Below are 115,343 nucleotides of genomic sequence, written 5' to 3'. Positions count from 1 at the left end.
GCCTTCATTCAGGAGGCGGTCGATGCCGACGATGAGGGCGAGGGCAGCGAGCGGGATGCCGCCCACGGAGCTGAGGGTGCTGGCCAGGACGATGAACGCTCCGCCGGCGATACCGGCGGTGCCCTTGCTGGTGAGCATCATGACGCCGACCATGACCAGTTGCTGTTCCCAGGAGAGGTCCATGCCGACGGCCTGGGCCAGGAACACTGAGGCCATGGTGAGGTAGACGGCGGATCCATCGAGGTTGAAGGAGAACCCGGAGGGGATAACGATGCCGACAGTGGACTTGCCCACGCCCATGTTTTCGAGTTTCTTGATCAGCTGCGGCAGGACGGCCTCGCTGGAGCAGGTGCTCAGCGCGATCAGGAGCTCGGCCTTGAAGTAACGCATGACGGTGAAGATGTTCATTCCGCAGGCGCGGGCGATCGTGCCGAGGATGACGAGGACGTAGACGATGCAGGTGGCGGTGAACAGCAGGACGAGGATGCCCAGTTGCTGCAGGCTTTGGGTGCCGTAGTTTGCCACGACGGCGGCCAGGGCACCGAAGGTGCCGATCGGGGCGAGGCGCATGACCCAGCCGACGATCTTGAAGATCACCACGGAGAGGGCCTGGATGCCTTTGGTGAGGAATTTACCGGATTCTCCGGAGACGTTCATCGCGGCGCCGAACAGGATGGACACCATGAGGGCGGCGATGATCGTGTGGCCGGTCAGGGCGCCGAACAGGGATTCGGGGATGATGTTGTTGACGAATTCGAGGCCGTTGAAGCCCTTGCCGGCGGCGGCGGGGACCTTGCTGGCGTCCAGCTTGTCCGGGTCGATGTTCATACCCGCGCCGGGTTTGAAGACGTTGGCGACCACCAGGCCGATGAGCATGGATACCAGTGACAGGACGATGAAGTACCCGAGCGCCTTCACGCCGATGCGGCCGGCCTTGCGCAGGCTGTCCATGGATGCGATTCCCAGGGAAACGACGCAGAACACCACGGGGATGACGATCATTTTCACAAGGGCTATGAACCAGTCGCTGAGCGGTGTGAGCTGCTTGCCGACCGAGGGCAGGAGGAAGCCGACGGCGATGCCCAGGACGGCGCCCAGGACGACTTGGAACCAGAGTTCGCGCAGCAGGCGCCCGAACCTGGAGCGCTGCCGCGGCGGGGAGGAATGCTGCGGGTTCTTAACAGTGTGGGACGACATCTAGGGTGCTCCTTTGCACGTCAGACTTGGGGTGGGAAGAAAGATGCGGTCCCGGGCAGTGGTGCTGCCCGGGACCGGGCACGAACAGCTGGTCTTACTCGTGCAGCCCGCGCAGGACCTTGTAGAACTCGGCCTTGCCTTCCAGGCCGATACCGGGAAGGTCGCCGGGGGCTACGCGGCTGTTGACGATGACAGCGTCGTCGGTGAAGCCGCCGGTGGGCTGGAACTCACCGGGGTAGGACTCGTTGCCGCCGAGTTTGAGGGCGGCGGCAATGTGCAGGGAGAACTGGTGTCCGCCGTGCGGGATGCAGCGGCGCGAGGACCAGCCGTGCTGGGCGAGCATGTCCTGGATCCGGCGGTATTCGGTAAGGCCGTAACTGAGGGCTGGGTCGACCTGAATGAAGTCGCGGTCCGGGCGCATGCCGCCGTAGCGGATCAGGTTCCGGGCGTCCTGGAGGGAGAACAGGTTCTCTCCGGTGGCGATCGGGTTCCGGTAGTGCTCGGAGAGGGTGGCGTTCAGGGCGTAGTCCAGCGGGTCGCCGACTTCCTCGTACCAGAACAGCCCGTACTGGTCGATCGCCTTGCCGTATTCAAGGGCTGTTTCCAGGTCGAACTTGCCGTTGACGTCGACCATGAGGCGGGAGCCGTCGCCGTCGAGGACCTCGAGAACAGCTTCGATGCGGCGGAGGTCTTCGGCGAGGTCGGCGCCGCCAATCTTCATCTTGACAACGTCATAGCCCTTGGCCAGGAAGCCCCGCATTTCGTTCTGCAGGTCCTCGAGGCTCTTGCCTGTCGCGTAGTAACCGCCGGCGGCGTAGACGAAGACGTCCTTGTCCGGGTTGCCGTCGCCGTAGTGGTCCGAAATCCAGCGGTAGAGCGGCACGCCGGCGATTTTGGCGGCGAGGTCGTGCAGGGCCATGTCGGCAACGCCGACGGCGACCGAGCGTTCACCGTGGCCGCCGGGCTTTTCGTTGGACATCATCAGGTCCCACGCCTTCTCCGGCGAGAGGCCGCCGTCGTCATCAAGAAGGTTCTCCGACGGTGCGTCGAGCAGGCGGGGGAGAATGCGCTCTTCCAGGATGGCAGTCGCGTTGTAGCGGCCGTTGGAGTTGAATCCATAGCCGACCAGGGGCTTTCCGTCGACGAAAACATCGCTGACCAGCGCAATGATGGTGCAGTCCATCTTGGTGAAGTCGATGAAGGCATTGCGGATCGACGAGCTGATGGGAATGGTGCCTACATGGGCGGAAACGATTTTCATCTTTGAATCTCTCTTCACTGGGATCTTATTTCTTATAAGACTGAGGGCTAAACGTGTTCCTCTTATAGGGCGTGGCGCTGAGCGAATATCTTATAAGATCTTGGCTCAAGCGTAGAGGATCGGTGACGGGCAGCACAAGCTATCAGCCCGGATTTCTTATAAGATGTTGCAGGCGAGGAAGTGGGACGCCACTTCCCCATGAGAGAAGCGGAGCAGCGATGGACACCACCAACGTCTTTTCGAGTAAAGGCAGTCTGGCGTACAGCGAACTTCGCCAACTGATCCTTTCCGGGAGCCTGGCCCCGGGGTCGCGCATCTCCCAGTACGAACTCGCTGACAACATGCAGATGAGCATCACCCCCCTGCGCGAAGCGATTCGCCGGCTCTCCAGTGAGGGCCTGATCATCATGGATACCCACCGCGACTCCCGCGTGGCTGACATGAGCGCCGCCGAGGCCCGCGAACTGCTGGAGGTCCGTCTGTCGCTGGAACCATCAGCGACCGAACTGGCCGCGTACCGCCGGACCGACGCTGACATTGAGGCTATCCGGACAGCTGCGGAAAAGCTGCTGCCGGTCACTCGAGTCTGGGGCGAGGACGCCATCACCGCCCACCGCGACTTCCACCGCGCCGTCTACACCGCGTCCCACAACACCACGATGATTAAGCTTCTTGATGACCTGTGGGACAAGTCCGACCGCTACCGGCGTATCGGACTCGAACTGCCTTCCGGCGATGAGCCCCGGACGATTGATCTGAACCAGCACCACCAGATCCTGGAACTCATCGTTGCCCAGGACGGGGCGCGCGCAGCTGAACTTTCCAGGGTTCACATCGCCCACAGCCTCACAGCTGCAGCGACGGGAGCCTTGGAAGACCGCGAGAACGATCAGTCGCCGACCGTGAACAGGACCGCCTAGTCTCACGGCCGCTACCTCCGTTCGAGTGTCACTTCGGCACGGCAATCCCGACGTCGGCACCCGGGGTGGGTGCCGACGTCGGGATTGGGTATGTGCCGGCCTGCGGTGAAAGGCGGGCATGCAGGCACAGGCTGCGGGAGCGTCAGGCCAGCAAAGCGCGGGTGTGGTCGTTGAGGAACATGCCCCGCGGATCGAACTCGCGCCGGACCTGGATGAAGGTATCCAGCCCGGGGTAGAGGTGCTCCAGTCGGCTCCTGGTCATGAAGTGGATTTTCCCCCAGTGTGCCCGAGGTTCGAACTCCTGCAGGACAGCGTCGGCATCACGAAAGAACTGCCAGTAATCGGTGCCGGGCCTGGTGGTCAGGGTGACCACTGTGCTGTCGCGTCCCTGGAACTGTGACATGTAGGCGTCGTCAGCTTTCACCCAGCGGACCTCCACGGGGTACTTCTGGTCCGGATGTTTGGTCCGGATCAGGTCTTGAACGGCCTCGACCGCGGCCAGACCGTCCTCGCTGCGGACGAAATACTCAAGTTCGTGGAACTGGGTGGTGAAGCCGCCCGGATAGATCCGGTACGAGCGGTCCAGCCGGGCACCTTCAATGCCTGAAATCCGGCGTTCGTCCTGGACGTCCACGATGTTGTACTTCTTGGTGTAGCTTCGGCCACCCATGCCGTACTTCGGCGAACCCGGCAGATCCAGAAGCCCGCACGAGTCATTATCCGGGCACCAGAGGAACGAATAGTGCCGGTTCGAGTCAATGTCGGACTGCCAGGTACCTGCGGTCTCAGCCCAGGTGGGATAGGTGATCTCCTCCTGCAGGTAGTAGTTGTCCTCAACCGCCAGTTCGACCTCAAGGAAGATGCCCAGGGTGCCCAAGGCCACCTGTGCGGCGCGAAGTTCGCGGAGCTGGCCTTCGCCGATTTCCACAATGTCGCCGTAGCCGTTGATCAGCTTCACCCAGCGGAGACTGGACGAAAAGCTGCCGAGGTTCTTGCCGGAGCCGTGGGTGCTGGTGGCCAGGGCGCCGGCGATCTGCTGCTTGTCGATGTCCCCCTGGTTGCCCAAGGCCAGTCCCTGTTCCCACAAGGCATCACCGAATGCGTTGATGGTGGTCCCGGCCAAGGCCCTCGCACGACGCCCCGCCCCGTCGGTACCGGTGATCGCCGACAGGCCGGACATGTCCATCAGCACTCCGCCCGTTTGGACCAGGGGGGAAGAGGAGTGCCCGGACCCGACTGCCCGGACAGGCAGGCCCTCGCGGATGGCGAAGCGGACGGCGTCGAGCGCTTCTTGTTCATTCCGCGGGCGCACGGTGAAGGCCGGGGTGGCGCTTTGGTTACCGCCCCAGTTGGTCCAGGTGACGTCTGTGCTGAAAGGGGCTGTGGGGGTGGCTGCGGCCGGTATTCCCGCTGCGGGGAGGTGCGTGGTCATGGTGAAAGCTCCGTTGCTTGTCCGGTGGTCATGCGCCGTGGTTGATCATGACGTGCTTGGTGCGTGAGTAATCATCCAGGGCATAGAGCGACAGGTCGCGGCCGTAACCGGATCCCTTGAATCCGCCCCACGGTACCTCGCAGGCCAGGACCAGGTGTGCATTGACCCAGACCGTGCCAAACTCGAGTTGCTTTGGTATCCGCAGCGAGAGACTGGAATCGCGGGTCCACACCGAGGCGGAAAGGCCGTAGGGGCTTTCGTTGGCACGGCTCACTGCTTCTTCCGTGCTGGAGAACGTCTCCACGGTGACCACCGGCCCGAAAATCTCGTGGGTAGCAATGGGTGCCCCGGATGGAACGTCTGTGATGACGGTCGGTTCAATGAAGTAACCCGTGCCTTGCAGTACGGAACCGCCAACGGCCATGGTCAGGCCGGCCGCTTTGGCCTCTTCGAGGGATTCCTTGACGCGCTCGAAATGGGGGCGGGAGATCATGGGGCCGATTTCCACGTCGTCGCCGGCATCCGGTGCCCCGATGACCAGCGTGCTGACCTCACGCACCAGGTGTCCGGTGAATTCTTCGGCCACCGACTCGTGCACCAGCACGCGGCAGGCGGCACCGCAGTCCTGGCCGGCGTTCCAGAAGCCGGCGTTCCGCACGCCGACGGCGGCGGCGCGGAGGTCGGCATCGGGGAAGACCAACACAGGGGCCTTGCCACCGAGCTCCAGGTGGACGCGCTTCACGGACCGTGCTGCAGTTTCGGCCACCGCCTGGCCGCTGACAACACTGCCGGTGAGGGCGATCAGGGCGATGTCAGGATGCTCGGAAAGCCGCTGCCCGACGGTCCGGCCACGGCCGGTGACCACATTGAGGATGCCGTCCGGAATGCGCCCGGCCAGAACTTCCACCAGCTTCAGCGTGGACAACGGGGTTTGTTCGGAGGGCTTGATGACGATGCTGTTGCCGGCGGCGAGGATGGGGGCGATCTTCCACGCCGCCATCAGCAGCGGGTAGTTCCATGGAGTGATGACGCCGACAACCCCCACGGGTTCGCGGAGAATCACGGATGTGTGGTCCGTGGCGTAGTCACCGCCGGCCATGGAGGTCAGGGTGCGTGACGCGCCGGCCATGAAGCGGAAGGTGTCGATGGTGCTGGAGACATCGTCCTCGGACACGGCCTGCGGTTTGCCGGTGTTGGCGGACTCGATGGTCTCGAACGCTTCCCGGTTCTCCTCGATGATGTTCGCGATGAGGTTCAAGACATCCGCGCGTTCCTTCGGGGTGGTGGCACCCCAGGTCTTTTGGGCTGCGACGGCGGCGGCAACAGCGACGTCCACGTCATCGGCCGTGCCGGCCTGCACCGAGGTGATGAGGGCCTCGGTGGTGGGATCCACGACATCGATGGACTCACCTGAGGATCCCGGGACGAAGGATCCGTTGATGAAGTGCCCCGCCGGAGGCAGCGGCAGCTGCAGTTGCAGGGTGCGCGCGTCAGCGGGGGAGCGCCGGACGGTGAAGTGTTCGGTCTGGGTGGCAGTCATGATGATTCGCTTTCAGATGAGGTCTGGGGTGAGTGCAGCGGCGGGAAATGATGCGGCTTCGGTCTTCTTCCGGAAGACACGGGCCGCCACGTAGTAGAGCGGGGCAACAACCACAAGCCCGACAATCCAGGAGATGTCCACACCGCCCAGGGCAGCCGCCAGCGGGCCTGTGTAGAGTGCGGTTGCCGAGAAGGGAACCTGGATCAGGGCGCCTGCCAGGTAGGAGCCGATGGCGACCCAATTGAACCGCCCGTACACGCCGCCGTCGCGCTTGAAGAAGTCTTCAACCCGGTACTCGCCGTGCCGCAGGAGGTAGTAGTCCACAAGGTTGATTGCCGTCCACGGGACCAGGACGTACATCAGGAAGGACAGGAAGTTCGTATAGAAGAGGATGAAGTTGTCGCGGGCAAAGAGGGCGATGGAGACGGCGACCACGAAGAGGATGACCGCCGCGATGCTGCGGGTCTTGGCGCGTGGCAGCCAGGAGGGCCTGAAGGTCTGGCCGATGGTGAGGGTGCACAGGACGCCGCAGTACAGGTTCATGGCGTTCGAGGCAGCGACGCCCAGGCAGAAGATGCCCACGATGATCAGGGTCCAGGGCTGGAGTAATGCGCCCAGGCTGCCGACGATTTCGACGTCGCCGGTGCTCATGGAGACGGCGAGCGTGCCCACGAGGGCGCCAAGGATCATGGGGAACAGGGTTCCCAGGACGCAGCCTGAGTAGGAAGCCCAGAACGCCGGAGCGGAACCCGTGCCTTGCGGCATGTAGCGGGAGTAATCGGAGACGTAGGGTGCGTAGGCCAGCTGCCACAGGGCCGAGACGGAGATGGTCCCCATGAAGCCGACCCAGTTGAAGTTACCCGTCTCCAGGAAATTGCCGGGCAGTCCGTGGACCACCAGGATCCAGCCGAATGCCAGGAGCAGCGCCAGGCCGGCCGCGACGCTGAGGACACGGGCATAAGCGTGAATGAGGCGGTAGCCAAAAATTGTGGCGATAACGCTGACCACGCCAATGATGATGATGCCGGCGTCAACACTGATGCCTGGGCTGACGGCGGCCATTGCTTCGCCGCCAAAGACCAGGTTCGCTGCGAAGAAGCCGACGTACATGACGACCACAATCACCACGATCAGCAGGGCGCCGAAGGAGCCGAACTGGCCGCGCGTCTGGATCATCTGTGCCACGCCCAGTTGCGGGCCCTGGGCGGAGTGCAGCGCCATGAAGATGCCACCCACCACGTTGCCGATGATGATGCCCGCGACCGCGGGCACAAAGCCCAGTCCGAACACCGTGGTGGCGAGGCCGCCGGTCACGATGGTCATGATCATGATGTTGGAGCCGAACCAGATGGTAAACAGGTCCCGTGCCTTGCCGTGGCGTTCGTTGGCCGGGATGGGCTGGATGGTCTTGTCTTCCAGCCGGGGTACTTCTGCAATCGGCGTGCTCATGACGCGCTCCGGGCAGCTGACTCGAGTTCGCGTACCCCGGTGGCCTTGCTGCGGTTAACCATCAATGCCAGCAAGTCGAAGACCAGGGTGGCCGCGGCCACCGTGGTGATATCCGCATGGTCGTAGGCCGGGGCTACCTCCACGACGTCGGCGCCCACAATGTTGATGCCGTCCAGTCCGCGGAGCAGGGCCAGGAGTTCGCGGGAGTGGAGCCCGCCCATCTCCGGCGTGCCGGTGCCTGGCGCGTAGGCGGGATCCAGGACGTCGATGTCGATGGAGACGTACACCGGGGTGTCGCCGAGCCGCTCCTTCACTTGGGCGATGGCCGCCGGAACACCTATGACGTCCAGGTCTGAGCAACGGATGATCTGGAACCCGAACTCGTGGTCCCGGAGGAAATCGTTGCGGTCGTACACCGGGCCGCGGATCCCGACGTGCATGGACTTGTCCTCCACCAGCAAGCCTTCCTCGAAGGCGCGGCGGAAGATGGTGCCGTGGGTGATGGGCTGGTCGAAGTACGTGTCCCACGTATCCAGGTGGGCGTCGAAGTGCAGCAAGGCTACAGGTCCGTGGACCTTGTTCAGTGCCCGCAGCATGGGCAGGGCGATAGTGTGGTCGCCCCCGATCGAGATCAGCCGCTTGTCCGCGCTGATCAGGGGAAGTGCCTGTTCCTCAATTTCGCGGACGGCCCGGGCGATGTCGTACGGTGTGCAGGCGATGTCGCCGGCGTCCACTACCTGGGCCTCGTACACGGGCTCAACATCCAGTTCAGGGTGGTAGCCGGGGCGGAGCAGCCGGGAGGCTTCGCGGACTGCGGCAGGACCGAAACGGGCCCCTGGCCGGAAGGACGTTCCGCCGTCGAACGGCACGCCGACAATCGCGATGTCATAGTCCGGGACACGGTCGATTTGGGGGAGCCTGGCGAAGGTTCCCAAGCCCGCGTAGCGGGGTACTTCGGTTGCGTCCACGGGGCCAATGGGCTGATGCGTAGTCATGGCTGGATCCTTCGGTAGCTGGGTGCTCGCCGTTGAGCGGGAAGTGCATACCTCAATTCTTGGTGACCCGGATCACTCCGGATAGCGGTACATTGACTACAAACGGCCGAGGCGCTTAGACGAACGTCTAAAAGGTTCAGAAGCCCCCAAGGCAAGGAAACACAGGTATGGCTATCACCGTCGCCGAACTCGTGGCCGAACCGCAGCTCGGCCTGACACTCCTCGCCGGGGCTGACGGGACAAACAACCGGATCACGTGGGCCCACACCTCGGATCTGCCCAGGCTCTGGGAATGGGTCACGGGCGGTGAGCTGATGATGACCAACGGGCTCTCCATCCCAGCGGATGCAGCGGGCCAGGTTGCGCTCGCCGAAGCCCTGGTGGATTCCGGGGCAAGCGCCTTGGCGATCGGCGAGAAGATGCACGCGCCGCCGCTGAGGGCCGAATTCATCGAGGCGTGCAACAAACTTCCACTGCCCCTGATCAGCATTCCCTACCCCCTTCCGTTCATTGCCATTGCCCGGTCGGTAGCCGAGTCGTCGCTGCTGGAGGAATCGCGCCGGCTGCGCCAGACGGCGCGGGTCTACGACCTTCTCCGCACCGCGGGCGCGTCCGAGGACCACTGGCAGAGCCTCGTCCTGAGGCTTGCCACGGAGTTGGACGCGGAGCTGTTTGTGGTGGACCGCCGGTGCCTCCACTCCTGGCACCCTGACGGGAAGCCCCTCCCGGGATTCCTGGCGGAAGAGTGGTCCCCACACCCTGGCCAGGTGACTGTTGCGGGCAAGAATTTCCAGTGGCACAGGGTCAGGGGCAGGCATGTCCTGACCATGGACATTCCCACGCACGCCAATGCGCTCATGGTGGTGCTTCCCCTCAGCGAACCGCACCCTGACGCCGTCGTACTTCTTCACGCCGCAACCGTGCTGGGGCTTCAGCTGGCCCGCGTTGTCCTTTCGCTGGAGGGCAGGCACCGGCTGGCCGGTGAGTTCCTGCTGCAGGCCCTGGACGGCCGGCTGGGGAGCGCTGAAATGGAACGGCGGCTGGCGGCCTTTGAGGTTCCGGCCCAGGATTTCGTGGTCGCCTCACTGTCAGCGGACGACGGCGACGGGCTGGCGAACGTCCATATCGAACTGTGGCGGCACGGAGTTTCTGCGGCCTCCTTGCGCCGGAACAACCGCCTGCACGTGGTGGTAGCCGCCGATGTGGCGGATGAGCTGTTGATCCACTGTGCCAGCCCCGAAACCACCATCGGGATCAGTTCGGCGGCAACGGTTGCAGGCCTGCATCATGCCCTGCAGGAGTCGCTGTGGGCGCTGGGGTCGGCCAGGGCGAACAAGCTCCGGCTGGCCCGGTACGCGGAAGGCCCCAGCTGGCTGGGTTTGACGGGAGTCGAGGAGGGCGCGGCTTTGGTGCGCCGCCTCCTGGGCCCAATTTTCGACTATGAGCAAAGCCAGGACGGCGACTTGATGGTCACATTGAAGGCTTATCTGGACCTGAAGCGCTCCTGGCAAAAAACGGCCGCCGCCTTGTTCACACACCGCCAAACCATCATTTACCGGATCCGGAAAGTCGGTGAGCTGACGGGCCTGGACATGAGTGAAACGTCCACGCTCGCGCAGCTGTGGCTGGCGCTCCAGATCCACGAAGCGATGCATTCCTGACTGAACCTACATTATGGCGCTGGCTCCGCCGTCGACGACGAGATGGGACCCGGTGACCCATCGCGCCTCGTCGGACGCCAGGTAGAGGCCGGCATAGGCGACGGCGAGAGGGTCCCCGGCCTTACAGTCGATCGTGCGCTCAATAATTGGGGCAACCGGTGCGTTCTCCCCGAATTCTTCCAACATCGCCAGTACAGGAGGAGTGGCCATCACGCCGGGGCTCACGCAGTTGACCCGAACGCCGACGGCTACACCCTCCGCGGCAAGCTGCCGGGTCAGGGCGATGACGGCGCCCTTCGCCGCAGAATGTGCAGCCTGCGGCAGGGCGCGGGCGCCCAGGATCCCGGCACCCGAACCAATGTTAACAATCGCGCCGCCGGAGGTGGCCAGGTGCGGCCAGGCGCTTTGGCATGCGTGCCACACGAGGTCGAGTTCGTTCTGCAGGGTGAACCGGTAATCCTCGCCGCTCATCTGGGGGAACGGCGCGAATCTCGGCTTGCTGGCGTTGTTGTAGAGCACATCGATGCGGCCGTGGCGTTCAATCGCATCCCGGATCCAGCCATCGATGTCCTCCCGGTTGCCCAAGTCCACGGGCGCGCTTGATCCGATGATGCCTCCCTCGTGCTCTACCAGGCGGACCGTCTCCGCAGCTCCCTCGGCATCAAGGTCACAGCCGACGACGGTTGCACCTTCGCGGGCGAACAGCCGGGCAGTCACTCGTCCCATTCCGCCCCCGATACCCGTCAGCAGGACGATTTTTCCCTCCAGGCGACCACTGGCCATGGTTCCTTCTCCGTTCTCCTCGAATGATGTAGTGCGCTCATGCAATCACGGCGCTCAGGGGCCGGGGATGCCCCGTGCGCGATGGTGCAGTCCGTGCACGCTGCTGTGCGCGGACTGCACTATCAGGCCCTAAATCCGCAGCCCGGGGATCGGAAGGCACAGGATGAGCAGCACGTGTTACAAGACACAGCCACATCAAAGGAGATGCTGAAGATGACCATTACCCCTGAGACGACGCTCCGCCCCCTTCCGCCCGGCGTCACTGAAAGGGACCTCGAGAAAGCCCTCGACGCGTTCGCCGCTGCTGTCGGCGACGCTAAGGTGGCCAGCGATGCCGAATCCCTTCAGGACTTCCAGGATCCGTTCCAGGTTCCCGGTTCTGCTAAGAATCTCCCGTGTGCTGTCATCAGCCCGACGAGTACCGAAGACGTCCAGGCGGTAGTTCGGATCGCCAACGAATACCGCATCCCGTTGTGGCCCATCAGCCGGGGCAAGAACAACGGCTACGGGGGCGCTGCGCCGCAGGTGCGCGGTTCCGTGATGCTTTCCTTCCGGAACATGAACCGCGTGCTGGAGATTAATGAGGAACTCGGCTACGCGATTGTTGAGCCCGGCGTGAGTTGGTACGACCTGCACGATGCCATCAAGGCCGGCGGGCACAACCTGGTGGCTTCCATCGTCGACATCGGATGGGGAGGGATCGTCTCGAACACTCTTGAACACGGACTCACTTACATGCCGTACTCGATCGACCAGGCCTCCCACTGCGGGTTCGAAGTGGTGCTTCCGAACGGTGACCTGATGCGCACCGGCTCGGGCGCGATGGACAACAACCCCACCTGGCCACTGTACAAACGCGGGCTCGGCCCCACCTCCACAGAAATGTTCATGCAGTCCAACTACGGCATTGTCACCAAAATGGGCTACTGGCTGATGCCCAAGCCCGAGGTGTACATGCCGCTGTGGCTGCGCGTCTGGGACGAAGAACGGATGCCGGCCGTTGTTGATGCGCTGCGTGAGCTCATGCTGGACGGCACCATTGACATGCGCCCCCAGTTGTCCAACACGCTGTGCATGGCGTCGATGCTCACCACCCGCGCCGAGTGGTACACGGGCGACGGCCCGCTGCCCGAGGAAGTCATCGACAAGATCGCGAAGGAGATGGGCCTCGGCCGCTGGATGATGCGCTTTGCCCTCTACGGCGATGAGGCTGTGGTGGATCACAACTTCGCCAAGCTCGAGGCCCGCTTCCTGCAGATCCCCGACGTGGACCTCGCGGGCCAGAAACATGGCGCCGATGCGTGGGAGACGCTGCCCAACCCGCACGAGCGGGTGCAGATCGGGGTTCCAAGCCAGGACTTGTACAAGATGGCAGGCTGGTCAGGTGGCGAGGACGGGGGCCACGTCGACTTCTCGCCGGTCATCCCGCTTACCGCCCAGCACGCCGTGGCCGCGCAGAAACTGATGAAAGAGATGTGTGCCGCGGAGGGCCTTGACTTCCTCGGTGGAATGCTCCCCATCAATGCCCGTTCAACCACCTTCATCAACGTGATCGCCTTTGACACGAAGAACCCGGAACAGGTCGACAAGGCCTATGCCCTGGCCAGGCGGATGGTTGCCGAGGCGGGCAAGCGCGGCTACGGCGAATACCGGGCGCACTTGAGCTTTATGGACCTGGCAGCCGAACAGTTCGGCTTCAACAAACACGCGCTGCGGCGCTTCAATGAAACGATCAAGGACACGCTGGATCCGAACGGGATCATCGCCCCGGGCAAGTCCGGGATTTGGGGCACCCGCCTGCGGCAGGCAGGTTTTCCGCAGGCCTAGCACCTCATTGTGGGGCCCGCCCCGTCGGACGGGCGGGCCTCGCGTAACCAACCATTGCCCACGAACTTCCGTTGACGGCCCGGGCAGCGCCTCCGTCATTGTTCGCGGGGACCAGTCCGGCAGTTATCCCGCCATCCCCGGCATGTCCCTGGCCGCGCTCGGAGCACAACCGTGGACTTCCCGGAAGGCCCTGCTAAAGCTTGCAGCGTTGAGGTATCCCCACCTCGCCGCGACTGTCGCGATCGTCAATTCCGGATGCTGCCGCAACTCACCCACAGCCCCCTCGAACCGCCGTTCGCGGATCCAGGCCGACACGCTTTTGCCTGAGTCCGTGAAGATTTTGTGGACGTAGCGCGTGGAGACGTAGTGCGCCTGCGCGATGCGCTCCGGCCCTAGTTCCGGTTCGTGCAGGTGGTCCATAGCGTAACGCTGCATTCGGACAAGCAGCGCCTCGGCGCGTGAACGCGGACTGGCGGACTCCTGCTCGCCGTACATGCTCCGAAGCAAGGGCAGCAGCATCTGTGCAGCGCCTTCCCCGTCAGCAATGGAGAGCCCACCGCCGCTCATGGCGGTCCGGGCCAGCTGCGCGAGGAAAGGGGTGGCCGACCCCGCGAGGCGTCCCCGGCCCGCGTCCACCTTTGTTGCGGAATGCCGGGCGATGGGGATTGCCTGCCCGCCGATGAACCATTTGGGAATGCTGAAGACAAGCACCTCGAAGCTCGCCCGGCCCTCGAAAATAGAAGGCCGCGAGGTATCGTGGCACCCGATGTCTCCGGGGCGAAGGGCGCAGCTGCGGTCGTCCTGTTCAATGTGGACCTCGCCCTTGGTCATCAGATACATCAGGATGCTTTCCGGATCGGCAGCAGCGATCATCCGGTCCGTTCGGGCTACGCGGTGCGCAAGTCCTTGGATAGACCGGATGCCAACCGGGCCGGCCTGCCCGCTTGCCATCCGGGCGTCGAAAGACGGCGCCCCGACCGACTGGACGTACATCGGGAAGAAGCGTTCCGCGATCCCCGCTGACCAGTAGTCCCGGCGCTCCGCAGGAGGAACCGAGCGGGTATCCAAAATCTCTGTACCCGGGGGAGATCCGGTCACGACCGCTCCTTGTAATCCGATGCGTTTCGTATTGAGTGTAAGGCGCATCACCTTTGCAGGCAAAAGGCAGCTTGGTTCCCGTTGACGATCGAGCCGAGGGTGTACGTTTCGTATTGAATGACATTCAACGTAGTGTTGATCCATGGCAGTCAGAAGTGAAGAAAGTCGTCGCTCGATTTTGGAAGCAACCATGAAGTTGCTTGAAGATTCAGGGCCCACCGGGTTTACGGTGCAAAAGCTCTCCATTGAGCGCATCGCCCGCGAAGCAGGGGTCAGCAAGACCACCATCTACAGGTGGTGGTCAAGCAAGGTGGCGGTAGTCATCGATACTTTCCTCGACAACCATGTCGCCCGGACTCCCGTCCGCAACGACGTTCCGGCCATCGAAGCGCTGCGTGAACATATGGCGTCGCTGGCTGAGGTGTACGCCGGCAACGAGGGTCGGCTTGTTGCGCAACTCATTGGTGAGTGCCAGCAGGACGAAGCTGCCATGACCGAATTCAAGAAACACTTCTGGATCCCGCGCGCAGAGGCGGTAACCTCCCTCGTGGAGCGAGCCATAAGCGAGGGCTCAATACGCAGGGACCTCGACGCGCAGGTGGTCACGGAGCTTCTCTACGCACCCATTTACTTCCGCCTGTTGTTCCAATCGGGACCCCTCGAAGCCGAGGCCACTGACGCCGTCATGCAGACTGTCCTGGAGGGGCTCGCCGCAGGGTAGCGCTGACCGCGTGGGGGTGCCCGTCTAAGGGCTGCCTCTTGTGCAATACGATACGGCTCGTATAGGTTTGCTCCAGGGAAGCCGGGAGCAGTTCTTGGCGTTGGGACGCTGGACGATGAATTCCTCTTCGTTCCAGTCCTTCCCGCCCACAGGGTCGCCGGATACAGGTGGACCCTAACGAAAGGAACGCTTGATGGTGAAGACCGGGCTGGAGCCGCGTGATGCTGTTGTTGTCGCCTACCGCAGAACGCCGATTGGCCGGGCGCGCAAGGGCTCGTTGGCTGCTGAGCGCCCCGAGGACCTCGCGCTGGCAGCCATCCGGGGAGCACTGGCTGCTGTTCCACAGCTGGACCCTGCCGAGTTTGAGGATGCCTATGTGGGTTGCGCTGTCCCGCAGGGCGCCCAGGGCGACAATGTTGGGCGCCGCATCATGGTACTTGCAGGAATGGACACCGTCGCCGCGGCAACGGTGAACCGGTTTTGCGCGTCGTCATTGCAGGCCACGGCGATGGCAGCCCAAGCCGTGCGGGCTGGCGACGGCGACGCGTTCCTGGTTGCCGGCGTCGAATCGACCAGCTCAACGCCGCCAGTGATTGAAAACCCGCACCCCGCCTTCGCGGAGGCAGCCCTTCGTGCCAATCTGATCTTCGACGCCGGCCAGCCTTGGGTCGACCCGCGCGGCGGTGGGGCGCTGCCCGACGTGTATGTCTCAATGGGCAAGACCGCCGAGTTCGTGGCCCGTCAATCCGGGACCTCGCGCGCCGACCAGGACGAATGGGCCCTGGAGTCCCAGCGCCGGGCCGTGCAGGCTGTCCAGGCCGGGTATTTTGCAAGGGAGATCGTACCGGTGGCCACGGCTGCCGGCAGCGTAGTGGGAGCCGATGACGGTCCCAGGCCGGGAACCACCCTGGAGGCACTTTCAGCCCTGAAGCCGGTGTTCCACGAGTCCGGAACAGTGACCGCGGGCAACGCCAGCCCGCTGAACGACGGCGCCTCGGCCTTGGTGGTGATGAGCGCCCGCCGCGCGGCCGAACTCGGGCTGCGGCCACTGGCCCGCATTCTGGGGAGCGCAGCAAGCGGCCTTTCGCCGGAGATCATGGGACTCGGGCCCGTCGACGCATCCCGTCGCGTGCTGGATCGACTGGGACTCTCAATCGATGACATTGACACTGTTGAGCTGAATGAGGCCTTCGCCGCGCAGGTGGTCCCCGTAGTCCGCAAGCTCGGCGCAGATCCGGAGCGGGTCAACCCGTTCGGCGGGGCAATCGCTTTGGGCCACCCCTTCGGCGCGACCGGTGCGCGGCTGGTTGGAACGCTCATCAACGGGCTGCAAACCACTGACGGATCCCTCGGCCTGGCCACGCTGTGCGTGGGCGGAGGCCAAGGCATGGCGATGGTAGTGGAGCGGCTCTCGTGAAGCAGTCCACTCTTATCGCAGACCAGGCCCGCTCCATGCTCGCTGCAGACCGCGCCTTGGAAGGCCTCGGTATTCACGTGTTGAACGCGAGCGAAGGGCGCGCCACGGCAGTCCTGACCGTCACTCCCCAGATGGCCAACGGGCATGGGATCGCGCACGGAGGTTTTGTCTTTGCACTGGCAGATACGGCGTTCGCCATGGCGGCAAACACGTTCGGCGCCGGAATCGCGACCGCGGAGGCGTCCATCTCCTACATTTCCCCGGCGCGCATCTCTGAGGAATTGGTCGCCCGCGCTGAAGTGAGCTTTCACGAGGGCCGCCGGATGATTGTCGATGTAGTGGTGCGGGCAGGGGAGCGGACGGTCGCGATTTACCGGGGCACGGGCCGCGCCCTGCGACCGGTGGACTGAAGATCTACGAAACCTGCCGCCGTCAGAGCTAAAAGTGTGCCCCGACTCCACCGGAATCGGGGCACACCCATTTACGTGTCCAAGGCTGTTGTGCGGGCCCTCCGCCAGAAGGCCGGCCCGCACAGTGCCGTGTCAGTTCTTCGACGCCTTCTGACCTGCGGACGCCAGCCTGTCGGCCAGGCCCATGAGCAACGGTGATCCGGTGGCGGCGATCAACAGGTCCTGGGCCGGTCGCTGGAGCCTCAGCGAGACAGGTTCCTTCGCCCCCGTGAGGAATGTTTCGCGTCCCATTTCCGGGTTCTTGTGGCACCGCACAGGGACATTGAAGATCAGGCGGCGCAGGCAGGAGTTGTCATGGTCGCACCACACAATCCCTTCCTGCCGTCCTTGCAGAACCTTGTTCGGAAATTCCGGATCCGCCAGCAATTGGCGGGCCAGCATGATCCCGTCAGCGAATCCGGCGGTTATTGCGTCGGCGCACTGTTGCGGGTCGTAGGTGCTGCTGAGGAGCAAGGGGACCGCTGGCATGGCAGCGCGGAATGCCTGCGGCTCTCCGTGGTCCAGGATTGCGCCCGACCGCGAGGTGACGTTGTCGTCCATCGACTCGTAGTTGGCATCGCTCAGGGCGATGTAGCCCAGCCCCTCCTTCTCAACGACGGCCGCCACCTCTGCGAACCCTTCGGGCCCCTGGCCATCGGCGAGATGGTCGTTCGTACTCATTCTCAGGCCCACCGGATAGTCGGGACCGACTTCTGACCGGATGGCGCGGACCGTGTCAACCAGGATGCGGGCACGGTTTTCTGCGCTGCCGCCGTATTCGTCGGTCCTCCAGTTGGTGCGCGGTGACAGGAATGAGGAATAGAGATAGCGCATGTGCGCCCCCAACTCGACTCCGTCAAAGCCGGCCGCCTTGGCACGAAGTACTGCGGCAACGGTTTGTTCCTGGACCTCGAGTATTTCTTCCTTGCTGATTTCTTCGGGAGTCGGGTTCGTTCTTCCGCCGGGAATGTAAAAGCCCTGCGGCAGGCGGGGCGCGGCCATACGAACGGGCTTGGGGCTCGCAGCCCTGGTCGGCCGGCCCTCACCGGGCACGCCCATAGCGCCGAAACTCGGAAAGATCTGCGCGAAGATCGGCACCTCATGCTCGTGCACAGCATCCACCATGCGGCGCAGACCGGGAAGGAACTCATCGGCGTCGAAACGCATCAGGGGCCGGAAAGGCGCCTCTTGGTTCCCGCGCTCCGTAGCCACGCCGCCGCCGATGATCAGCAGCCCTGCGCCACCGCGTGCCCGTGCGGTGAGGAACGCGATGGTCTGGTCGCTGGGGTGGCCGTCCTTCGTGGGCTGGAGAACGGCCATGGGGCTAAGGACGTAACGGTTCTTGATGGTGAGGCCATTGATCTTCCAAGGGCTGGAAAGGACCTCGGCAACGGTGGCGGTCTCGGCAGACATTTATCTCCTTGATTTTCAGTGGAAGCAGTGAGGGATGGTGCGTGAATTTACAGCGGGTCGTCTTGCGGCTTAGTGGTGTCCAGCATTAGAACCTGTCGCGCACATGGCGTTCGCGGCCGTAAAGCGAGACCACGGCAAGGATGATGACGCCGAAGACAATGCGGCTCTGCGCTTCGGTGAGCCCGTTGCTGACGATAATCGTGGACAGGAGGGTGAGGATCAGTGCGCCCAGCAGTGTCCGGGTGTAGCTGCCGCGGATCGAGCCGAAGATGGTGCCGCCGACGAGGACGGCCGCCAGGCCGGAAAACAGGTAGGGTTCCCCGATGGTCTGGGACCATCCCGAGCCGAAGGATGCGATGAAGACGCCGGCAATACCGGCCAGGGCGCCGGAGGCGGCAAAGCCAACGGTCCAGACGGTAGAGGTCCGGATTCTGGTGAATCGAGCGGCCCGGAAATTGATTCCCGTCGCACGGAAGCGACGCCCCGCCGTCGTACGAGTAAGGAAGAGCCACATTCCTGCCCCGGACAGGAGCACAATCAGGATGATCGGAGGGAACGGCAGGCCGAAGGTGGCCGCCCTCAAACTCGCCAGGGAGCGGAGCCCGTTCGGAGGGGCGGAGGAGTAGTCGCCGTCGGCAAGGAACAGTGTCCCGCCGGTAATGGCGGCGCCGGCACCCAGGGTGACGACCAGTGGCTGGACCGCGAAGCGGTGGCAGATCCAGCCGATCACGGCCCCAATGCCACCGCAGGCCAGAGCGGTGACCAGCAGCGCGACAACGGCCGGTACAGCGAGCTTGCCGGCGACGTTGGCAGCCATAAACGCACCGAAAAGGATGTATCCAGGAACCGCCAGGTCCAGCCCCCCCAGGATCACAACGAGTGTTTGACCCATGGCCGCCAGGGCCAGCAGTGAGGTAATGACAAGTATCGAGGTGATTGACCTTGGGTTGGCCATGGCCGGCATGGTGGCCACCAGCCAGGCCGCGAGGACCAGGACCACGAGGACCTGCAGGGCCGGTACCTCGAAGACCCAGGTTCTGAACCTGGTCCAGGCCATCTGCCGGGTGTTTGGGGCAAGGGGTGGCTGGGCAGGTGACAGGGTATCGCTGGTCATGATGGGTTCCTCTTCATGCGGGGGGCCAGGAGCGTCGCGCCCAGGACGACGCCGACGACGAGGACGGCGCCGTAGGCGAATTGGATGAGGCTGGGCGCCACACCGGAGGCGGTGAGCAATTGCTGCAGGAGATAGATGGCGACCGCTCCGAAGAGGGCACCCAGCAGGCCGCCGCGGCCCCCGGCCAGGCTGGTTCCGCCCAGAACCGCAGCGGCGAGCCCCAGCAGGGCATAGGTTGAAGCGAGCGAAGATTGCGACGATTGAACGAGAGCGGTCAAAGCGATTCCGGCGATCCCGGCAAACAGTCCGCCGAGCGTGTAGGCCAGGATACGTACTGACTTGATATTTACTCCGGAACCGTAGGCGGAGACATCGCTGTCGCCGGTTGCAAGGAGATTGCTGACAAAGGCCGTGCGGCGCAGGGCGAACCAGATCAGCCCGGCAACACCGACCGTTAAGAGCGCGCCAGGGACAATGCCGACGCCCCCGGCGAAGACCTCCGTCCAGTTGTCCGGGGCGGCCACTGGGTTCTGGGCGATGCTCAGCGACAAGCCCACAAGCAGGAAGAGCATCCCCGTGGTTGCAACCACCGGGTGCAGGCGAACCACCGCGACCAGGATTCCGTTCAACGCTCCGGCCCCGGCGGCAACGGCCAGGAGGATGGGCGCCGCCAGATGCCAGTCGCCCAGTCCCGCCGGAATAAGGATGGCGACGAACAGACAGTTGATGAACGTGGCCAGTGGACCAACCGATATGTCAATGCCGCCCGCAAGGATCGAGGGGGTGGAGGCGAAACCCACCAACACGAACGGAGCCAGCGTCGCCAGGGTTCCGGGCAGGCGTGCGGGGGAGAGGAAGGACGGTGAGACGATCAGGTTCAGCACCAGCAGCACCAGTGCGAGCAACAAGGCAAAGGCAAAGGGCCAGCGCTGGAACAAGGTCAGGACGCGGTTCATGTGTGGACCTCTGATTTCTGGCCGAAGTAGGCGGCGACGATGGAGTCGGTGGAAAGCCCGGAGTGGGGGATCTGGGCGAACACTGCCTGGTCCCGGAAGACCAGGACCCGGTCGGCGAGGTCGACGAGTTCGTCCACCTCGCTGGAGAGAACGACGATGCTCATGCCTTGGGCGCTGAGCCCGTTGAGAATCGCGTAAATCTCCCGTTTGGTTCCGATGTCGACGCCGCGGGTGGGGTCGTTCAGCAGCAGGACCTTTGGGTCGGTAGCCAGCCAGCGGGCCAGCAGCACCTTTTGCTGGTTGCCGCCTGACAGGGTTGAAATGGCATCCTGGCTGGCACCGAAGCGCATTGACAGGGACTGGGCGAAGGCATCGAACCGTATGGCGGTTTTTCGGCTGTCCAGCAACCCGCCGCGACGGTCCTGCCGCAAGGTTGGAAGCGCGAAGTTCTCCCGGATCGACATGGACTCAAAGAGCGACTCACCCCGGCGTTCGCGGGGGAGGTACGCGACCCCAAGAGCGTCACCGTTCCGCTCAGTGAGTTCGGCTCCGCCCTCGGGCCGGGGCCGAACAACACTGCCATGTCCGGCCTGCAAGCCTGCCAGCCGCTTGATGAACTGGTCTTGGCCGTGCCCTTCAAGACCTGCCAGGCCTACGACTTCACCGGCACGCAACTCGAAGTCAATGGGGGCCGCGGCGGCCGACAGGCGGACGCCCGAAACCTGGAGGATGACGTCCCCGGGATCGTGTGGTTTCCGCCGGGTCTCGTCGTGGCCGGAGCTTCCGGTCATATCCGCGATCAACCGGCCGACGGACAGATCGGAACGTTCAACGGTGGACACGCTGCGCCCGGACCTCAGCACGGTAACGCGGTCAGAAATCTCCTCGACCTCGTCCATTCGATGCGAGATAAACAGGATGGCAGTTCCCTCGGCCTTGAGCCGGCGCAGCTCGACGAAGAGCAGATCCCGGGACTCAACGTCCAAGGACGCTGTGGACTCGTCAAGTATGAGTACTTTGGGTTTGCGTACGAGCGCCCGTGCGATGCACACGGACTGCCGCTGGGAGAGCGAGAGTTGCCCGGCGGGAAGATCCAGGGGTATGCCGCCGGAAATCTTCGAGAGTACGTCCTGGGCGATTGATCGCTGCCGGGAGCGGCCCAGCCGGCGACGGAACGTCCCGTCCGAGCCGAGCCAAACATTTTCAAGGACTGACTGGCTTGCCGCGGTGAGCACTTCCTGGAACACCACTGCAATCCCCAGGCCCATAGCTTCCCGAGGCGACCGGCTGTTGAGGGGGACGCCATCCAGGGTGACAGACCCCGTGTCAGGAGAGTGCACCCCGCCCAGAATTTTTACGAGCGTGCTCTTCCCTGAGCCGTTCTCACCCAGCAGCGTATGGATTTCGCCCGGCCGAAGGCTCAGCTGGGCATCGATGAGGGCGCGGGTAGCGCCGAACCGTTTGCTTACTCCGGCGAGCGCCAGGCCGGGGGCTTGGTCATTCACGGCTGATCTCCTTTGATGGCCGAAAAAATGTGGTGCAGCTCATATTCGAAACTAGACGAATCGTACCGCATGTGGCACTCTGATGCCATACGGTACGAACCGTTCATTCCGCAAGGAGATCAACCATGAAGACCACTTCTTTCCCCCGGTTCTCCACAGGGGCTGCCGCGATCCTGGGCGTAGGGGCCCTTGTCCTCACAGGTTGCTCGGCACCGGCGCCGGCGACCACCAATTCCTCCAAGGGGGCTGCAGCAGACCTCTCGTCGCCAGCGGCCGCCGGGACTTGTGGAGCGTTGCCAGCGGACGCTGCGAAGGACCCGAACGGCCTGCTGGCGGCCTTTCCCAAGGAGGTCGCCGAGGGCTACAACCTCTACCCGTACGAGATCCGGAAGTCAGCGTGGGCGGCCTACAAATCGACGAAGAATGGCGGTTTTACCGCCGCAATTGTGGGCATGCCGCCGGCCAGCCCCTTCATCGCCTCCATGTCTGAGGCCATCCGCACCAGCCTGAAGGCTGAAGGGGTCAGGATCGTCGGCGAATTCGCCCCGGATGACCCGTCGAACGTGCCCCTGCAGCTCCAGCAGTTCAACGAGGCGTTGTCGCTGAAGCCGGATGTGATCATTTACACCGCTATCGCACCCGAACCTTCCGTGGACCTGGCCAAGGCTGCGCATGACGCGGGCATTCCGCTAGTTGCCGCCCAGGTGCCCATCGACTCCGAGTACGCAGTCAGCGTCACGAGGAACACGCCCCTGGCCATCGCCCAGGTCACCGCCGGTACCGTGAGGGCTATTGGCGGCAAGGGCAACGTCCTGCGCGTCGACGGCATCCCGGGCATTCCGGTTTCGACCTTCGCAGCACTGGGCATTGACGCAGTCCTAAAGAACTGTCCCGAGATCAAGGTTGCCGGCTCGGTCACCGGCTTCTTCCAGCCGGCAACCGCCCAGGCGGAAGTCCAGAAGTTCCTGGCGACCCATCCTGCCGGGGTTGATGCTGTGCTGCAGGCCGGCACCATGGGTGTCGGTATCCGCAACGCCTTCGAGGAATCAGGTCTGGAGGCACCGCCCATCGCCGACGACGGTTCCAGTCAGGGGTTCTCCTCCTGGGCGCTGGCGAACCCTGACTATCCGTACTTCGGCACCACGACGCCATCAGTGCGAACCGGTGAGGCGGTAGTGGACGTCGCCTTGCGCATCCTGAAAGGCGAGGGGCCCAAGGTCAACCAGATTGTGGAACCGTCGGTGATCGTGTCCCGGGACAACCTCGCCGATGTATCGGACCCGTCGTGGGACCAGAACGACCTGACGGACCTGGCCGGCGACCCGCAGGACTACCTTCCCGCTGACAAACTCGACCTCTTCTTCTCAGCCGCGGGAGCATAGAGGGCGCTGAACCACTTCTGGCCGTTGCTTGGCCGGAATTGTCTAGGGCCCCTTCCGGGTTGGACGCGCACTTAGCATCCAATTTGGAAGGGGCCCTGCCCATGCCCTCAATTCCCCCTGCTGGTCCTTCTTCACAAGAGGAAGCCCCCTGGATCGCCGGGCTGCATGCAACGTCGGTGATCCAAGGGGCCCTATTGACCCACCAGCCGAACGGCTGGGAAAGGGTCCGCTTTAGGCGCTGACGCGTCCGCGCAGGAACTCGGAGTCCGGCGTGTCAGTGACGGGCAGGCCCGAGGCTTCCAGGCTTGCGCGCAGCTGCTTCATGAAGCGGTCCGGCAGCCTGACTGCCGGGGCACGCAGGGCGCCCCCATTGAAGCCGGAGAGCCACTCCTGGTACTTCCACTGGGTGCGGTTGATGGAGCTTGTACCTGGCGTGGAGGTTGAGGACACGGCCATGTTGGCGGCGCGGGCGGGCTGGACCTCCCAGTAGCGCTCCATGGCCTCTTCCCACTTGCCGTTGCGCGCCAGTTCGAAGGTCTTCGGGTAGTAATCACCCATCCAGTTCGTGTTCGCGGTACCGGAGAACTGGACGTCCAGAACCGACATCAGGGGGATAATCTCAGCCTCTATGGGGCAGGAAATCACCACTTCGTCCCGGAAGTGGTGGTACATCTCCATGACCCCGGGAATACCCGGGTACCCCTGTTCGGCCTTGATGGCGACGATACTGGGCATCGCGTCAAGGACGCGGCGCACGAAGTCAACGCTCATGCCAGCTGGGTGAATGCGTTCGAACCCCCAGGCCGGCAGCGGGAACAGCATGGTGGCCAGGTCGGTTTCGTCGGTGAAGCGTTTGGTGTAGTCAAACACCTCGTCATACGACGTCGGCCAGAACGATGAAGGGTAGGCCAGCAGGGCCCGATCCGCACCGGCCTTCGTGGCCAGGTTCGCGGCATGGATATTTTCTTCCAGGGTGCCGAAAATGGCGTGGAAAAAGAGCCCGAAGTCATCCCCGGCTGCCTCACGGGCCACCTCCGTAATCCGGGCATTCTCTTCCGGGGTGATATTGGCTTCGGCGATCAGCAGGGAACCCTTGTAGCCGCGTTCCTTGAGCAGGAGGATGTCGTGGCGGATTGCGTTTTCGTTGATACCGGAGAAATCCGGGGTGAAGGACGGGTGCGTGACGGCGACTGTGCCGACAAAGTTTTCCCGTGCCCAGGAACGTGCCTCGGATTTGGTGTAGTCCACCATGGTGTACTCCTTGATTCTTTGAGTGGGTCTTGTCTCTGGGGCTATTTGCGGCTTGTCACGATGCCGACGGGCAGAACCGTGCCAATGCCCTCCGCGCGGGCGCGGTCCACGAGCATCTCGGCTACAACGATGTCCTGCAGCCCGGAACCGGTCGACTTATAAATCCGGATTCCACTCTCGACGTCAATTTCGGTTTCTCCGGTCAGGACAGCATTGAGCGTGACGACGAGTGAATCCACCTCGACACCGTGCGCCCGGGCCGCGATCATGTCCCCGCTGCCGTGCACCACCTCGTCTCGCGTATCCACCACCACCGTCGCGGCCCTGGCGATCAGTTCCACGGGCAGTTCCCGCTGGGCCGGCGAGGTGGAACCGATCGAGACGACCGCCGAGTTGGGGCCGACCCATTCGGCCTGCAGTGTGGGGGACTCGTCCCGGGAGCGGGCCGCGCACAAAATCAGGTCGGCACCTTCCACAGCCTCGCGGGCGGAACCGACAGCGCGGGCGGGTGCACCGAAGGCACCGTCGAACTCGGCGGCAAAGGCCTCACGGTTGGCCGCTGTCGGGCTGAAGACCCGGATGTCCACGAACTCAAGGACGTGGGAAAAGGCCGTCAGATGGGAACGGGCTTCAAAACCCGAACCGATCACCCCAAGGGTCAGCGGCCGTGGCGGAACGATAGTGGAGGTGCCCACCGCAGTAGTCGCAGCGGTACGCAGACCGGTAACGCGGTTCCCGTCCACCAGCGCCACCAGGTCCGCGGTGTCTTTGTCAAAGAGGGAGATCAAATAGCTGACGCGGAGCCCATCAGCAAAGGACCCCGCGATGGATTTCGCCCCGAACAGTTGCCCGCTGGGCGGTACGGAGGGCATGATCCGCAGCCACTCCCGGGGCGTCTGGGCGAAAATCCGTCCAGGAGTGCCTGCCTCGTCGCCGGGTACCTTATAGGCGGTCCGGACCGCCTCCATCACCGCCGGCCAGTCCGAAAGACTGGCCACGTCGGCGTCGGTGAGAAAGAGCGGAAGATTCTTCGGTAGCTCGCCGTCGGTGCTCACGTGCACTCCTTTGTGTCAGGCAGCCGCCCTGGGCTGCAGCGTGTGAATAGCTCACGAGAGAACAAAAATAGTATTCGATACGAATCGTATCCTATATAGTCGTGACGGAGAACACGTCTCAAGGAAGAGGATCCCAACATGGCAATCGCCACTGTCAACCCCACCACCGGAGCCACCGAGATGATCGTTGAACCCCACACGGCGGAGGAGGTCGGGGAACGCATCGAGGAAGCCGCCAAAGCAGCGCAAGTTTTGCGCGGGACAAGCTTCGCCCAGCGCGCCCGCTGGATGCTTTCCGCTGCGGAAATCGTCGAGGACCAGGCGGAGGGCCTGGGTGAGCTGATCACCGTCGAAATGGGTAAGCCCATTGCCCAATCGATCGCCGAGGTGCACAAGTGCGTCAAGGCCATGCGGTTTTATACCGCGCGGGCCGAGGAATTTCTTGCCGATGCCCCTTTGGAGGACCCCTCATCGGTGGGCGCGAGCCGGGCATGGACCCGCTACGAGCCTCTCGGGACCGTCCTGGCCGTCATGCCGTGGAACTACCCGCTGTGGCAGGTCATTCGGTTCGCGGCCCCGGCGCTTATGGCCGGAAACTCCGGCCTGCTCAAGCATGCCTCCAACGTGCCGCAGGCTGCACTCTTCCTTGACACGCTCTTCGAGCGGGCGGGGTTCCCTATCGGCTCCTTCCGCACCCTGCTGATCGGCGGATCCGGGGTGGCTGCCGTCCTGGCTGATGAGCGGGTCAAAGCTGTCACCCTGACCGGTTCCGAGCCGGCCGGGCGCTCGGTGGCGTCCATCGCCGCTGACAACGTGAAAAAATCCGTGCTGGAGCTCGGTGGCTCTGACCCCTTCATTGTTATGCCCTCAGCCAATGTCGCGGAGGCGGCAGCGACGGCCGTGCGTGCGCGGATCAGCAACAATGGGCAATCCTGCATCGCCGGCAAGCGTTTCATCGTGCACACCGAGGTCTACGACGCATTCACTGCCGAATTCGTGAATTTGATGTCTGGTCTTGTCGTAGGAGACCCGCTGGATCCCGCAACCCAGGTGGGGCCGCTGGCCACTCTGGCAGGACGCGACGAGCTGGCTGAACTTGTCGAGGATGCCCGCGCCCTGGGCGCCCAGGTCTTGACCGGCGGGACGGCTCCGGAGGGCCCTGGGTTCTTTTATGCCCCCACGGTGCTGGCCGGACTCACTGAAGAGATGCGGATCATCCAGGAAGAGGCCTTTGGCCCCGTGGCCTCGCTGTACCGCGCCCGGGACCGCGAGGATGCCTTGAGGATTGCCAACCAGACTGTCTTCGGGCTTTCCAGCTCAGTCTGGACGGCCGATGCCCAGGAAGAGGAGTGGTTCCTGGCAAATCTTGATGCAGGGGCAGTGTTCATTAACGGCATGACGGTCTCTTACCAGGAGCTTCCTTTCGGCGGAATCAAGCGCTCCGGGTTTGGTCGGGAACTGGCGGCGGACGGCATCAGGGAGTTCTGCAACCTCAAGACCGTCTGGAAGGCGTAGGTGGTCCCGCGCCTTACCGGCAAACCCTTGTGCGACCAGGTGACGCATGTTACTTTTATTCGAAACGATACGTACTGAACTTGAAGGAGTAAGATGACGGACGTCAACGTCGACGTGGTAGTTATCGGGGGAGGCCCCGTAGGAGTCACTGCGCTGGCCCTGCTGGGGCGGGCGGGCCTGACCGCCATAGGGGTGGAGCGCGACGTGAAGGTTTGGCCGACGGCCCGCGCTGTGCATTTTGATGGCGAAACCTTCCGTACCCTCCAATCGCTGGGAGTAGCCGAGCGCTTCGCCGAGGCAACGTTGCCAATGTCCTCCTTCCACATCGAGAACGAGGAACGGGAAGTCCTGGTGTCCGTTCCCACGGGTCAGTTTGGCGCCCAGGGCTGGCATGACGACCTCACCTTTCATCAACCCGACATCGAAGTCCTGCTGCGGGAAGTCGTGGAAGAACTTCCCGGCGTCGAGCTCCGCCGAGGCACCAGCGTGCTCTCCGTGTGCAATGAGGGAGCGGGCGTCGAGGTGGCCGTGCGTGACGCCGACGGCGCTGAATCAGTAATCCGCGCCCGCTGGGCGATCGCAGCGGACGGGGCCCGTTCGCCCAGCCGCCAAGCCCTGGGCATTGAGTCCGAAAAGCTGGGCGAAGACGCTCAGTGGCTGGTCGCCGACGGCATCCTGGAAGAAGGCCCCGGCTTGTCGTCGGACATGATCTTCCTGGGCCATCATACGCGGCCCGCCCTGTGGATCCGCCTCCCGGGCAAGCGGGTGCGGATGGAGTTTATGTTGATGCCGGGGGATGACCCCAACGAAATTGCCACCCCCGCGGGTGTGGAAAAGATCAGCCACGGCGTGCTGCCGGCAGACAAGTTCACTGCAGACCGGCTCGCTATCTATACCTTCCGTGGCCGCATCGCACGGCAGTGGCGTGCCGGGAACATCTTCCTGGCCGGGGACGCAGCCCACCAGGCGCCACCGCTTTTTGGCCAGGGCCTGTGCGCAGGAATACGCGACGTGGCTAACCTGGTCTGGAAGCTGAGCGCGGTCCAGCGCGGTGCGTCCGACGATCGCCTGCTTGACACCTACGAGAGTGAACGCATGCCGCATGCACGGTTCTGGGTCGAGCAGGCGACGCGGGCGGCCGGCTTCATGCAAACCACCGACGCTGACATCGCGAAGCAGCGTGACGCCTTCATCCGCGCAAACCCCGCCGCGTCGGCACCGGTCTCCCCACCGTTGGGCCCGGGCCTGCACGAAGGTGGCACCGATGAACGTGCCGGCAGACTCGCCGTGCAGCCGATCCTCAGCGACGGGGTGCGCCTGGATGACATGGTGGGAAGCCGGTTCCTGGTGGCAACAACGCGCGAAATCTATTCCGCCGTTCCGGCACCAGTGCGGGAAGAACTGGAGGATAACGACGACATCGTGGTCCTGTTCGATCCGGCCAAGGTGGGTCAGATCCTTGCAGCCGCCGGAGCCCAGGCGGTTGTTGTCCGCCCCGACCGCTACATCCTGGGCCTCGGCGACACTCCCGCGGCGCTCGAACGCCTCATTTCCAGCATCCCGAGCCTTGGCCGCGACGTGCCGGCACCCCTCTAAAACCCACATTCGACAGATCCGCACCAGACGGACGCAAATACAGGAGCAAATCATGGCATTCAGCCCGATCACACACCTGAGGCACTTCGATATCGCGGTGCCTGACTACCAAAAGCAGGTTGAGTTCTACAAGAACCATTGGGGACTCACCGAGATGGAGAACGACGGCGGCGTGACCTACTTCGCCGCCGAAGGCTCACCGGAACAGTATTCGGTCCGCGTACGTAAGGCCGATGAGAAGCGCCTTGACATGGTCGCGTTCGGTGCAGCGGACAAAGCCTCCGTGGACCAGCTCGCCTCGGACCTCATTGCCAAGGGGGTCAAGCTCATTGGGGAACCCGATGACGTCAAGACCCTTGGCGGAGGATACGGTTTCCGCTTCTTCGACCTCGAAGGACGCACCATCGAGGTCTCCTCAGACGTCGAAGTGCGCCAGCACCGCAAGATCGAAGAACGCGAGGCGATTCCGGTGCGGCTTTCCCACGTGGTGCTCAACTCGCCTGAGCCCGAGAAAATGCGCGCCTGGTATGAGCAGCACCTCGGCTTCCGTCTCTCCGACACCCTGAAGCACCCACACATGGGCGACCTCTTCTACTTCCTGCGCTGCAATGCCCAGCACCACTCCATCGCCATCTCCCGCGGCCCGCACGCTTCGCTGCAGCACGCGTCGTTCGAACTGCGCGGCATCGACGAGTACATGCGCGGCAGCGGCAGGCTGCTGCGCTCGGGCTTCAAGAAGATCTGGGGTCCGGGTCGCCACAAGGCCGGGGACAACACCTTCACCTACTTCCACGATCCCAACGGCAACACCATGGAGTACACCACTGAACTGGACACGGTCGACGAAGACACGTGGCACCCCAGCATCTTTGATACTCGCGACCCTGAGACCTCTGATCAGTGGGGCACCGGAGGCGATATGGACGAATTCATCGCCCGCGAGATGTTCAACGACCAGGACAAGGGCCTCTACGTCCCCCCTCCTGTATAACCCCGCACATAGCGACTGATGGTGGATTCATGGAAGAAAAACGAATGAACGAATTTGCGCTGGGCACCTTCGAGGAGGCCGGGGAGCAGTTCCCCGGGGCGGTCTTTGGTGACCGGGTGGTTGACCTGCGGACCGTGCTGCCGACAATCTCCCGCATCGGTGATCTCTTCGCTGAATGGGATGCACACCTGGATGTGCTCGCGTCCATCGACCCGGCCGCGGGAGGTGCCCGTCCGCTCGACGGGCTGGACGTGCTGCCGCCGGTGCAGCCGGTGGGCAGCATCATCGCGGCAGGGGCAAACTACCGCGAGCACGTCCTGCAGATGAGCGTGGCCCACAAGCTTGGCAAGGAAGGCGCCGACGCAGCGCAACTGGCAGCCGACGCTGCGGCCGAAATCGATGAGCGGGGCCGCTCTGGCGACCCGTATGTCTGGACCGGGATCCCATCGGCAGTCTGCGGAGCCTATGACGAGGTGCAGTTGCCGGATGTGGGCGGCAACGTCGACTGGGAACTGGAGCTCGGGGTGGTCATCGGACGAAAGGCTCATCGGGTTTCGGCCGAGGATGCCCTCGACTACGTGGCCGGCTACACCATCGTCAATGACATCACCGCCCGTACGCTGGTCCCGCGAAACGACATCGCGATGATGGGTACCGACTGGTTCCGCGCGAAAAACCAACCCACGTTCTTCCCCACCGGCCCCTACCTGGTGCCGACGCGGTTCGTGCCGGACCCGGCGAAGCTGCGGATCCGCTTGAGCCTGAACGGCAAGTTGATGCAGGACGCCTTGGCCGATGACCTGCTCTTTGATATCCCGAGCCTGATAGCCTACGCCTCCTCGGTGGCGGTATTGCTGCCCGGGGATGTCCTCATCACCGGATCGCCGGCGGGCAACGGGTCCCACTGGGGCCGCTACCTGAGGGACGGTGACGTGATGGAGGCGGAAATCAGCGGACTCGGTACCCAACGTTCAACGGTCCGCGGGCCCAGCGGGCAACTGCCTCCCTGGTATATTGACCGGCCGGTCGCTGTCGCTGCGGCCGGCGGAGTTGCCCCGTGACCCTGCGCCAGAGCCACTTCGTCCCGCCGGTGTCCTATCTGCTGGCCGAAGACCTGGGATTCCTGCAGGGATCCCAGGTGCAGCTCACCCGTACCACCTCAAGCGCCGAGCAGCTTCGGGCCCTGGTCGCCGGGGAACAGGACATGGTCGTCACGGCGATCGACAACCTGTTCGAATGGACCCTCGCCGGGGCCGACCTGCGACTGGTAGCCCAGGTCGAGGCGACCACGCCGCTGGGCATCCACGCCCGCCCCGGCCTGAAAACGCTGGCGGACCTGGCAGCGTGCCGGTTCGCCGTTGACGCTCCCAACAACGGTTTCGCGCTCATCGCCAAGCGCCTGCTGCGCGACGCCGGCGTCGAGGTGGACTATGTAGTGGTCGGTGGTGTGGGCGAACGCCTTGATGCATTGCTGGCGAGCGACGTGGACGCGACGCTGCTTGGGGCGCCGTTCGACAAACTGGCCGAAAAGGCAGGGTTCGCCCGCGTCGTCGACATCAATGCATGGCTGCCGGAACTGCCAGGCCAAGGACTGGTGGTCCGCGCCGACATTCTCGAGTCCGAGGAACTGGGACGCTACCTCCGTGCCCTGGCAGGCGGGGTGGAAGCCGGCACTCTGATGCCGGATGCGCAGGGCCTCGGGTTGCTTGAACGTTGCGGTTACCAGGCCGGAGCCGAAAGCGCCTGGCACTCACGGGCACGCACGCTTGCGGTGGATCCTCGCGGGCTGGAGCTGCTGACCGGCATACGGCAAAGCCTGGGCATGCTTCCGCGGACCGTAGCCCTGGAGGAGCTCTGCGCCGCTGAACCGCTACTGAAGGCCGCACAGCCCTCCTTCGGCCAGGCATAGCTTCAAAACATCCTGCGCTGGCTCCGGCGCCACACCGCCGGATTTGCCCATTGCAACCGCATAAGCACAATGCGATACTGTACGTATCGTATGAATAAGACTAAGGAGTAACCATGAAACTGGGACGGATAGCAGTGCCCACGCCCGACGGCGAGCAGATGCGGCTTGTTGCGGCGCAGCCCGAAGACGGCCGGGTGGTTGATCTGGCACGCGCCTACGCCCTGACGCTTCAGCGCAGGGCCGCTGACCCTGACCGTGCCCGGGCGCTGGCCCTGGCGGTTCTTCCCGGAAGCCTGGCTGCGGGAATCGGTGGAGGTGCTATTTTCCTGGATGCGGCCCACGACGCGCTGGCCGCTGCAGACGACGCCTCGTACGGGATCGACGAAGTATCGTGGCGCGCTGCTGTCGACTCGCCGGTGATACGCGACGGCCTGACGTTCGAACAGCACATCCAGAACTTCCACCGTACTGTCGCCAAGGCCCAACCGGCGCGCTCAATTTACGACCGTCCGGGTTATTTCAAGGCCACCACGGCCATGTCCTACGGGCACAACCAGGAGCTGCCCTACCCCGACTTCACGGACGCCCTGGACTGGGAACTCGAAATCGGGTACGTGGTCGGCAAGTCCGGCAGCGACCTGACCCCGGACGCGGCGATGGAGCATCTCTTCGGCATCACCGTCTTCAACGACTTCAGCGCCCGCGATATCCAGGGCGCGGAAATGGCCATCGGCATGGGCCCGCAAAAGTGCAAGGACTTCGGGTACGGCATCGGCCCCTGGGTCACCACGATGGATGAAATCGATTCGATCGAGGGCCTGCGCGGCCAGGTCCGTGTCAACGGCCAAGTCCTCTCCGAGACCAAGGTCGAGGACTTCGTCTACACCCCCGCGGAGTTGCTGGCCTACGTCTCGATCTCAGACCGGCTGCAGCCAGGGGACCTCATCGGGTCCGGCACCATGGGCTTCGGCGCCGGCGTGGAGATCGGCACATTCCTGCAACCCGGCGACGTCATCGAACTCGAACTCGAGGGCGTAGGCACCCTGCGCACCCCGATTTCCGCCGAACGCCACACTGCGCCCTGGTGGCCCGAGCCCCGCACCTACCCGCACGACGAATGGGTGGCGTGATGACCCGGCCCCCGGTCCGCCGCATCGTCACCGGACACGACGACCAGGGACGCGCCATCATCCTCTCGGACGGCGCGGCACCCAACCACTGGTCCTCGGACCTGATCCCGGGCTTCGGTGCCACCGTCCCCTGGCTGACCGAAGCCGGGCAGATCGACCACGTCACGGACGAGGATCCGGCCAGCGCGGACGCCCAGATTCCCAGCTTTCCCGCGCCGGGCCAGACGATCCTGCGCATCGCCGACTTCCCGCCGGATTCCGTGTACCCCGACGAGGCGGGCTCAGTGATTTTCAGCGAGCTCGACGGACATGACGAGGCCGAAGCGGGGGCTGAGCACAGCGGCTCCAAGCATTTCTGGTTCCACCGCACGGACTCGCTGGACTACGCCGTCGTTCTCCAGGGAGAAATCACCTTGCTGGTCGACGACGGTGAGGCAACCATGCGCGCCGGCGACGTGGCCGTGCAACGCGCCACCAGCCACGCGTGGTCCAACCGCACTGACCAGACCGCCAGGGTCCTCTTCGTACTGATCGGAACCGAACCGCTCACTGCAGCACAGATCGCTGAGCAGCGCAGGAAGGCCACCCGGCACCTGGAGAGCGCATGATCACCAACGCGGAGGCCGCAGACGGCGAGGTGATCTGGAAACCCGACCTGGAATCGAAGGCCGAGACCGGCGTCAACCAATTCGCCGCTTTCCTGGCAAGCCACGGCATCGAGATCGGCACCGGCTACGAGGAGCTGTGGCAGTGGTCGGTGGATGAACCCGAGCAGTTCTGGGAACTGTTCGCCGACTTCGCCGGCGTCGGTCTTGGTGGGGTGGCGGGGCCGGTACGCACGGTCGATCCCATGCCCCACACGCGTTGGTTCCCGGGACGGACACTGAACTTTGCCAGGCACCTGCTGGAGGGCCACGAGGGGACCGCACTGATCGGCATCGCGGAGGACGGGACGCGCGAGGAGGTCACTTGGGACGCCCTAAGGCGGGAGGTTGCCTCCCTGGCCGCGCACCTGCGTGCTCGTGGTGTGGGCCAGGGGGACAGGGTCGTTGGAATACTTCCCAATGTTGCCGAAGCCGTCGTCGGGCTGCTCGCCACCGCCTCGGTCGGCGCGATCTGGTCGGTCTGCGCCCCGGAATTCGGCCCCGGAGCGATCGTTACGCGGTTCGCCCAGCTCGACCCAAAGGTCCTCCTCGCCGCGCCAGGCTACCTGCTCGGCGGGAAGGACCGGGACCGCCGCGGTGAGCTGGGGGAGATCATCGCCCAGCTCCCCACGCTCGAGCACATCATCTGGGTGGGGCGGCACACCTCCATTCCAGGTATCCCCACCGAGGTTCCGGCCATGGAGTGGGAGCAGGCCGTCGCCGAACCGGCGGAGCTCGTCTTCGCCGAAGTGGAGTTCAGCCACCCCCTGTGGGTCCTGTTCTCCTCGGGGACGACGGGCATTCCCAAGGGCATCGTGCACGGCCATGGCGGGGCGCTGCTGGAGGAAATGAAAATGCTCCTCATCCATTCAGACCTTCGCCCCGGGGACCGGTACCTGAACGTCGCTTCGACGAGTTGGGTGCTGTGGAACTCACTCGTGTCAGCGCTGGGAGTCGGTGCTACGGCCATACTCGTTGACGGGAACCCGACTTTCCCATCGTTGGACCGCGTGTGGCAGGTTGCCGCGGCTGAGCGGGTCTCGGTTCTGGGCGTCGGTGCCGGTTTCGTCCATGCCTGCGCCAAGGCGTCCCTGGCGCCGATGCACAGCCACAGCCTGGACGCCTTGAAGTCTCTCCAGGTCACCGGTTCGCCGCTCTCCGCGGACGGCTATCGCTGGGTTTACGGCAATGTGGGTGACCTTTGGTTGAACTCGATGAGCGGCGGGACCGACATCGCCTCCATTTTCGTCGGAGGGTCACCGACACTGCCCGTCCATGTGGGCTACATCCAGGGACCCGCCCTGGGCGTGCGCGTGGAGTCATGGGACGAAGCCGGCAATCCCACGCGGGGCAAAGGCGAACTGGTGGTGACCCAGCCGATGCCATCGATGCCGCTGAGCTTCTGGGGCGATGACGGCAGCCGGTATCACGAGAGCTATTTCGCGATGTATCCGGGGGTCTGGCGGCACGGGGACTTCATCGAATTCACGCTCCGGGGAATCCTCATCCATGGGCGGTCCGACTCAACTCTCAACCGCCACGGGCTGCGGCTCGGTTCGGCGGACATCTATGCCGTGGTTGAATCTCTGCCGGACGTCGCCGAGGCCCTGGTAGTCGGTGCGGAACTGGGCACCGATTACTACATGCCATTGTTCGTCCACCTGGCCGATGGCGCAGACCAGAGCGCCGCCCGGGAAGCGATCGCCAGATCTATCCGCGAAAATCTGTCCGTTCGGTATCTGCCCGACGACATCGTGTTCATGCCGGGGATTCCGCATACCCGCACCGGAAAGAAGCTGGAGGTCCCCGTAAAGCGGCTGCTGCAGGGATCACCGCTGGAGACCGTAGCGGATCCCGGGTCGGTGGATAACGCGGGGCTGTTGGAAGAATATGCCAGGTTTGCCCTTGACCGGCAGGCCGTATCACCATAGAGCGGTACCGGCATAAAAGGGGGATTGACTCGTGGAGTCAATCCCCTTTTATGCCTCCTTTGGCTGAGGTTCGCCAGCACGCGAATGCCGATCACCGGTTCCTTCCGGGTTGGCTGCATCCAGGACCTCGACGGCGTATTGCACAACCGCCTTGGCCCGGTTAGTGAGGATTGTTTCCTTGGGCCATACGGCGACCACGGAGGTTTGGCCTGCCCGGGGGCGGAGGTGCCTGGTGACAAGCCCTTTGCCTTCGCTCGAAACCGGGATCTGGTTGGGCCGGGACATCAGCAGGCTATAGCCGAGTCCGCGCCCGACCATTGCCCGGACGAGGTCGATTTGCGGGACGACCGCGCCAAGGTGTGGTTTGAGTCCGCGCTGGGAGAACATCAACTGCGTGTATTCCGTGCTGGGTGCCGTGTTGAGCATGATCAGCGGCTTGCCGGCCAAATCTGCCAGTTCAATGTCCTCCTCGCGGGCAAGAGGATCGTCGGCGGCCAGGACGGCCATAACTTCGGTCTCGTAGATCAATGTGCGCTCCACATCCTCGGACAGGCCGATGTCATAGACGACGGCGGTGTCCAGGCTTCCGTCTTCGAGGGCAGGCAGCAGCTCGGAGTGATCTCCTACGGTGATGCTGATATCGATTTTTGGGTGCAGCTTCGCCATGCCCTCAAGCACGGCGGGGAGGACATTGCTTGCCAGGCCTGTGTAGCAGCCCAACGCCACCGGCCCCTTCAATTCGCCGCGGATCTCTCCCAACCCGTCTGCCAGCAGGCTGGCTTCCCGCAGCAGTTCCCCGGCGCGGCGGGCGAAGTGGCGCCCCGTCGGTGTCAGGTGCATTCCCTTGGCTTTCCTGCGGATGCACAGCTGTTCCCCGAGTGCTGCCTCCAGTTCACTAATGGCATGGGAAAGCGCCGATTCGGAGATGTGCAGCTGCTGTGCGGCTGACCCCAAGGTGCTGTGTTCGGGCAGTGCCGCAAAAAGTTCGAGCTGTCGAAAAGTGAATTTCGGCACCGCCGCCTCTTTTCCTAAGGAATCGAATTAGTTCTTCTGATATCCGCAGTTTACTGGGGAATGCTTTCCCGTGACACTGATTACAACCAAGACGTACCAGCAGTGCCGGGGTACGCAATGACGTGCCAGTAGGAGCAACACATGACCACAAAAACCGGGCAGTGCCCGTTCCACGGGAATGCAGAGATCACAGGTCCCACGTCGGCCTCGGTGGAATCCAATGGTGGCGAGATTCCCACTCCCGTATCAACGGATGCCGCAGGCGCCCCTGTGGCTGACTGGGTAGACGTGACCGCCCTTGCAACCAATCCCTATCCGTCCTACGCCCGCCTTCGGGCAGAGTCCCCGGTCGCCTGGGTTCCCCAGCTCAATAAGTTCCTTGTCACCACTTATGCGGGCTGCCACACGGTTGAACAAGACCAGGAGATTTTCAGCGCCAACGTTTCCGGTGCAACCATGACCAGGGCTATCGGCGCCCGGCCGATGTTGCGCAAGGACGATCCGGAGCACTCGCTCGACCGGGCACCGGTGAATCCCGTTCTTCGTCCCAAATCGATCAAGGAAATCTGGGGACCGGTCTTTGAGCGCAACGCCGAAACCTACCTCCAGAAAGTTGCCGAGATTGGACCAGAGGAAGCGGACCTCAACCGGGATTATGCAGCCCCCGTGGCATCGCAGAACCTGATTGACCTGCTGGGGCTGAAGGACGTGTCCGTCGAGCAGGTGCGCCGCTGGTCCCACGCCTTCATCGCAGGCATGGGAAATGTCCTGGACGACCAGTCCATCTGGGACCGATGCGACGCCGCCACCGCGGAGGCTGACCGCGTGCTGGAGGAACTGATCCCCTTCTACCGGAAAAACCCGGACGCCTCGATGTTGTCCGCGTTCGCCAACAGTGGGCTGCCCACTTCCAACATTGCGGCCAACGTCAAACTGACCATCTCCGGTGGGATGAACGAACCCCAGCACATGGTTACCAACATTGTCTGGGCCCTGAGCAACCACCACGAACAGCGCGAGCAGGTCCTCGCCGACCCATCGTTGTGGGCATCCGTGTTTGACGAGGCGGTCCGGTGGCAATCACCCATCGGCATGTACCCACGCGAAACCACACGGGAAACTATCCTCGACGGCGTCCGTCTCCCCGCGGGCGCCGGGATCGGCGTTGTGGTGGCATCCGCCAACCGCGACGACGCCCACTTCGGCGCAACAGCGGCAGAATTCGATATCCACCGGCCCAAGCGCCCCCACCTCGCCTTCGGCAGCGGCGTCCACCTGTGCGCCGGACACTGGGCAGCGAAGGCCTCCATTGGCCAGATCGCCGTGCCCATGGCCTACAAGCGCTTCCCCGGACTGCGCGTGGACGAACGACGGAATGAGAGCTGGGACGGCTGGGTCTTCCGCGGCCTGACCAGCCTGCCCGTCACCTGGAACTAAAAGCAATCCGAAGTACTAAAGGAGCAACGATGCCCACCATCACCTACACCCAGCCCAACGGCACTCAGCAAGTCCTCCAGGTCGAGGCAGGCACTACCCTGATGCGCGCCGCCGTCAGCAACGGCATTGACGGCATCATTGGCGAATGCGGAGGCCAGGCCATGTGCGCCACATGCCACGTCTACGTCCGGCCGGAATATGCACAGGCACTGCCCGGCATCAGCGACGACGAAGACGAAATGCTTGACTGCACCACCGCAGAGCGTATGGACAGCTCCCGGCTGGCCTGCCAGATCGAAATCGTTGCTGACCTGCCGGAGATTGTCGTCGACATCCCTGCCGGCCAACTTTAGAAGCGGGGACGCGACATGAACGTTGTCATCATTGGCGGGGGACAGGCAGGGCTGCAGGTCGCCGACACGCTGCGGACCGAAGGATATGACGGAACAATCGACGTGATCGCCGAGGAACCAGGGCTGCCCTATCAACGGCCGCCGCTGTCGAAGGACTACCTCGCCCCGGGCAAGGAGGCGGCTCCCTTGCCGCTTAGAGGCGCATCGTTCTTCCCTGACAAGAACGTCACGCTCCACGCCGGCGTCAAGGCAACGGGTATCGACCGGGCCGAACGCAAGGTGCAGACCACCGAAGGTTCACTCCACTATGACCACCTCGTCTTCGCGACCGGCGCGAGAAACAGGATGCTGAACTGCACGGGCGCTTCCCTGCCCGGCATCCAGGGACTGAAAACCCTGACCGATGCAGAGGCGCTGCACGCGGCACTGCGCACGGCCCGCAACATCGTGATCATCGGCGCCGGGTTCATCGGGCTGGAATTTGCCGCAGCAGCACTGGCACACGGATGCAACGTTACCGTCCTGGAATTCGCGCCACGCCCGATGGGACGGGCACTGACTCCGGCCATGAGCGAATGGTTCGCTGCCGCCCACCGCTCGCAAGGCGTCAACCTGCGCCTGGGCGAGGGCATCGACCGCTTCGAGCCTGGCGCTGGTGGCCGCGTCGGAGCGGCAATCTCCACCACAGGAGCTTCCTACCCGGCGGATCTCGTCCTCGTCGGCATCGGCGTCCAGCCCAACGACACTCTGGCTGCAGACAGCGGCATCGAAACCAGCAACGGAATCGTCGTCGACGAAACGCTTCGCACATCGGACCCTGCTGTTTTGGCGATTGGGGACTGCGCCAGTTTCCCCAGCGCCCACGCCCAGGGCCGCTTGCGGCTGGAATCCGTCCAAAACGCAACCGACCAGGCCCGTCATGCAGCCCGTACCATCCTGGGAGCTGAACGCCCCTACACGGCCCTTCCGTGGTTCTGGTCCACGCAGGGCCCATACAAACTTCAGATGGCAGGAATTCCACGACCCGATGACGACATCCTGGTCCTCGGCGACCAGGGGACAGCAAAGTTCTCCGTCCTCTGTTTCAGGGACGGCATCCTCGCGGCCGTGGAATCGGTAAACAGCGCCGCGGACCATATGGCAGCCCGCAAACTACTTTCCGCGGAGTCCACCATCACCCGTGCCCAAGCGGAAAGCGAGGGGTTCACCCTCAAGGCTGCCGCCAGCAGGCCTGTCATGCCCGTCTCCGCCTGACCGTTCATCCGTCCCCACCTCAAGAATCTGCGGCATGTTCCATCCCCAGGGCTTCCCCAGGGAGTTACACGCTCACACCCAATTGGAGAGAAATGAGCACGTCCACCCACAGCTCAACGGCGAACCAACGTCGCGTCGCCTTCGCCACCGTCATCGGTACCACTGTTGAGTGGTACGACTTCTTCATCTACGCCACCGCCGCCGGCCTGGTGTTCGCCCAGCTGTTCTTCGAACCGGCCGGCGCGTCCATCGGCCTGCTGTTGTCCTTCGCCTCCGTCGGCATCAGTTTTCTCTTCCGGCCCCTCGGCGCCTTCCTGGCCGGCCACTATGGAGACAGGATCGGGCGCCGCGCCATGCTCGTGATGACCTTGATCCTCATGGGGGCGGCAACCACCTTGATTGGCTTCCTGCCCACATATGCGACCGCCGGTGTTATCGCCCCGGTCATGCTCCTGCTCCTGCGGATCGTGCAGGGCATCTCCGCCGGCGGTGAATGGGGAGGGGCGGTCCTGATGGCGGTTGAGCACGCCCCGAGCGACCGCCGCGGGCGGGCAGGAGCCTTCCCTCAGCTGGGCGTTCCGCTGGGGCTGCTGCTGGCCACCGGCGTCACGGCGCTCATGACAGGTGCCATCTCCCCGGGAGCGGCTTTCCTCGAATGGGGATGGCGCGTGCCCTTCCTGCTGAGCATCGTCCTCATCGTCGTCGGCTACTTCGTACGCCGCGCGGTGGACGAATCCCCCATCTTTCAGGAGATTGCAGCAGCCAAAAAGCAACCCCGGGTACCGATCGTCGACCTGTTTCGACGTCATGGGTTGCTCGTGATCGTCGCCGCTTTAATCTTCGCCGGCAACAACGCCGCAGGCTACATGGCAACCGGCGGGTTCATCCCCAGCTATGCCACCGGCCCGGCCGTCGGTCACGGACGCACAGACGTGCTCATCGCCGTCGCTTACGGTTCTGCAGTCTGGCTCGTCTTCACCTACCTCGCCGGTTTCCTCTCAGACAGGATTGGCCGAAAGCGCACCTACCTCATAGGCTTCGGCGCCCAGCTGCTGTCCTGCTTTCCGCTTTTCTGGATGATCAATACAGGATCCCTGCCGATGCTTTACCTGGCAATGACGATGTTCACTGTTGGCCTGGGACTGGCCTACGGCCCACAGGCAGCCCTTTACGCAGAAATGTTCCCAGCCTCAGTCCGCTTTTCCGGCGTGTCCATCTCTTACGCCTTGGGGGCGATCCTGGGCGGCGCCTTTGCCCCGACCATTGCCACAGCCCTCGTCCAGGCCACAGGCGGAACAGACGCCGTTTCCCTATATCTGGCAGCGATGACGGTCATCTCCCTCGTCGCCGTCTCCCTGGTGCGGGACCGGTCAGGAATCGACCTTTCCATTCGCAACCAGGCCGAACAGGAAGTCGGCGCACTCGTTACTGACCGGCGCAGCCTGGCCGTGTCGGCAGAGCCTGTCCGCGCTAACTAACCGCATCCCACGTGGGGACGTCCAGTCATGAAACGGCTGCAGACGACGTCCGCAAACCCCGGGACGAACCGCCGTCGCCTAACGACGAGCGGGACCGTTGAACAGAGAGGTTCATTGGATTATGACTGCATCACCCACAGCAAAGCAGAGTCTGTCGTCTTTTACAGACTCTGCCGGCCTTACCTGGCGCCACTGGCTCTACTTCGCCCTCATCACCCTCATCCTCCTGGCAGACGGGATGGAAGTGACGCTGATCAGCCACACTTTCCCGTCGCTCGTCAAGGAGTGGGGTGTCTCCGTCGGCGGCGGAATCACCCTCGTTGTAACCGCCGGCTTCATTACCATGGGAGCCGGCGCGATGATCGCCGGCCGCTTTGCGGATCTGGCTGGACGAAAGACAGTTTTGACAAGCGCCGCCGGGCTCTTCTCCATCGCGACGACACTTGGGGCAACATCCCAGGATTTCACCGGCTTCGCGGTGTGGCGGCTTATCGCATGCCTCGGTATCGGCGCAGTGATGCCTACCGGTGTCACCCTCCTTGCTGATCTCGTTCCCGCAAAGCGGCGCGGGGCAATGGTTGCCGCTGCATACGCAGGTGTCGGACTGGGGACCACGGTTGGTGCGGCACTGGCCGGGACGCTCATACCCACTGGCGGGTGGCGGTCGCTTCTAGTTACAGGCGGCCTGGCCCCGGTCGCCATCATCATTGTGCTGGCTTTGGTTGTGCCCGAGCCCCCTGCTTTCTACGCTGTGCGCGGGGCAACAGAGAGGGCCAGGCAAGGACTGGCCCGCCTTGTTCCGAAGGCTGACCTGGCCAATGTAGATCTGACACCACCGGCGAAGGAGGAGAACAAGGATTCCATCAGGGTCATTCTGACCAAACGCTTCGCCCGGACGACGGTGCTCCTCTGGGTGTTCGGGTTCTTCTCGCTTGGTACACAACTGCTGATCGCACAGTACCTTCCGACGCTCCTCCAGCAGCCCTTCCCTGGCCTGAATACTGTGCAGAGCAGCACAATCGTAGGCGCGTACGGATTCTCCAGCGTTCTTGGCGGGCTGCTCCTCGGGGTCATTCTGATGAAGGTCTCCCGCTACATGACAATCAGCATTGTCCTCGCAATGTCTGTCGTGATGACCCTCGTCATCGCTTTCATTCCGAGCCCGGGGTTCTCCAGCTTGCTGCCACTCTTCACGATTGCCGGTTTCATCCTGCCGACAGGTTTCGGCCCGACACGAAACATCCTCGCCGCGGCTGCTTATCCGACGGCGGTCCGCGGCACCGGTGTCGGTATGACAGAACTTGGCGCCCGGCTTGGTTCGGCGGCCGGGGGAGCGGCCGGGGGCACCCTGATTGGCGCTGGCCTGGGTCTCTCCGCCATCTTCCTGGCGATCCTCGTGCCCCTGGCAATCCTCCTCGGAGCCCTTGCGGGACTAAGAGCCGAAGCGAAGCGAACCGGATCCCGAGCCGGGACTCCCGAGGAAGAGGCAGGCCCTGTCCTTGCCCCTCCTATCGTTGCAAGGTGACCGCCCGCTGAACGAAAAGTGCTTCAACGATGGCGGTATCCCCGCCCGATGTGATCAGGCGGGGACTCAGCCTCGGACCCGTCCGGCAAGGCATGGGAGCGGGTGCCCGTTCAGCCGGCAGCTGCTGTCAGCGTGCAGCGGCGGCGGGTTGTTCCTGGAAGGCAGGTACGACGTGCTCGATGAAGAGTTCGAGGGAGCGTTTCTTCTCCTCGTGGGTGAGGCTGTTGTCTGACCAGATGCTGAATTCGGTGACGCCCAGTGCCTCGTAGTGGCGGAGCCGCTCGATGACCTCATCGGGCGTCCCGATCATCGCTGTCTGGTGCAGGGACTCAGGCGTGAACTCCGGGCGGTCCGCGAACTTCGCTTCAGGGCTGGGTTCGAGGAAGCCGTTCTGGGGTGTGCTCTTATTTCCGAACCAGGCGTCGAAGGTCCGGTAGAACTTGTTGATGCCCTCGGCCGGGCGCCGCCAGCCTTCGGGATCGTCGGCGGAGTGCACATGCGTGTGTCGGAGCACCATGAGGTCCGGGCGGGGGACACCGGGGTTGTTTTCGACGGCGGTATCGAATTTACGCGCGAGGTCTTCGACTTCCTCGTCGCCCTTCATGAGGGGTGTCACCATGACGTTGCAGCCGTTGGCGACAGCAAACTCGTGCGAGGAAATGTCGCGCGCGGCGATCCACATGGGCGGCGTCGGCTTTTGAATCGGCTTCGGGACGCTGGTGGAGGTCGGGAACTGCCAGACCTCGCCGTCGTGGGCGTAGTCGCCTTGCCAGAGCGCGCGCACAGCGGGCACCATCTCGCGCAGGTGCTTGCCGCCGTCGACTGCGGACATGCCTCCCATGAGGCGGTCGAACTCGAACTGGTAGGCGCCGCGGGCCAGCCCTACTTCCATTCTTCCGTTGCTGATGACGTCCAGCAGTGCGGTCTCGCCGGCCACGCGGAGCGGGTTCCAGAAGGGGGCGATGATGGTTCCTGCGCCGAGCCGGATGCGGGAGGTACGCGCTGCAAGGTAGGCGAGCTGGGGCATGGGGCTGGGGGAGATGGTGTATTCCATCGAGTGGTGCTCACCGATCCAGACGGTGCTGAATCCTCCGGCTTCCGCGAGAAGCGTCAGCTCTGTCAGGTTTTCGAAGCATTCCCGGTGCGAGACGGACTCGTCCCAGCGCTCCATGTGGACGAAGAGGGAAAAGCGCATTAGTGGCTCCTTGGTTCTGCGGCGGTCTGCGCCGGCGAATCGGTGTTCGGTGCAGCTTCCTGGGCTGCTGCAGTGCGTTCGGCGATGGTCTGGTTGGCGCGGGACCAGTGTTCGTGCTCGATTTCGCGGATGATGACAGTGGTGTTTTCGGGCGCTGCGCCCACGGAGGTTTCGGCGGCGCGGTGAAGCCCATCGATGAGCGAGCGGAGCTGGGCGGGCGTTCGGCCCCGGGCAATGGAGACTTCGATCAGGGGCAAGGCGGTCAGCTCCTCATTATGAAGGGGTCGGCAATGGGGGATTCATCGGTATTGATCCAGATGCTTTTAACCCGGGTGTATTCACGGATGCTTTCCATGCCGTGCTCGACGCCGACGCCGCTGGTCTTGAAGCCTTCGCGCGGTGATTGGGGGGACATGGTGCGGTAGGTATTAACCCAGACCGTTCCCGCCTCCAGGCGGCTGGCCATCCGGTGCGCGCGGGCCAGGTTGGTGGTCCAGACGCCGGCTGCGAGTCCGTAGGTGGTGTCGTTCGCCAGGCGGAGGACTTCCTCTTCTGTTTCGAACGGCATGATCGCGGCGACTGGCCCGAATATTTCCTCCCGGACCACGCGCATGGAGTTGTCAACGTCGGTGAGGACGGTGGGCTCGAAGAAGTAGCCGCCCAGGCCAATGTTCGGGCGGCCGCCGCCGGTCAGGACGGTGGCTCCTTCGGAGACGCCAAGATCAACGTAGCTGGCCACCTTGTCGCGCTGGTCCTGGAAGGCCAACGGGCCCAGTTCCGTGGCGTCAAGGAGTGGATCTCCGATGACGATGCTGCGGGCACGGTTGGCTACGCGCTCGAGCAGCTCGTCGTAGACGGCCTTGTGGGCGAACACGCGGCTTCCGGCGATACAGGTCTGGCCGGCTGCGGCGAAGATGCCCGCCACCACGCCCATGGAGGCGTTGGCAACGTCAGCGTCACCGAAAACGATGTTGGGGGACTTGCCGCCGAGTTCCAGTGTGGAGCCGATGAACCGGGAAGCGGTCGAGGCAGCGATGCGGGCGCCGGTGGCGGTGCTGCCGGTGAACGAGATCTTTGCCAGGCGGCGGTCCTCCACCAGCGCGGCGCCGGCTTCTGCACCGAATCCAGTGACGACGTTGATCACGCCGGGCGGGAAGCCTGCTTGATCGGCCAGCGCGGCAAGGCGCAGGACGGTGGCTGAAGTGTATTCAGAGGGTTTGATGACGATGGTGTTGCCCGTAGCAAGGGCCGGGGCGAGCTTGCTCGTGGTCAGTGTCAGCGGTGAGTTCCACGGGGTGATGGCACCGACGACGCCGAGTGGTTCGCGCAGGGTGTAATTCAGCATGGCCCGGCTTGAGCCTGGGATGGTGTCGCCCTGGATCTTATCGGCGAGTCCTGCGTAGTAGTAGTAGTACTCCGGCATTGCGGCGAGCTGGGCGCGCATTTCACGCAGGAGCTTGCCGTTGTCCAGTGATTCCATGCGGGCGAGTTCGTCGGCGTGCTCGCCCACCAGGTCACCGAGGCGTCGGAGCAGGTGACCGCGCCTGGTCTGGCTGAGGTCCCGCCAGGCAGGGTTTTCGAAGGCTGCAGATGCGGCTGAAACTGCTTTGGAGACGTCGGCTTCGTTGCCGCGTGCGGCCCGGTACAGCACCTCGAGGGTTGCTGGGTTGGTGCTGTCGAAATAATCCCCATTCGATGGCGCGACCCATTCGCCGTTAATGAAGTGCTCGTAGCGGCGTTCAGTGGACATGCGAATGCTCCTTAATGAAGGCTGTCAGTTCGTTGGCGAGCTCTTGGGGACGTTCCACGGGCATCATGTGCCGGGCCCCGCTGATGACGGAGTACGTGGAGCCCGGTATTGCGGCGGCCAGCCGGGCGCTCATCTCCGGCGTCGATCCGTGGTCCAGCTCACCGGTGACAGCATGGGCTGGAACGGTGATCCGCTGAAGCTCCGGCGCGATTTCCGCGTCTGCTGTGGCGAATACGCGGTAACAGGCCAGGAAGGAACCGGGGTCATTGCGCAACAGGACTTCCCTGGTGGCCTCGACCATGCCGGCTGGGACCGGGGACCCGGCGGGGTACCACCTGAGGATGGACGCCTCCACGGTCCCGGGGAAGTCGGAGGCAGCTGACTCCAACCGGGCTGTAACCGCAGCGCGCTCCTGCACTGTCCGGTCACAAACTGATCCGACCGAAACCAGGGATGCCACCAGATCTGGCCGGAAGCGGGCGAGGTGCTGCGCGACGAGGGCGCCCAGGGAGAATCCCACGACGTGGGTGCCGGGCTCCAGGAGTTCCGCGACATCCGCGGCGAGCTCTGCCAGGGTGACCCCCTCCGGGGCGAGCTGTTGCCGGCGTCCGTGGCCGAGGAGTTCGATGATCTGGATGTCGAATTCCGGTTCGAGGAAATCGCGGAGCGGCCCCCACATCGACCCGTCGAGGCCGACTCCATGTATGAGTGCGATCCGTTCGCGGCCCACGAGGCAGTCTCCCTTAATTCGCTTCGGTGCTGAAGGCGGCGAGGCGCTGCTGGGGTCGTCCCTGGGCTGCCGCAGCGAGGGCGATCACGATTTCATCGGCATGCGGCGCGTCGTTAATCCGGACCTCGATGCTCTGGTGGTGGGACCGAATGGTTGCATCAGTGATGTGCTTGAGCGGAATGTCGAACACGACACCGGCAGGGCCACGCTTTTCCACTGCCGGCAAGAGGGTGGTGGCATTGGCAGCGTCACGGAAATGGTTTCCGAAGGCCAGCGTGTGGATGAGCCCGGAACCATGCTCAATCTCGCCATTCAGGCCCACGATGGCAGCCTTCCCATACGCTTCGGCGGGGGAGCCGAGCGCTTCGAGCACGCGGGGGGCGAGCAGGGCGCCGATATCGGAGGCGTTCCCGTCGATTCCCGCTGAAAGGTCCTCGACGAAGCCTTGTCCAGCCCAGGGGTTTTTGACGATGGCTGCGACGACCGCGACTCTTGCGGCCGGGCTGACTTCGCGGCCTCCTTCGATCAGGACGTCTTCGGTCAGGGTGACGATCTTACGGATGCTCATGAAACCAGTTCTCCTAGGGTGTCTGCTTTGACTACGGGATCGGTGCGGCGGTCCCCGATGCGCGAGTGCGGCCTGGGCCCGGTCGAGGCGCCGAGGACGACGACGATCTCACCCGGGCGGGGAGCGTCACCGATGCGTGTGCTGATGGTTTGGTAGTGGGTGCGGGTGGCGGCGGCGTTCTTGTGCCAGAGCGGCACGACGAGCGAAGTGCCGGCGTCGCCACGGTCGTCGGCGAAGCAGATGATGGATTCGCCTTCGAAGTATTCACGGACGAGATTGCCAAAGAACGGTGTGTGGATGAGGGCAGCACCGTGCTCAATTTCGCCGTCGGTGCCGACGAGCGCGGCCTTGCCGAAGGCCTCGATGGACTCCACGCCGCCGAGGTTGGCCGCCAGGAGGTCAGTGAGTCTACGTGCGAGCACAGGAGCGAGCTGAACTACTTCCTCCCCCAGGTCATCGGTCGCACTGCCGCCAAGCCAGGGGTTGGTGACCACGGCAGCTGCCGTTGCGCGTACTGCCGGAACGGCGGGGGAGAGACCGTTTTCGAGCAGGATCTCCTCGCTGTAGTACACAATCTTGCGGATGCCGAGTCTTTGGTCGTTCATCGTCGAATCTTTTCGGTCATGGAGAAGCACACGGCTTCCTTTCGTCGTGGTGGTTCAGTGCCGGCCATCCGGAGCCGGGTCGGTCAGGGCTTCTCTCGATGAGGCGTGAACGTGGTTCCTCATAGCGGATTCGGCCCCGAAGGGGTCTTTATGCTCGATCATCTCCAGGACGGCGCGGTGCTCGCGGGTGGAGGCTTCGAGCCTGCCGGGGTGTTCAACCGTGCGCAGGACAAGCCGCTGATACGCCAGCTGGTTCATAAGCCGCTCGTAGTGCTCAACGAGCTTCCGGTTGTCGGAGCCGCGAACGATCGTCCAATGGAACTCGTGCACCAGCCGGGCATAGGCGTCAGTGTCATGGGTGAGGGAGGTCATCTCGGACTCCTCAAGGTTCCGCCGCAGGATCGAGAGTTCCTGGACTTCACCGCGCCGGGCAAGCAGGGAGGCCGCGAGTCCTTCCAGCGACTCCTTGAGCTGGAAGAGCTCGATGATCTCCCGGCGGGTTGGCTCCCGCACGAAGGTGCCCACCTTCGGCCGGATCTCAACCAGCCCTTCGTGCTGAAGCTGCTTGAGGGCTTCCCGGATTGGGGTCCGGCTTACCTCAAACTCCTGGGCCAGGAAAGCCTCAGGAACAACTGCGCCAGGAGGAAAGTCGCCTCCCAGGACAAGCCGGCGGATCCGATCTAGAAGTCCGTCCCGTTCAGCGGCTTCACTCACTACTTCGAGTCTCTCTTGCATACATCAAAGCGTATGTTGCATGCATCAGTCCCGTCAACAGGTGCGAGGCAATTTCTATAAATGCGCGATTCTTACCGCAATTTCGCTATTTTTCGCCGGCCTCTTGACCTGGCAATGTGACCTGCCTTACCGTCATTGGTATGCAACAGACGCTCGAACCATTTATCACGTCCGCTTGGCTCGCCGCTTGGGACAAGGGAGACCTTGACGCCCTGGACGGCCTGGTAGCTCCCGGATATACGCGCACCAGCAAGGCGACAGGTGCAACTGTCGACCTCGCCGGGCTCAAGTCAGAGATCGCGGCCGTTCGGGAGGCTTTTCCCGATTTGTGCACTACGGTCGACGACGTCGTCGAGGGGGACGGCACCGTCGCCGTTTTCTGGACCTCCACCGGCACCCACATCCATGAATACCTCGGCGTCCCGGCCACCGGACTCACCGTCCAGACCCGGGGCTCGAATATCCTGGTCCTTCAGGACGGCAAAATCCTGAAGGAAACCGTGACCTGGGACGGCAGCGAGCTGCTCGCCAGCCTCGGAATCCGGCCGCTCCGTGGCATCGCTTCCCCTGTGGTCCCGGATGGAGGTGAGCTTCCCGAGTTGGATCCGGACCTGATGAAGGCTTTCAACCGCCAGTTCATCACCGGAGTTACCGTTGTCACCACAAAGGAAGGGGATACCCCGAAGGGGCTGGCCGCCAACTCCTACTGCTCGGTGTCCCTGGAACCACCGCTGGTGCTGGTCTGCGTCCAGAAGACATCCAGCACCTACCCGGCGCTCTTCTCCTCAAGCCACTTGGGCATCAACATCCTGGGCACGGAGCAGCTCGGAACGGTGAAGACTTTCGCCTCGAAGGCCGCGGACAAGTTTGCCGAGCTCAGCTGGCACGAAGGGCCCAAAGGAAGCCCGCTGTTGGACGGTTCTGCCGCTTCCCTTGAAGCTGAAATCCAGGAACGTTTCCAAGCCAAGACCCATACGGTCTTCATCTGCAGGGTCCGCCATGCGGAAATCGGCGATACTGCGCCGATGGTCTACAAGGCCGGACACTTCTTCCACGGCGCCGAACTCGCCGAACTTTAGACGGCCGGCGCGGCCAACAATCCCGGACAGGAAACGAACCGCGCCGACCGAACTGCTCGTAAGCAGCGCACCGAGGTGCGCCTCCAACATTAGGACAAAAATGAGCCCAGATACCATGCGCGCTGCTGAAAGCAGCGTCGCCGAAGACCGCGGGTACCGCGACAGCCTCACCAAAATCGAGCCCTACGGCATCGAGCACATCCCCGACGTCGAACGGCACGGTAAACCCCGGTCCCAGTTCTTCCTCTGGTTTGCAGCCGGAATGAACTTTCCCATCGTCGTCCTGGGCTTCAGCGCCACCTACTTCGGCCTGCCCTTCTGGGCCGCGGCCCTGGCCATCATCCTTGCCGGCGTGACCTCCTCGGCAGGAATGGGCTACTTGTCAGCGATGGGAGTCCGCCTAGGCGTTCCCCAGCAGATGCAGGGCCGCGGACCGCTTGGGTTCATCGGCAACCTCTTCCCGGTGGCCTACGTGAATGTGTTCGCCGGAATCGGCTGGGCGGCCGTGACTGTCATCCTCGGCGGCAAGGCCATCGCCCTTCTCACCGACATCCCCTTCTGGCTCTCATCGCTGATCCTCATGGCAATCCAGCTTGGCGTGGCCGTTATCGGCTACAACCTGATCCACTTCCTGCAGCGGATCCTGTCCTTTGTCCTGGTGATCGGCTTCGTCTTCATCACGATCGTGGCAGCAGCCAACGGACGCGTCGAAACTGACTTTAATACCGCTGCGAAGGGCTTTGACGGCGTGGGCGGCTGGATCATCTTCTTCGGCTGGTTCTTCTCCTTCATCGTCGCTTGGATGCCCTTCGCCTCCGACTACTCCCGTTACCTTCCCAACACGGCCGGGAACAGGCGCGGGGCCGGCTGGGCCACCATGCTCGGCAACTTCGTCACCCTTGTCTGGATGGGTATCCTCGGGACCCTCCTGGGAACAACCACCACGGCGTCCGACAGCATCGGCGCGCTGAAGGAACTCATGGGTCCCTGGGCCGCCGTCGGCCTCGGTGTCGTCGCACTGTCCTCCTTCACCCAGAACTTCCTGAATGTCTACGGCGGTGCCATTTCTATCCAGACCATGGGCGTTCCCGTCAAGCGCCACACCGCAGTCGTCTTCATTTGCATCGCGTCATACCTCGTGGCGCAGTGGGGCCAGACCGGGTTCAACGAAGGCTTCACCGCATTCCTCAACCTGACGGCCTACTGCATCGCGCCCTATGTTGCGGTCCTGGTCTGTGACTACCTGTTCGGAGGCCGGCGCACCGAACGGGGACTGCGGGAACTTTTCGATAAGAGCCGTAAGTTCGAATGGGGCTTCGTGGCCTGGGCGGCCGGCGTCGTCCTTTCCTCCCCGTTCTGGATGTCCTCGATCTACACGGGCCCGATTGCTGCCGCCTTCCCGGAGATGGGCGACCTCTCCTACTACATTGGCGCTGCCGTCGCAGCCGGAGTCTACTTCGCAACCCACCGCCGCAAGCGCCTCTCAGGACTGGAAATGCTGGACAGCAGCCCCGCTGCACAAACCCTGTAACGACCAATGAGGCAGAGATTGGGGAGGGTCCCGCCAGGATCCTCCCCAACCTCTGCACGACCACGACCGATTGCCGGGGAACTGCCAGGAGCGCCAGATGAGTACCGCAACACTGCAAGGAACGGGCACGGCAGAGGACTTCATCGCTGCCTGCCCGCCCCGGGCGGTGGTGGCCGTGGTCATTGAATGGCGCGGACGGATTGCCCTCTTCAAACGCAGCCAGTCTGTTGGACACGAGCGAGGCCTCTGGCACTGCATCACCGGATACCTCGAGCCCGGCGTAGCCCCACAGGAGCAGGCCTTGACTGAACTCAAGGAAGAAGCAGGCCTGACCCTTCAAGATCTCGCCGGTTTCCAGGCCGGAGAACAGCTTCTCATTCCTGACCCCGCGGGCATCCCGTGGCAGGTCCATACCTACACTGCCGTCAGCAAGTGGCGTCGATTGACAATCAATGACGAGCACGACGCCTACCGCTGGGCCGCTCCCGCCAAGATCAGCCGCTTCTCAAACCGGGTTCCTTGGCTGGACATCGTCCTCGACAGCACGCTGCCCACTGCAAAGAACCCCGCTCCCGTGGTCCGAACCCGCGGGGTTCTGCCGGCGACAGGTCCACCAACCCCCAATTGAGCTACACATAGTAAGGAGTCGGCTATGGCCGCACACGCGACTTTGACGATTGACCAAGAAGCAAGCCTGCTCGCCTCCGTTCCTACCGGCCTATTGATTGGCGGGCAGTGGCGGGAGGCGTCCGACGGCGGCACGTTTGACGTGCATGATCCCGCCACCGGGGAGGTGCTCGCCACCCTCGCCTCCGCCACCAACGACGATGCTGTCGCCGCCCTCGACGCCGCCGACGCCGTGCAGACGTCCTGGGCGCGGACAGCGCCCCGGGTGCGGGCCGAGATCCTGCGCCGGGCTTTTGACCTGGTCACCGAACGTGCCGAGGACTTCGCCCTGCTGATGACCCTGGAAATGGGCAAGCCCCTGGCCGAAGCCCACGGCGAAGTCACCTACGGGGCCGAGTTCCTGCGCTGGTTCTCCGAGGAAGCCGTCCGCGACTACGGCCGCTACCTCACGACGCCTGAGGGCAAGAACAAGATCCTGGTCCAGCACAAACCGGTCGGCCCGTGCCTGCTCATCACGCCGTGGAACTTCCCGCTGGCGATGGCCACCCGCAAGGTCGCACCGGCCGTCGCGGCCGGCTGCACCATGGTCCTCAAACCCGCGAAACTCACCCCGCTCACCGCCCAGTACTTCGCGCAGACCATGCTTGACGCCGGCCTGCCCGCCGGGGTCCTGAACGTCGTCGCCTCCTCGTCCGCCTCCGGGATCTCCGGGCCGCTGCTCAAGGATTCCCGGCTGCGGAAGGTCTCGTTCACCGGCTCCACCCCGGTCGGCAAGCGGCTGATTGCGGACGCCGCCCAGAACGTGCTCCGGACCTCCATGGAACTCGGCGGCAATGCCCCCTTCATCGTGTTCGAAGACGCAGACCTCGACGCCGCCGTCGAAGGGGCCATGGCCGCCAAAATGCGGAACATGGGCGAAGCCTGCACCGCTGCCAACCGGTTCCTCGTCCACGAATCCGTGGCCCAGGAATTTACGCGGAAGTTTGCCGCCGCGATGCGCGCGCTGGTCACAGGGCGGGGCACTGACCCGGCAGCCCAGGTCGGCCCGCTCATCGACGCCGGCGCACGGGCCGACGTGCACGCCCTCGTGACTGCCGCCGTCGACGCGGGGGCGACCGCCATTACCGGGGGCGCGCCCGTGGATGGGCCGGGCTACTTCTACCAGCCGACCATCCTCAGCGGCGTCCCCAACGACGCCGCGATCCTGGGCCAGGAAATCTTCGGACCCGTCGCGCCGGTCACCACCTTCGCTACAGAGGAGCACGCCATCCGGCTGGCCAACGCCTCCGAATACGGGCTCGCGTCCTACCTCTACAGCCGCGACTTCAACAAGCTGCTTCGGGTGGCCGAACAGATCGAGTTCGGCATGGTCGGCTTCAACGCCGGCGTCATCTCAAACGCCGCCGCACCCTTCGGCGGAGTCAAACAATCCGGCCTGGGACGCGAAGGCGGATCAGAAGGCATCGCCGAATACACCACCACCCAGTACATCGGCATCGCCGACCCCTACGCCGCCCAGGAAGGCAGAAAATAATGAACAGCCCCAAGCCTGAAGCCGCAACCAGCGGAGTAAAGGGCCAGCTGGTTGTCATCGATATGCAGCAGGCCTTCCGTCAACCAGGCGACTGGCACATCCCGCGGTATGACGAGGCGGCGCGAACTATCGCACGCCTTGCAGGCGCAGGATTTCAACCAATAACCACACGGTTCGTCCCGGACCCGGCGGAATTGGGTTCGTGGTCCTCCTATTACAACCGCTGGCCCAGCATGCGCCGGGATCCTGCGGATCCTATCTGGGATCTCGTACTGCCTGGTGTTGACGCCCGCAGTTCTATTGACCTGCCAACGTTCACCAAGTGGGGCGAAGCAATGGCTCAACGAATCCCGGTCGGTGAGGAACTCATCCTTACAGGCGTGGCAACCGACTGCTGCGTCCTGGCTACCGCCCTTGGTGCCGCGGACGCGGGCCGCTACGTAACGGTTGTCGCGGACGCCTGCGCAGGCCAGAGCGACGTCGCACATGAGCAGGCGCTCACCCTCATGCAGCTGCTGTCACCGATGATCAACGTCGTCAAAAGCGAAACCCTGCTTTAGCCCGCGCCTGCCGGGCACTCACGGCGGTCCCTCGTCAACGTGCTCCTCGCAAGGTCCATTCTTGCTTAATACGTTAGTGACCACTAACGTATTAATTGTGTTGGACGCCTTGGAGATTGCAGCTGAGCCCAATCGGCGTCGGCTGCTGCATCTCCTGGCCGGCAAGGAGCAGGCGGTGAGCGACTTGGCTGCACATTTCGACGTCAGCCGCTCCGCCATCTCCCAGCACCTGCTTTTGCTGGAGAAGGCAGGCCTGGTAACGGCGCGCAGGGAAGGGAGGAACAGGTACTACAGGCTCAACCCCCAGGGGATGGGCCGCCTCCGATCACTTGTCGCCCAGTTCTGGACCGATGAACTGGACCTGCTGTCCTCCGACGCCGCAGCCCTCGCTGACCGGCGGGGTAATGCCCAACACGAACAGCCCGATCACTAACAATTATTCTTAGGCGAGGACGCACATGAGTTTCGACAAAACCATCCACCTGCCGGTAACGGCCGATGAAGCGTTCGCGCTGGTGACGGAGCCGGAGCGGCTGAGGCGCTGGCAGACGGTTGCCGCCAGGGTGGATCTCCGGATCGCCGGTGATTTCCGCTGGACAGTCACCCCTGGACACAACGCTGCCGGAACGTTCAAGGAGATTGAGCCGGGCAAGCGCGTCGTCTTCACCTGGGGCTGGGAAGGCGGCGGCGATCTTCCGCCGGGGGCGTCCACGGTGACCATCACCCTGGAACCTGAGGCCAATGGAACCTCCCTGCGGCTGGTGCACGAGGGACTCACCGAGGAGCAGGCCGCATCGCATGCCATGGGATGGAACCACTACCTGGACCGCCTCGTGGCTGAAACCACGTCCGACGGCGGGGCGGGGCCCGACGACTGGGCCTGGGCGCCGGACCCCATCGACTACCTGAGCTCTGCCGATGCAGCGTTGGCCATCCTCCTGGGCGTGCTGCGCAACGTCACCCCAGCCGACTCGGACAAGGCCACTCCCTGTGAGGACTTCAACGTCGCCCAGTTGCTGGACCACCTCGCTGGATCCTTGCAGAACATTGGCCGCGCGCTCGGCGCGGACCCGGCGGACGTCAAGGAGGCCGCCCCCGAAACCCGCATCGCCGAACTCGCGCAGCCCACCGTGGAGGCCTTCACGCGCCGTGGCGTCGAGGGAAATGTGGATATGGGATTTGCGGAACTCCCCGCAACGATGGTTGCCGGGATCCTGAACCTGGAGCTTTTGGTTCATGCCTGGGACTTCGCCACGGCGACCGGACAGCACGTGGCCGTGTCCGACGTCGTCAGCGATTTCGTGACGGAACTGGCGCAGCAGACCATTTCCGAACAGGTGCGTTCGAGCGGTAGTTTCGCGCCGGCGCAGCCGACCGCCGAGACGGCCAGCAGCCTCGAGCGGCTGCTGGCGTTCACCGGCCGCAATGTCACCCTCTGAACCCAACAATCAAGAAAAGAAGGACCATCATGTCCAAGTATGTTTTTGTTTATCACGCACCAATGACCCCGGCCCAAGCAGCACCTCCGGCGCCTGAGGACATGGCAGCAGTGATGGGGGAGTGGAACGCCTGGGCGGGCAAGGTGGGCAATGGCCTGGTGGACTTTGGCACGCCGCTCGCCAATGGAGTCCGCGTGGCGGCTGACGGCTCCACGGCGCCAAGCCAGCGTGAAGTGGCCGGCTACAGCATCATCGAGGCGGACAACCTGGAAGCCGCCGTGCAGCTGGCCAAAGTCCACCCGCACCTCAACATGCCCGGAGGCTGTGAAATCGAAGTCCACGAGGCCCAGCAAATCCCGGGAATGTAGCAGCTGACGTAATCGATACAACCAGGGTGTCCGCCGTCCATCAGCGGCGGATACCCTGTACAACACTGAGAAGGCCGAAGACGATGACACCCAGTCCCGATGGAACCGCCACCACCCTCAGCAAGACCTTCAGCCGTACCACCCAGGTGGCCACCACCATCAATGCCAGTCCTGCCTCCGTCTGGCATGTGCTGACCACCGCCGCGGACTACCCGCGATGGAATTCCACAGTGGTATCGCTGGATGGCGAGATCAAGCCGGGCTCCACGATCCGGCTGGTCTCCACTCTTGATCCGGGCCGCACCTTCAAACTGAAGGTCAAAGAGTTCGAGCCTTCGCGCCGCCTCGCGTGGGGCGACGCGCTCGGTACCCGCGTCTACACGCTCGCTGAAACCAACGGCGGCCAGACCCTCTTCGAGATGAACGAACGCATCGGCGGCCCGGTCTTCCCGCTCTTCGCGAGCAAGATCCCGTCTTTCGAAGCCAGCTTCGAGCAGTTTGCCGTTGACCTGAAAGCGGCAGCCGAAACCGCCAGTTAGGCGCATTCAGCTACGGGAGGGAAGCACAATCCGGTGGAGTGTCAGGCGGCCAGCGCCACCCCACCAGGCTGCGCCTGTAGGCCCTTGGCTGCAGGCGCTGACGGCGATTTACCGCGTGCCCTCCCGCAGTGAGAAGGCGTGCGGTTCGAGCCCCGCAGCGTTCATTCCCCATGCCTCAGCACGTCAGGCAGTTCGTCCACGTACACCGTCTGCGGCGGCTCGAAATAGATCACCAGCACCTCATCACCCACGGCGAAGACGCTGGTCTTGTCGAATGGGTGGGCGTGGAAAGCAATGGTTCCGCCGAGGTACGGCAGCATGACTTCGCCGATGGTGCCGGGCCCGATGCGTCCGGTTACCCGCCCGACCTTCCCGGTCAGGCTCCGGTCAACCTCGCGGTGCACCCAGTGTCCCTAGGCGCCCGGAGCCGGCGGCGTCCGCTTGGGGTCCTTGCCGTTCTTGAGGGCGGAGGCCAGGGCGGGAAGGTAGTCGCCCGCCTGTGCGAGGATCCCGCCGAGCATTTTGTTGACGCCGTCGCCGCCGTTCAGGACGGTCATCTGGCCCACGTGGGAGAACGGCTCGGCGGCTGCGGCGATGATGGCCGGCATGTTCTCGGCGAGCTGCTGCGAAATCACGGCGTCCTGGTTGGTCCCCAAGGCCTCAGCCCGCGCCTTGATGCCGTCTGCCTCGGCCAGCGCCTTTGCTTTGATAGCAGAAGCCGCAGCATCACCTTTGGCCTTGGTTGCCGCGGCTTCCGCTTCGCCGGTGACCTTGGTGGCTCCGGCAGTGGCAGCCGCTGCGGTGGCGTTTGCCTGGGCCAGGAGTTCCGTCCGGCGGGCGTTGGCCTGCGCTTCAAGCTCGGTGCGGCGTGCCAGTGCCTCCGCAGCGCTGATGTCCGCCGCCTTCTTGCCCTCCGCTTCGGTTCGCGTGGCATAGGCTTTTGCATCCGCCGGTTTCCTGACAATCGTCTGGAGCTTCTGCTCTTCCCGGTCCGCCTCAAGCTTGGCCACTTCAGTTTCCTGGACAACCACCTGCTGCCTCGCGGTGGCATCGGCCAGGGGGCCGGCCTGGGCAGCATTAGCCTTGGCGCGCTCCGCGTTCGCCTGCGCTACCGACTGCCTGATGGCCGAAACGCTTTGCGCGTCCGCGATCAGGGCCGCCGCTTCCGCTTCCTTCTCTGCCGCCTCACGGTTACGGGTGGCCTCGGCAATGCGTGCCTCCATCTTCACCTGGGCAATATGCGGTTTCGCGATGTTCTCGATATATCCCGTGGGATCCTGCAGGTCCTTGATCTGCAGCGAATCCACCACAAGCCCAAGTTTTTCCATCTCCACACCGCTGGCGCTCCGGACCTGGGAACCGAGCTTGTCCCGTTCCCGAATTATTTCCTCCATCGTCATGCTGCCAATGATGGAGCGCAGGTGGCCCTCAAACACGTTGTACACTTGGCTTTCCATCTTGGCCTGCTGGCCTAGGAACCGCCGGGCCGCATTGGCGATAAACGGCGGTGCGTCGCCAATCTTGTAAATGACCACGCCCTCCACGATCACCTGGATGCCTTGGGAGGTAACACAGGAGACCTTCAGCTCAGTTTCATTAAGCGTGAGGGACAGGGCCCGCACCGTCTGAAGGCCCGGAAGCACCAGGGCACCCTTGCCCGTGACAATCTTGAAATCCATCCCCGCTCTGGTTTCAAGGGTTCCGCGGGTCAGCCCGGAAATGATCAGGGCTTCGTTGGGCTCAGCCACCTTCCACATCAGCTTTGTCGCCACCCAAATGACGGCGATGGCGAACAGCACCCCCAGAATCGTGGCGAGAAGCGGAAAGAACGCTGAGAAGTCCGGCATGACCAGATCCTTTCAAGGAATGGAACAGGCATTCGCGTAAAGCGTCGAATAACCCAGCCGTCCAACGTTGGAGGTCAAAATGCCCTAACTCCGGCCCGCCGGGCCAGCTGTTGTAGACAGTCTGGTTGCGCCCGGCCAAAGAGTCCAGAGCAGACGTGATATTTGCCTGCGGCAACTGAAGCGGCACGTACATTTGGCAATTGCAGGCACCCTCCCGGACCGTTGGTGCTTGGACTAATGCGTTGCCTTGATTTCGCAAATGGTCAGGTTCCGGAAAGTCGCGGCTCCTTCGTGGCAGTAAAGACGGATTCCGCTGTCGCCCTCCAGCGGGAATACCCGGTGTGACTGCACCACCCGCCCGTCTCCGACAAACATTTCCACGCTCGTGAGGTCCACGAGGATGCGGAGGGTGAGCCGTCCTGCCGAAGGGTCGATCGGGGTCTGCGTTTCGCCGCCGGTGGGATTGATCGTTGGCCGCCTGTTGAGGTAGGCGAAGGGGCCCCGCAGGAAGGCGCCGGCGGCGACGTGCCTGCCGCCGCCCTCTGCGCGGCACAGCTCCAAACCCAGGTTGGCTGGCGCGGAAGCAGGGTCCCACGTGAGCTCGCAGGTCAGGTCGTAGGCGGCTGCGCGGACGTCGAGGTCGCGGGTGCCGCTGACAACTACGTCGCCCAGAAGGTGGGTGCGCTTTACGTAATTTTCAAGCGCGGACGTGGGGGCGGAGACAAGGTGGTATCCACCGTCCGCCTGTTTGAGGCGGAGGTCGCGCACGATCATGTCATCGCCGTTGTAGGCATCCGTCTCAAGCGTCGGCGTGTTGTGGGGGTAGTCCCAGAAGTTCGCCCAGCCGATAGCCCGGCGGAGGGTCTCATCTTCCGCACCCGACGCATCGTGATGTGGATAGGTGACTGCCCCATAAAAGTCGAAGCCGTAGTCGAGCCACTCGGGCTCGGACCGATCGGGCGTGAACGATGCCCCATCGAAAGCACCTGTCCAGTACGCGTACGTTGCGGGCAGGCCGCGGCCTTTGCCGTTGGCGCTCGTGCCGAGGATCCAGTGCGAGCTGCCGTCATCAGCCGTCATGCGGAAGATATCGGGGCATTCCAGCACCCCCAGATCAGTACGCAAGAACTCGCCGACCCGACGCCAGGACCGCAGGTCGGCGGAGGTGTAGAAGCCAAGCTTTTGCCCCTCGGCGTTCACCATGAACCATTGCTGGCGGTCAGCGTCCCAGATCACCTTGGGATCGCGGAAGTCCTGCACTCCGGGGTTCGGGAGTACCGGGGCTGAACCGCCGGCCTGGAACGAGCGTCCGCGGTCGGTCGAGTACCAGAGGTACTGGGCCTGGCGCCCTTCGGGGGCCTGCGTCACGAGGGCGATCACCGCGCCCTCGCCATATCCGGCAGTGTTCTGCTCGTCGACCACAAGGGATCCTGACCAGCAGTCACCGTTGCCGTCGCTGAACTTAGGGATGGCTACGCCGCGGTCAGTGAACACCACGTGGTCGGTGGTCGTCGTGCGGCGCCATGACGTGCCTCCGCCGCCCTGCAGGTAGTCAGCGTTGTACAGGTAGTAGTAGTGATATTCACCGTCCAGGTAGATGGGGCGCTGGGGGTCGTTCTTCCAGTTGTCGGGGACGCTGAAGTGATAGGTGGGGCGCATCCGGCGTGATCCTTTTGACATTGAGCCTTTTGATCCGGAGTCAGGTGAGCTGGTTGGTACGGCCGCGGCGGGTCCGGCGAACGCTGCTGACAGTGCGAGCGATCCGCCGAGTGCCGCCGCCCCGCTTCCAGTGAGGAGTGAACGACGAGAGACCGTGGGTGAATCTTCCATGAGTTCCTTCGTGTTTTTGGGCAGCGTCGATGCTGCTGTGTAAGTGGGTTTTGATGTACTTGCCCCGCGCGTCAGGGGAAGAGGGTCCGGGTACCCTCATGGGTGCTGGCCATGGTCCAGGCGTCGAGGGAGAGTCTCTCTACCGTGCCCTCGGCGGCAAGGCTGACCTGATCCCCGCCCAAGGTGGGGTAGACGCGGGCTGTGAGCGGGACTCCGTTGGCAAAGATTTCGACGGCGGACCGGTCCAGGATGACCCGCAGGTGCACCCGCCCCTCGGGCATGGGAACGGGGCCGGACTTGTCTTCCACATCAACAGTTGGATCGAGGCTGCTTCGCGTGCGGTCCAGGCGGAGCGTGCCACTGGTGGTTCCGTCAGCCGCCCTGCGCAGCTCGATGATCGTTTCCTCGCTGGGGCTGCCGAAGGTGCCCGGTTCCGTGGAGCCCAGGACGCCAAGCCGCAGCAGAGCGCCCGGTGCCAGTTGGAGGTCCAGTTCGAGGTCGAGTTGCTTGCCGGACACGCCGGTTTCCAAGGGCCCTGATGTGCCGGTCAGCACCTGTCCGGGCAAGCTGGTGTGGTCACGGCGCAGCTTCTTGATTTCAGGTACGGGCGCGAAGCGGAGAGTCCCGTCCTCCGCGGCTGTGACGATTCGCGGCAGGCTCATAACCCCTGACCAGCCGGCCTCCACCATCGCGGCGTCGCTGCGGCCTTCCTGCATCCAGCCGAACATGACCCGCCGGCCGGACTCATCCTGGAATGACTGCGGTGCGTAGAAGAAACGGCCTCCGTAGTCGAGGCGGTGCAGCGCCGTGGGCTCGAAGGTATCCCCGGCGTACCGCCCGGTCCAGTACAGCGGGTGGCGGGTGTCGCCGTCGTCCCAGGCGGAGAAGACTAGTACGTCAGGCGAGCCGTCAGAAGGTGCAGACCCCAGCGAACCCTGCCCCGCCCGGAACAGGTCCACGCATTCCCACATGGTCCCCGTCCAGTCAGTATCCGCAGGATCACCTTGTGAGGCATCGCCGATGAACAACGGCCCGATGTAGTCCCACGACCGAAGATCTGGCGACTCGTACAAAAACGCCGTGCCGCCGCGCTGACGAATGCCTGACCCCACCAACTGCCGCCACTTCGTTCCCTCACGCCAGACGCAGTGATCGCGGTAAGCCGTGATGTCTACTCCAACCGGGGGCGCTGCGATCACGGGATTTGCCGGGTCCTTCGTCCAGCTCAACAGGTCCGGGGATCCTACGGCGACGCAGGGCAGCTCCTTGCCCTCGAGTCGCCCCGAGTACACCAGGGTGGGCGTGCCGCCGTCGTTCACCAATACGCCGGACCAACAGCCCTCGGCGTCGGGTCCGGGTGACGGTTCCAAGGCAACCGGCTGGTCCGTCCAGGTGACGAGGTCCGTGCTGGTGGCGTGGCCCCACTGGATGCGGTGGTGGAAAGCGCCCTCCGGGTTGTACTGGTAGAAGAGGTGGTACGTGCCGTTCCATTGGCTGACGCCATTGGGGTCGTTGAGCCAGCCGGCCGGCGACACGAAGTGGAAGCGTGGCCGGAGGGGATCGGCCTCGGCGCGGGCCACCAACTCATCCTGGGGAACGGTGGCGAGCGGATGGGTCGGTCCAGTCATGCGGAGGCCTTTTCTTTGGTGTTCGACGCCGGGAGGTTGGGTTGCGCCGGTTCGCCCGCCAGGGCATGGCCGTCGTTGCCAGCCCACGGCTGGTAGAGGTGGCAGCGCACCCAATGGCGGTTTTCGGGGTCTCCCACCTGATGGCGCACGGGTTCTGCGGCCGAACACGCCTGGTTCGGGTCGCCGTCGTAAGCGCATTGCGTCGAAGCCATCACCGCTTGCCGCAGTTCCGCGCGGCGCACGGGATCGTACGAGCCTGCCCGGGCTGGGTCCGGCACAGCCGAAACCAGCAGTTGGGTGTAGGGGTGCGCGGGGTTTGACAGCAGGTCCAGGGACTCGCCTTCCTCAACGAGTTCCCCGGCAAACATGACCGCCGTCCGGTCCGCCAGGTAGCGGGCGGAAGCGAGGTCGTGGGTGATGTAGAGCATGGAGATGCCCTGCTCGTCGCGGAGTTTGCGCATCAGGTTCAGCACGCCGATCCGGACGGAAACATCGAGCATGGAGGTGGGTTCGTCGGCCAGGATGACTTGCGGTTCAACAGCGAGGGCCCGGGCAATCGCAACGCGCTGGCGCTGGCCGCCGGAGAGCTCGTGCGGATATGAATTCAGCATGTCAGCCTGCAGGCCAACAGTGGTCATCAGTTCTTCGAGCCGCCGCTGGGTCTCCTCTTCGGAACCGCCGCCCTTCCCGTGGATCGCCAACGAACGACGCAGGAAGTGCTCGATCCTGTGGGCCGGGTTCAGGGAACCGAAGGGGTCCTGGAAGACCATCTGCAGTTGCGAGCGGAACGCCCGGGAGGCTTGGAAACGGTCGCGCTTGAGGATGTCGACGCCGTCGATCAGGATCGCGCCGGCGCTCGGCTTCTCGAGCCGGGCAACACAGCGGGCCAGGGTGCTCTTGCCGGAACCGGATTCACCCACGAGCGCCACGATCTCGCCGCGGCCAAGGGTCAGGTCCACACCGTGCAGGGCGCGGACCGACCCGCGGGAGAACAGCCCGCCAATAGGGAAGGATTTGCCCAGGCCACGAATTTCAAGGGCGGGGGCGCTGGCGGTGGAACCGGCCGCGGGGGACGTCAGGGAGTGGCTCATCGTGCGGCTCCTGCCAGGTTTGCGGAATCGATCACTGAAGCGTCGGCACCAACCGGAGCCACGAAGTGGCCGGGAGCCGCCTCGCTGAGGTCCGGGATGTTGCGGAACTTCACGCCGTCGGGCAGCCCTGTCAGCGGAATACGCGGGCCGGTGAGCGGCGGGAACGCACCCATCAGTGCCTGGGTGTAGGGGTGGCGGGGAGTGGCGTATACGTCCTGTGCCTTTGCGGTCTCCACGATCCTGCCGCCGTACATCACGGCCATGCGGTGGGAGAGTTCCACCATGAGGGACATATCGTGCGTGATGAAGAGGACCGAGAACCCGAGCTCGCGCTGGAGTTCCTTGATTTGCGCCATGATCTCCTGCTGCACCACCACGTCCAGCGCGGTGGTGGGTTCGTCCAGGATCAGCAGGGACGGCTTCAGCGCCACGGCCATGGCTATGACAGCCCGTTGGCGCATCCCGCCCGAGAGCTGGTGCGGGTAGGACTTGAGGCGCGCGGGGTCGATCCTCACGAGTTCGAGCAGTTCTCCCGCCCGCCGCAGGGATTCCTTGCGTGAGTAGCCGGCGTGGGTGGTGAAGATGTCCACGATCTGTTCGCCGATGGTCAGCACGGGGTTGAGCGAGTTCATTGCTGACTGGAACACCATGGCCACGTCCTGCCAGCGGAAGCGCCGCAGCTCCTCCGCGCTCATGGCCAGGACGTCCTTGCCGCCGAAGGAAATGCTGCCGCCTGCGATCTTCGCGGGATCCTTCAGGAGCCGCATGATCGAGTTGGCGATGGTGGACTTCCCGCAGCCGGACTCTCCCGCAAGGCCGAACACCTCGCCGGTGCCGATGCTGAAGGAAACGCGGTCGACGGCGGTTGTGGAGCGGGTGTCGCCGATGTACTTGACGGTGAGGTTCTTGACGTCCAGGACGGGCTCGTGGGAGCCGAAGGAGACTTGGGAGATGGTCATTTGGAGGCGCTCCTTTCGGTATTTTTCGGGGTTTTGATCTTCCGGAGCCGGGGGTTGGTGACCTCGTCCACGGCGTAGTTGATCAGCGCGAGCGCGAAGGCGACCAGCGCGATGCAGACACCTGAGGGGATGAAAACCCACCAGCTGCCGGTGAGCAGGGCGCCTTCGTTGCCGGCCCAGAAGAGGTTGTTGCCCCAGGAGACCGTGCTGACATCGCCCAGGCCCAGGAACTCCAGGCCCGCTTGTGCGCCGATGCCGTAGATGACGCAGGCCAGCAGGGTGCCCATCACGATCGAGGCCATGTTGGGCAGGATTTCGCGGAACATGATCCGGCCGGCCCGTTCGCCGGACACCACCGCGGCGGCCACAAAGTCTTTGGAGCGGATGGACAGGGCCTGTGAGCGCAGGACGCGTGCTGAGCCTGCCCAGCCGGTGACGACGAGGACCAGAATGACGGTGCCCAGGCCCGGAGGCAGGAATGCGGCCAGGATGACCAGCAGCGGCAGGCCGGGAAGGAGCAGGAAGACGTTGGTTGCCAGGGACAGTGCTTCGTCGATGAACCTGCCGAAGTACGCTGAGGCAAGGCCCACCAGGATGCCGATGAAGGTGGACGCGAAGCCCACTGTCAGCCCGACGAACAGGGAACTCCGGGAGCCGTGGACGGTCAGTGCGAGGACGTCCTGTCCCTTGGCCGTAGTTCCCAGCCAGTGCTCGGCTGATGGTTCCAGGGAGGCCATGGCGGTGATCCGCGACGGGTCGCCGGGGAAAAGCACCGGTGCCAGCAGGGCCAGTGCGATGAAGACGAGCATCACAGCCATTCCCGTCAGGGCTTTTTTGTTGCTGAGGAGGCCGTGGACGAAGCTGCGGTTGGGCTTGCGGACGGCCGGGGTTTGAGTTGGCTGCTTCAGAAGTGCGGTTGTCATGATTGGTTCCCCTAGTTGCTGCGCACGCGCGGGTCGAGGCGGACGTAGAGGATGTCCACCAGGAAGTTGGCCAGCAGCACGGCGGCGGTAATGGTCAGGAACAGGCCCTGCATGAGGGGGTAGTCGAGGCCCTGGACGGCGTTGAGGAGTTGATAGCCGACGCCGGGGTAGGCGAACACCACCTCGGTGAGCAGCGCACCGCCCACTACGAATCCCAGGCCCATGCCGAAGCTCGTAACCGATGGCAGCATGGCGTTCCGTGCTGCGTAGCGGAGCATGATGCGGCCCGGGCGGAGTCCCTTGGCTTCGGCCATGGTGATGTAGTCCTCGGAGTTGGTGGCGATCATGGTGTTCCGCATGCCCAGCATCCAGCCGCCGACGGAAACCAGCACGATGGTCAGGGCCGGAAGCACCAGGTGGGCGCCGACGTCGCCGATGAACTCCCACGTAAACCCCGGCTCCAAGCCATCGGTGAAGGCGTGGCGGATGGGGAACCAGTTCAGCACCACGCCGAACAGGTACAGGGCACCCATCGCCAGCCAGAAGTACGGGAATGAGCCGATGAACACGAGCAGCGGGGGGAGTGCGGAGTCGACCGCGCCGCCGCGCCGCCAGGCGGCCAGGATGCCCAGCAGGTTACCGGCGACGGCGGCAATCACCAGTGCGGTTCCACCGAGCAGGAGGGTCCAGCCGATCTGGGACGAGATGACCTCGGTGACCGGGGTGGGGAAACGCGAGATGGAGACGCCCATTTGCCCGGTGAAGATGTTGTGAAGGTAATCGGCGTATTGCTCCCAGAGAGGCCGGTCGTCAACGCCGAGCAGCTTGCGCAGGGCCTCGATCTGTTCGGGCTGCATTCTGTCCTGGGAGCGGGCGAACATGCGGGAGACGGGGTCCCCGGGCATGAAGCGCGGGAGCAGGAAATTCAGGGTGATGGATGCCCAGAAGGCGATCAGGTAGAAACCCAGGCGGCGCAGGATGAAGCGCACGGTTTCCCTCCATTCGGGAATTGCGGCGAATTTGGGGCACGCCCGGCGGGGGTTGGCCGCCCGCCGGGCGTGCAGTGTGGGGGTCCGCCCGGGGCGGCCCGCTGCGTTTACTTGCGCGGTTCGAGCGTGGTCAGAACGAGCACTGTGGTGGGCGACTTCACCGAGAGGGTGGCGTAAGGGTTGTCCTCGGTGGGCCAGCCGGTGAAGCGGGTGTCGTTGAAGGCGCCCCATTCCGGGCCGGAGAAGAGCGGCACCAGCGGTGCGGCGTCGTTGTACTCTTCCTGCAGCTTGTTGGCGATGTCCTTCTGCTTGGACTCGTCTGCCTCTGCAGCGAACTCTGCGAGCAGGGCGTCGGCTTGGGGATCGCCGAAGCGGTGGTAGTTGTCGAACGTCTTGGTGCCGACAGGCTTCACGGTGGCGGTGCCCATGGAGGTGCTGAAGTACTTGTACGGGCTGGGGTCGTTGGCGCTCCAGACGATTCCGGAGTCGAAGTCACCGGTTTCGTAGCTGGCAACCACAGCAGCCCAGTCCGGGGACTCCACCTTGACGGTGACCCCGACCTCTGCCAGGTTTTGCGCAATCACGTTGGCTACGGACAGCCAGTCAGAAGAAGTCGCGCCCACGGAGATCTTGAATTCGAAGGGCTTGCCGTCCTTGAGAGTGCGCTTGCCGTCAGCACCCTTCGGGTAGCCCGCCTTGTCCAGCAGCTCGTTGGCTTTTTGGACGTCCAGCTTGGTCCAGGTGCAGTTGTCCTTGACTGCGTTGTTCTTCCAGGTTTCGTAGTTGCCGGAGAGTCCGGTGCAGTCTGCGGGCTTGGCGTAGCCGCTCATGCCGATCTTGGTGACCTGCTCCCGGTCAACAGCCATGCTTAGGGCCTTGCGGACTTCAACATCGTTGAAGGGGGCCTTGGTGGTGTTGAGCTGCCAGTTGATCATGGAGCCCGTGGCCGGGAACCAGTAGTGGCGGTGGTCCTTGTCCTTGGAGATGAACGTCTTTTCGATGTTCGGGATGTACTGCGGGGCCCAGTCCACGTCGCCGTTCGCGGCGGCGAGGTTGGCGCCGTCGTTCCCGGCAAAGGCGAGCATCTTGATGCCTGCGATCTTTTGCTTTTCCGGCTGCCAGTAGTTGGGGTTCTTCTTCAGCACGAAGGACTGGGCCTGGAAACTGTCAACCTCGGTGTAGGGGCCGGTGCCGACGGGCTTGGCGTTGGCGTCCTTTTCCGGATCGGCGAGGGCGGACCAGATGTGCTTGGGCAGGATGCTGAGTTGTCCGACGTCGTGGAGGGCCGGGGACCATGGCTTGTTGAAGTTGAAGGTGACCTTGTTGGTCCCTTCGGCGGCAACGTTGTCCAGGTAGTCGTAACCACCCTTAATCTTCTTCTGGAGCTCGAAGGTGTAGGCGACATCCTCGGCCATGAGGGGCTGGCCGTCGGACCACTTCACGCCGTCCCGGAGGGTGAAGGTGATGGACTTGCCGTCGTCGGCGGCCTTCCACTCTGTGGCGAGCCACGGCACGGTGTCTCCCTTGGCCGGGTTGAAGACCAGCAGCGACTCGTAGATGGACTGCTGGACCATCGGGCTGACGGTGGGCGCGAACGGGTTGAAGTTCTGGACGAACGTGCCCATGTCCTCGCGCGGAATGGTGAGAAATGCGCTGGCGTTCGCTGCGGCGTCGGTGCCGGCAGGCTTGTTGGCTGCACAGCCGGTCAGCAGCAGTGCGCCAACCGCCAGTCCGGCTGCCGTCACGCGGGCAGCCCTCAGGAATCGGGGTTGTGTCATGATGGTTATCTCTTTCCTATCTTCATCAGCAAGGTGAAGGGGTGGGGGAGGGGTTGCTCTTCGCTATTGATTTCGCGGTCAGACCGAAGAGCGTTCTAGCAGCGGACAGCCGACTAATTGCTGGTCGGCAATTATCGGCTGTCCCGCTGTCAGAGCTGCGAGCGTCTGGACTCCCAGGGCGCCCATTTTTTCGAACGGCAACGCAACCGTGGTCAGCTTGGGCCTGAGGTAGGCCGCAATCAGTTCCTGGTTGTCGAAGCCAATCACGGCGATGTCTGCGGGGATGGTCAGGCCCCGTTCCTTGATGGCGTCGTAAGCGCCCATCGCCATGCGGTCGTTGAGGCAGAACAGCGCGGTTGGCCTGTCCTTTTCCGTGTAGCGGTCCAGGATTTGGCACGCGGCCTCGTACCCGCCGTCCGCGGTTGCATGCCCGGGCACTACGAGCTGCGGGTCCAGCGTCAGCCCGGCCTCGGCGAGTGCTTCGCGGGCACCCGCCAAACGGCCGACAGCTGCCGGAATATCCGGGTCCAGGTTGATCACTCCGATCCGGCGGTGGCCGGCCTGGAGCAGTCGTTCGACGGCGACGCGGCCGCCCGCACGCTCGTCGGGGACGATCGAGGGCAGCCTTCCGTCCGCATCGAAGCAGTTGATCAGGACGGTGGGTACTTCACTGGCGCTGTCGGGAACGTGTACGCCCCGGTGGTACGTGGCTGCGTAGAGCAGCCCTTCGACGCGTTGTTCCAGCAGCTTTTCAATGGCGGCATCTTCCAGGCCCTGGTTGGGTCCTACAGCATCGGCCTGGTCGGAGGGCGCGATGAGCAGGAACTTGCGGTCCAGCCAGGCCTGGTCCTGGGCGCCTTTGATGATGTCGACGGCGAACGGTGCCGTCACGATCTCGGTGACGATCCCGTACCAGTCACTGCGCTGGGATGCCAGCGCCCGTGCCCCGGCGTTCGGGCGGTAGCCCAAGGCCTGGACAGCGTCGTTGATCCGGGCGCGGGTCTCCTCGGAGATGCTGGCATTTTCGCGGTTGCTCAGCACGAACGAGACGGCGGTCCGGGAAACGCCGGCGTGTTTGGCGACATCATTCATGGTGACACCCCGCTGCCGTGCAGCCCCGGCAGGGTTCGAGGTGGTGGTCTTCGCCATTGAATGCTCCGGTGGTGTGAGTGATGCTGCGGTGGAGGGTAACGCGCGTTACTTGTGATCTAGGTTACGCGCGTTACTCAATGGCTGTCAAGAGGAAAACTTGCCGGCTCCGAGACCGACGCGACGTTACCTCCACGCTGTCACGTGGAGGGCGCGTGCTACGCGTGTGCAGGCTGCTGGAGTTTTGCGCGGAGTTCGTCTTCAGTGGGGGGCCGGGCGCCGGCGCGGGATACGGTGATCGCGGCCGCAGCGGCCGCCGTGCGCCCCAGCTGGTCAAGGACAGAAGGCGCCAGGCCGCAGGCTCCGCGGGTAAGGAGTCCCAGTATCAGGGCGGACATGTAAGAATCGCCGGCGCCGATGGTGTCAACAACTGAGGTCTTAGCGGCAGGAATGCTGAGGGAGGCGGAGGGGGTTGCGAGCAACGAGCCTGATGAGCCCCTGGTGATGACCGCCAGATCCGCGCCCAGATCCAGGAGGTGCGATGCGGTTTCCTCCAGGGTCTTTTCCGGGTAGAGCCATGCAGCGTCCTCGTCGCTGAGTTTTACGACGTTGGTGAGGTGCACCAGTTCCTCGAAAGTGCCCCGTGCTTGGGCGTGGGTTCCGAGCAGGGCCGGCCTGATGTTGGGGTCGTAGGTGATGGTGCACGCATCCTGGAGTTGCTGGAGGATGGCCTTGACCTTGCCGGCGCCCGGTGAGAGGAAACTTGCGATCGACCCGGTGTGAAGGACCTTGGGCGGGGTGTGTGCAAGGTCCGGCGGTTCCACATCCCAGGCGATGTCGAAGGCGTAGCCCGCCGAGCCGTCACTGGCGATGGTGGCGGTCGCCGTCGACGTTTTCTCCAGCGAGCGGGAGCCGGGCAAGAGCATCACCCCGGCGCCGGTGAGGTGCTCCTCGAGTGCATCACCGCGGCGGTCGGCGCCCAGGGAAGTGAGCAGCCCGGCGCCAACGCCCAGCCGGGCCAGGCCGTAGGCGACATTGGCCGGCGACCCGCCCGGGTATTCAATGGTGCCCCTTGGTGTGGTGACGACGTCGATCAGGGCTTCCCCGATAACCACGACGTCCAACGACTGCTGCGGAGGTCTCGGCTTGCCGTTGGTATGCATGTCTTTTTTCCTTGCCTTAAGTGCCACCTAGGCGAGCTGCGTGACCTGGATGCTGCTGAGGGTTGCCGTGCCGCCGACGGCGTAAACGGCGAGGTCGGTGCTGCTCCCGGCAGGGAAGATCAGTTCGGTCATGGTCACCTGGCCGCCTTGGGCAAAGACTTCAGCCGAGCAGCGGTCCACGAAGATGGTGAGGTCGTAGGTCCCCTGCTTTGCCGGGACGGGAGCGGTGTCGATGGAGGCGAACGATGCGTGGAAATCTGTCCGCCCGGATTCCCGCCGGTCCGTCAGCAGGGTTCCTTCATCGGGGCGGATTCCCACTCGGGTTCCATGGGCGCCGTCCCCGCGCAGGACGAGGCCGAATTCCTCTGCGCTTCCGGGGGTGAAACTGACGTCAATGCGCTGGACCGTGCCGGCCGCGCCGGCCAGGACCTGCACGCCCTCGTGGATGGTGGCTCCAGAAAGGGAGAAGGGCTCCTGACCGGCCACCGCAGCCCAGTCACCCGCCGGCTGCTGGACCAGGCACAGTTTTCCGTTCCTTGTCTGCAGTGAAATTTCGCGGGCGAGGCTCATGGGACTGCGCCAGGGTGTGGTGGGGATGTGGTTGGCGTACTCCCAGTTGTTCATCCAGCCGATCATGAGCCGGCGGTTGTCCGGGGCGTCGCTGAAGGAGACAGCGGCGTAGTAGTCCCGGCCCCAATCCAGCCACAAGTATTCGGCCAGCCGGTCGGGGTCTTGGGTGCCCTCTGTGACGGTGCTGGCGGAGGTGAACGAGGTTCCGTCGAAGTGGCCGATGAAGTATTGGCCGGCTGAGCCGTTGTTTGGCCCGCCGGGATTGATGTTGACGGTAAGGACCCACATGAGGTTTTCCGGATCGCCGTCCACGGGCAGGGGGAAGAGGTCGGGGCATTCCCAGACCCCGCCGGTGGCGTTTGCGGGGCCAAAGGTGCTCAGCAGCTCCCAATCCTTCAGGTCCTCGGACTTGTAGAGGACCACCTGGAAGTCTGTGGCTTCGACGGCGACCATCACCCAGTAACTGCCCGCGTCGCCGTCGTACCGGAAGACTTTGGGGTCGCGGAACTCGGCGGACCCGCGGTTCAGTACCGGGTTGCCCTTGTGTTTTGTCCAGGTGTAGCCCCCGTCCAGGCTGTAGGCCAGCGATTGGGCCTGGGTGCCCTCATGCGCGGAGCCCGGTTTGAAGGCACTGGTGTAGATCGCCACGAGCGGGGCAACGGACCCGGTGCCGAATCCGCTGGTGTTGTGACGGTCGTAGACGATGCTGCCGGAAAAGATGTCTTCGTTCTCGTCGCAGGCGATGGCGACGGGGTGCTCGGTCCAGGTCAGCAGGTCGGTAGAGGTGGCGTGGCCCCAGGACATGTTTCCCCACACGTTACCCAGCGGGTTGTTCTGGTAGTAGAGGTGATAGACGCCTTCATGAAAAATCAGGCCGTTGGGATCGTTGAGCCACGTGTCTTGTGCGGTGTAGTGCAGGGCCGGGCGGTAGCTGCCTGCTGTGGCTGCCGTGTGAGTCGGAGTAAGTGTATCCACGAGGTTCCTTTTGAGGGTTTGTGTTATTTGCTCGCGCCGGCCGTGAGGCCTTCGCGGAGGGTGCGCTGGCCGAAGATAAAGACCACAAGTGCGGGCAGCATGGACAGGATCACGCCGGCGAGGACCACGGATATGCTCCCGGTGCCGAGGTTGCCCTGGAGTGTGACCAGGCCGAGGGGGAGGGTGAAGTTCTGTTCGCTGATGGTGAGGATCAGCGGCCGGAAGAATTCGTTCCAGTGGAAATTGAAGGCCAGGATGCCGACGATGGCCATGCCGGGGACCGCCAGCGGGACGTAGACAGAACGGAAGATCCGCCATGGTCCGGCGCCATCCAGGGCGGCCGCTTCTGCGAAGTCGTTTGGCAGGCCGAGGAAGTATTGGCGCATCAGGAAGGTGCCGAAGGCTGTGGGGATGGCCGGCAGGATCAGGGCCAGCAGGGTGTCTGACAGACCCATCCCTCGAATGAGCATAAACACCGGGACGATTGTGACCTGCACCGGGACCATCATGGTGGCCAGGACCAGCGAGAAGATGGCCTTCTTGCCGCGGAAGTCCAGACGGGCGAAGGCGTAGCCGGCCAGGGTGGCCGACGCCATCTGGCCAAGTGCGATCAGCCCGGTCACCAGCGCGCTGTTCAGGACCAGGAGGCCCACGTTGATCTGTTTGAACACCTCTTGGTAGGCGGTGAAGTCCGGGTTGATGGGCAGGAAGGACGGTGGCAGGTTGAAGGATTCCGACGGCGTCCGCAGGGAGGTGGACAGGGTCCACAGGACTGGCCCAAGGGTCAGCGCGGCCGCTACGGCCAGTGCGGTATACCTGCCGACGGTTCCGGCAGCCGGCAGGCGGCGGTTGCGGTAGCCCTTGGGCGTGGTTGATGTGCCGGTGGTGGAACCGGAATGCTTGTCGGTCCCGGTGTGCAGGGTCTGGCTGGACATGGGGGACCTCACTGGTAGAAGACGAAGCGGCGGCTGAGGCGGAATTGCAGTGCAGTGACGGCAAGGATGAGCACGGTGAGGATCAGGCCTATGGCCGATGCTTCGCCGAACTCCAGCTGCTGGAAGGCCGATTCGAAGATCACCATGACGGCGGTGCGGGTGGAATCGCCGGGTCCGCCGTTGGTCAGGACGTAGGGCTGGTCGAAGACCTGCAGGGCACTGATGATGGCCATGACGGAGGCAACGAGCACCGTGGGACTGATCAGCGGAAGGGTGACATTGCTGAATTGTTTCCAGCCTGTGGCGCCGTCCAGATTCGCGGCCTCGTGCAGTTCCTTGGGGATGTTGGTCAAGGCGCCGAGGAAGAGCAGGAAGGAGAATCCGAAGTTCTGCCATACGTAGACCAGGACCACCACGGCTGCGGATGCCACGGGACTGGTCAGCCATGGCACTGCGGGAATGCCGATCAGGGACAGGAGCCAGTTCACTACGCCGAACTGTTCGTTGAACATGTACCGCATGAAGATGGATACCGACGCGGCGGAAAGGACCAGGGGGAAGAAGAAGGTGGAGCGAAGGAACACCCTCAGCCAGGAAGGCATCCTGGCTTGCAGCATGGAAGCCAGACCCAGGGCGATGCCCAGTTGAAGCAGCACTGCGACAATGACGAACACGATGGTGTTCAGGAAGGACACCCGGACAGTGGGATCCTCTGCCAGCGAGGCGAAGTTGGCGAAACCGACGAACTGGGGTGCCGAAATGATGTCCCAGCGGAAAAAGGCCAGCACCAGTGAGCCGATGATCGGCAGAAAGGTGAAAAGGGCCATCCCCAGCACTGTTGGGGCAAGGAAGATCATGGCCAGCCACCGCTCGACAAACGAGCGGTGCACGTCAGCTGGTTGCACGGTGTGGTGTGGAACGGTGGAAGTGGTGGTCATGAGTTCCTCCTCAGGGCCAGTTCGAGATCGCGCTGCAGGGTGCCCATTGCGGCCTTTACATCAGCAGAGCTGCCGCTGACGGCGGTGGAAACGTTTTTCATCAGGGCAGTTTCGACGGCGGCCTGCTGGGGCGGAGCGGGAATGGGGCCGGAGGTGGGGAACCTGTCCAGGGTGTCGTAGAAGACTTTCCAGTGCCTGGGTCCGGTGGCCGCATAAAAGGACTCGTTGACCATCGAACGGCGGGTGGGCGTGGTGTTCGGCTTAGGAATGGCCAACTGCATCGCTTCCCGGCTCGAGCAGAACTTAACCCATTCCCACGCGGCGTCCTTGTCTTTGGCAGTGCGCATGATCGCGTAGCCGGCGGCACCGAATTGATGCCGCTGCGTCCGCCAACGCGGGAAGAACTGGACGTCGAACTGGTCGGCGGACATGCCGGCGTCGTGCAGGCCCTGCGCCCAGTAGCCCCCTGCAGGCGTGGTGCCGATGCGGTTGTTGCCGAACAGGCCAACGAGGGCGTTGCCGCCCCCGGATTCGGGACGCACGCCAAGTCCTTCGGCGACGAGTTCGCGCAGGTAGTCAAAGGTTTCGATAACCCGCCCGTCTTCGGCATTCGGAGCCAGCCATTGGTAGCCGCCCCCGCGGGTGGCCCGGGCGGGATCGTTCGGGTAGAAACGGTCCCAAAGCCAGTCCCCGCCGGAGGCCTTGGTTTCGGTCAGGAAGCTGGTGTCGTTGGCGTAGAGCCACGGCACTACTCCGCCGAAAAGCCGGTTGGTCCAGTAGTACGGGGTGAAATCGGCCGGGCGTGCTTTCCGCAGGGCGCGGAGCGTTGCGCTGAAGTCGTCCTGTGTCCAATCGTCCTTGGGCCGGTCCAGCCCGGCCTGGGCGAAGGTGGTGGTATTCAGGTACATGTTCGCCGCGTTCCAGTCCAGCGGAAGCTGGTACAGGTTGCCTTGGTACATGAAGGCTTCCAGCAGGCTCGGATGAACGTCATCGAAGTAGTCGCCCATGTCCGCAGCATCCCGGCGGACATAGTCATCCAGCGGCTCGGCAAGCTTGTCGGCGAACAGCTGGGCGCCCTCGGTGGCTACGTAGACAACGTCCGGCGGTGTGCCGGCGGCGGCCATGGTGAGGATCTTGGAAAAGAAATCCTTCCAGTCCGCGCCCTGAATGGCCTGCAAGCGCACCGGAATATCAGGGTGGGCGGCGGTAAAGGCGTTCACCAGACCCTGGCGTGCGGACGCATCCGCTGCCGTTCCGAGGATGGCGATGTTCAGGGCTTTGCTTCCGCGGCCGGGAATGTCACTTCCGGTCAGGCGGGGCCAGGCGCCCACCGTGGCTCCCGCAACAGCGAGCCCGGTAAGGCCCAGCATGGAACGCCGCGTGAGCTGCGAAAGTCCGCTGCCGGACCGCAGGCCATCCGGGGGACTTGCCTGCTCCGGTGTCTTTTCAGACGTCATTGTCGTCTCCTCCTAACACGTGTTAAGTACGCTAGCGAGCAGGCCTAACACGTGTCAAGTGGAACTTGTCGAGCTTCAAGGGACTCGAATTTGCAGGCCCGGTGTGGAGGACGCGCGGGCAGCGGGCCTCCGCTGCCAGGCAGGACACGTCATCTGTGCCGTGGGTTTCCGCAGCCAGGTGGCTGGAGCGCGTCCCGCCTGGTTTAGCCTGCCGGGACCTTTGCCGTGGAGGCCCGCGGGATGATCCGGCAGGGCATGTGGAGCGTTACTGTCTCCGGTTTCCCGGCTGCCGGGGCTTTTCCTTCTACCGCATCCAACAGCAGGGACATGGCCGCCGCCCCGATTTCGGCGTGCGGAAGTGCCACCGTGGTCAGGGCGGGAACCAGGTTTGCGGCGAGGTTCTGCTGGTCGTCGTAGCCCACCACGGAGAGGTCCTGAGGTACGCGCAGTCCTGCGGCAGCGGCGTACAGCAGAACGCCGGTGGCGACTCTGTCGTTGGAGCAAATGATCGCCGTCGGCCGGTCTTCGCCGGCCAGGACAGCGGAAGCGGCCCGGTAGCCCTCGTCGATGTCCCATCCGGTCATGTGGACATGCTGCTGTTCCAGGCCCAGCCCCGCCTCTTCCATCGCCTCGCGGTAACCCTGTTCGCGCTGCGGGGCGGCGGGCGAGCTGAGAGTTCCGGTCAAGAGGGTGATGCGGCGGTGGCCAAGGTCAATCAGCAGCTGTGCCGCCGATCGCCCGCCGTCCACCTCTCCCGGTATCACCGACCGAAGCTGGGAGCCGGCATCAGTGCAATTGGCTAGAACGGCCGGCAGGGTGAGCATCGCCGGCGGGGAGGTAATTTCGCGCAGGCTGCCGGTGGCATACATAATCCCGTCCACCTGGCGGTGCACGAGTTGGGATGCCGCGGCGCTCTCGCGGGACGTGTCGTGTTCAGAATCGACCACCAGGACCATGTACCCGCGGGCCAGGGCAGTACGTGAGGCGCCGCTGATCAGCCGGCCGGCGAAGGGGCTGGTGACGATGTCATCCGTAATGATGCCGATCGTTGATGTCTGCTGGTTGCGCAGGCTGAGGGCGACGGAGTTGGGCGTGTAATCCAGTTCCGCCGCGGCCCGGAGCACGCGCTCCTGGCGTTCGGCGGTGACGTTGCCGTCCGCCCTGCCGTTCAGCACCAGTGACACGGCACTGCGGGACACCCCCGCCCGTTGCGCCACGTCCAGTGCCGTCGCTTTACGTTTGCCCATCCCGACCCCCTTGCCTCTCGAATCAGCATACCTAACTCGTGTGAGGCCAGGAGGACCTGGCTCATCACGCGTTGCCGTTGGGAGCGGAACCGGCACTCCTGCTGTTCCACGGTGCGGTCACACGAGGCTGAGGTGACGCCCGGTGATTGATGACGAACGCGATGGCAAGCTCGATGGCGCGACTGGCCCACCGGGCTACCTGGGTCAGTTCCTCCACGACGTCGGGCTTGCGCTGGTTCGCGGGCTTTGGTCATGCCGAACCACGTGCTGGGCGGGCGCCGGAGATGGGCCGGGACACGGGAGTCCTTCCACCACCGGCCCGAGAGCCGGCCGTAGGCGAGGGTGCCCATGCCGTAGCGCTTCGACAGGCGCGGGGGTGCCCCGCCACCGGCTACAGCGGGAGCTCAGGCTGGGGATCAATCTTCGCGCGAAATGCAGCGATCTCAATTCGAAGCATTTCCCCGTAGCCGTCATGGGGGAGATGCGTCTGCGACTGCTCTGCCTTGCTCAAGTGGCGGAGCGCCTCGGGACGTCGGCCGAGCCGATACAGCGTCTGGGCGGTGTTCAAATTGAGAGATGCAAGCAAGGGGCGTACGGCGTCTGCTTCTTCTTTGGACTGCGCTGCGTCGGCAGCTGCAAGTGCCCGTTCTTTCCATAGCAGTTCTTCCGCCAGGTCGTTTTGCAAATCTGCGCGGTAGTGCGCGATGGTAACGCGGTGCAGCGGCGGACCGCCGGTGCCGATCTGGTCCCACAAGCCAAGAAAGCCCGCCGTCGCTTGCTCCCTGCCGCCCTGGAGTGCGACTTGCTGGACCCGGGCAATCGTGGCCATGGTTGAATCCATGGGCACCGCGGAGGAACCGCCCTCTTTGCCCGGTAGCTGCTGCAGGACGTTATAGCACGTATTGACGCAGCCGTCGCAAATCCAGACTCCCGGGCTGGCGAAAAGGTGGCCGACCTCCTGGGGTCCGTTGCCGCAAAAAGAACTGGCTGCTGTGGAGTCAGTCGTAACGGATTCACTCACCGCACCAGATTATCCATTCCTTGTGCCGGACGACCCGGAATACTGAGCGCCGTTGCATGACTTGGTCGATGATGCTGGTTGAGCTGTTCGAGTAGCCCCAGGACCCGCGGGCCGTTGCATGAACCGGGCATTTCCCGCCGTATGGAGACTGCCAGGATACCGTTTCCGACTGTGCGTTCAGCCGACCCGCCGATAGCGGATGTGGGTGGCCAGCGGCGAGTGAAGCACCTCGGCTGGTGCGAAATCGAAGGATTCCACGCCGTCGAAGATGCGCTCGCCTGAACCGAGCAGGACCGGGGCGACGTCGAGGGTGAGCTCGTCCACGACGCCGGCGATCAGTGCCTGCCGGACGGTCGAGGCTCCACCGGCGATATCTACGCCGTTGTCCCCGGCAGCCTCGCCCGCTGCTGCGTAGGCGGCATCGAACCCCTCGGTCACGAAGTGGAAGGTCGTCCCGCCGTTCATCTGGATGGGATCATGCGGGTGATGGGTCAGCACGAAAACCGGTGCATGATACGGCGGTTCGGCGCCCCACCAGCCGCTCCATTCCTCGTCCCAGTCCCCGCGGATGGGGCCGAACATATTCCGCCCCATCACGTACGCTCCACGTGGACGCATGAGCCACTCGTTCGCGACCCTGTCCGCATCGTTGGCCCGAGGGTCGCCGATGTGCCAGCCGTGCAGCTCCAGACCCCGCCTTCCCAAGGGGTTCTCGAGGCTCTGGTCCGGTCCGGCCACAAAGCCGTCCAGCGAGATTGACATATGGCAGGTAGTATCCGGCACCGCGAACCTCCTGGGTGGTTGCAGCCTATATACAGCCGCGTGGGGTTCCGGGCAGCCTAGCATGTGATGGCGTGCCCGCCGGTTAGGAAGAGACGCTGGTACGGCGACCGGGCATTTCTACACGTTCTTTGCTGCCAGCTGTGGGTACATGGCCTCAATCGGGGCGCTGAGTCCGGCCTTGAGCTGGACGGATGTCTCGTCGGCGAGCACCTCGTACTCGCCGGCTTCGACCGCATCCAAAACCATGTGGACAAGATCGGCCGGTTCCATCTTGGGGTCGGTGGCTTTGGCAGCCATGGCCGTGTCGACATAACCGACGTGAACGCCCACCACGTGGACCCCTGCGGGAGCGAGTTCCAGGCGCAAGGAGTTGGTGGCCGACCAGAGTGCGGCTTTGGTGGCGCTGTAAATGCCACCCACGGCGTACCAGCTCATGGCCGAGTGGATGTCGATAATGACCGATTCGTCCTTCGCTGACAGGATCGGTGCGAACGCTCGGGCGAGGAACAGCGGGCCGAGGAAGTTCGTCTCGACGTTGGTCCGGATTTCGTCAGCGGTGTGGGTGAGGATCCCCGCGCTGGCCACAGACGCTCCTGCGTTGTTGATCAACACCGTGACGTCCCCGGCGGCCGCGGCTGCTGCCTGGATTGAGGCGGGATCTGTGACATCGAGGGTGAGCGGCACAATGCGCTCGTCATCCCAGATCCGGGGGTTTCGGGCTGTGGCGTAAACCTTGCTGGCACCGCGGGTGAGCGCGTGGTGGACGAAGTTGGTTCCGAGGCCGCCGTTTGCTCCGGTGACGAGGACGACTGCTCCAGTGAGTGAAGGCATTTTAAGGTTCTTTCTTTGTTGTCAGTTGCGCGGCAGGATCGATGCAGAGGTTGTTCTGGTGATTATCCTCATAACTGACCACGCTCAGAATCTATTCCCTCAATATAGCCATGGAAGAAAATTCCCGGGCGACAGGGCTACCTGCCGTCAGTGCCCTCGATAATGGGCCCATGGGACTCCTAACGGATGGGGCGGCCCAGATTTGTCAGAGGGCAACCCTGGTAGCGGCAACTGGCGTCTTTCTCGTTGCGGCTTCCTCTGCTTGCCGTTCTTCCGGGCAGGACGAGCCGCCGTGTTTGCCGCCCGACTACGCCGTAAGCCCCTCATCTGGGAAGCCCGGCGACATCATCACGGTTCATGCCCTGGACGCGCGCTGCAATCCCCGCTACGGCCAGGATGCCCTCGTTCAGGTCACCGTGACTGATGCAGCCGGCCAGAATGTCATCAGGGAAACTGCCCCGATGAACGACGCCGGCGGATTCAGTTTCCGCTTCGTCCTCCCGCAGCGGGCGTCCGCAGGGGAGGCATCGGTTGAAGCTGTTCCCTATGCCCTGGACTGGTGCGACGATACGGGCCGGAACAACCGGGTGGCGCACCCGTCAGGTTTGCAACGGGCCTCGTGCGCGGCCAGGACCGAACCCCTGACTGTCACTCCGTAGGGGCAGCGCCCACACGGACACCACCAACCGCGCCAGTCCATGGCGTATCGCCGGGGGCGGGCAGGGACAGATGTGCGAATACGTACCCCTGCTCAAGTGCAATGACCCGAGATGTGACACCGGCGCAATCAAGGGCGAGCTCCAGCGGACGGAAGGGGGCTCCGGGGTGCTCCTGTCCCACGGATACCTTGGCCCCGGAAGCACCAACGCAGGCCGCGGTGACGGTGTACCGCCCGGTCTCCGGCACCTTCCCGGTATTGCCAAATCCCCTGAGTGGGCCGTCCAAGGGGCCCACCTCCGAAAGCAGGCCTGGCTCCGACGATGCTCCGAGGAGCCGGTCCAGCTGGGCGTAGTTCACGGCCTCCTGTTCCAGTATCTGGGGATCGCTGTACGGTTTCGGGGCACCCGTGTCTGATGCAGGCTCGACTGTTGGCTCATGCACTCGCTCCGCGTCGGATTCCTGTGTCTGGGAGGGCTCGGGGTATTCATAGGTGCAGCCCGCCGTTCCGCCCAGGGGGATCAGCAGGCACACAGCGAACGCGAGCCGGTGCCGCCCGTACTTCATTCCCACCCTTTAATGGTGGGCAAGCCCGCGGAGTAAAAACAACCACTGGGGAGGCGAAAGGCAAAAGTAGCCTGCCGGTAGTGGCAGGCTACCTCAGGGCCGGCCCTCCGCTGGGTCCCTACGTCCGTTCAGGGTCAGCCCTCTTTCCGCAGTCCTGCCTGTTGCACCAGCTCTGTCAGCCACGGCCGGTGTCCTTGATGGAACACCATCCCCTCCGGAAGTCCCTTTACGACGGGCACGGAATTGGCGATGTCGATGGTTACCCGGCCGCCCGCCATGGGCGCGTTGGTAATGTGCAGGTCGCCGTAGGAGGGCGGCAGGGCAGGGTCCATCCAGAATCCGCCACGGGATACATGTGCGTCGTACCTCATCAGGCTCGTGACAAGCTGAATGGGGGAGGCCGCGGCCCAGGCCTGGGGCGAGCAAGCGGTCGGATAGGGCACAGGCTCGCTGTACTGCTCCCGGCTGAAACCGCAGAACAGCTCGGGAAGCCGGCCTTCGGAGTAGTCGGCAGCCTCAAGAAGAGCCGTCGAAATCCTTTGGGCTTCCGCCACGAACCCGTACCGCATCAGGCCTGCCGCGATGACGGCATTATCGTGCGGCCAAACGGAACCGTTATGGTAGCTGGCCGGGTTGTAGGCACCCATGTCGGTACCCAGGGTGCGGACGCCCCAACCGCTGAACATCTCGGGGGACATCAGCCGCTCGGCTACCAGCGGCGCTTTGTCGTCGTCCACGAGCCCTACCCACAGGCAGTGGCCCATGTTGGAGGCACATGCGTCCACCTGCCGCTTATTGCCGTCCAGGGCAATGGCGTAATACCCCCGGTCGGGCATCCAGAACTGCTCGTTGAACCGGGCTTTTAACTGCGCCGCCCGGTCGGCGAGTTCGGACGCTAGAGGTGCGTCACCGGCGTCGTACGCAATCCATGCCCGAGCCATGTACGCGTCATAAACGTACGCCTGGACCTCGCATAGTGCGATGGGTGGCTCTGCGAGGCGGCCGTCCGCAAAGTTGATCCCGTCCCACGAGTCCTTCCAGCCCTGGTTGATTAACCCGCGGTCGTTGAGGCGCTCATACTCGACGAACCCGTCACCGTCCCTGTCCCCATAGTCCCGGATCCAATCAAGCGCCCGGTCGGCGTTGGGCAGCAGGGCCGCGATGGTGTCCTGGGCAAAACCCCAGCGGCTGACCGAACCCAGGACCACCACGAACAGGGGAGTAGCGTCGATGCTCCCGTAATAGACGGATTTGCCACCCAGAGCAAGGCCACTGGAGACATCCAGCCTGACCTCATGAAGGATTTTTCCCGGTTCCTCCTCGCTCACCGGATCCACCACCCTGCCCTGCCGGTCGGCCAGCGTTTGCAGCGTGCCCAGGGCCAGTGACGGATCAACGGGCATAGCCATCTCTGATGCCCACAACGAGTCACGCCCGAACAGGGTCATGAACCAGGGCGCGCCGGCCGCCACCACAACCCTGTCAGGGTGGGCGGGATCCTCGATGCGGAGCGCGCCAAGATCGTCATAGCTGCGCCGAAGCGTCTTTTCGATGGAGCGGTTGCCCATCTGCAGTACAGGAATCCTTGCCACCCATTCCTGGCGCCGGCGGTCGCTGCGGGACAATTCGCCGCCGGCGGGACGCACCACAGGCGCCGCCGCCTCACTGCCGGGCGCGACGGTAAGGACCACACTCCAGTGGCCGCGTGCCGGGATGGTGGTCCGGCAGGCAAAGCCACGGGCAGTTGCTTCGGCAGCGTCAGAACTTACGACGACGGACTTCCGGATATCCTGCCATCGGCCCCGGATGGTCAAGCGGTTCGGTGTCACTTCCCGGGATTCTTCCCATTGCCTTGGGACCCGTGCTTCCTTGACCTCAAAGACATCTGCGAAATCTGACCCGACATCCATGGCTACTGTGCATTCCACGGGTTCCATTGAGTAGTTTCGCACGGTGACGTGCTCCACCATTCCAATGCCTACTTCCCGCATCCGTTCCACGATCAGTGGAGTATCCGCGTATCCATCGGACCTCGTGATCCGGCCGGCGAAGACGGCCCGGTACGGCTCTTTCGTCTGCGCGGTCAAGGGCTCCACTGGTTGGCCGTTGACGGAGAGGGCCCAGTCGGACAGTATCCGGGTGTCCTGGAAGAACATGCCGTGCGGCTGGTCGGGATGAATATCCCCGTTGGGCAACGAGATGCAGAAGGAAGTTCCTTCCACCAGAGTGACTGTCCCGGCGCCGAGGGGACCGGCCGCCGTATCAGCGTTCCATCCAGCCATGTGACCACTCCCAAGACGAGCACGGCCGGCCCTGGACATGGTTCCGGGCCTGTGTCCCGCTGCATCGTCACACTGACGCTACTCTTGCAGGCCTGCCGGGACTAGCGGTTCGGGACTCCGCCACCCTGCGGTGCAACAAAGAAGCCGTCATCGATACGGAAAAGCCGCCGCTCCCCGATGCGGTCTGATACGTAGAAGGGCCCAGTTCGGATGAACCGGGCCCTCCCTGCGCTGGCGATTCCCCATATCGGAGAAATCGCCATGTCTAGGCCGTAATCCCGGATGCCTCCGGTGGGGAAGTCAGGTCCTCTACGGCCTTTTGCATATGGCGTTTGATGGCCTGTTGGAGACCGCTCCGGTCGCGGGCCTCCAGCAAGTCCAGGAGCGTCTGGTGTTCCTGCACCAGCACATCAATGCGGGGATAGGCGACCTCAAGGCTCAAAATACACATCCTGGATTCCGCGGCAAGGGTCTGATAGATGCGGATCAGGCGGGTATTTCCGGTGCCTGAAACAAAGGCGGTATGGAACTGCATGTCGAGACGGGCAATCGCCTGCCAGTCCGATGCCGCAACCTGTTTCGCCATGTTTCTGATGATGCCCTTGAGCTCCCGGCAGGTATCCGTGACCTGCTCCGGCGCGGAGTCCAGGAGGGTATTGGCCGCGGCGAGTTCTACTGCCTCACGCACCGCATAGATCTCTTTGACGTCTTCGCCGGAAAGCTCCAGTACAAAGACCCCGCGGTTGCGTTTGCTCACCAGGATGCCCTCCTGGCACAGCCGCTGCAGTGCTTCACGGAGCGGACCCCGTGACGTGCTGAGCTGGCTGGCCAACGCAGATTCGTTGACCTGCTGTCCAGGCCTGAACGCGCCCTGGACAATAAGCTCACGCAACTGATCAGCGATCAGCTGCGCCGTGGGCCGGCCCTCCAGTACGAACATTCCCTCCGGTGCCGCCATTGACATCCCCTCATTTCATGCTTCGGCAATTTGAAACTGTCAGACCGCCAGTGCGGTGTATTTATACTCCAGGAATTCTTCAATCCCTATTTTTCCGCCTTCGCGTCCGAGCCCGGATTGCTTGACGCCGCCAAACGGAGCTGCCGGGTTGGAAACCAGGCCGGTGTTCAGTCCGACCATTCCGACTTCCAGGTCCCGCGAGAACCGCATCGCTTTATCCAGGCTCTCGGTGAACACGTAGCCCACGAGGCCCCAGACGGTATCGTTGGCCAGGCGGAGGACTTCGTCCTCGCTGTCGAAGGCCGTGATGGCGGCCACCGGGCCGAAGATTTCGGTGCTCATCAGCTCGGATTCCGGTGCCACGTCCACCAGGACGGTGGGGGAGTAGAAGTAGCCGGGGCCTTCCGGACGGCTTCCGCCCGTCAGTACCCGTGCACCTTTGGAGACAGCATCGGCAACAAGGCTTTCGACCTTGTCCAGCCCCTTCTGCTCGATCAGGGGCCCAACGTCGGTGCCGGCCACGGCGCCATTGCCTGTCTGCAATTCTGACATCTTTTTGGCGAACTTCTCACCGAATTCAGCCACGACCGAACGGTGGACGAAGAAGCGGTTTGCGGCTGTGCAGGCTTCGCCCATGTTCCGCATTTTCGCTTTCATGGCCCCGTCCACGGCCTTCTCAACGTCCGCATCGGCAAGCACGATGAACGGCGCGTTCCCGCCAAGCTCCATCGAGGACCGCATGACGTTGTCGGCAGCCTGCCGAAGGAGGACTTTGCCCACTTCGGTGGAGCCGGTAAAGCTGATTTTGCGGGCGATGCCGCTGTCCGTCCACGTCCGCACCACGCTGGAAGCGCTCGACGTGGTCACAACGTTCAACACACCGTCGGGAAGTCCGGCTTCCTTGAAAATGGCGACCAGGGCCAGGGACGTCAACGGTGTGAGTTCCGCCGGTTTGAACACCATGGTGCAGCCGGCTGCGACGGCCGGAGCGATTTTGCGGGCGCCCATGGCAAGCGGGAAGTTCCAGGGGGTGACCAGCACTGCCGGGCCCACCGGTTCCTTGGTGATGAGGATGCGGGTGTTGCCGTCCACCGATGTAGTGCTGTCGCCGCCCACACGGACCGCTTCTTCGGCGAACCACCGGAGCATGTCGGCGCCGTAGGCCACCTCGCCTTTTGCTTCTGCAAGGGGCTTGCCCATTTCGGCGGTCATGATGGCCGCAAGCCGGTCGGTATTGGCGACAACCAGATCAAAGGCGCGCCGCAGGATGTCGGCCCGTTCCCGGGGAGTGGACTTGCCCCATGCCGCCTGGGCACGGCCCGCGGCCTCGATGGCCCGTGCGGCGTCTTCGGGGCCCCCGTCCGCGACGTGGGCAATGATTTCATGGGTAGCCGGGTTTTCGACCGGGAAAGTGGCTGAACTCGCGGCTTTTTGCCAGGCGCCGTCGATGAACAAATCCGTCTGGAGAGTGCTGGGACTAAAGGAGGGGGTCATGGTCGCTCTTTCAAGGATCAGGGGGCTAGGACGTTGCCGCTTTGAGTGCCTGGGTGAATCTGGTGATGCCTGACTGGATTTCGTCGGAGGTAACGTTCAGGGCGGGGATAAGGCGGATGACGTTGCCGTGCGGGCCGCAGGTAAGGAGCAGGAGTTCTTCCTTGACTGCAGCCTGTTGGACCGCCAGTGCCGTAGCCGCATCCGGGGTGTTGTCCGCCGCGGTGAATTCGACGCCCTGCATGAGGCCCCGCCCGCGGACGTTGCCGATCCCGGCGAATTCTGCCTGCAGCGCATCGAGGCCGGTGCGCAGTTCGTCGCCGCGCAGCAGTGCGTTTTCTACGAGGTTTTCGCGCTCGATAACACCGAGGGTGGCGACGCCGGCTGCTGCGGCAACAGCGTTCCCGCCATAAGTGCCGCCTTGGGAACCGGGCCACGCCTTGCCCATCAGGTCGGCGGAGGCGGCGATCGCTGAGATTGGGAAGCCACTGGCAAGGCCCTTGGCCGTAATCAGCACGTCGGGACGGATCCCTGCCCAGTTGTGGCCCCAGAACTTGCCGGTGCGGCCCACGCCGGCCTGCACTTCATCGAGGATGAGTACGATTCCGTGCTTGTCTGCGCGCTCGCGCAGGCCCTGGAGGAAAGCGACAGGGGTGGGGATGTATCCGCCGTCGCCCAGGACGGGCTCGATGATGAACCCGGCGGTATCGGCCGGGGTGCTGATGGTGAGAAGGAGGTGATCGAGTTCTTTCAGGGCGAATTCGACGGCGGTTGCTTCATCCCAGCCGTAGCGGTACCAGTGCGGGTATGGGGCTACGTGCACCCCGCCCATCAGGGGGGAGAACCCGGAGCGGAACTTGCTGCCGGCGGTGGTCAATGAAGCCGCAGCGACGGTGCGGCCGTGGAATCCACCATGGAAGGAGATGATGTTCGGCCGGCCGGTGGCCATCCGGGCCAGCCGGATGGACGCCTCGACGGCTTCTGAGCCCGAAGTGGCGTAGAAGACACTGTCCAATCCTTCGGGCAGTACCCCGCCCAGAAGTTCGGTGAGTTCCAGCAACGGCTTGTGCATCACGGTGGTGTACTGGGCGTGGATAATCTTGCCCACCTGCTCACGGGCTGCGGCCACCACATCCGGGTGGCAGTGGCCGGTGCTGGTGACCCCAATCCCGGTGGTGAAATCCAGATACTTCTTGCCGTCTGTGGCGTGGATCCAGCTGCCGGACGCGTGATCGACCACCACGGGCGTCGCCTGCTTCAGGATGGGGCTGAGTGTTGCCATGGCTTTATACTTTCCTGATAACTGTAGATTGTCAACAATGTACTATTGCATGTTGGGTTGGAGAAGTTAGGAGCGCCTAGTCCTGAAACCTCTGGGGCCGGACGAAGTCCAAGCCGTCGATCCACCGCTTGCCGAGAGCTTCGTGTGCGGCGATTTCCCCATAGCCTGAGGCCATTTTGAATCCGCCGCCGGAGAATCCAGTGGCCGAGTAGATCCTGCGGGAGTGGTTAAGGAAGCCGAGCAGGGGTTGGGTGTCGGAGGTGAAGAGGTCCGGGAAGGCGTCCGAGCGGACGATGGATGGGTGGAGTCCGGGGAAGAACTCTGTGACGGTTTCGGTGGTTTCACTGATTTCCGCGTCGGTGAGTTCCCTGGGCACGTTGGCGGCGTCGGGGGTCGGTGCACCGCGTCCGTCGAGGGTTGCTTTGACGGTGGTTCCGTCGACGGCGGGGGCGCCGTACATGGATCTGTCCTCATAAATCCTGCTGAAGACGGGAAACCTGTCCGGGGTGAATTGTGCCGGGTCGCGGGCGAGGAACCAGGTGAGGAAGATACGCCGTGTGTGGACGTGGGTTTTGAGGCTGTCGGGCATAAGTCGTTGGGACCAGCCGCCCGAGGCGATGATGATGTTTTCGAAGGTCCAGGACTTGTCGCCGGAGGTGATGGTTACGCCATCGTTGGTTTCTTCGATGCTGGTGATGGGGGTGTTCGTGTGGACGGTTGCGCCGTTCGCTTGGGCCGCGGTGATGGCGGCTGTGACGGCGCGGTCAGTGCGCAGGGCGCCGGCATTGGGGTCGTAGACGGCGATGTCGTTGGCCCGGAGGTTGTGCTGGGGGTAGCGCTCCGTCATGTCTTTGTGGGTGAGGATGTGGTGCTCGGCGTTGTTGGTTCGGGTGGTTTCGAGCAGGGCGCTGAGGTAGGCGCCGTCCTGGGTGCCGATGGACAGTCCGCCGCAGCGGGTGAGGATGTCCTGGCCGGTTTCGGCTTCGAGTTCGGCCCAGAGACCGGCGGAGCGTTCCAGGATGGGGTAGTAGCCGGGGTTGCCGCGGTAGATCATGCGGAACAGCCGGGTGTCGCCGCCGACGGCGCTCCTGGCGTGGGCGGGGGAGCAGGCTTCGAATCCGGTGACGGAGTCGGTCAGGCGCGAGCCTTGCCAGAGGGCCATGGATCCGACACTGCCCAGGCCGATGACGGCGAGTTTTCCGTCCATGGTTTAGAGGACCTGTTTCAGGAAGGCCTGGGTGCGGGGTTCCTGCGGGTTGGAGAGGACTTCGCGGGCGTCCCCGCGTTCGACGACGTAGCCGTCGTCCATGAAGATCAGGGAGTCGGCTACTTCGCGGGCGAAGCCCATTTCGTGGGTGACCACCACCATGGTCATGCCCTTCTTGGCCAGGTCCTGCATGACGGCGAGGACTTCGCCGACTTTTTCGGGGTCCAGGGCGGAGGTGGGTTCGTCGAAGAGGATGATTTCGGGGTCCATGGCCAGGGAGCGGGCGATCGCGACGCGCTGTTGTTGTCCGCCGGAGAGCTGGGCGGGGTAGTAGTCCCCGAAGTTGCCAAGCCCGACGCTGGCGAGCAGTTCATCCGCGCGTTTGGTCGCTTGTTTTTTGTCCGCGCGTTTGACCAGGACGGGGCCGGCCATGACGTTTTCGCGCGCAGTCATGTTGGGGAAAAGGTTGAACTGCTGGAAGACCATGCCCACCTTGGTGCGCTGTTCGGCGAGCTTTTTGGGCGGCAGGGCGTGGTAGGCGTTGTCGGTTTCGTAGTAACCGAAATCATCGCCGTTGACTTTCAGGACCCCGGAGTCGACGGTTTCCAGGCCGTTGATGCAGCGCAGGACGGTGGATTTGCCGGAGCCGCTGGGGCCGATGATGCAGCAGATCTCGCCGCTGGCAATATCGAGGTCGATGTCGTGGAGAACCGTTTTGGGTCCGAAGGATTTCCGGATCCGCCGGGCATGGATGGTGCCGTCGTTGCTCATCGTGCGATTCCTTCCGGTGCGGTCAAGACAACCTTCCTGGCCTTGCGGGGGACCCGGGCGGATGTATGCGAATACTTCTTCTCAAGCTGGGACTGCGGGTAGCTCAGGACCAGGGTCATCACCAGGTACCAGAGACTGGCAACAATCAGCAGCGGGATGGTCTCGTAGGTGCGGGCATAAATCAGCTGGGCGCTTTGGAGCAGCTCGGCAACGCCCAGGACGGAGACCAGCGAGGTTTCCTTGAACATGCCGATGACCTGGTTGCCGGTGGCGGGAATGATCGAGGGCATCGCCTGGGGAATGATGACTTTGCGCATCTTCATCGCCCCGCTCATGCCCAGCGAGTCGGCTGCCTCGAGCTGGCCCTTGCCCACCGCGGAGAACCCGCCGCGGATGATCTCGGCCATATAGGCGGCCTCGTTCAGGGTCAACCCGATCAATGCCGCGGTGATCGGTGCCATCAGGGCGTTCACATCGATCGCGGTGCTGATGTCCGTGAAGGGGATCCCGATGGTCAGGTTCGGGTAGAGAGCGGCGATGTTGAACCAGAAGATCAACTGGACCAGGACCGGGGTGCCGCGGAACAACGTGATGTACACCCCGGCTGTCGCAGCGATCGGCTTGATGCTCGAGGCCCGCATGATGGCCATGACAAGACCCAGCAGCGTGCCCAGGACCATACTCGCAACCGTGAGGAAGAGCGTAAGCATCAGGCCACGGAGAATCGACTCGTGGGTGAAGTACTTCGCCACCACGCCCCACTTGAAGTTCGGATTCGTCGACACGGAAACCAGGATCCCCAAGCCGAGCAGGATGCATACCACCCACGCCACATACTCAAATGTGCTTCTCCGACGAAGCCGAGGCTTGAGCGCTGAATCGATCCCATTCATTGCCGGTTCGCTTCTTTCAATAATTGCTTGCTTCATTTGTGAACCCACTAGTTCAGCTTGGCGTCGGTGATGGCACCGGAATCAAGGCCCCAGGTCTCGAGGGACTCCTTGTATTCGGGGGACTCAAGAACGGACTGGACCGCTGCCTGAAGGGCAGGGGTCAGGGCTGAGCCCTTCTTCAGGCCGACGGCGGTCAGGTCGCTGGAGCCCACATTGACACGGCCCAGCAGGGTGAAGGAATCCGGCTGCTGCTTTGCCGCCCAGCCGAGTGCGGTGGTGTCATACAGGACCCCGTCGATCCGCTTGGAATGCAGCTGTGTCAGGGCCTCCTGGACATTCGGCAGCGTCACGGCGTTGATCTCCGGCTGGCCTTTGGAGGTGCAGGTCTGCTCACTCAGGGCCGGAAGGCGCTTGAGCTGTCCTGTTGAGCCCTGGGTGACGGCAATACTCTTCCCGCACAAGGTCTCAACGGTGAGCTTCAGCGGGTTTCCCGCCGCCACGGCCACGGAGTTGCCGGCCTTGAAGTAGTCGATCATGTCCAGAACCTGGAGCCGCTCGTCGGTCTTGGACATGGTGGTGGCGGTGAAGTCGAAGCGGCCGCCGTCGAGGCCGGGAATGATGGTGTCGAACTTCGTGTCCACGAACGTCACCTTCAGGCCCAGCTTCTTTGCAACCAGCCGGGCGATATCGGGGTTCAGTCCGATCGCGGTGGTGTTGTCCTCGGCGAGGAAGGTTGTGGGCGGGTAGTGAAGGTCCATAGCCACCGACAGCTCACCCTTGTCCTTAACGGACTGGGGCAGCAGCGCCACGGCGGCCTGGTCGGGCTGGACACCCTCAGAAATGTCGGCCGTGTTGGAGGTTTTGCTTGGATCCGTGGACGAGCTGCTGGCTGTTCCACCGCACGCACTGAGCGTGAGTAATACGGCAAGGCCTGCGGCGGCAGTCTGGGCCTTTTTCAAAGTCTTCATTGTGCTTCCCTTCGAGGGGTTGTCAACTGGCGAGTTCGCCGGGAGGGAGGAGTTTTTGGGTTGGAATGTGATCCGGATCTCTCCGTCATCTAAGGCAATGCAACCCCCAAAAGGGTAGATTGTCAACAATTGACGAAATCTTTTTGGTCCCCAGCTTTCACTTCGGATGCACGCGGAAACGCAACCTTCAAACTGTTGACAATTTACAATTTGGCCACCTAGAGTCGACGTATTGACTGGCACCTAGCCGCGTGCCGGCAGCGACTTCCAACTCACGGCGCGCTTGCCCGAATCTCCAAACGCAGGCGCAGCGACCATCCTCCATCCCCTAAAAAAGAACGGATACCCCATGGCAGAGAGCCACTTCCGTCCGAAGTACATCTCCTTCGATGTCTACGGCACGCTGATCAACTTCGACATCGATCCCACCACCCGGCGCCTGCTCGATGGGCGCCTGCCTGAAGAGCAGTGGCCTGCCTTCAAAAAGCAGTTCCGCGGGTACCGGTTCGACGAGGTCCTTGGCGACTACAAGCCCTACGAGCAGATCCTTCAGGATTCTTTTGACCGGGTATGCAAGCGGTGGGGCATCGGTCCGACCCCTGGTGCGGGCGCAGAGTTTGCTGACGCCGTCCGCGGCTGGGTTGCCCACGACGACGTGCCGGCCCCACTGAAGCTCATGGGGGACAACTACAAGCTGGTGGCTCTGTCCAACGCTGACACCAGCTTCCTGGATATCAGCATTCCCAAGCTCGGTGCCGACTTCCACGCCGTCTACACCGCTGAGCAGGCCCAGGCCTACAAGCCGCGCTACCAGGCCTTCGAGTACATGCTGGACACCCTGAATGCCAAGCCGGAGGAGTTCCTGCACATTTCCTCGCACACCCGGTACGACATGCATCCGATGCACGACATGGGCTTCCGTAACCTTTGGCTGCTGGACCGCGGCTACGACCCCATTACCGGGGGCTATGACTACAACACTGTTAAGTCCCTGGACGAGATCAACAAGCACCTGGGTCTCTAGAAGACTTCGAGGCGAAAGGTCACACACCATGAAACTTGTCCCCTATTGGCTGGACACTGCCGAACCTTCCGGTGACTACCGGCGCACTCCAGTCCCGGAAAACGTCGATGTTGCGATTATCGGTGCCGGCTTTACCGGGCTCTCCGCAGCAGTAGAGTTCGCCAAGCAAGGTGCCAGCGTTGCCGTCTTCGAGCGTCATACCGTGGGCTGGGGTGCATCAGGCCGCAACGGGGGTATGGCAACCACCGGGCTGGCCATCGGCTTCAGCACCGCGGTCAAGCGGTACGGGGCGCCCCGCGCCGTCGAGATGTTCCGTGAATATAACGACGCCATCGAAACCATTGAGAAGCTGGTGCACGATAACGGCATCGACTGCGACTTCAAACGGTTCGGCAAGCTCTCGCTGGCTTTTCACTCGTCCCACTATGACGGTTTCCTGAAGTCCCAGGAGCTGCTCGCGAACCTCGTGGATCACCACGTAAAAGTCATCCCCAAGTCCGAGATCCACTCTGAAATTGGAACGGACTTTTACCAGGGGGCAATGATGGATCCGCTGGGTGCCGGGCTCCACGTGGGGAAGTTCGTCCACGGGCTGGCCAAGGCGGCTGCAGACAACGGAGCCGATATCTGTGAGAACGCAGCGGTCACGGAGTTGAAGAAGGTCGCGGGGACCGTTCACGACGTGCACACCACACGCGGTATTACCCGTGCCAAGCAGGTCCTGGTGGCCACCAGCGGTTACACGGGCAACCTCACCCCGTGGCTCCAGCGCCGGGTGATCCCGGTGGGCAGCTTCATCATCTGCACCGAGCCTTTACCGGAGGAGGTTGTCAACCGCATCCTCCCCAACAGGCGCCAGGCCTCTGACAGCAAGATGCTGACCTACTACTTCCGTATCACCCCGGACAACAGGCTGCTGTTCGGTGGCCGGGCCCGGTTCGCCTTGTCCAGCCCGGATTCGGACGTCAAGAGTGCAGAAATCCTGCATAAGGCAATGACCGAACTTTTCCCCTACCTTGCCAACGTGAAGGTGGACTATATCTGGGGCGGCCTGGTTGACCTCTCCATGGACCAAATGGTGCATGCAGGGCTGCATGATGGCTTGTTCTATTCCCTGTGCTACAGCGGCCATGGCGTCCAGATGGCCGCCCACATGGGCAAGAAGATGGCGCACTACATGGCCGGCGACAAGCAGGCGAACGTGTGGGAAGACCTCAAGAACCCGCCCGTGCCCGGCCACTTCGGCCCGCCATGGTTCCTGCCCTTCATCGGCGCGGCCGCAAAAATCATCGACCGGTTCAGCTGACCAAGGAAAAGGTTCCCATGAGCTCAGTAACAAACGTGGCTGGAGCCTGCCCGAATACAGGGCAGGAAACCGCGTTCAAGCGGGCAAACACCGCAGAACTTCCGGGGGGAGCGTTTTTTGAGGGCCGATGGCAAACAGCGGACAGGAACCTGGAAATCCGGGATCCTGAGGACGGTGTGCTCCTCGGTACGGTGTGCTCTTCCTCCGCACAGGATGTGCGCCGGGCCGTTGCCTACCTGCACCGCAGCCTCCAGGAGGAGGCCTGGCCGCTTCGGGAGCGTCGGGAAGCCCTGGAACGGGCTGCGGGTCTCCTTTCGGAACAGTCCGTTCGGTTTTCGGAAATCATCGCCGCGGAAAGCAGCAAAACCATCAGGGAGGCCGAACGCGAGGTACTCCGGTGCATTGAAACCCTCCGTCTTTCCGCCGCTGCCTCAAGCGAACTTGCCGGTGAGACCCTCTCCTTTGAGGACAGCATGGCAGGAGCGGACAAGATCGGCTGGTACACCCGCAAACCGGTGGGAATCATCGCGGCGATCACGCCCTTCAACGATCCTCTGAATCTCGTGGCGCACAAGCTGGGCCCGGCACTCATTGGAGGCAACGGCGTCGTCCTTAAACCGTCAGGCCGGACGCCGCTGACCGGGCTTGCGTTCATTGAGCTGCTGCTGGAAGCAGGCGTCCCTGCCGGCCGCCTGGCCGCCATAGTCTCGGGCCCGGGGGTATCCGGGGCGATCGTATCGGACCCGCAGGTGGACCTCATCTCGTTCACTGGGGGACCCCGGACCGCGGACCGTATCGCTGCCGCCGCCGGAGCCAAGAAAATCCTCTCGGAGCTGGGCGGCAACAACGCAACGATCGTGTGCGCCGACGCCGAACCTGGCAAGGCGGCTGCGGCGATCGTGGCGGGGGCATTCGGAGTAGCCGGCCAAAACTGCCTCTCAGTCCAACGTGTCTACGTCCACATTTCCCTGTTTGAACAGGTACTCGAAAAGGTGGTGTCGGGAACCCGGGCGCTCCGCACCGGCGCGAAGTTCGACCGTTCCACCGACGTGGGTCCCCTCATCAGCGAAGCTGAGGCGCGCCGGGTGGAGGAGTGGGTGGACGAGGCCTGGAAAGCCGGGGCCAGGATCCATGTGGGCGGGCAGCGCCGGAACGCGTTCTACCAGCCCACCGTCCTCACGGACGTGCCGGCAGACGCCCGGATCATCCGCGAAGAAGTGTTTGGGCCGGTGGTCAGCATCACGCCGTTCATCCAGGTCTCCGACGCCATACAGGCGGCCAATGACTCTGAGTACGGGCTCCAGGCCGGCGTCTTCACCGAATCCATCGACACGGCCTTGGCAATTGCAGACAAGCTGCATGTAGGGGCGGTGGTGATCAATGAAACCAGCGACGTCCGGATCGACTCGATGCCCTTTGGCGGCTTTAAGAAGTCCGGGGTGGGCCGCGAGGGCGTGAAGCACGCCGTTCGTGAGATGACCGAACCGAAAAGCACCATCATCAAACTGGCCGCGCCGGCCACCGGCTGGCAGCGGCTGACGCGTACTTCAGAACGGAATACATCATGACCACCCATAAAATCGCGGTGATCGCGGGCGACGGCATTGGCAAGGAAGTGGTCCCGGCCGCCGTCGAATGCCTTGAGCGGATCGCCGAAGTCCACTCCTTGAGCCTGGAGTTCACGTATTTCAGCTGGGGATCGGACTACTACTCCCGCCACGGACGGATGATGCCCCTGGACGGGTTGGAGCAGCTGGCGCTGCACGACGCCATCTTCCTCGGCGCCGTAGGTTCGCCGGACGTCCCCGATGCTGAATCTCTTTGGGGCCTCCTGATCCCCATCCGGCGCGAATTCCGGCAGTACATCAACCTCCGTCCCGTGAAAACGCTCGACGGCGTGAAGTCGCCCCTGGCGTCGACGGAGCCGATCGACATCCTCATTGTTCGTGAGAACAACGAGGGGGAATACTCGGAGGTGGGTGGCCGGGTGTACCGCGGCCTGCCGCACGAAGCTGCGGTCCAGGAAACCATTTTCACCCGCCTGGGGGTATCCCGGGCCGCCCATTTTGCCGCCTCGCTGGCGGCCGGCCGGAAGGGCCGCCTGACCTCCGCCACCAAGAGCAACGGCATCATCCACACCATGCCATTCTGGGACGAGGTGGTGGAGGAGACCACCCGGCTCTATCCTGGGGTGACGCTGACCAGCGAGCTCGTGGACGCCTTGGCTGCGCACCTCGTCCTCAAGCCCTGGACCCTCGATGTCGTTGTGGCCTCCAACCTGCTCGGTGACATCCTTTCGGACCTGGGCAGCGCCGTCACCGGTTCCATCGGCGTGGCTCCCAGCGCCAACCTGAATCCCGAAGGCGATTATCCCTCCCTCTTCGAACCGGTCCACGGATCCGCCCCGGACATTGCGGGTAAGGGACTGGCCAACCCTGTGGGCCAGATGTGGTCCGGAGCGATGATGCTCGAGCACCTGGGTTTCCCGGTGGCGGCCAGGCACCTCGAGGCGGCCTTCGAATCCGCCCTCCGGGATGGCCTTGGCACCCGTGATGTGGGAGGACCATCGTCGACGTCGGAATTCACTGCCGCGGTTCTGGCCGCGATAGACGCCATCGAGCTACCCTCCGTGGCTGCCCAGCTCGTCTCCGGAACCTCAGCTGCGCCGGCGGCAGCAGCGCCGTCGTGACCATGCCCCGTCGAACCCGGAAGCCCGTCGTCGCCGTCCTGTACCGTGAGGCATTGCCGCCCCGTCTGGCGGAGATCGAGGAGCTGGCGGAGGTCCGCCTGACCAGGGCAGACGGGCTGGCCAAGGTCCTGGACGGGGCAGATGTCCTTTACCAGTGGCATTCGTTTTCCCCGGCGCTGCGGGAGAGCTGGGCTGCAGCGGGGTCACTGAAGTGGGTTCACGTTTCAGCAGCCGGCGTCAGCCAGTTGTTGTTCGATGAGCTGATCCGCAGCGACGTGCTCTACACAAATTCGCGGGGTGTCCTCAGCCGCGCTATCGCGGAGTTTGCGCTGGGCTTTGTCCTGGACATCGCCAAGGACTCCCGGGGTTCACTGGCGCTTCAGCAGCAGCGGCGGTGGCAGCACCGGGTAACCCGGAAAATCCAGGGCCAGCGCGCACTGGTGGTGGGTACGGGTTCCATTGGCAGGGAAATCGCATCACTGTTCCGCGCCGCGGGCCTGCAGGTCAGCGGCGCGGGCCGCAGCAGCCGTCCGGGAGACGGGCATTTCGACGAAATCAGTTCTTCAAAGGATCTGGCCACCAGCGTTCATCCCTTTGACTACCTGGTGCTGGCAGCTCCGCTGACGGAAGACACCAGGGGACTGGTGGGCCCTGAGGTCCTGGCATCAATGAAACCCGGCGCGCACCTCATCAACGTGGGCCGCGGTGAGCTGGTCCAGACGGACGCGCTGGTGGAGGCCCTTACCGCCGGATCCATTGCCGGTGCCGCCCTTGATGTGGTCCACCCCGAACCGCTGCCCGGGGAACACCCGTTGTGGAGCATGGCGAACGTCATCCTGACCCCCCACATGAGCGGCGACACAGAAAATTACCTCGATGACCTGGGGGAGCTGTTCGTGGCAAACCTGAAGCGCTACCGCAACGGCGATCCGCTGCACAACATTGTGGATAAAAGCCTCGGGTTCGTCCCGGCTCCCTGACCTACCCAAGCTGTGCGGTCCGAGGCCACGGGCATTCTGTGGAACTGAGGTTAGTTTGGCGTCAGCGCGGGATCAGCAGACTGACCTGGCCGCGGATGTCCTGGACAATCTCGTCGATGCTCAGACCGGCGTTCACGCTGGCCGCCATGCTGAGGAACATGATTGCGCTGACGATGCGGGCCAATGTGGCGGCGTCGCCGTCGCTGGCCGCATGGTGCCTGCCCAGGACGGCGGCAATGGCCTCCTCGGTTTCAGCAACGATGGAAAGAGCCTGGCCGTGGTGCGGCTCCATCGGATCGCCGAAGACCATCTCCCGCAGGTAAATCCGGCCGTTGCCGATCTGGACGCGGTTGCATTCCACGATCGGCAGCACAATGGCCAGGACCGCATCCAGCGCATGCGCCTGGGTTTCGGCGTCAGCGATGCCCCGTTCCAGGGCTTCGGCGTAGTGGGCATTCTGCACTAGCAGAAGGAGTTCGCCCTTGGTTTTGGCGTAGAGGAACAAAGTCCCTGTGCCAATGTCTGCCTTGTCAGCGATCTGCTGCGTCGTGACATCCTCGACGCCATGTTTGGCGAACAATTCGCTGGCGGCGGCCGTGATGCGCTCGAGTTTTTGCTGCTTGTTCCGCTCGCGCCGTCCGAGCGGCTGGGACGCAACAGGCATGAGGTTTTCCTTCCGGATTAAGTGACTGGACTCAGTTATGAGTATAAGGTCTCCCAGGGCCGGGCGTCAGTCAACCGGACGTTCTGGCGCAGCAAGGAATTCAGCTGCCACCGGGCCGAATTGGGCATGGTACTGGAAGATGCTTCCATGCCCGGAATCCGGGTAGATGATCAGCTCGGATCCCTTGATCCGCCTGTGCAGGTCTTCGGAGAGGACCGATGGCACCATACGGTCATTGTCACCGTTCGCGATGAGGGTGGGGAGGGTGAGCCTGGCCAGGTCGGATGGGTTGGCGCGGCCAGACTTCTGGATTGCCTTCAGTTGCGTCTGGAATGCTTTGGTGCTGATCGGCTTGTCCCGGTGGTCCGCCCGTTCCTGGAGGCGCTTGATGAATGCCTTCGCGGCGGGCTTTCCCGAAGCGTTGCGATTAAAGAACAGGAACTCCTTCGGGTCTGAACGCGTCAAGGCCGCGCGGAAAATATCCCAGTAAGTAACGCCGACCACCTTGTCCATGTCCTTGCCTCCACGCGGCCCGGTTCCGGTCAGGACAAGCTTGCGGATCAATCCTGGGTGCTTAATTGCCAGGTCCTGGGCAATCATGCCGCCCATGGAGAAGGAGAAGACATCAATCATGTCGAATCCGAGGGCCGTGATAAATGCGTGTGCGTCATCGGCCATCTCCTCGATGGTGCCGGGAACCTCCCCGGTGGAGGCGCCTACGCCCCGTTGGTTGAAAGTGATGACGTGCCGGTTTTTCGCGATGGGGTCGATGATGCGGGGGTCCCAGTTGTCCAAGGTAGCGGCGAGGTGCACGAAGAAGACAACGGGGATGCCGCCTTTGGGCCCCAGTTCGCGGTAGGCGTAGGTGACACCTCCTGCGGTGATGGTTCGGGTAGGTGCTTCCGCGTACGAGGTGACTGCGGACTCCCTTTGCGGGATCGGTAGTTTCCATGAGCGAATTTTTCTCCTATTTGGTCTGGCTGCTTGGCCTGTTGAATCAGTGGCGGTTCAGTGGTTGAGGGTGAGCACCGCTTTGCCGCGGATTCCGCCGCCGGCCAGGGACTGCAACGCCTCTGGAGTTTGGGCGAAATCGAAAACCTTTCCGACGACGGGGCGCAGCGTCCCCGCGTCGACCAACGCGGCGATCCGGCGCAGCTGATCCCCGCTGGCACGCATAAACAGGAATTCATAGCTGACTCCGAGCTTCCTGGCCTGCCGTCTGATTTTGCGGCTGAGTGCCGTGATCGCCAGGCGCAGGACAGGATTCAGGCCGGCATCGCGGGCGAACTTCGGATCCGGCGGACCGGAGATCCCAATTGCCTTCCCGCCTGGCTTGAGGACGCGCAGGGACTTTTCGAGGTTTTCGCCGCCGAGGCTGTCGAGGACAAGGTCATACCCGCTGAGGTGTTCCTCAAAATCCTCAGTGCGGTAGTCAATGACCACGTCAGCCCCGAGCTCCCGGAGGAAATCAGCGTTCGAGCCGCTGCCGGTGGTGGCAACAGTCGCGCCAAGGTGCTTGGCGAGCTGGATAGCGATCGAGCCAACCCCGCCGGCGCCTGCGTGGATGAGGACCTTCTGCCCGGGGCGCACATTGCCCCGCTCGACGAGGGCCTGCCATGCGGTGAGCGCCACCAGCGGCAGCGAGCCGGCCTCCGCCATGGATGCCGTTACGGGTTTGAGTGCCAGGTCATCCTCGGCAACGGCGATGCGCTCCGCGAACGTGCCGATGCGGTCCTTGCTGGGCCGGCCATAGACCTCATCGCCGGGTTTGAACCCGGTGACCTGAGCCCCGACGCGGATAACGGTACCGGCCACGTCATTGCCGAGGACTAACTGGAGCTTGTAGGGGAGGATCTGCTTGAACTCACCAAGCCGGATCTTCTCATCCAGCTGGTTCAAGCCCGCGGCCTGCACCTGGACGAGCACATCCCGTTCCCCCATAGCCGGCTCGGCGACGTCCGCTTCACGCAGCGGCTCTCCGTACTTGGTAACGACAAAAGCTTTCATGGCCGGCCTTTCTATATTTGATTCTCCTCAATTATGAGTGTACTCAATAATGCCTGTCAAGGGGCAGGGGCGGGCACGCAGGGATGAGCAGAGCGTGGTTCTCGTTGTGCCGTGCCGTCAGCCGCGGAAAAGCCGCGGTCAGGAGGCATCTTGGATCAGCGCGTCGGTACCGGCGGCCGATGGGTTCCTGGCTGGCTTCGCTGGTGCTGCCGGAGTGCCAGCAGGGGAAACAGGAGGACCGACAGCATGCCTGCCCCCACCAGGGCGGAGGCGGTTCCGCTGGTGATCAGCCCTTCGTCCCGGCCAATGCCGGTCACGGCAACAATGATCGGCAGGCCTGTTGCCGCGAACAGGACGATGGCCCGTTTGTCGCCGGGACTGGATTTCGGGGGAGCGGCCAGCAGGGACGGGAGCCCGCGGATGACGAGCAGGAGTACAAGGAACAGGGGGACCAGAGCAAGGGTTGCCGGGCTGCTGGTCAGCGCGTTCAGCTCGAAGTCGATGCCGGTATCGATGAAGAAGATCGGCACCAGGAATCCGAAGGCAATGGCGTCGATCTTCATCTCGATGATGTGCCGGTCGTGTTCGGGAGCCCGGGCGATCGCAACCTTCCACAGGACGCCCGCGGCGAAGGCACCCAGCAGCATGTCCAGCCCCAGAACCATACTGAGGACAACCAGCACACTCAGAATGAACATGATGGACCGGACGGCGAACTGGCCGCTGGTGTGCAGTGTCCTGGTGACCTGGGAGTGGAGCAGGGAATGCCGTGCGCGGGAGGCCAGGAATATCGCCAGGCCGGTCAACAGGACGAATCCGAGCAGAACTCCTGTGGCCGGTCCCAGTTCCCGCCCGCTGAAAAACAGCGAGACTGCCACCAGAGGACCGAATTCGCCGACTGCACCCAACGCCGCCACCGTGACACCCATCGGGGACTTTGACTCGCCGGCGTCGCGCAGGATCGGCAGAAGCGTGCCGAGGGCGGTGGAACACAACGCCACGCCGATGATCACGGCAGCCTCCGGGCCGGGCGCCAGGACAAGGCCGGCACCGATGCCGGCCGCCAATGAGATGGTCCAGCCAGCCGCGGCACGGTTGGCGGGCCGGCCGCGGATTGCGGTGAAATCGATCTCGTTGCCGGCGACGAAGAAGAGCATGGCCAGCCCGAAATCCGCCAGGGTGTCAGTGAACTGCGTGGACTGTATCCAACCCAGCAGACTGGGGCCCAGCACGATTCCGAGGATAATTTCGAACACTACGACGGGCACTTTGAGCACCCGGTCCAGGAAACGGGCGGCAAGGGGCGCCGCAACAGCCAGCAACGCGATCAGAACCAATGACGTGGACAGCGGCTGCATCAGCGGTACCTCGCCGGACCCTCCAATGAGGGCCCGGCGGCCGCTTCGTTCATGCGGTCGGTGCTGCTTCAGGCGGCGTGGCCTCCGGCAGTGCCGCTTCGGCCGGACGCGGTTCCGCTGGTGCTGCCTGAAGTGCCGCAGGCGGCTGGGACGGGACCGCGGTGGCGGCTTGGGCCGGCTTGATGTTCTGGTTGACGTGGAAGAAATTGTCCGGATCGTACTTCGCTTTGAGCTCTGCGAGCCGTGCATAATTCGACCCGAGGGTGTCCTCGATCCTGTTCTGGTCATCGGCGTCCTGGAAGTTGATGTAGCCGCCTGGCTCCGAATACTCGTGCAGCGCATTCCAATAGGCCCGGACCCAGGCGATGTTCGCCGCGTTGTCAGCTGCGTCAGGCCATTGCCCGGCGATAACCGGAGCGAACTTCACATCACGGTAGGCGAAAGCGGTGGCCTCAGGGGCGACCCGATTCACGGCCCCGTCGATGGGATAGAAGTGGTTGGCCGAGTGGACCGTGGGGATCCCGGGGGAGAATTCGACGGCGGTGCGCAGCGCATCGTTGCTGAGGGTCCGAAGGAAATCTGCCTTCCAGTAACCCTGGAGCCCAGGGACGGCGCTGAGCCCGTCGAACATGATGTTCAGTGCCGGGTAAGGCATCGGCGCAAAGAAGCTGCCCAGTGCGGGCCCCGCGTCCAGCATGGTCTGCCAGTGTGCAGGTCCGGCGTCAAGATCCCCCGTCCACATGCCGGCAACAACAACAACCGGCCGCCCGTGCCATTCCTCAGGAAGGAAGGGAACCGGCGGGCCCTGGTGGAATCCCAGGAAAGCGCCCATCTCCTCCGGTTCGGCGGCAATCCATTCGCGGTATGCCGCGCCGATGTCAGCTCCTGTGGCAGCATCAAAAAACATGATCCCCACATGGACCGTGTCTACTGGGTGCAGGCGGAACTCCATGGACGTGACTACACCGAAGTTGCCGCTGCCGCCACGCAGGGCCCAGAACAAATCCACGTTCTCAGCCTCGCTGGCCGTTACGAACGTTCCGTCCGCAAGCACCACGTCTGCCGAGGACAGGTTGTCGCAGGCAAGGCCGTACTTGCGGGAAAGATATCCTATGCCGCCGCCCAGTGTGAGTCCTGCTACGCCGGTTGAGCCGATGATGCCGCCCGTACTTGCCAGGCCAAACGCATGAGTGGCGTGGTTGTAGTCAGCCCACGTGGCGCCCGGCTCCACCCGCGCAGTCCTCGCGGCGGGGTCAACCCGGACCCCGCGGCGGGCCGAGAAATCGAGGACCAAGCCGCCGTCGACCGTCCCAAAGCCGGGCGCGCTGTGTCCGCCGCCGCGCAAGGCAACCTCAATATCAAGACCGCGCGCAAAGCGGACGGCGGCCATCACGTCCGCCACCTGGGACACCCGCAGCACCGCCGCGGGGCGGCGGTCGATCATGCCGTTGTACACGAGACGGGCCGACTCGTAGTCGGCATCGCCCTCTTCAATGACCTGCCCGCGGACCTGTTCGCGGAGTACGTCAAATCGATCGCTACCCATGGCAATTCCAGATTCTCTCAGAGACCACAGGGCAGCCAGCTCCGTCTCGAGTCCCAGCGAGGGCCAGCGCTATGACCCTCTCGGTATACGCCTGGGCCCCATGCGGGTCAAGAGCCGCAGGCACTCTTCAGCTACCTAATCCGCACCGGTAGCGGATGTGCGTCACGAGGGGTGTGCCGCCGACTTGCGTTGGCTCGAGCTTGAGGTTCCGGACGCCGTCGAGGAGCCGCTCGCCGGCTCCGAGGAGGAGCGGAGAGATATGGAGCCGCAACTCGTCGATTAGCCCGGCCGACAGATATTGGCGGGCGGTTTGCGCGCCGCCGGCTATGGCCACGTCCTTGCCTGCCGCGGCGTCCCGTGCCTGTGCCAGTGCCGGTTCGATCCCTTCCTCCACGAAATAGAACGTGGTGCCGCCCTCCATTTTCAGGGGCGCCCGCGGATGATGCGTGAGCACAAAAACCGGCGCGTGATACGGCGGTTCTTCGCCCCACCAGCCGCGCCAGTCCCTATCCCACGGACCGGTCCCGGGGCCGGCGAACATGTTGCGGCCCATGATGTAGGCCCCCGCGGAGAGGATGCCCTCCAGCTCTTTGGCGTTGGCAGCGGGCTCCTCGAACTGCCACCGGTGCAACTCCTCTCCACCCTCGCCCAGCGGATTCTCCGGAGTCTGGTTGGGGCCGGCGAGGAAGCCGTCGACGGATACGGTGAGATCGCAGGTGACGGTACTCATTGCTTTCCTCGGATGGTGGCTGTGGTGGTCAGGACGGGGAGGGGCTAACGGCCATGCTAGTGGCGTCCGACGGCGGCTGGAAGGGATTGCTCCCAGCGCCCCTTGGGCAAGCGGCAGGTAGGATCTGCGGCATGGAATCCATCGTTATTTACAGCCTTAGTGATGGCACCGACCGGGCACGCGTCCTCGAGACATACCCCCGCCACCAGGCGTACTTCGAAGCGTTCCGCGCCAATGGTGGCGGCCTGCTGGCTCTGGGCCCGTTCCTGACACCGGATCCGGCCGGCTCTTCCATGGGGCTTTTCACCTCGCGCGAGGATGCCGAGCGGTTCATCGCCGACGATCCGTTCGTTCTGGAAGGCCTCGCCGTTCCGCGGATCCTGGAGTGGGACCCCGTTCGCTTCGAGTAGGCGCAGGCATTTATTCAGACCAGGTTCCCCGCCCTGCTAGGGCGCCGTGTCCGGGAGCACGGCAGCGACGGCGCTGATCTCCACAAGTGCGCCGGGAACACCCAGCCCGGCCACGAGGGCAGCGGTCACCAGTGCCGGCTCGTCAGACGCCAGTTCTGCTGCGATGGCCCGGTATCCCGCGGCGATGTCGGCGCCGTTGACGAACAGTACGGTCCACTGCACAACATCGCCGATGCTTGCGCCGGCGGCAGCGAGGGCGGTCTTCGCGTTCTCGAGCGCGCGGGCGGACTGTGCTGCGACGTCGCTCCCGCCAACGAGCGCCCCCTGGGAGTCCACGGAGTTCTGGCCGCCCACATAAATGGTGGTGGCGCCCGGCGGGACAACAGCAACATGGCTGAAGGCGGGGCTTGCAACGAGTCCTTCGGGACGGATGCGCTGGATGGCTGGCATGCCCGTATGCTCTCACGCAGGCCAGCGGACGGGTAGACCCGGCGGCATCCCGGGGATAGCATGACCCGCACCGGAACCTGCTGCCCGGAAGGCGTGGCTGCCCCTCCGGCATCCGCCGATTCAACGAGGAGACGGCCATGAGCCAGGCAACGACAAAAAGGCCGGCAGCAAACCTGATGGTAGACCTGATCATTTCACTGGACGGTTATGCCTCTGCCGAGGGATGGCCCGGCTGGTGGGGCCTGGAGGGCCCGGAGTACCTGGCCTGGCTCGAGGAAGAGGGGAAAAAGAACTACACCTTCCTGATGGGCGCCAACACCTACCGTCTGATGTCCGGCATGTCCGGGGAAGCCGCAGCAGGGGACTCGGGATTTTCCGACAACGAGGGGGCCAGCCTCGCCGGCCTGGCCGCCGTCCCCAAAGTAGTCTTCTCTTCCACCTTGAAGGCCCCCTTGACCTGGCCGAACTCGCAGTTGGTGGCTGGGGACGCGGTGGAGGCAGTCGCGGAGATGAAACGGACCGGAACCGGGCCGATGAGCACCCTCGGCAGCCTGAGCCTGTGCCGCTCCCTGCTGGCGGCCGGCCTCGTGGACAGGTTCCGGCTGGTGGTCTTCCCGGTGATTACGGGCCGGACAGGCAGCGAACGGATTTACGACGGCTACCCCGACGTCTTGTTGGAGATGGTGCAGAGCCGGACCTTCGACGGCCGGCTTCAACTGCTCGAATACGTCCCCACCGTGCTCACGGGGCCGCCGGGCGGCCGTCCTGCCGGAGCGGAACCGGAAAAACCAGCTTCGGTTTGACTTCTGCTGGGATTCGACAGGCTGGAGCACAGCCAGAGCACCCCCGTTGTGGCTGGTTCAACGACGTACCCGGGATTGCCGCGCAGTCACTCCAACGCGTACAGCGGAAGCGGTGACCCGCTTTCCCCAGGAAAAACGCCAGGCGCGAGCCCTGCATCCAGTACAGCTCTACACAGTGTCCGCTTCGCAACAGCTCTCCGCACCCAGGGCACGCCCCTGCTGTAAACGATCGTCCATGTATGCGCGTGGATATGCCATGGGAAAGGCCACGCGAAGTCCATAGGCTTTGATTCGTGATGGATCAGAACAAAAGCCGCATCATCCTGCCTGCCGCGCCGCCTGACCAACAGGCCGTCCTGGATGCAGGCGGTGTTGCCTGCTGGTCCGAGCCGGTCACCATCGACACGTACGCTCCCGGCGAGCCGGACCGCTACCCGCTGTTCCTGGACCGGCGCGTGTACCAGGGGTCCAGCGGCAAGGTGTACCCCCTGCCGTTCATCGACAGCATCTCGGCCACCAAGGAGCCCCGGCTCTGGCAGGCTATCCACCTGGAAAACGAATATGTGCGCCTGATGCTGCTCCCGGAGGTTGGGGGCCGCATCCACATCGGCTTCGACAAAACGGCCGGCTACGACTTCTTCTACCGGAACAACGTGATCAAGCCCGGCCTGGTGGGGCTGGCAGGGCCGTGGATCTCCGGCGGTGTCGAGTTCAACTGGCCACAGCACCACCGCCCCGGGACGTTCCTCCCCGTAGAAACCTCGGTGGAGCGGGGAGACGAGGGCCAGGTCACCGTGTGGCACAGCGACCTCGACCCGCTGCAACGGATGCGGGGCAGCCACGGTGTCCGGCTGCGCCCCGGCAGCTCCCTGATCGAGGTCGAGGCGCGGCTGTACAACAGGACCGATGAACCCCAGACCTTCCTCTGGTGGGCAAACGCTGCGGCCCGCGTCCACGATAAATACCAGTCCTTCTTCCCCACCGATGTCCGGTACGTCGCCGACCACGCCCGGCGCGCGGTCACCGCCTTCCCGCGCGCCGACCGGCCCTACTATGGCGTGGACTACCCGGCGCTGGCCGGACAGGACGGCCGGGAGGACGCGGACCGCATCGATTTCTACGCCAACATCCCGGTCCCCACCTCCTACATGATCACGGACACCAAGGACAGCTTCTTCGGCGGCTACGACCATGACGCCGGTGCCGGCTTTGTCCACTGGGCCGACCGCAGCATTTCCCCGGGCAAAAAGCAGTGGACGTGGGGGAACGGCGCCGTGGGCGCGGCATGGGATGCCCAGTTGACGGACGACGACGGCCCTTACGTTGAGCTGATGTCCGGCGTGTTTACAGACAACCAGCCCGACTTCAGCTACCTGGCTCCGGGCGAGACCCGCACCTTCAGCGAGTTCTGGTATCCGATCCGGAAGCTGGGCCCGGCGCACCAGGCGAACCTGGACGTGGCCGTGGCACTCCGGGTGAATGAGGACGGCCGCACGGTTACCGCCGGCGTGTCCGCCACGGCCCACCGGGAAAATGCCACCGTGGTGCTCAAACACCGCGATGTTGCCGTCCGCGCATGGACTGCCCCGATCTCACCGGCCCACCCTTTCACCGGGACAGCCGAACTGCCCGGGCCCGTATGCGAAACCGACCTTTCCCTGCTGGTCCTGGACGGGGACCGGGAACTGATCTCATGGACCCCGCGCCAGCACGAGGACACTCCTGTTGAACCCTGGATAGCGGCTGAGCCGCCACCGCCGTCGGACGTCGATTGCCCGGACGAGCTCTTCGTGACAGCAACGCACCTGGCGCAGAACCGGCATCCCACGCGCTCGCCCCTGCCGTACCTGGAGGAGATCCTCCGCCGGGACCCGCAGGACTCCCGCGCGTCGACAGCCCTGGCAGCCGCCAAGTACCGGGCCGGCCACTACGCACAGGCCCGGAAGCTGCTGGAAAATGCGCTGGCGCGGCTGACCCGGCGCAACCTGAACCCGCCCAGCGGGGAGGCCAGCTACCGGCTCGGCCTCGTCCTGGAGCGTGCGGGCCACCAGGATGAAGCGCAGGAGCGGTTCGGGAAGGCATCGTGGGACAGGGCCTGGGCCCATCCGGCACACCTGGCACTTGCCCGCCTGGCCATGAGGTCAGGACAGCCCGCTGAAGCGCACCGGCACGCCGACGCCGCACTGCGGCTGGATCCGGCCAGCCTGGAGGCGAAGCACCTGCTGTTCCTTGCCCTGGCAGGCTCCGGACGCGTGAACGAAAGCGGCCGCCTGCTGCAGGACATCCTCGTGTCGGATCCGCTGGACCCCGTGGCACTGGCACTGGATGGCTCGCTGGACGCCAAGGATCCTAAGACCTCCCTGACAGTGGCCTGCTGGCTGGCGCGGGCAGGGCAGTGGCAGCGTGCACTGGACCTCACCGGACAGGCGCAGGCCGCAGGCGCCAACAAAGTCTTCGGCAACCCCGAGCCCCTGCGACACTACCTCCGTTCCGCCTGGTTCGAGGATCTGTTGGACCCGGAGGCGGCTGCGGCAGAACGTATGGCGGCAAGGCGCAGCGATACGGCCTATGCCTTCCCCTATGGACTGGACGAATACGACGCGCTGCACCGGGCCCTTGAGGCGGATCCCAGGGACGAGGTGGCACACGGGCTTCTGGGCTGCTGGCTGCTGGACGCCGGGCGCACCGGCGACGCCCTGGCCCACCTGGAAAAGTCCATGCTGCTCGGTTCAGCGGATCCGGTGGTCTGGCGGAATGCGGCCATTGCCACCGTCAATACCGGCGGTGATCCCGGCGCCGCCGACCGGTACTTCGACCATGCTCTTAAACTGAGCCCCGACGATGCACGGCTGGTTTTTGAACGCTCCGTCCTGGCCGGGCTCCGCGCGGCGCCGATCGAGGAACGGATCGCCGGCATCGAACAGCAGTCCCGTTCGGTCCTGGACCGCGATGACCTGGTGCTGCTCTACGTCAACCTGCTGATTGATGCAGGACGCGTCGAGGAGGCCCTGGAGATCATGTCCACCCGTACCTTCCAGCCCTTCGAAGGCGGTGAAGGGAAGGCGCTCGCAGCTTACGACCGCGCGGCGGTCCGGCAGGCCAGGGCGCTGATGGAGCAGGACCCGACGGCGGCAATCGCCTTGCTGCGCGCCGGCGTCGAGGCCCCGGCGAACCTGGGCGAGGGACGGCATCCGGCGGACACCATGGCCGAACGCCTGGTGGCGCTGGGGGACGCGCTCGAACTGGCCGGAGATTCAGGGGCAGCAACCGGCGCGTGGAATCTGGCCTGCCGGAAAAGCAGCCCGTTAGCCGTGGACCCCGCACCCGCCGGCCCCGCCGACTACTGGCGGGGCGTGGCCCTCACCCGGCTGGACCGGGAGGCGGAAGCGGAAGCTGCCTGGCAGTGCCTCGAAGACCGTGCTGATGAACTGGCAGCCGCCCCGGCGGCGCCCGCCTATTTTGCGACATCCCTGCCCGAACTGCTGCTGTTCAATACTGATACAGCCGCCGCCCGGAACACAACGGGCCGTTCACTCCGCCTGCTCGCCGCGGAGGGCCGGGCTTTACGGGGAAGCCCGCACCAAGGCCCGCACCACAAGGAAGGGGCAAGCCTGTGACCGAGGCACCGCGGTACCTCGGCTCCGGAACGCTCGAAGCCGGCCCGAGCGCCCTGACGGGAACACCGCCGTCGCACCTTCCATCCCGCCTGACCATCACCCTTTGGGACTTCTCCTGGTACACCCGCGGCGAGGACGGCGGCCCGTACGCAGACCTGGACGCTGCCTGCGCGCAAGCAGCAAAGCTGGGCTACAACACCATCCGCATCTGCGCCGCCCCGCTGCTGCTCTTCGGCGGCCTGGGGCTGGATCACCTGGCCACCGACCTTGAGATCGAGGGCCTTGGGCAGGCTCCGGACGGCGGCATCTACGGACGGGGCACGCGCTGGTATGACGTGCCGGGTGGGTACCGCCTGAACCTCCGGGAGCGCCTGCTGGAACTTTTCGACGCCGCAGCCCGGCACGGACTCGTTGTCATCCTGGCCAGCTGGGAGTACCAGCAGTCCACGGTGTTCGCCCGGTCCCCGGAGTGGTTCGACGCCATCGATTCCGTCCCCCTCGCTGACAGGTACCGCATGCTGGCGGACGCCTGGGACCGGCTCATCAACGCGCTCACCGCGGCCGGGCACCGGAACCGCATCGCCATGGTGGAACTCCATAACGAGGTGGATTTCTCCATCCTGCCCGCGCTGGCCGACGGCGGCAGCGGGCAGCTGCACCGGCTGCGGTCACTGCATCCGGACCTCCTGGTCACCGCCAGCTACGGCAAACCACCGCACCTTGCGATGCATACCGTCCCTGACGGGCTCGGTGCGGCGCAATTCCATGTCTACAGCTACGGTGTGCTGGATGCGCTGCAGCAGCAGATCGACATCCGTTCCGAAGGCACGGCGGACTTTCCCAACCCGGCCCTGCGTGCCCTGCTTCGCCCTGATGCGCCGTCGATTGAAGAGTACGGACGCCTGGCGGACTGGAAGTACCGCGCCACTGTGGTGACCGACCAGATGTTCTACGGCTACGACTGGATTGATCCGGAGGCGTGGGATACGTGGCTCTACAACGAGTACGGGCCCTACCGCGAGGTGATGCGGCGGGAAGTCGAGTCGCGGGTCATCGCCATCGCGGCCTGGGCCCGCTGGAAGGACGTGCCGGCCGTGGTGGGCGAAGGCTGGATCGGCTACACCCCGCTCCACGGCACCTTCGAGGAAGGCCCCCTCGGCAAGGACCTGGCCGAACGCGGCATCCGCACGGCACTGCAGCACGGAATCTGGGGCATGGTCCTGTGCTCAAACGCTGCCCCGCACCACCCCTTGTGGGCCGACGAAGACTGGCAGCGCCGCATGAACAACGTCATCCTGACCGCCCCGGGAGCTGAAAGAAACCCTATGCCTTCTGAACAAACCACCGTCGAACTCCTCACAGCCGCTCACCGGCCGCACGGACGTGCCCTGCAGCTGCCGCCCATGAGCAACACCCAGGACCGCCACAGCAGATGGCGGCTCACCAGCCAGTACATCGAATGCGGCGGCAGTCCAGCCGTACCGGTGTCAGGCGAAATCCACTTCAGCAGGCTGCCCCGCGGCCGTTGGGAAGACCGGCTGCGCCTGATGAAAGCCGGCGGCATCACCGTAGTGGCCTGCTACATTTTCTGGATCCACCATGAGCAGACCGAAGGTAAGGCCCGCTTCGACGGCAACCTGGATCTTGCCGCCTTCGTCCGGCTGTGCGCGGACCTGCATCTGGACGTGGTCCTGCGCATCGGGCCCTGGGCGCACGGCGAGGCCCGCAACGGCGGCTTCCCGGACTGGGTCCAGGGAGCCGCCGTCAAACACCGCACGAACGATCCCGCCTACCTGGCCCTGGTGGAACGCTGGTTCAACCGCCTCGGCACGGAGCTTGCAGGGCTGACCGGGCCGGAGAGCAACGTCATCGGTATCCAGCTGGAAAACGAACTGTACGACCAGCCCGGACACATTATTGAGCTGAAGAAACTGGCCCGGGCAGCCGGACTGAGCGCGCCCGTATGGACCGCCACAGCCTGGGGCGGGGCGGACATCCCGGAGGAGGAGGTCCTGCCGGTCTTTGGCGGCTACGGAGACGGCTTCTGGGTGGACGCCGACGCGCCTTGGGATCCCACCTTCCGGCAGCACTACCTCTTCAGCCACCAGTGGGATGACCCCGGCATCGGCGCCGACCTCCGCGGGCATTTCTCCGGCAGTGAGGCAGAGCCGCCCCGGTCGCCGTCGGCCCTCTACCCGCCTGCCACCTGCGAGCTGACCGGCGGCATGGCCACCGCCTACCAGCGCCGGCCGTGGCCCACGGGCAAGGACGTGGCCGCCGTGGCCAACAACAAAATCGGCAGCGGTTCCGGCTGGCAGGGATACTACATGTTCACGGGCGGAACCAACCCTCCCGGCGGCCTGCAGGAATCCCAGGCCACCGGCTACCCGAACGATCTTCCGGTGTTCGACTACGATTTCCACGCACCGATTGGCGCCGCCGGCAGGCTCGCACCCAGCTTTGCACTGCTGCGCAGGCAGCACGCGTTCCTGGCTGCGTTCGGCGACCGGCTCGCCCCGATGCCATCCACGCTGCCGGACCAGGTGCCCGCGGGTGTGGAGGACTCCGAGACGCTCCGCTGGGCGCTGCGCTCGGATGGCGAGGCCGGGTTCGTGTTCATCACCTGGCACCAGCCCCACGTCCCGCTGCCGGATCACGGCGGCGCGCAGTTCAGCCTGTCACTGGAGGCGGTGACGGTGACTTTTCCCCAACAGCCTGTCACCATCCCCGCCGGAACCATTGCCGCGTGGCCGGTCAACCTCGACACTGCCGGAGTCCGCCTAAGCTGGGCCACGGCTTCGCCGCTCACCCTGCTCGGGCCCGAATCGGCACCGACATTGGTCCTGGCAGCCGGAGCAGGCATCGAACCGCAGCTCTGTTTCCCTGAAGGAACAGTCCTTGAGGGGCCGGCTGCCGCCCTGGGCGGCAACGCCTACGCCACCGATCCCACCACGCCAGCTACCCTGACGGCCCGGTCCTCGGGCAGTGAGCTAAAGATCCTGGTCCTGCCGGCTGAACTGGCGGATCAGGCCTGGGTCCTGGATACAAAGCGCGGAAGGCAGCTGGTCCTGTCGGCCGATCCGCTCTGGACCGGCGGGGACGGACTCCTGGCCGGAAGGTCGCCGGGATCACCTTCGGTCCGGCGGTACTCCACAGAGTCCCGCCGGTTCGAGGATGTTCGGACCTCCGCGGCCGACCCGGAAACAGCGCGCCAAACCCTTACTGTCGAACGCATCCGGGCCGCGGCGCCCGTCCCCGTTTCCTTCGGCTCCCTTGCCGGCCGGGCGGCCGCTCCCACGGACAGGGACATGGACGAACATGCAGAGGTCTACCGGCTTGAGCCGACGGCGCCCTTCCCGGCAGGAGAGGGGCACGCGGAGCTGGAGATCGCCTGGGCAGGAGACGTCGCCAGGCTGCTCGTTGACGGCAGAGTGGTTGCCGACCGCTTCTGGGACGGTTCCCCCTGGGTCATCGAAACGCACGACGCCGGAATCGGCCCCGGTGCTGAGGTCCTGCTTCAGGTCCTTCCCCTGCCGAAGGGCGCGAAGGTGGCGGTGCCGCAGGCGGCCCAGCGCAGGCGCGATGATGCCGACGCCAACCTGGCGGCCCTGGACAGCGTGAAACTGATCCACTGGGCCGCGTGGCAGGAGGAGCGTGCCTGAATGATCCTGTCCGCCATAGTATGGACGTTTGGTGACGGAAGGAGCGGGCGTGGAACGGGCAACGGGGTTCCGGAACCAGCGGCTGGTGGTGGTGCCGCGGCCACTGGTCCGCGAAGCACTCGCCCGTCCCGTCACGCGCCGCCTGCTGGTCACCGACGCCGGAGTCTTCCCCGTCGCTGAGGCCCACGGCCGGTACCGTCCCGAGGGCGCACAGGAAACCATCGTCATCCTCTGCGTGGCGGGAACCGGCTGGGTGGAAACACAAGGTGCCCGGTTCGACGTCGGCAAGGGCACCGCCGTCGTGCTTCCCGGCGGTACAGGGGAGGCACATGCATACGGTGCCTCCAGGGACGACCCCTGGACTATCTGGTGGTGCCACGTCCGCGGCTCCGACGCTGCCGAACTCGTCGCCGAGTCGGGCGTCCGTCCGGACCGGCCCGTCATTGCGCTGGTGGCCGTGGACAGGCTGACGGCCATGCTGGACGAGATCATCTCGGCCTTGGAACAGGACCAGTCTCCGGCCCGGCTGGTGGCCACGGCCGGGATGGCGTGGAAGCTGCTGGCCACCCTGGCCGTGGACCGCCGCGTCCCCGGGCAGGGCACACCGCTGCAGCAAGCCATGAAGTTCCTCGAGGACAGGGTGGACGGCACCGTCCGGCTGCCCGATCTGGCGGCGCTGGTGGGTGTATCGTCCTCACAGCTGAGCAAGCTTTTCCGGGAAGCGACGGGCGGGGGAGTGCTGGCCCACCATACGGCGCTGAAGATGGCGCGGGCACGGCTCCTGCTGGACACCACGGACCTGACGGTTGCGGCGGTGGGGCGAGAGGTGGGCGTGGCTGACCAGTTCTACTTCTCCCGGCAGTTCCGGCGGCTGCATGGCGTCAGTCCCCGGGCGTACAGGGCGGAACGGAAGGGCTGAAAGGTGCCGCGCTACGCCTGGTGCGGGGTCCCGGTGTGCGGGAGGAGCCAGCGGCGCACTGCGTCCAGGACTTCATCCGGATCCACGGTGTACATGGTTTTCGGTTCTGCCGTGGCGGAATGGCTGTAGGTCATCCGTGCCCGGAAGCCCGGACTCTGGTTGGGTTCGGTCCAGGTGCGGATCACCATGGTTCCCATCGGAGGCGCGGCCTGGTCGGGCTCGTCGTCGCCGCTACTCCCCGGCGGTGGAGCGTCCTGTGCCATGCCGTCCCCCTTGTTCGCATCCAGCGGATACCCAATCTGCCTTGATCCTGCTGCATCAGCATCAGGAAACGGCATGTGTACGCCCAAAATCTGCTCAAGATCCGCCGGGGAAGTAGGCACAATGGGTGCCATGGCTGATTCTGAAGCGGTGACAACCCAGGATTCGACGGTTGAAGCATGGACCCAGGCCCTGGCGGAGTCGAAGGGCTCCCCGGGAGGAGGGGCCGGGACCGGCGTGATGCTTGCCATCGCCGCATCGCTGATCTCCATGGTGGCCGGCTACACCGAACCCGGCGAAGAGCAGCGGAAGGAATTGGCGGACGTCCACGCGCGGGCGTGCACGTTGCGCCGGACCGCGCTTGAACTTGCCGACGGCGATGCTGCCGCTTCCGAAGCGTTTGGCGCCGCGTTCCGCCTCGAACGGGGGCCGCAACGTGATGATGCCATCCGGCAGGCGTCGGTGAACGCTGCCCAGGCATCGGCAGTGCTGGGCGACCACGCCGTCGATGCCATTGAAGACCTCGGCTGGCTTGCCGCCAACGGGAACCCGGCCCTCATTGCCGATGTGGTAGTCGCGTTCGGCGCCCTGCGGGCAGCAGTGACGGGGGCCCGCACCAACGTCAGTTTCGACCTCGCCACACTGCGGTCCGCCGGCGCCACACTCGAAGAGATCCGTGACGGGCAGCCCGTTCTGTGGGCAACGGTCCAACGGCTCAACGCGGCGCTCGAAAGGATCGATGAGCTGACGGCCGCCGTGGACCACCGCGCCGCGCCCACGGACACCGGCGCCGTTCAGGACCCTGTGTAGCAGCCCGCGGCACGCTGGGTTAGTGCTGATTAACCGGTTTTCGCGCCGGCCCGCACTAAGCTCCCTCGGGTAACAACGTGGCACTCGATGGAGAGGTAGTTCCTGTGGGAAACACAGTCTTGACGGAAGGCGCAACTGAAGAACAGGGCCTGGCCCGGGTTGCCCAGCGGATGGCGGCCTGGACCGAAAAGTGGTTCCCGGATGCCTACATCTTCGCCCTGGCCGGCGTGGTGATCATTGCCGTCGCGGCCCTGGCCATCGGGGCCTCACCGCAGTCCATCGCCGATTCCTTCGGCAACGGCTTCTGGGACCTGACCGCCTTCACACTGCAGATGGCCATGGTGGTCCTCACCGGTTACGTGGTGGCGACGTCCCCTCCGGTGGCGAGGCTCATCAACCGGCTGGCGCTGATCCCGAACACGGCCCGCACGGCAGTGAGCTTCGTGGCACTGATGTCCATGTCCGTATCGTTCCTGAACTGGGGCCTGAGCCTGATCTTCGGCGGGCTGCTGGCCAGGGCCATTGCACGGCGGAAGGACCTCACCGTGGACTACCGGGCGCTCGGCGCAGCCGCGTTTATGGGCCTTGGCGCCGTCTGGGCGCTGGGCCTGTCCTCTTCAGCCGCCCAGCTGCAGGCCACCGCCGCCTCGCTGCCTCCGGCCCTGCTGAAGATCACTGGAATCCTAGACTTCGGCACAACCATCTTCACCTGGCAGTCCCTGCTCACGCTCGTCATCCTGATGGCACTGACCACGGTGATCGCCCATTTCTCGGCCCCCCGCGGCGGCGCCATCCGCACGGCGGAGGATCTCGGCGTCGACCTCGACGACGAACCCAGCGAGCCTGCCCCGCGCTCCCGCCCGGGCGAATGGCTCGAATACAGCCGGATCCTGCCCATCCTTGCCGGCATCCTGACTCTGGGTTGGCTGGTCTCCCAGTTCCTGACCAAACCGTTCCTCACTGTGGTGAGCAGCCTGAACGGCTACCTCCTGGTGTTCCTGATCCTGGGCCTCGTGTTGCACGGGACGCCGCGGAACTTCCTGCAGGCCGTCACCAAGGCTGTCCCGGCCACTGCCGGGATCCTGGTCCAGTTCCCGCTGTACGCGGCCATGGCAGCAATCCTGACCAAGGCCACGGGCCACGGCGGCATGACCATCTCCTCCCACCTGGCCGGCTTCTTCTCGGACATCGGCGGCAATGGCGCGTTCGCCGTCGTGATTGCCCTCTACACGGCCGTCCTGGGACTGCTGGTACCGTCCGGCGGTGGAAAATGGCTCGTGGAGGCACCGTACGTGATGCAGTCAGCCACCGACGTGCAGATGAACCTTGGCTGGACCGTGCAAATCTACAACATCGCCGAGGCGCTGCCGAACCTCATCAACCCGTTCTTTATGCTGCCGCTGCTGGCGGTCCTCAGGCTGCGGGCACGCGACCTGGTGGGCTTCACGTTCCTGCAGTTTGTGTTCCACCTGCCGGTGGTGCTCCTGCTGGTCTGGCTCCTGGGGATGACGTTCGAATTCGTCCCGCCGGTGATGCCTCCCGGGCAGTAGGGAACTACCCTAGCGGCGGAGGGCCGCCACGGCCTCCGCCAAGGGCATGTGCAGTGCCGGACCGTGGCCGGGAAGGATCACGGACGCGTCGACGCCGGCCAGGTGGTGCGTAGATTCGAGGGCGGCCGCCGGGTCCGAGTGGTACATGGGGTGGAGCATCTGCGGTCCGGTCTCCCGGCTCAGCGGATGGCCACTGACGAAGCAGTCCCCGACGGCGATGGCACCCGCCTTTGGCAGGTGGATCGCGGAGTTGCCTGGTGTGTGTCCCGGTACTGGGATGGCTTCGGGACGGCCTGGCAGGTTCCGGAGCGTCTCCGGGTCCCAGGCACTGGCCTGCGTTGCCGGTTCTGCCGTCAAAGCCCCGGACCGGATGACGTGGAGCAGCCAGCGGAAAACGCGCGGGCGCCAGGCACGGGCCATGACCTGGCCGAACGTGACCTGGTGCTTTTCCTTGCCCTGGACATGGGCCAGCTCTTCCACTGCACAGAGGACCGGCGTCCCGTAGGTGCTGGCGAAGTAGGCTGCGGAGCCGGTGTGGTCCACGTGCCCGTGGGTGATGAGTACGGCCCGGGCGTCACCTGGCTCCAGTCCCAGGTGGCGGATGGACGCCAGGACCAGTTCCCGGTCCGAGGGGTAGCCGGTGTCGATGAGCATAAATCCCGTCAGGTCGCGGACCACCACCCAGTTCGACGCAGGGCCCTGGACGTGATGGACACCGGGGGCCGGCTCGGACAGATGATCTGCGGGCTGCCAGTTCCTGGCTGTGGAGTGCATGGCTGAACCGACCTACACCAGCGGCCACGGGTAGCGCATGCCGGTGGGGTCAGCCGGCAGGACGCCACTGCCCAATATGCGCTGAACCCGGCGCCGCAGCGCACGGACTTCGGCAGGGTAGAGCAGTTCCTCCACGTTGGAGGGAACTTCCTCAGCGAGCGGCTCGATGTCCACCAGCATGGCGTCCGGGACCGGGTTCCCGGCAAAGTCCCAGATGACGGTGCGCAGTTTGAAGTCCGCCGAAAAGCACAGCCCGTGGTCGATGCCCCACACGCGGCCGTCGTGGCCCCGCAGCACATGCCCGCTTTTGCGGTCGGTGTTGTTGCTGATGACATCAAACAGTGCAATCCGGGCCAGGTCGCCGTGGGTTTGGGGCGCGTCCCCGTACAGCGTGAAGTAGTGCTCCCGGTAGTCACAGGCCACAAACCACTGCAGCGAGCCGACGCCCAGGGGCGGGTCATCGCGGATCACCGTGGGCGGCACCAGGCCCCACTGCAGGTATTCGCTCAGGAGGTAAGCAGCGCGCTCGCGCCGGTACAGCCCGGGCTCGAAGTCGCACAAAGGCCGTTCCCCGGACTCCGGTTTGTACACCGCATGGGCGGACTCCCCGTTCCAGGAAACCCGGACCAGGAAGGTGGCGTTGCTGCTGCGGGGGATGCGTGCGATGAGGTCCACCCGCCCTTCCGCCAGCAGCGTCAGTTCCCGCCCGGACACCGGCCGTCCCCTCGCTTTGTACCCCCGGTGATCATGGCGCCCTCAGCCCGCTCAGTGGCTCCGACGTTGAATTCACCATCAGCACTGCCGGCGGGCGACCGTCCTCATACTCGATGGCAGACACCGATCCCGGGCTGATCATGATCCGCTGGAACAGGTCCAGGTGTGTGCCCATGGCGTGCGCCACGGCCGCTTTGATGGGATCGGCATGGGAGAAACATACGACGACGGCGCCCGGGTGGGCCGCCCGCAGCGCCTCGAGTGCGCCAACCATCCGCGCCTGCATCTGTGTGAAGCTTTCCCCGTTGGGAAACCGGAACGTTGAGGGACTGTGCTGCACTCCCTGCCACTGTGGCAGGGCCGCGAGTTCGGCGAGCGGCGCGCCCGTCCAGTCCCCGAAATCGCATTCGATCAGCCCGTCGTCGTGATTCAGCGGCAAGCCGGCGCTGGTGGCGGAAGGAGCCGCCGTCTCACTG

General features: G+C 64.1%; 103 protein-coding genes and 1 pseudogene (2 of these 104 only partly in view). 42 read left to right on the top strand and 62 right to left on the bottom strand.

From position 1 onward, the window contains the following. Positions 1-1,197, bottom strand: the 5' portion of a protein-coding gene (locus QRN11_RS18510) for a cation:dicarboxylate symporter family transporter (protein WP_285313963.1). It extends 177 nt beyond the left edge of the window; 1,197 of the gene's 1,374 nt are visible here — the first part of the coding sequence; its start codon is at positions 1,195-1,197; its stop codon lies off the left edge, out of view. Positions 1,198-1,291: 94 nt separating this feature from the next. Next, positions 1,292-2,458 carry a mandelate racemase/muconate lactonizing enzyme family protein gene (locus tag QRN11_RS18505; RefSeq protein WP_285313962.1) on the bottom strand — a complete coding sequence of 389 codons (1,167 nt, stop codon included), beginning with the start codon at positions 2,456-2,458 and terminating at the stop codon, positions 1,292-1,294. A 218-nt stretch (positions 2,459-2,676) separates the two neighbouring features. Here QRN11_RS18505 and QRN11_RS18500 point away from each other — a divergent pair, with 218 nt between their 5' ends. Continuing rightward, positions 2,677-3,378 carry a GntR family transcriptional regulator gene (locus QRN11_RS18500; RefSeq protein ID WP_285313961.1) on the top strand — a complete coding sequence of 234 codons (702 nt, stop codon included), beginning with the start codon at positions 2,677-2,679 and terminating at the stop codon, positions 3,376-3,378. A gap of 142 nt (positions 3,379-3,520) precedes the next feature. On the opposite strand, the gene QRN11_RS18495 is transcribed toward QRN11_RS18500, so the two are convergent. The 4 genes from QRN11_RS18495 to speB are packed head-to-tail and all read right to left on the bottom strand — an operon-like array spanning position 3,521 to position 8,794. Further along, positions 3,521-4,810: a D-arabinono-1,4-lactone oxidase gene (locus tag QRN11_RS18495; protein WP_285313960.1), complete on the bottom strand. Its 1,290-nt coding sequence runs from the start codon at positions 4,808-4,810 to the stop codon at positions 3,521-3,523. 28 nt (positions 4,811-4,838) lie between these two features. After that, positions 4,839-6,350, bottom strand: coding sequence for an aldehyde dehydrogenase family protein (locus QRN11_RS18490; RefSeq protein ID WP_285313959.1), 1,512 nt, complete (start codon positions 6,348-6,350; stop codon positions 4,839-4,841). Positions 6,351-6,362: 12 nt separating this feature from the next. After that, positions 6,363-7,799 carry a purine-cytosine permease family protein gene (locus QRN11_RS18485; protein ID WP_285313958.1) on the bottom strand — a complete coding sequence of 479 codons (1,437 nt, stop codon included), beginning with the start codon at positions 7,797-7,799 and terminating at the stop codon, positions 6,363-6,365. After that, positions 7,796-8,794, bottom strand: a complete 999-nt coding sequence (gene speB, locus QRN11_RS18480; protein WP_285313957.1) for an agmatinase — start codon at positions 8,792-8,794, stop codon at positions 7,796-7,798. The genes QRN11_RS18485 and speB overlap by 4 nt, the downstream gene beginning before the upstream one ends. 167 nt (positions 8,795-8,961) lie before the next feature. On the opposite strand from speB, the gene QRN11_RS18475 reads away from it, so the two are divergent. Then, positions 8,962-10,455: a PucR family transcriptional regulator gene (locus QRN11_RS18475; RefSeq protein WP_285313956.1), complete on the top strand. Its 1,494-nt coding sequence runs from the start codon at positions 8,962-8,964 to the stop codon at positions 10,453-10,455. 6 nt (positions 10,456-10,461) lie between these two features. Here QRN11_RS18475 and QRN11_RS18470 read toward each other — a convergent pair whose 3' ends face one another. Then, a complete protein-coding gene (locus tag QRN11_RS18470; RefSeq protein ID WP_285313955.1) occupies positions 10,462-11,238 on the bottom strand; it encodes an SDR family NAD(P)-dependent oxidoreductase in 777 nt (258 codons plus the stop codon). A 213-nt stretch (positions 11,239-11,451) separates the two neighbouring features. On the opposite strand from QRN11_RS18470, the gene QRN11_RS18465 reads away from it, so the two are divergent. Further along, complete coding sequence (locus QRN11_RS18465) at positions 11,452-13,065, top strand: FAD-binding oxidoreductase (protein ID WP_285313954.1); 1,614 nt, start codon at positions 11,452-11,454, stop codon at positions 13,063-13,065. Positions 13,066-13,188: 123 nt separating this feature from the next. On the opposite strand, the gene QRN11_RS18460 is transcribed toward QRN11_RS18465, so the two are convergent. Then, complete coding sequence (locus QRN11_RS18460; RefSeq protein WP_285313953.1) at positions 13,189-14,163, bottom strand: helix-turn-helix domain-containing protein; 975 nt, start codon at positions 14,161-14,163, stop codon at positions 13,189-13,191. 142 nt (positions 14,164-14,305) lie between these two features. On the opposite strand from QRN11_RS18460, the gene QRN11_RS18455 reads away from it, so the two are divergent. The 3 genes from QRN11_RS18455 (at position 14,306) to QRN11_RS18445 (ending at position 16,711) form a co-directional block, all read left to right on the top strand. Next, positions 14,306-14,884, top strand: coding sequence for a TetR/AcrR family transcriptional regulator (locus QRN11_RS18455; protein WP_285313952.1), 579 nt, complete (start codon positions 14,306-14,308; stop codon positions 14,882-14,884). 193 nt (positions 14,885-15,077) lie between these two features. Continuing rightward, positions 15,078-16,301 (top strand): acetyl-CoA C-acyltransferase, encoded by a 1,224-nt coding sequence (locus QRN11_RS18450; RefSeq protein ID WP_285313951.1) that lies wholly within the window; start codon positions 15,078-15,080, stop codon positions 16,299-16,301. Continuing rightward, positions 16,298-16,711, top strand: coding sequence for a hotdog fold thioesterase (locus QRN11_RS18445; RefSeq protein ID WP_285313950.1), 414 nt, complete (start codon positions 16,298-16,300; stop codon positions 16,709-16,711). Before QRN11_RS18450 ends, QRN11_RS18445 begins: the two co-directional genes overlap by 4 nt. 132 nt (positions 16,712-16,843) lie before the next feature. Here QRN11_RS18445 and QRN11_RS18440 read toward each other — a convergent pair whose 3' ends face one another. From QRN11_RS18440 to QRN11_RS18425, 4 genes are all read right to left on the bottom strand, one after another. After that, positions 16,844-18,163, bottom strand: coding sequence for an NADH:flavin oxidoreductase (locus QRN11_RS18440; RefSeq protein ID WP_285313949.1), 1,320 nt, complete (start codon positions 18,161-18,163; stop codon positions 16,844-16,846). A gap of 85 nt (positions 18,164-18,248) precedes the next feature. Beyond that, complete coding sequence (locus tag QRN11_RS18435; RefSeq protein ID WP_285313948.1) at positions 18,249-19,277, bottom strand: ABC transporter permease; 1,029 nt, start codon at positions 19,275-19,277, stop codon at positions 18,249-18,251. Next, positions 19,274-20,233 (bottom strand): ABC transporter permease, encoded by a 960-nt coding sequence (locus tag QRN11_RS18430; protein WP_142060971.1) that lies wholly within the window; start codon positions 20,231-20,233, stop codon positions 19,274-19,276. Before QRN11_RS18430 ends, QRN11_RS18435 begins: the two co-directional genes overlap by 4 nt. Further along, positions 20,230-21,738: a sugar ABC transporter ATP-binding protein gene (locus QRN11_RS18425; protein ID WP_285313947.1), complete on the bottom strand. Its 1,509-nt coding sequence runs from the start codon at positions 21,736-21,738 to the stop codon at positions 20,230-20,232. Before QRN11_RS18425 ends, QRN11_RS18430 begins: the two co-directional genes overlap by 4 nt. 125 nt (positions 21,739-21,863) lie before the next feature. Between QRN11_RS18425 and QRN11_RS18420 the strand changes: the two genes are divergently transcribed. Next, positions 21,864-23,120 carry a substrate-binding domain-containing protein gene (locus QRN11_RS18420; protein WP_285313946.1) on the top strand — a complete coding sequence of 419 codons (1,257 nt, stop codon included), beginning with the start codon at positions 21,864-21,866 and terminating at the stop codon, positions 23,118-23,120. 231 nt (positions 23,121-23,351) lie between these two features. Here the strand turns inward: QRN11_RS18420 and QRN11_RS18415 are convergent, their stop codons facing one another. Both QRN11_RS18415 and QRN11_RS18410 read right to left on the bottom strand, forming a co-directional pair. Continuing rightward, complete coding sequence (locus tag QRN11_RS18415) at positions 23,352-24,371, bottom strand: dihydrodipicolinate synthase family protein (protein WP_142060966.1); 1,020 nt, start codon at positions 24,369-24,371, stop codon at positions 23,352-23,354. A gap of 41 nt (positions 24,372-24,412) precedes the next feature. Next, positions 24,413-25,426: an ornithine cyclodeaminase family protein gene (locus QRN11_RS18410; RefSeq protein ID WP_285313945.1), complete on the bottom strand. Its 1,014-nt coding sequence runs from the start codon at positions 25,424-25,426 to the stop codon at positions 24,413-24,415. Between the two features lie 138 nt (positions 25,427-25,564). On the opposite strand from QRN11_RS18410, the gene QRN11_RS18405 reads away from it, so the two are divergent. The 8 genes from QRN11_RS18405 to QRN11_RS18370 all read left to right on the top strand — a co-directional run bounded on the left by QRN11_RS18405 (position 25,565) and on the right by QRN11_RS18370 (position 35,142). After that, a complete protein-coding gene (locus QRN11_RS18405; protein WP_285313944.1) occupies positions 25,565-26,941 on the top strand; it encodes an aldehyde dehydrogenase family protein in 1,377 nt (458 codons plus the stop codon). Positions 26,942-27,034: 93 nt separating this feature from the next. Further along, complete coding sequence (locus tag QRN11_RS18400; RefSeq protein WP_285313943.1) at positions 27,035-28,537, top strand: bifunctional 3-(3-hydroxy-phenyl)propionate/3-hydroxycinnamic acid hydroxylase; 1,503 nt, start codon at positions 27,035-27,037, stop codon at positions 28,535-28,537. Between the two features lie 52 nt (positions 28,538-28,589). Continuing rightward, a complete protein-coding gene (locus tag QRN11_RS18395; protein WP_285313942.1) occupies positions 28,590-29,528 on the top strand; it encodes a VOC family protein in 939 nt (312 codons plus the stop codon). A gap of 44 nt (positions 29,529-29,572) precedes the next feature. Then, positions 29,573-30,589 carry a fumarylacetoacetate hydrolase family protein gene (locus QRN11_RS18390; RefSeq protein WP_285313941.1) on the top strand — a complete coding sequence of 339 codons (1,017 nt, stop codon included), beginning with the start codon at positions 29,573-29,575 and terminating at the stop codon, positions 30,587-30,589. Further along, positions 30,586-31,437 carry an ABC transporter substrate-binding protein gene (locus QRN11_RS18385; RefSeq protein ID WP_285313940.1) on the top strand — a complete coding sequence of 284 codons (852 nt, stop codon included), beginning with the start codon at positions 30,586-30,588 and terminating at the stop codon, positions 31,435-31,437. Before QRN11_RS18390 ends, QRN11_RS18385 begins: the two co-directional genes overlap by 4 nt. A gap of 113 nt (positions 31,438-31,550) precedes the next feature. Beyond that, positions 31,551-32,567 carry a fumarylacetoacetate hydrolase family protein gene (locus QRN11_RS18380; RefSeq protein ID WP_285313939.1) on the top strand — a complete coding sequence of 339 codons (1,017 nt, stop codon included), beginning with the start codon at positions 31,551-31,553 and terminating at the stop codon, positions 32,565-32,567. Continuing rightward, entirely contained in the window at positions 32,567-33,175 is a 609-nt protein-coding gene (locus tag QRN11_RS18375) for a cupin domain-containing protein (RefSeq protein ID WP_285313938.1), read from the top strand. Before QRN11_RS18380 ends, QRN11_RS18375 begins: the two co-directional genes overlap by 1 nt. Next, positions 33,172-35,142 (top strand): acetoacetate--CoA ligase, encoded by a 1,971-nt coding sequence (locus tag QRN11_RS18370; RefSeq protein ID WP_285313937.1) that lies wholly within the window; start codon positions 33,172-33,174, stop codon positions 35,140-35,142. The genes QRN11_RS18375 and QRN11_RS18370 overlap by 4 nt, the downstream gene beginning before the upstream one ends. A gap of 48 nt (positions 35,143-35,190) precedes the next feature. Here QRN11_RS18370 and QRN11_RS18365 read toward each other — a convergent pair whose 3' ends face one another. Continuing rightward, a complete protein-coding gene (locus QRN11_RS18365) occupies positions 35,191-36,156 on the bottom strand; it encodes a LysR family transcriptional regulator (RefSeq protein ID WP_142060948.1) in 966 nt (321 codons plus the stop codon). Between the two features lie 141 nt (positions 36,157-36,297). Here QRN11_RS18365 and QRN11_RS18360 point away from each other — a divergent pair, with 141 nt between their 5' ends. The 5 genes from QRN11_RS18360 to QRN11_RS18340 all read left to right on the top strand — a co-directional run bounded on the left by QRN11_RS18360 (position 36,298) and on the right by QRN11_RS18340 (position 42,203). Then, positions 36,298-37,593 carry a cytochrome P450 gene (locus QRN11_RS18360; RefSeq protein WP_285313936.1) on the top strand — a complete coding sequence of 432 codons (1,296 nt, stop codon included), beginning with the start codon at positions 36,298-36,300 and terminating at the stop codon, positions 37,591-37,593. 29 nt (positions 37,594-37,622) lie between these two features. Continuing rightward, entirely contained in the window at positions 37,623-37,946 is a 324-nt protein-coding gene (locus tag QRN11_RS18355) for a 2Fe-2S iron-sulfur cluster-binding protein (RefSeq protein WP_285313935.1), read from the top strand. 15 nt (positions 37,947-37,961) lie between these two features. Further along, the gene (locus QRN11_RS18350) at positions 37,962-39,200 is read left to right on the top strand and encodes an NAD(P)/FAD-dependent oxidoreductase (RefSeq protein ID WP_285313934.1); all 1,239 of its coding nucleotides are present in this window, start codon (positions 37,962-37,964) and stop codon (positions 39,198-39,200) included. A 92-nt stretch (positions 39,201-39,292) separates the two neighbouring features. Then, a complete protein-coding gene (locus QRN11_RS18345; RefSeq protein ID WP_285313933.1) occupies positions 39,293-40,678 on the top strand; it encodes an MFS transporter in 1,386 nt (461 codons plus the stop codon). Between the two features lie 97 nt (positions 40,679-40,775). Beyond that, complete coding sequence (locus QRN11_RS18340; protein WP_285313932.1) at positions 40,776-42,203, top strand: MFS transporter; 1,428 nt, start codon at positions 40,776-40,778, stop codon at positions 42,201-42,203. Positions 42,204-42,330: 127 nt separating this feature from the next. Here the strand turns inward: QRN11_RS18340 and QRN11_RS18335 are convergent, their stop codons facing one another. Genes QRN11_RS18335 through QRN11_RS18305 form a run of 7 tightly spaced genes read right to left on the bottom strand, consistent with a single transcriptional unit; the run spans position 42,331 to position 47,765 of the window. Further along, entirely contained in the window at positions 42,331-43,398 is a 1,068-nt protein-coding gene (locus tag QRN11_RS18335) for an LLM class flavin-dependent oxidoreductase (protein WP_285313931.1), read from the bottom strand. Beyond that, entirely contained in the window at positions 43,398-43,655 is a 258-nt protein-coding gene (locus QRN11_RS18330; RefSeq protein WP_142060934.1) for a tautomerase family protein, read from the bottom strand. Before QRN11_RS18330 ends, QRN11_RS18335 begins: the two co-directional genes overlap by 1 nt. Positions 43,656-43,660: 5 nt before the next feature. Beyond that, complete coding sequence (locus QRN11_RS18325) at positions 43,661-45,148, bottom strand: aldehyde dehydrogenase (RefSeq protein WP_285313930.1); 1,488 nt, start codon at positions 45,146-45,148, stop codon at positions 43,661-43,663. Beyond that, positions 45,138-45,878, bottom strand: coding sequence for an alpha/beta fold hydrolase (locus tag QRN11_RS18320; protein ID WP_285313929.1), 741 nt, complete (start codon positions 45,876-45,878; stop codon positions 45,138-45,140). Before QRN11_RS18320 ends, QRN11_RS18325 begins: the two co-directional genes overlap by 11 nt. Before the next feature lie 13 nt (positions 45,879-45,891). Beyond that, positions 45,892-46,446: an amino acid synthesis family protein gene (locus tag QRN11_RS18315; protein ID WP_142060929.1), complete on the bottom strand. Its 555-nt coding sequence runs from the start codon at positions 46,444-46,446 to the stop codon at positions 45,892-45,894. Continuing rightward, positions 46,443-47,051 carry an amino acid synthesis family protein gene (locus tag QRN11_RS18310; RefSeq protein ID WP_142060927.1) on the bottom strand — a complete coding sequence of 203 codons (609 nt, stop codon included), beginning with the start codon at positions 47,049-47,051 and terminating at the stop codon, positions 46,443-46,445. The genes QRN11_RS18315 and QRN11_RS18310 overlap by 4 nt, the downstream gene beginning before the upstream one ends. 54 nt (positions 47,052-47,105) lie before the next feature. Beyond that, positions 47,106-47,765, bottom strand: coding sequence for a GntR family transcriptional regulator (locus QRN11_RS18305; RefSeq protein ID WP_255470841.1), 660 nt, complete (start codon positions 47,763-47,765; stop codon positions 47,106-47,108). Positions 47,766-47,926: 161 nt separating this feature from the next. On the opposite strand from QRN11_RS18305, the gene QRN11_RS18300 reads away from it, so the two are divergent. The 9 genes from QRN11_RS18300 to QRN11_RS18260 all read left to right on the top strand — a co-directional run bounded on the left by QRN11_RS18300 (position 47,927) and on the right by QRN11_RS18260 (position 55,463). Continuing rightward, on the top strand, positions 47,927-48,865 hold the full coding sequence (locus QRN11_RS18300; RefSeq protein ID WP_285313928.1) for a flavin reductase: 939 nt from the start codon (positions 47,927-47,929) through the stop codon (positions 48,863-48,865). Between the two features lie 100 nt (positions 48,866-48,965). Next, entirely contained in the window at positions 48,966-50,396 is a 1,431-nt protein-coding gene (locus QRN11_RS18295; protein WP_142060921.1) for a purine-cytosine permease family protein, read from the top strand. A gap of 97 nt (positions 50,397-50,493) precedes the next feature. After that, positions 50,494-51,024, top strand: a complete 531-nt coding sequence (locus QRN11_RS18290) for an NUDIX domain-containing protein (RefSeq protein ID WP_285313927.1) — start codon at positions 50,494-50,496, stop codon at positions 51,022-51,024. Positions 51,025-51,048: 24 nt separating this feature from the next. Further along, the gene (locus tag QRN11_RS18285; RefSeq protein WP_285313926.1) at positions 51,049-52,557 is read left to right on the top strand and encodes an NAD-dependent succinate-semialdehyde dehydrogenase; all 1,509 of its coding nucleotides are present in this window, start codon (positions 51,049-51,051) and stop codon (positions 52,555-52,557) included. Beyond that, entirely contained in the window at positions 52,557-53,117 is a 561-nt protein-coding gene (locus QRN11_RS18280; RefSeq protein ID WP_285313925.1) for a cysteine hydrolase family protein, read from the top strand. Before QRN11_RS18285 ends, QRN11_RS18280 begins: the two co-directional genes overlap by 1 nt. A gap of 76 nt (positions 53,118-53,193) precedes the next feature. Next, complete coding sequence (locus tag QRN11_RS18275) at positions 53,194-53,550, top strand: ArsR/SmtB family transcription factor (protein ID WP_350224006.1); 357 nt, start codon at positions 53,194-53,196, stop codon at positions 53,548-53,550. Positions 53,551-53,575: 25 nt separating this feature from the next. Further along, positions 53,576-54,556: a TIGR03086 family metal-binding protein gene (locus tag QRN11_RS18270; protein ID WP_285313924.1), complete on the top strand. Its 981-nt coding sequence runs from the start codon at positions 53,576-53,578 to the stop codon at positions 54,554-54,556. A gap of 29 nt (positions 54,557-54,585) precedes the next feature. Then, entirely contained in the window at positions 54,586-54,924 is a 339-nt protein-coding gene (locus QRN11_RS18265) for a YciI family protein (protein ID WP_285313923.1), read from the top strand. An 83-nt stretch (positions 54,925-55,007) separates the two neighbouring features. Continuing rightward, positions 55,008-55,463, top strand: coding sequence for an SRPBCC domain-containing protein (locus QRN11_RS18260; RefSeq protein ID WP_285313922.1), 456 nt, complete (start codon positions 55,008-55,010; stop codon positions 55,461-55,463). Between the two features lie 161 nt (positions 55,464-55,624). Here the strand turns inward: QRN11_RS18260 and QRN11_RS18255 are convergent, their stop codons facing one another. The 20 genes and pseudogenes from QRN11_RS18255 to QRN11_RS18165 all read right to left on the bottom strand — a co-directional run bounded on the left by QRN11_RS18255 (position 55,625) and on the right by QRN11_RS18165 (position 77,517). Continuing rightward, positions 55,625-55,867, bottom strand: a complete 243-nt coding sequence (locus tag QRN11_RS18255; RefSeq protein ID WP_285313921.1) for an NfeD C-terminal domain-containing protein — start codon at positions 55,865-55,867, stop codon at positions 55,625-55,627. Positions 55,868-55,876: 9 nt separating this feature from the next. Continuing rightward, positions 55,877-57,310, bottom strand: coding sequence for a flotillin family protein (locus QRN11_RS18250; RefSeq protein ID WP_285313920.1), 1,434 nt, complete (start codon positions 57,308-57,310; stop codon positions 55,877-55,879). Between the two features lie 234 nt (positions 57,311-57,544). After that, positions 57,545-58,969 (bottom strand): glycoside hydrolase family 32 protein, encoded by a 1,425-nt coding sequence (locus tag QRN11_RS18245; protein WP_285313919.1) that lies wholly within the window; start codon positions 58,967-58,969, stop codon positions 57,545-57,547. A gap of 242 nt (positions 58,970-59,211) precedes the next feature. Further along, positions 59,212-60,768: a glycoside hydrolase family 32 protein gene (locus QRN11_RS18240; RefSeq protein WP_285313918.1), complete on the bottom strand. Its 1,557-nt coding sequence runs from the start codon at positions 60,766-60,768 to the stop codon at positions 59,212-59,214. Then, positions 60,765-61,859 (bottom strand): ATP-binding cassette domain-containing protein, encoded by a 1,095-nt coding sequence (locus QRN11_RS18235; protein ID WP_285313917.1) that lies wholly within the window; start codon positions 61,857-61,859, stop codon positions 60,765-60,767. The genes QRN11_RS18240 and QRN11_RS18235 overlap by 4 nt, the downstream gene beginning before the upstream one ends. After that, positions 61,856-62,818, bottom strand: coding sequence for an ABC transporter ATP-binding protein (locus tag QRN11_RS18230; protein ID WP_091418639.1), 963 nt, complete (start codon positions 62,816-62,818; stop codon positions 61,856-61,858). The genes QRN11_RS18235 and QRN11_RS18230 overlap by 4 nt, the downstream gene beginning before the upstream one ends. Beyond that, positions 62,815-63,741, bottom strand: a complete 927-nt coding sequence (locus tag QRN11_RS18225) for an ABC transporter permease (protein ID WP_142060898.1) — start codon at positions 63,739-63,741, stop codon at positions 62,815-62,817. Before QRN11_RS18225 ends, QRN11_RS18230 begins: the two co-directional genes overlap by 4 nt. 11 nt (positions 63,742-63,752) lie before the next feature. After that, positions 63,753-64,730, bottom strand: a complete 978-nt coding sequence (locus QRN11_RS18220; RefSeq protein ID WP_285313916.1) for an ABC transporter permease — start codon at positions 64,728-64,730, stop codon at positions 63,753-63,755. A gap of 107 nt (positions 64,731-64,837) precedes the next feature. After that, the gene (locus QRN11_RS18215) at positions 64,838-66,508 is read right to left on the bottom strand and encodes an ABC transporter substrate-binding protein (protein WP_285313915.1); all 1,671 of its coding nucleotides are present in this window, start codon (positions 66,506-66,508) and stop codon (positions 64,838-64,840) included. A 78-nt stretch (positions 66,509-66,586) separates the two neighbouring features. Then, on the bottom strand, positions 66,587-67,657 hold the full coding sequence (locus QRN11_RS18210; RefSeq protein WP_285313914.1) for a LacI family DNA-binding transcriptional regulator: 1,071 nt from the start codon (positions 67,655-67,657) through the stop codon (positions 66,587-66,589). A 158-nt stretch (positions 67,658-67,815) separates the two neighbouring features. After that, entirely contained in the window at positions 67,816-68,760 is a 945-nt protein-coding gene (locus QRN11_RS18205) for a carbohydrate kinase family protein (protein ID WP_285313913.1), read from the bottom strand. 27 nt (positions 68,761-68,787) lie between these two features. Further along, positions 68,788-70,305, bottom strand: a complete 1,518-nt coding sequence (locus QRN11_RS18200; RefSeq protein WP_285313912.1) for a glycoside hydrolase family 32 protein — start codon at positions 70,303-70,305, stop codon at positions 68,788-68,790. A 23-nt stretch (positions 70,306-70,328) separates the two neighbouring features. Further along, on the bottom strand, positions 70,329-71,240 hold the full coding sequence (locus QRN11_RS18195; RefSeq protein WP_285313911.1) for a carbohydrate ABC transporter permease: 912 nt from the start codon (positions 71,238-71,240) through the stop codon (positions 70,329-70,331). An 8-nt stretch (positions 71,241-71,248) separates the two neighbouring features. After that, on the bottom strand, positions 71,249-72,178 hold the full coding sequence (locus QRN11_RS18190) for a carbohydrate ABC transporter permease (RefSeq protein WP_285313910.1): 930 nt from the start codon (positions 72,176-72,178) through the stop codon (positions 71,249-71,251). Continuing rightward, positions 72,175-73,635, bottom strand: a complete 1,461-nt coding sequence (locus tag QRN11_RS18185; protein ID WP_285313909.1) for an extracellular solute-binding protein — start codon at positions 73,633-73,635, stop codon at positions 72,175-72,177. The genes QRN11_RS18190 and QRN11_RS18185 overlap by 4 nt, the downstream gene beginning before the upstream one ends. A 203-nt stretch (positions 73,636-73,838) precedes the next feature. After that, positions 73,839-74,882 carry a LacI family DNA-binding transcriptional regulator gene (locus QRN11_RS18180; protein WP_285313908.1) on the bottom strand — a complete coding sequence of 348 codons (1,044 nt, stop codon included), beginning with the start codon at positions 74,880-74,882 and terminating at the stop codon, positions 73,839-73,841. Between the two features lie 391 nt (positions 74,883-75,273). Continuing rightward, positions 75,274-75,711 carry a hypothetical protein gene (locus tag QRN11_RS18175; protein WP_285313907.1) on the bottom strand — a complete coding sequence of 146 codons (438 nt, stop codon included), beginning with the start codon at positions 75,709-75,711 and terminating at the stop codon, positions 75,274-75,276. A 63-nt stretch (positions 75,712-75,774) separates the two neighbouring features. Further along, positions 75,775-75,903: pseudogene (locus tag QRN11_RS22570) on the bottom strand (ClpX C4-type zinc finger protein); the annotation flags it as partial. A 177-nt stretch (positions 75,904-76,080) separates the two neighbouring features. Then, positions 76,081-76,665 carry a dihydrofolate reductase family protein gene (locus QRN11_RS18170; protein WP_285313906.1) on the bottom strand — a complete coding sequence of 195 codons (585 nt, stop codon included), beginning with the start codon at positions 76,663-76,665 and terminating at the stop codon, positions 76,081-76,083. 138 nt (positions 76,666-76,803) lie between these two features. Further along, positions 76,804-77,517 carry an SDR family oxidoreductase gene (locus QRN11_RS18165; protein WP_285313905.1) on the bottom strand — a complete coding sequence of 238 codons (714 nt, stop codon included), beginning with the start codon at positions 77,515-77,517 and terminating at the stop codon, positions 76,804-76,806. Between the two features lie 296 nt (positions 77,518-77,813). Between QRN11_RS18165 and QRN11_RS18160 the strand changes: the two genes are divergently transcribed. Further along, the gene (locus tag QRN11_RS18160; RefSeq protein WP_285313904.1) at positions 77,814-78,176 is read left to right on the top strand and encodes a hypothetical protein; all 363 of its coding nucleotides are present in this window, start codon (positions 77,814-77,816) and stop codon (positions 78,174-78,176) included. Here the strand turns inward: QRN11_RS18160 and QRN11_RS18155 are convergent. The 9 genes from QRN11_RS18155 to QRN11_RS18115 all read right to left on the bottom strand — a co-directional run bounded on the left by QRN11_RS18155 (position 78,166) and on the right by QRN11_RS18115 (position 88,593). Further along, entirely contained in the window at positions 78,166-78,741 is a 576-nt protein-coding gene (locus QRN11_RS18155) for a hypothetical protein (RefSeq protein ID WP_285313903.1), read from the bottom strand. The genes QRN11_RS18160 and QRN11_RS18155 overlap by 11 nt on opposite strands. A 134-nt stretch (positions 78,742-78,875) precedes the next feature. Next, positions 78,876-81,023, bottom strand: coding sequence for an amylo-alpha-1,6-glucosidase (locus QRN11_RS18150; RefSeq protein ID WP_285313902.1), 2,148 nt, complete (start codon positions 81,021-81,023; stop codon positions 78,876-78,878). A 265-nt stretch (positions 81,024-81,288) separates the two neighbouring features. Beyond that, positions 81,289-81,981, bottom strand: a complete 693-nt coding sequence (locus tag QRN11_RS18145) for a GntR family transcriptional regulator (RefSeq protein WP_170850750.1) — start codon at positions 81,979-81,981, stop codon at positions 81,289-81,291. 39 nt (positions 81,982-82,020) lie between these two features. After that, a complete protein-coding gene (locus QRN11_RS18140) occupies positions 82,021-83,475 on the bottom strand; it encodes an NAD-dependent succinate-semialdehyde dehydrogenase (protein ID WP_285313901.1) in 1,455 nt (484 codons plus the stop codon). Between the two features lie 25 nt (positions 83,476-83,500). Then, positions 83,501-84,754 (bottom strand): aspartate aminotransferase family protein, encoded by a 1,254-nt coding sequence (locus QRN11_RS18135; RefSeq protein WP_142060870.1) that lies wholly within the window; start codon positions 84,752-84,754, stop codon positions 83,501-83,503. Between the two features lie 76 nt (positions 84,755-84,830). Further along, a complete protein-coding gene (solA, locus tag QRN11_RS18130; protein WP_285313900.1) occupies positions 84,831-85,961 on the bottom strand; it encodes an N-methyl-L-tryptophan oxidase in 1,131 nt (376 codons plus the stop codon). Positions 85,962-85,964: 3 nt separating this feature from the next. After that, on the bottom strand, positions 85,965-86,732 hold the full coding sequence (locus QRN11_RS18125; protein ID WP_285313899.1) for an amino acid ABC transporter ATP-binding protein: 768 nt from the start codon (positions 86,730-86,732) through the stop codon (positions 85,965-85,967). Beyond that, on the bottom strand, positions 86,729-87,517 hold the full coding sequence (locus QRN11_RS18120; protein ID WP_285313898.1) for an amino acid ABC transporter permease: 789 nt from the start codon (positions 87,515-87,517) through the stop codon (positions 86,729-86,731). The genes QRN11_RS18125 and QRN11_RS18120 overlap by 4 nt, the downstream gene beginning before the upstream one ends. A gap of 155 nt (positions 87,518-87,672) precedes the next feature. Beyond that, entirely contained in the window at positions 87,673-88,593 is a 921-nt protein-coding gene (locus QRN11_RS18115; protein WP_285313897.1) for an ABC transporter substrate-binding protein, read from the bottom strand. A gap of 349 nt (positions 88,594-88,942) precedes the next feature. On the opposite strand from QRN11_RS18115, the gene QRN11_RS18110 reads away from it, so the two are divergent. The 5 genes from QRN11_RS18110 to QRN11_RS18090 are packed head-to-tail and all read left to right on the top strand — an operon-like array spanning position 88,943 to position 94,592. After that, positions 88,943-89,617 (top strand): haloacid dehalogenase type II, encoded by a 675-nt coding sequence (locus tag QRN11_RS18110; RefSeq protein ID WP_091418918.1) that lies wholly within the window; start codon positions 88,943-88,945, stop codon positions 89,615-89,617. Positions 89,618-89,645: 28 nt separating this feature from the next. Then, positions 89,646-90,923 carry an NAD(P)/FAD-dependent oxidoreductase gene (locus QRN11_RS18105; protein WP_142060862.1) on the top strand — a complete coding sequence of 426 codons (1,278 nt, stop codon included), beginning with the start codon at positions 89,646-89,648 and terminating at the stop codon, positions 90,921-90,923. Positions 90,924-90,940: 17 nt separating this feature from the next. Continuing rightward, positions 90,941-92,491 (top strand): aldehyde dehydrogenase family protein, encoded by a 1,551-nt coding sequence (locus QRN11_RS18100; protein WP_285313896.1) that lies wholly within the window; start codon positions 90,941-90,943, stop codon positions 92,489-92,491. Beyond that, positions 92,488-93,612, top strand: coding sequence for a tartrate dehydrogenase (locus QRN11_RS18095; RefSeq protein ID WP_285313895.1), 1,125 nt, complete (start codon positions 92,488-92,490; stop codon positions 93,610-93,612). The genes QRN11_RS18100 and QRN11_RS18095 overlap by 4 nt, the downstream gene beginning before the upstream one ends. Positions 93,613-93,614: 2 nt before the next feature. Next, complete coding sequence (locus QRN11_RS18090; protein ID WP_285314028.1) at positions 93,615-94,592, top strand: D-2-hydroxyacid dehydrogenase; 978 nt, start codon at positions 93,615-93,617, stop codon at positions 94,590-94,592. 61 nt (positions 94,593-94,653) lie between these two features. On the opposite strand, the gene QRN11_RS18085 is transcribed toward QRN11_RS18090, so the two are convergent. The 6 genes from QRN11_RS18085 to QRN11_RS18060 all read right to left on the bottom strand — a co-directional run bounded on the left by QRN11_RS18085 (position 94,654) and on the right by QRN11_RS18060 (position 100,897). Further along, positions 94,654-95,256, bottom strand: coding sequence for a TetR/AcrR family transcriptional regulator (locus QRN11_RS18085; protein WP_285313894.1), 603 nt, complete (start codon positions 95,254-95,256; stop codon positions 94,654-94,656). A 66-nt stretch (positions 95,257-95,322) separates the two neighbouring features. Next, positions 95,323-96,195, bottom strand: a complete 873-nt coding sequence (locus tag QRN11_RS18080; RefSeq protein ID WP_285314027.1) for an alpha/beta fold hydrolase — start codon at positions 96,193-96,195, stop codon at positions 95,323-95,325. A gap of 69 nt (positions 96,196-96,264) precedes the next feature. After that, the gene (locus tag QRN11_RS18075) at positions 96,265-97,263 is read right to left on the bottom strand and encodes an NADP-dependent oxidoreductase (protein ID WP_285313893.1); all 999 of its coding nucleotides are present in this window, start codon (positions 97,261-97,263) and stop codon (positions 96,265-96,267) included. A 155-nt stretch (positions 97,264-97,418) separates the two neighbouring features. Next, positions 97,419-98,621, bottom strand: coding sequence for a cation:proton antiporter (locus QRN11_RS18070; RefSeq protein WP_285313892.1), 1,203 nt, complete (start codon positions 98,619-98,621; stop codon positions 97,419-97,421). A gap of 49 nt (positions 98,622-98,670) precedes the next feature. Beyond that, the gene (locus tag QRN11_RS18065; protein ID WP_285313891.1) at positions 98,671-100,167 is read right to left on the bottom strand and encodes an FAD-binding oxidoreductase; all 1,497 of its coding nucleotides are present in this window, start codon (positions 100,165-100,167) and stop codon (positions 98,671-98,673) included. Positions 100,168-100,294: 127 nt separating this feature from the next. Then, on the bottom strand, positions 100,295-100,897 hold the full coding sequence (locus QRN11_RS18060) for a dihydrofolate reductase family protein (RefSeq protein WP_285313890.1): 603 nt from the start codon (positions 100,895-100,897) through the stop codon (positions 100,295-100,297). Positions 100,898-101,028: 131 nt separating this feature from the next. Here QRN11_RS18060 and QRN11_RS18055 point away from each other — a divergent pair, with 131 nt between their 5' ends. Further along, entirely contained in the window at positions 101,029-101,307 is a 279-nt protein-coding gene (locus QRN11_RS18055) for a YciI family protein (protein WP_142060846.1), read from the top strand. Positions 101,308-101,343: 36 nt separating this feature from the next. Here QRN11_RS18055 and QRN11_RS18050 read toward each other — a convergent pair whose 3' ends face one another. Beyond that, complete coding sequence (locus QRN11_RS18050; protein ID WP_285313889.1) at positions 101,344-101,757, bottom strand: RidA family protein; 414 nt, start codon at positions 101,755-101,757, stop codon at positions 101,344-101,346. Positions 101,758-101,894: 137 nt separating this feature from the next. Between QRN11_RS18050 and QRN11_RS18045 the strand changes: the two genes are divergently transcribed. From QRN11_RS18045 to QRN11_RS18030, 4 genes are all read left to right on the top strand, one after another. Then, positions 101,895-102,560, top strand: a complete 666-nt coding sequence (locus QRN11_RS18045) for a dihydrofolate reductase family protein (protein WP_285313888.1) — start codon at positions 101,895-101,897, stop codon at positions 102,558-102,560. A 296-nt stretch (positions 102,561-102,856) separates the two neighbouring features. After that, positions 102,857-106,177 (top strand): DUF5107 domain-containing protein, encoded by a 3,321-nt coding sequence (locus QRN11_RS18040; protein WP_285313887.1) that lies wholly within the window; start codon positions 102,857-102,859, stop codon positions 106,175-106,177. Then, on the top strand, positions 106,174-109,839 hold the full coding sequence (locus QRN11_RS18035) for a beta-galactosidase (RefSeq protein ID WP_285313886.1): 3,666 nt from the start codon (positions 106,174-106,176) through the stop codon (positions 109,837-109,839). The genes QRN11_RS18040 and QRN11_RS18035 overlap by 4 nt, the downstream gene beginning before the upstream one ends. A gap of 49 nt (positions 109,840-109,888) precedes the next feature. Next, positions 109,889-110,758, top strand: coding sequence for a helix-turn-helix domain-containing protein (locus QRN11_RS18030; protein ID WP_285313885.1), 870 nt, complete (start codon positions 109,889-109,891; stop codon positions 110,756-110,758). Positions 110,759-110,769: 11 nt separating this feature from the next. Here QRN11_RS18030 and QRN11_RS18025 read toward each other — a convergent pair whose 3' ends face one another. Then, positions 110,770-111,021, bottom strand: a complete 252-nt coding sequence (locus tag QRN11_RS18025) for a hypothetical protein (protein ID WP_285313884.1) — start codon at positions 111,019-111,021, stop codon at positions 110,770-110,772. A gap of 130 nt (positions 111,022-111,151) precedes the next feature. On the opposite strand from QRN11_RS18025, the gene QRN11_RS18020 reads away from it, so the two are divergent. Both QRN11_RS18020 and QRN11_RS18015 read left to right on the top strand, forming a co-directional pair. Then, on the top strand, positions 111,152-111,829 hold the full coding sequence (locus QRN11_RS18020) for a cyclodeaminase/cyclohydrolase family protein (RefSeq protein ID WP_285313883.1): 678 nt from the start codon (positions 111,152-111,154) through the stop codon (positions 111,827-111,829). A gap of 104 nt (positions 111,830-111,933) precedes the next feature. Beyond that, positions 111,934-113,379 (top strand): short-chain fatty acid transporter, encoded by a 1,446-nt coding sequence (locus QRN11_RS18015; RefSeq protein WP_285313882.1) that lies wholly within the window; start codon positions 111,934-111,936, stop codon positions 113,377-113,379. Between the two features lie 9 nt (positions 113,380-113,388). Here QRN11_RS18015 and QRN11_RS18010 read toward each other — a convergent pair whose 3' ends face one another. The 3 genes in view from QRN11_RS18010 to QRN11_RS18000 are tightly spaced (at most 31 nt apart) and all read right to left on the bottom strand, a layout consistent with a single transcriptional unit that may run on beyond the window. Further along, on the bottom strand, positions 113,389-114,153 hold the full coding sequence (locus QRN11_RS18010; protein WP_285313881.1) for an MBL fold metallo-hydrolase: 765 nt from the start codon (positions 114,151-114,153) through the stop codon (positions 113,389-113,391). A 12-nt stretch (positions 114,154-114,165) separates the two neighbouring features. Beyond that, complete coding sequence (locus QRN11_RS18005; RefSeq protein ID WP_285313880.1) at positions 114,166-114,867, bottom strand: SCO1664 family protein; 702 nt, start codon at positions 114,865-114,867, stop codon at positions 114,166-114,168. A gap of 31 nt (positions 114,868-114,898) precedes the next feature. Continuing rightward, positions 114,899-115,343, bottom strand: the 3' portion of a protein-coding gene (locus QRN11_RS18000) for an MSMEG_4193 family putative phosphomutase (RefSeq protein WP_285313879.1). Its footprint extends 188 nt past the window's final position; only the last 445 of its 633 coding nucleotides appear in the window; its start codon lies off the right edge, out of view; it ends in the stop codon at positions 114,899-114,901.

The organism is Pseudarthrobacter sp. fls2-241-R2A-168, assembly GCF_030209335.1.
Taxonomy (GTDB): Bacteria; Actinomycetota; Actinomycetes; order Actinomycetales; family Micrococcaceae; genus Arthrobacter.
This window is presented reverse-complemented; position numbering and strand designations above follow the sequence as displayed.

Bases quoted from the DNA above. Each gene is read 5' to 3' on its own strand.
- QRN11_RS18415 (WP_142060966.1), bottom strand. From the start codon at position 24,371: ATGGTGGACTACACCAAATCCGAGGCACGTTCCTGGGCACGGGAAAAC.
- QRN11_RS18470 (WP_285313955.1), bottom strand. From the start codon at position 11,238: ATGGCCAGTGGTCGCCTGGAGGGAAAAATCGTCCTGCTGACGGGTATC.
- QRN11_RS18350 (WP_285313934.1), top strand. From the start codon at position 37,962: ATGAACGTTGTCATCATTGGCGGGGGACAGGCAGGGCTGCAGGTCGCC.
- QRN11_RS18465 (WP_285313954.1), top strand. From the start codon at position 11,452: ATGACCATTACCCCTGAGACGACGCTCCGCCCCCTTCCGCCCGGCGTC.
- QRN11_RS18285 (WP_285313926.1), top strand. From the start codon at position 51,049: ATGGCCGCACACGCGACTTTGACGATTGACCAAGAAGCAAGCCTGCTC.
- QRN11_RS18435 (WP_285313948.1), bottom strand. From the start codon at position 19,277: ATGACCAGCGATACCCTGTCACCTGCCCAGCCACCCCTTGCCCCAAAC.
- QRN11_RS18125 (WP_285313899.1), bottom strand. From the start codon at position 86,732: ATGAGCAACGACGGCACCATCCATGCCCGGCGGATCCGGAAATCCTTC.
- QRN11_RS18245 (WP_285313919.1), bottom strand. From the start codon at position 58,969: ATGCGCCCCACCTATCACTTCAGCGTCCCCGACAACTGGAAGAACGAC.
- QRN11_RS18335 (WP_285313931.1), bottom strand. From the start codon at position 43,398: ATGCGCTTTTCCCTCTTCGTCCACATGGAGCGCTGGGACGAGTCCGTC.
- QRN11_RS18355 (WP_285313935.1), top strand. From the start codon at position 37,623: ATGCCCACCATCACCTACACCCAGCCCAACGGCACTCAGCAAGTCCTC.
- QRN11_RS18140 (WP_285313901.1), bottom strand. From the start codon at position 83,475: ATGACCCCCTCCTTTAGTCCCAGCACTCTCCAGACGGATTTGTTCATC.
- QRN11_RS18405 (WP_285313944.1), top strand. From the start codon at position 25,565: ATGGCAATCGCCACTGTCAACCCCACCACCGGAGCCACCGAGATGATC.
- QRN11_RS18145 (WP_170850750.1), bottom strand. From the start codon at position 81,981: ATGGCGGCACCGGAGGGAATGTTCGTACTGGAGGGCCGGCCCACGGCG.
- QRN11_RS18440 (WP_285313949.1), bottom strand. From the start codon at position 18,163: ATGTCTGCCGAGACCGCCACCGTTGCCGAGGTCCTTTCCAGCCCTTGG.
- QRN11_RS18270 (WP_285313924.1), top strand. From the start codon at position 53,576: ATGAGTTTCGACAAAACCATCCACCTGCCGGTAACGGCCGATGAAGCG.
- QRN11_RS18185 (WP_285313909.1), bottom strand. From the start codon at position 73,635: ATGACGTCTGAAAAGACACCGGAGCAGGCAAGTCCCCCGGATGGCCTG.
- QRN11_RS18235 (WP_285313917.1), bottom strand. From the start codon at position 61,859: ATGAGCCACTCCCTGACGTCCCCCGCGGCCGGTTCCACCGCCAGCGCC.
- QRN11_RS18215 (WP_285313915.1), bottom strand. From the start codon at position 66,508: ATGACACAACCCCGATTCCTGAGGGCTGCCCGCGTGACGGCAGCCGGA.
- QRN11_RS18360 (WP_285313936.1), top strand. From the start codon at position 36,298: ATGACCACAAAAACCGGGCAGTGCCCGTTCCACGGGAATGCAGAGATC.
- QRN11_RS18295 (WP_142060921.1), top strand. From the start codon at position 48,966: ATGAGCCCAGATACCATGCGCGCTGCTGAAAGCAGCGTCGCCGAAGAC.
- QRN11_RS18085 (WP_285313894.1), bottom strand. From the start codon at position 95,256: ATGCCTGTTGCGTCCCAGCCGCTCGGACGGCGCGAGCGGAACAAGCAG.
- QRN11_RS18095 (WP_285313895.1), top strand. From the start codon at position 92,488: ATGACCACCCATAAAATCGCGGTGATCGCGGGCGACGGCATTGGCAAG.
- QRN11_RS18475 (WP_285313956.1), top strand. From the start codon at position 8,962: ATGGCTATCACCGTCGCCGAACTCGTGGCCGAACCGCAGCTCGGCCTG.
- QRN11_RS18025 (WP_285313884.1), bottom strand. From the start codon at position 111,021: ATGGCACAGGACGCTCCACCGCCGGGGAGTAGCGGCGACGACGAGCCC.
- QRN11_RS18290 (WP_285313927.1), top strand. From the start codon at position 50,494: ATGAGTACCGCAACACTGCAAGGAACGGGCACGGCAGAGGACTTCATC.
- QRN11_RS18115 (WP_285313897.1), bottom strand. From the start codon at position 88,593: ATGAAGACTTTGAAAAAGGCCCAGACTGCCGCCGCAGGCCTTGCCGTA.
- QRN11_RS18205 (WP_285313913.1), bottom strand. From the start codon at position 68,760: ATGCATACCAACGGCAAGCCGAGACCTCCGCAGCAGTCGTTGGACGTC.
- QRN11_RS18020 (WP_285313883.1), top strand. From the start codon at position 111,152: ATGGCTGATTCTGAAGCGGTGACAACCCAGGATTCGACGGTTGAAGCA.
- QRN11_RS18175 (WP_285313907.1), bottom strand. From the start codon at position 75,711: ATGGCCACGATTGCCCGGGTCCAGCAAGTCGCACTCCAGGGCGGCAGG.
- QRN11_RS18230 (WP_091418639.1), bottom strand. From the start codon at position 62,818: ATGACCATCTCCCAAGTCTCCTTCGGCTCCCACGAGCCCGTCCTGGAC.
- QRN11_RS18195 (WP_285313911.1), bottom strand. From the start codon at position 71,240: ATGTCCAGCCAGACCCTGCACACCGGGACCGACAAGCATTCCGGTTCC.
- QRN11_RS18450 (WP_285313951.1), top strand. From the start codon at position 15,078: ATGGTGAAGACCGGGCTGGAGCCGCGTGATGCTGTTGTTGTCGCCTAC.
- QRN11_RS18135 (WP_142060870.1), bottom strand. From the start codon at position 84,754: ATGGCAACACTCAGCCCCATCCTGAAGCAGGCGACGCCCGTGGTGGTC.
- QRN11_RS18265 (WP_285313923.1), top strand. From the start codon at position 54,586: ATGTCCAAGTATGTTTTTGTTTATCACGCACCAATGACCCCGGCCCAA.
- QRN11_RS18420 (WP_285313946.1), top strand. From the start codon at position 21,864: ATGAAGACCACTTCTTTCCCCCGGTTCTCCACAGGGGCTGCCGCGATC.
- solA (WP_285313900.1), bottom strand. From the start codon at position 85,961: ATGGACGGAAAACTCGCCGTCATCGGCCTGGGCAGTGTCGGATCCATG.
- QRN11_RS18250 (WP_285313920.1), bottom strand. From the start codon at position 57,310: ATGCCGGACTTCTCAGCGTTCTTTCCGCTTCTCGCCACGATTCTGGGG.
- QRN11_RS18375 (WP_285313938.1), top strand. From the start codon at position 32,567: ATGACCCGGCCCCCGGTCCGCCGCATCGTCACCGGACACGACGACCAG.
- QRN11_RS18300 (WP_285313928.1), top strand. From the start codon at position 47,927: ATGCAACAGACGCTCGAACCATTTATCACGTCCGCTTGGCTCGCCGCT.
- QRN11_RS18180 (WP_285313908.1), bottom strand. From the start codon at position 74,882: ATGGGCAAACGTAAAGCGACGGCACTGGACGTGGCGCAACGGGCGGGG.
- QRN11_RS18150 (WP_285313902.1), bottom strand. From the start codon at position 81,023: ATGGCTGGATGGAACGCTGATACGGCGGCCGGTCCCCTCGGCGCCGGG.
- QRN11_RS18070 (WP_285313892.1), bottom strand. From the start codon at position 98,621: ATGCAGCCGCTGTCCACGTCATTGGTTCTGATCGCGTTGCTGGCTGTT.
- QRN11_RS18210 (WP_285313914.1), bottom strand. From the start codon at position 67,657: ATGGCGAAGACCACCACCTCGAACCCTGCCGGGGCTGCACGGCAGCGG.
- QRN11_RS18225 (WP_142060898.1), bottom strand. From the start codon at position 63,741: ATGACAACCGCACTTCTGAAGCAGCCAACTCAAACCCCGGCCGTCCGC.
- QRN11_RS18090 (WP_285314028.1), top strand. From the start codon at position 93,615: ATGCCCCGTCGAACCCGGAAGCCCGTCGTCGCCGTCCTGTACCGTGAG.
- QRN11_RS18065 (WP_285313891.1), bottom strand. From the start codon at position 100,167: ATGGGTAGCGATCGATTTGACGTACTCCGCGAACAGGTCCGCGGGCAG.
- QRN11_RS18075 (WP_285313893.1), bottom strand. From the start codon at position 97,263: ATGAAAGCTTTTGTCGTTACCAAGTACGGAGAGCCGCTGCGTGAAGCG.
- QRN11_RS18490 (WP_285313959.1), bottom strand. From the start codon at position 6,350: ATGACTGCCACCCAGACCGAACACTTCACCGTCCGGCGCTCCCCCGCT.
- QRN11_RS18045 (WP_285313888.1), top strand. From the start codon at position 101,895: ATGAGCCAGGCAACGACAAAAAGGCCGGCAGCAAACCTGATGGTAGAC.
- QRN11_RS18380 (WP_285313939.1), top strand. From the start codon at position 31,551: ATGAAACTGGGACGGATAGCAGTGCCCACGCCCGACGGCGAGCAGATG.
- QRN11_RS18395 (WP_285313942.1), top strand. From the start codon at position 28,590: ATGGCATTCAGCCCGATCACACACCTGAGGCACTTCGATATCGCGGTG.
- QRN11_RS18500 (WP_285313961.1), top strand. From the start codon at position 2,677: ATGGACACCACCAACGTCTTTTCGAGTAAAGGCAGTCTGGCGTACAGC.
- QRN11_RS18430 (WP_142060971.1), bottom strand. From the start codon at position 20,233: ATGAACCGCGTCCTGACCTTGTTCCAGCGCTGGCCCTTTGCCTTTGCC.
- QRN11_RS18165 (WP_285313905.1), bottom strand. From the start codon at position 77,517: ATGCCTTCACTCACTGGAGCAGTCGTCCTCGTCACCGGAGCAAACGGC.
- QRN11_RS18110 (WP_091418918.1), top strand. From the start codon at position 88,943: ATGGCAGAGAGCCACTTCCGTCCGAAGTACATCTCCTTCGATGTCTAC.
- QRN11_RS18170 (WP_285313906.1), bottom strand. From the start codon at position 76,665: ATGTCAATCTCGCTGGACGGCTTTGTGGCCGGACCGGACCAGAGCCTC.
- QRN11_RS18105 (WP_142060862.1), top strand. From the start codon at position 89,646: ATGAAACTTGTCCCCTATTGGCTGGACACTGCCGAACCTTCCGGTGAC.
- QRN11_RS18505 (WP_285313962.1), bottom strand. From the start codon at position 2,458: ATGAAAATCGTTTCCGCCCATGTAGGCACCATTCCCATCAGCTCGTCG.
- QRN11_RS18370 (WP_285313937.1), top strand. From the start codon at position 33,172: ATGATCACCAACGCGGAGGCCGCAGACGGCGAGGTGATCTGGAAACCC.
- QRN11_RS18345 (WP_285313933.1), top strand. From the start codon at position 39,293: ATGAGCACGTCCACCCACAGCTCAACGGCGAACCAACGTCGCGTCGCC.
- QRN11_RS18315 (WP_142060929.1), bottom strand. From the start codon at position 46,446: ATGAGCATCCGTAAGATCGTCACCCTGACCGAAGACGTCCTGATCGAA.
- QRN11_RS18040 (WP_285313887.1), top strand. From the start codon at position 102,857: ATGGATCAGAACAAAAGCCGCATCATCCTGCCTGCCGCGCCGCCTGAC.
- QRN11_RS18055 (WP_142060846.1), top strand. From the start codon at position 101,029: ATGGAATCCATCGTTATTTACAGCCTTAGTGATGGCACCGACCGGGCA.
- QRN11_RS18390 (WP_285313941.1), top strand. From the start codon at position 29,573: ATGAACGAATTTGCGCTGGGCACCTTCGAGGAGGCCGGGGAGCAGTTC.
- QRN11_RS18260 (WP_285313922.1), top strand. From the start codon at position 55,008: ATGACACCCAGTCCCGATGGAACCGCCACCACCCTCAGCAAGACCTTC.
- QRN11_RS18010 (WP_285313881.1), bottom strand. From the start codon at position 114,153: ATGCACTCCACAGCCAGGAACTGGCAGCCCGCAGATCATCTGTCCGAG.
- QRN11_RS18050 (WP_285313889.1), bottom strand. From the start codon at position 101,757: ATGCCAGCCATCCAGCGCATCCGTCCCGAAGGACTCGTTGCAAGCCCC.
- QRN11_RS18100 (WP_285313896.1), top strand. From the start codon at position 90,941: ATGAGCTCAGTAACAAACGTGGCTGGAGCCTGCCCGAATACAGGGCAG.
- QRN11_RS18325 (WP_285313930.1), bottom strand. From the start codon at position 45,148: ATGTCCACTGAACGCCGCTACGAGCACTTCATTAACGGCGAATGGGTC.
- QRN11_RS18455 (WP_285313952.1), top strand. From the start codon at position 14,306: ATGGCAGTCAGAAGTGAAGAAAGTCGTCGCTCGATTTTGGAAGCAACC.
- QRN11_RS18310 (WP_142060927.1), bottom strand. From the start codon at position 47,051: ATGAACGACCAAAGACTCGGCATCCGCAAGATTGTGTACTACAGCGAG.
- QRN11_RS18060 (WP_285313890.1), bottom strand. From the start codon at position 100,897: ATGAGTACCGTCACCTGCGATCTCACCGTATCCGTCGACGGCTTCCTC.
- QRN11_RS18495 (WP_285313960.1), bottom strand. From the start codon at position 4,810: ATGACCACGCACCTCCCCGCAGCGGGAATACCGGCCGCAGCCACCCCC.
- QRN11_RS18190 (WP_285313910.1), bottom strand. From the start codon at position 72,178: ATGACCACCACTTCCACCGTTCCACACCACACCGTGCAACCAGCTGAC.
- QRN11_RS18280 (WP_285313925.1), top strand. From the start codon at position 52,557: ATGAACAGCCCCAAGCCTGAAGCCGCAACCAGCGGAGTAAAGGGCCAG.
- speB (WP_285313957.1), bottom strand. From the start codon at position 8,794: ATGACTACGCATCAGCCCATTGGCCCCGTGGACGCAACCGAAGTACCC.
- QRN11_RS18400 (WP_285313943.1), top strand. From the start codon at position 27,035: ATGACGGACGTCAACGTCGACGTGGTAGTTATCGGGGGAGGCCCCGTA.
- QRN11_RS18155 (WP_285313903.1), bottom strand. From the start codon at position 78,741: ATGAAGTACGGGCGGCACCGGCTCGCGTTCGCTGTGTGCCTGCTGATC.
- QRN11_RS18240 (WP_285313918.1), bottom strand. From the start codon at position 60,768: ATGACTGGACCGACCCATCCGCTCGCCACCGTTCCCCAGGATGAGTTG.
- QRN11_RS18485 (WP_285313958.1), bottom strand. From the start codon at position 7,799: ATGAGCACGCCGATTGCAGAAGTACCCCGGCTGGAAGACAAGACCATC.